This window comes from Pantoea sp. SORGH_AS_0659, assembly GCF_031453915.1.
Taxonomy (GTDB): domain Bacteria; phylum Pseudomonadota; class Gammaproteobacteria; order Enterobacterales; family Enterobacteriaceae; genus Pantoea; species Pantoea leporis.
This window is the reverse complement of record NZ_JAVJAK010000001.1, coordinates 1719480-1834822: the sequence shown is the minus strand read 5'-3', so window position 1 is coordinate 1834822 and position 115343 is coordinate 1719480. Positions and strand designations below refer to the sequence as shown.

The window sequence follows — 115343 nt, the reverse complement described above, 5'->3', positions numbered from 1 at the left end:
GCGCGTGATATCGCGCAGGATATGGTGATGTATCTGCGCCGTCCCGGCGGACAGATGCAGTTCAGCCGTTTTCATCTGCAAACGCCGAGCGGCATTGGCCCGATCGGTGAATTGCAGCGCTGGATCCGCGCCAACCTCGCCGAAGATCTCTCAGTCGAGAAACTGGCGGAGCGCGTCGCCATGAGCCCGCGCAACTTTACCCGCGTGTTCACCCGTGAAACCGGCGCGCCGCCCGCGCGCTATGTGGCCGAAGCGCGTCTCGCCGCCGCGCGTGAACAACTGGAACAAAGCAACGACACGCTGGATCGCATCGCGCAACAGACCGGTTTTGGCAGCAGCATCAATTTACGCCGCAGCTTTGAGCGTCAACTGCATCTCACGCCGGGCGAATATCGCCAGCGCTTCCACTGCCGGAAATTGGCGTAAAGTGATCCTTTTTTGGCGTTTACGCCATCTCGCCATCGGCTTAGAGTGACTCCAGTATCTTCGGAAAAGGAGTCAATCATGACTAAGATCGGCATTAACGGCTTTGGCCGTATCGGACGTAACGTTTTTCGTGCAGCGCTGGGCAGCGATGATATTGAAATCGTCGCCATCAACGATCTCACCGACAGTAAAACCCTCGCGCATCTGTTGAAACACGACTCCCTGCTCGGCAGGCTACCGGCGGAAGTGGAAGCCGGTGAAGGCGAATTGCGCATTGATGGCAAAGCGGTGCGCGTGTTCAGCGAGCGCGATCCGGCGAATATTCGCTGGCGCGATGTCGGCGTGGATATCGTGATTGAAGCCACCGGCTTCTTCACCGAACGCGACAAAGCCGCAGTGCACATCACCAGCGGTGGCGCTAAGCGCGTGATTATCTCCGCGCCGGGCAAGAACGATGACCTGACAATTGTGCTGGGCGTGAACGATCAACGTTACGATCCGCAGCAGCACTTTGTGGTGAGTAACGGCAGCTGCACCACCAACGGCCTAGCGCCAGCGGCGGCGGTGCTGCACCAGGCGTTTGGTATTGAGCACGGTTTAATGAACACCACGCATGCTTATACCAACAGCCAGGTGCTGCACGATCAGCCGGAGAAAGATCTGCGCGGTGCGCGGGCGGCGGCGTTGTCGATTGTGCCTTACTCAAGCGGGGCGGCGAAGGCGCTCGGTCGGGTGATTCCGGAGCTGGAGGGTCGATTGACCGGCTATTCCCTGCGCGTGCCGGTGCCGGTGGTGTCGATTGTGGATTTGACCGTAACGCTGAAACGCGACGTGACCGCAGAAGAGGTGAATGACGCGTTTAAAGCCGCGGCGGCAGAAGGTCCGCTGCAGGGTATTCTCGGATACAGCGACGAGCCGCTGGTATCAAGCGATTATCAGGGCGATGCCCGTTCATCGATTATTGATGGGCTTTCGACGCTGGTGATTGGCGGCAATCTGGTGAAGATCCTTGCCTGGTACGATAACGAATGGGGCTTCTCCAATCGTCTGGTGGATTTAGCGCGGTTGATGGCAAAACGCGGGTTGTAAGGTATAACGGTCGCCGTTAATGGCGACCGTTATCCTGGCTACTTCAACCCCATCGCATCCTTCAGGGTAAAGAACAGATCGGTCTGATCGGTCAAGCCCACCACGTTAGCCGCATGCGGGCCGTACGCCGCAATGCGCACCTGCGTGCCGGTGTGTTCCTGCGAATCCTCTTCTGAATTGCCGTAGCTGATGGTCATCACCGCGCCATCTTTGGTATTCACCGCCTGCGTCAGACCCGGCGCTTTGGTGCCGTTTTCTACGATCTGGCTGCTGTGCGCGTGGTCGGCGGTCACCACCACCAGCGTGTCGCCATGTTCGCGCGCAAAGATCAACGCCTGCTGCACTGCCTCATCCAGATCAACGGTTTCACCAATTTGACCGCATGGATTGGCCGCATGATCCTGCTTATCAATTGACGCGCCTTCCACCTGCAGGAAGAAGCCTTTCTCATTAGTGCTTAGCAGATCGATGGCTTTTTTGGTCATCTGCGCCAGCGTCGGTACCGAAGCGGGACGCTCTTTATTCACTTCACAGGTCACCACCGGCTTATCAATGTTGCCATGATAGCTGGCTTTCGGTCCCTGCCAGCGCACCGGCATATTGCCGTCGGCAAACAGGCCAAGCACCGGTTTACTCTGGTCGGCCTGCTGAATGGCGTTCATGCCATCGAGATTATCAACCCACTGATAACCCAGCGCCTGTGCCTGTTCGCGCAGGGTTTTACCCTGATACTCGCCAGCTTTGGCGGTTTCACTAAAGGATTTCGCGCCGCCGCCCAGCGTGACGTCCGCGCGGGTTTTCAGCATCTGCTCGGTAATCGATCCTTTACCGCCCTGCTCCAGCGCGTTAGTGGGGCACAATTCGCTGGTTTTCTCCGGGCCGTAGCATTTGCGCGAAGTGACGTGCGCGATCAACGCTGCTGGCGTGGCATCCTGCAGTTCAGCAGTGGAAACGTTGCCGGTGGCTTTACCGGCGGCTTTCGCCAGCTCAAGAATCGTTACCTGATCTTTGCCGTTCACGTCGACGCCAATCGCACCGTTATAGGATTTGGTGCCGGTGGCCCACGCGGTGGCCGACGCGGCGGAATCCGTCACGTAATTCGGCTTGTGGGTTTTCTTATCCAGGGAATAGTGCGTGTATTGACCGGTGAGCGGCAACGCATCAAGGCCGGGGAAGAAACCGCCGGCGCCCCGCGCCTGATTACGCGCGGCGGTGATTTCCGAATCTCCCATGCCGTCACCAATCAGCAGAATCACGTTTTTCGCGGTGCTATTACTTAATGACGCTTTCAGCGATTCGGTCTGGTCGCCAGTGAGACGACGCGCGCCGCCGTGCTCGGTGACATCGCCGGTGGCGGCGCGGGAATAGTGTGCATCGTCTGCCACTGCTGATGTCGCGATCAGAGAAGCCAGCAGCGTAACCGTAAAGAGAGGTATCTGTTTCATTTATAATCATCCTTTTCCATAGATATAACCAAATGTTTCCGCGGACAAGTCTGCGACAGTGCGGTGACATTTTTGTGACAGAGAGGGAATGATTTGATGACAGAATCGCCATGATGAGCAGGCTAACGGCAATACGCTCAGAGCTTAAGCGAATAGAACAAAAGGAGAAAATAGCGCTTGACCCTTTTCAGCGATCTCCCTATAGTAGCGCCCCGTTGACCCAGCGCGGTTGACAAAAAAATGTGGTGAGGTGTCCGAGTGGCTGAAGGAGCACGCCTGGAAAGTGTGTATACGGCAACGTATCGGGGGTTCGAATCCCCCTCTCACCGCCATATTCTAAAGAAGAGCCTGAACGAAAGTTCAGGCTTTTTTTTTGCCTGTTTTCTGCAAGGGGGATTCAAACCCCCGCAGAGTTTGATAGCTGCGAATACCGGTTGGCTGCGGATTTTGCTAGTCCTGCTCTTTTGACGATGTAGCTATCGTTTGGTAACTGGCGATAAGCTGCTTCAGGTGCATTTCCGCTTGTGTTAACTGATTCTGTGTAGCGCCATCGTCCGATTGCTGCAACACGCGCAGTTCCTCTTCCAGTGGCACCGTTACGTTGAACGCCTGCGTCATATTGTAGACCGCTGTTTTCAGTTCGCTCACCGTCAGATATTTGCCGCGCTTCTCGTCAAGTCCATTCAGGCGCTGCGACAACGCGTTGAGCTGCTCCATGCCCTGTTGCCATCCCTGCATTTTATCTGCTGGCATTGCTGCCGCGTTAAGCTGCTTGTTCCAGCGTGCGCTCATCGTTTTAACCGCATCCGAATCAGGCCACACCAGGCTGGCCTGCATTACCAGCGCATTACCGAGCTGCAGATTCCAGTCCGGCGATACGTTTTGTAGCCGGTTCAATTGCTGCTGCGTTTGCTCCAGCCATGCCGCTTCGTTTAGCCATTCGGCGGGATTCGCTTGCAGCTCAGCCATCATTTCCGATGTGAGAGGCGCAGGAAGTGGTGATATTGAAGCCAGTAATGCTTGCTGTAACGGAGATTCCTGCTCAGTTTTTTGCACAACCAAATAGCCTATAGCGGCGATAAGTGACACGCTCAGCAGCGTCGCGCCCACGCCACTGATAAATGCCCGACGCCGCAGCCGCCGCAAATCGGGTGCCGGCGCACCCGGAGATGGAGCGTACACCCAGCCGCTGACTTCTGCACCTGCTAACGTCAGTGCGGGCTTCTCAATCGGAACGACTTCAGGCAGCTTGGCCACAGCATCAGATGTTGAAACATCGTAGTGTTCCAGCATCACCACCGCACTGCGAATGCGGTCCAGCAGCGGATCAATCTGACTAAGCTGACGCAGTTCAAGGCGTTGCAGATGATCGCCAACCTCGCTGAGCAAGCGCGCCGCCTGGCTCAGTGCCGTTAAGTCTGCTTCGGTTATTGTTTGAGTACGCAGGAATTGCTGTAACCGACGACTCAGTCCCGCCAGCAGTTCGATACGTGAATGTGCCGGCTGCGGCCATAACGTCGGCCATTCGCGGGTAATCAATGCCACCAGCACCGCCAGGCCTTCCGTCATACCGGCCGATCCTGCTGTGTTCGCGCGCGATAGCGTGTACCAGACCGCGCTTTGCAGCTCGACACCGTTTTTTTCGAACAGCGTTAAACAGAGCGTGGAGACGTGCGGCCAATCGACATCCGGACGCGCCGGATGTGTGAGTTTCTGCATTTCCTGGCGCAGCGCGGCATATTCCGCCAACGCACGCGGATCGCCGCCGGTTTTGACATAGCGAGATTGAGATGAAGTCATTGCTGTGTTCCGAAAAGCCCTAATCAGGCAAAAAAATTAAACAGATGCCCTGGCATCCAGATATTGCTGCTGTTTCATGTGACGGATCATCACGCGCCCTTCCGGCATAAATTCGGTGCCGAAGCGCACCAGTCCTACTTCCTTTAACTCGGCATCAATCGCGTAGCGCAATTCGCCGGGCTGCGTTTGCTCCAACATCACAATGTCAACCCGCTTCAGACGCGGCTCATATTTCAGTAGCACGCCGGAAAGTGTGTGCATCAACTGGTGCGCGGTGCCGGGCATGCCCTGCAGGATGCGCGTCATATCCGGCAGGCCGTAATCCGGCAGGTGCGCCAGCGAACCGGCGCGGCTGTTGAGAATGCGCTGCATGTTATCCAGCACCGACAAAATCACTTGGTTCTCTTCGCCAACACGTTCCAGCTCCAGATCACCTTCAAAATTGCCGTACAGAATGTCGTAAAGTGAAGGTGTCATGATTACTCCTTCTTCACGGCCAGCAACGTCAACGTACCGTCGCCCAGTTCAATAATGCGCGCCTTGTCGGGATCGAGGTCGTCACGCGTTAGCACCAGCCGCCATTTCTCATTCTGCTGGTCCGGTGACAAAAACATGCCCGCTACTGCGACAAACTTTGCATTCTCTTCCATCGGCACATCAATACTCACTGACTCGCCGGGACGCACGCTCACCGATTTCTCCGCCACTAAATCGGTCTTCAGCGCCTGGCTGTCGGCGGCCAGCAGCGATGGATAGTCCGAGCTGTCGAACGCTTTACGATCCTTCAACTGCCAGACGCGCACCACGGTTGTCAGCGCTGCGCCCTGAGCATTGCGGTTAACACCTTCGCGCGCGACAAAGTCGAGGTGCAGCGTTTTAATCTGTTTGTAGAAAATGGCTCTGGTCATCGAAACAGTGCCGTCCGACACTTTCTGCGTCAGTCCGCATCCGCTGACGGCCAGCGCGAATATTATAGGGAGCAGGGTTTTACCAGCGGTAATCGCCTTCTTCATCGGTCTCAATCCTTGATGTGTTGACCCGGACGCGCTCATAGCGGCCGAGCTGAATAGTAATAACGTCATCTCTTTTAGAATGTGATGCGCTCAACTGGGGCAGCACGGCAGTGCGTCCCAGCAGCACTGCATCAGCTTCACGGCAGCTTAGCTGTGCATCGGGTAGCAGGCTGCGCTCCACGCATAGCTCCAGTCGCGCATCGAGCTTTGCTCCGAGGTAAACGTGCAGCATCGCCATAAAATCACCGTGCAGTTGTCCACCCGGCAGCCAGCCGCTGACTTCGTCGCGATTGCGCGTGAACAGCCGAATCAGCACCTGGCCGTTGACGTCGGTGGCGTGCGTGCCCATCACCGGGCGATTCTTCATGCTCACCGGCTTACGTACACTCATCGCCAGGACGTTTCGCTGCTCAATGCGGCGCGGCTCCCAAGGCTTTATCTCCGCTCGCGTATCCGGCGCCAGCAGGGTGACCAGCGAACTCACACCCTCACCGGTGCGCCCCGGCAGCAACATCACTGGCAGAAGCGCCAGGAAACGCGATACCGGCGTGGCGACGTTTTCTGCACAGCCTTTAATGCCGAGTCCGGCCAGTCCCAGCAAATACTGCGAGGTATTATCGCGACCGCCTTCTGCGAAGGTTGCCGGATAGGAATACTTGCGCCAGATACGATAGAACTGGGTGGTCAGGCGATGATTAAAGATATCGAGAAAATCCTGCATCGCCTCATGGCCATCGCGGCGCAGAGCGATGTCATCGATATAGCGCGTTGGCAACGGCGATTCGGTGCCGTACAGCCCCATAAAGTTGACGCGCACAGTCGGCGGCAAACCGGGACGGGCAGGATTTTCATAGCCGCGGATTTCGCCCGCCGGAAAGCCCATGCCCGGATGCGGACGGAAGCGTACCGGTTCATGGCGCACCTGCCAGCCGCTGCCGGGCACTGGCGCGTCGGGATCGCTTTGCTCAAGCAGCTGGCAGAAGCGGTAAAAGTTCATGTACGGCAGCCGGTCACCCAGCTGCGCAATTAGCCGGGCAGGCGCTGGCTGTGATTCTCTTTCCACCGGATGCATTTTCCTTCTGGCCGGATGATGAGGGAGAGCTGAATGAACTGATTCATGTCGGCGTAAAGTGACAGGAAGCGGTTGAGCATCTCGCCGAACAGGTTGATGTCACCGTCACCGGTGAAGCCATTGCTGTCCAACGTGATTTCCACTTCGAGACCACGCAGCAGATAACCGTTTTCAAAGCGCTGCAGACGGTGATGCTGCACGTCAAGAATGGCGTCGAGCTTGCGGTTACACAGCTCGTCATCCTGCCAGTTGTAGAGCGCAAGCGTGCCGCGTAGCACTTCTGCACTGCTCATCATATTGATGAAGCCAGAGCCGAGATGGCTCAGCACGCGCCAGTGAAAGCGATCTTCTGCCGGTGGATAAGCGGGCAGCGTTGGACGACACAGGTTGCGCACCGTTACCGGCGTCTGTAATACCTGTTCGCAGCGATCCAGCAGCGTGCTCTGCAGCGCCCGGCGCGGTAGCTGACCGTTAGTGCCGGTGATGCGCAGCGACAGCGTATCTTTGGCCAGCTCCTGCCCCGCTTCCCATTGCTGGCCGCCGAGAATGAGCCAGGTATCGTGTAGCCCGCTCACGCCTTTACGCACGCGGGTATGGAAGTAGCGCTCAGGTGCCTGTCGACGCATCATGCCGCCCTTGTGGCGGAAACTCGAGAACGGCACGTAATCTGCGCTGCCGCCAATGCCCGAACCGTTAACCGCATCCACCGCGTAGATTTCGGTATGGCCGTCCTGCAGTCGCTTCGGACGAAGCAGGTATTCGCTCTCCAGTCCGCTCACCGTCAGCGGATCGGCCTCCAGCGTGAACAGGTTGATCACCGGCACACAGTGCAGCCGCAGAGACTCATCCGTCACCGGCAGATCGCTCTGCCACTGCGCGCTAAACACCACCTCAATATCGAAATATGCAAGGCCCGGCGGCAGCGTGATTTTCTCCAGCCCGTTGAGATGAACAAAGCGGAATTTCTCCGGGAAGGTGAAGTATTCGAGCAGCAGCTGATAGCCACTGAAGGCGCTGTCGCCCTTAGGCCACAGCCGGTCATCGTCGCCAAATCCGCCGGGGCTGAACCAGCCGTCGAGCCGCGCACGCTCTTCCTGACCCGCAAGGCGGATATACAACGCCGCCTGGCGACGCGTCAGCATCTGGTGCAGCGCGTTACTGAACGGTACGTCTTCACCCAGCCAGAAGCGTAGGCGGCTCAGGTCGGTCTGATTCCAGTCAGCCTGACCGCTGCTGTTGATGCGGATGCGCAGCAGCGAACGCCCATCCGGCTCGGTTGCCATTGTCACGCCAGCGACTTCCAGCGGATTCAGCGTTAGCGCCTGCGTGGTGCGGTAGCGGCATACGGTATTTTTCGGGCCAACCGGACGCGAATAGACCTCCAGTCCGGCTGGCGCCACCTCCGCCATTTTCATTTTTGGCAGGTCTGGTGTCAGCGCCACCACCGACAGCGACGGAATGGTGCGCAAGTAGTGCGGCCACAGCATGCTGACCAGCCCTTCAGTCAGTTCCGGCAGATCGTCATCAATTTTCTGACGCAGGCGACCGACGGAAAAGGCAAAGCCCTCCAGCAGACGTTCAACAAACGGGTCCGGCGCGCCAGCGCGATCAAGGTTAAGCATCGCAGCGCGATCGGGATGCGTGGCGGCAAATTCTTTCGCGGCATCACGCAGGTAGCGCATTTCGGTATCGTAATAGCGCAGGGTGAGATCTTTCATTATTGAGCCATGAGTTGTTGCGTTAAGTATTAGAGTTTTGGTCTTTAGCTGGCACGATCAGCGTGGCCCACAATTGCTCGGTTTCTAATCCCGTTCCACTCAGCATAATCTGTGGGCCTTCATTTAAGGAGGAACTGGCACAAGCGATAGTAAGCCAGCATGCAGCAGGCCCCGGATAACCCAACGTGCTGTTAATGTCGTGCAGATCCTGTCCAATATTGAGCGGTAACGATAGCGCTTTAAGAGCCATTGCCACCCTCTGCTGCCATGAAGAATGTATGCCAACCAACCATCCGCTTTTGATTTGTTCAGTCGTGGCATCTCCCCACAGCGCAGCATGTTGCACCGCATAGTTCAGATCCTCCTCAGTCACACTGTAAGCCTGTTCAGGTCGATGCAATTGCGCTAGCGGTTTGGGCGAATCTGGCAAACCCGGATTTGCCAGCAGTAAATAAACTAGCGATTCAGCCGATCCTTCCAGCTGTATAGGGGAAAAATTGACGGCTAATACTAAAAGCAATGAGGATTTATTGCTGCGATGATCAAGCCACTCATCGATAGCTTGAAGTCCAGAACCATGCAGCCATTCAATCGCTTGCTGGATGTGAGCATCGTTAAAATGTTGCTGCCACATTTTTTGAAAATTGATATCCGGCATGCCGATGTGATTTTCCAGTAGTAGATGCAGCGGTAAATCAGATGGAAACGATGCTAACGTCTTACTCAATTGATTAATTGTTGCGCTCATTGTTTGGTTAAGTATTTGCTCCGGCGATTGATCAGCCGTGGCATTTAACCGGCTATGTCTAATACCACGTTCGCTTTGCCATGAAGGCTGGGTTTTCAGTGCCTGCTGTTTTTGTTGGATCGCCTGCCATTGTTTTTTACCATCCTGATCATCAGGAAAACGCAATGCAGTATGAAGGCTGACGTCTAAGATGTTGAGGTAGCGCTGACCCAATTGCACTTGTTGCTGAATAGCCTTTTCTCTTTTAGCATTCAGTTTATCCACTGTTGCAATATCACAGGAATAATAAACCATTCGCAAGACTAACAGAGTCAACCAAATAGCGGCTGGAATCACTAATGCTTTTTCCCAAAAGGCTTCAGCATCGATGGCTTTATTTTCCAGGTTTACTGACATTTGATATGCGGTGCCTGATACCAAAAACAGAGCGAGTAATAATAGCCAGATCCACCATCTTGGTAATTCAGGTTGTTTGAGCGCAGTAGGTACCTGCCTGAGGTTGATTGCCATAATTACTCTGCCACAGCTTGTGTCAGGCTGGAGATTAATTCACAACCACACGCACACCGATGCCCCTGAAATGCCACTGGCACACCATTATCTTTAAACGTAGCATGGCCCTCAGCAATAAAATTCTTACCGTGACCAATAATAGGACAAATAACCGCATCCCCCTTACGTGCTGCGCCGATACCAGAAAATTTCATTGTGGTTGAACCTTCCAACACCGTGCCGCCACCATTATGGCTATCGCCTAAACGGATAATTCCTTTCATTAAATCACTCCTTTAAACTGAGAAAACGCCAACATTTTTTTGCGGCAATACATTTAAATAAAACAAACCATAATATTTAAATCTCAGCAATTAAACGCCATGCCATCATTTTTTCTTCAATCACAATTTTGTCCTCAAATGGCCAGGGACGAGTGACAACGCGCCGTACTCTGTCAGCTGGCAGAATATCTCCCTGATTAAAGCGCACTATCCTCTGAGTATTTAGGCTGTTGTAATCCCACCATTCCATTTCCCAATATCCACTCACGGGACACACCTCACCATTACGGCATGATAGCTTGATGGAATCATCACGAACAAAATGTGGTGACTCTGGTAATGGTTTGCCGGTAGCAGGATCGAGCTGTTTATCCCGCGCCATTTGGTTAATGAGTGCTTCACTGGGCTTTTCAGGTGGAATATTGGCTTCTCTTTCTTCCAGCCATTTCAACTTTCCATCCCAGGCGGGTAACGGTGCGGGTGGAAGTGGCACAATTTCATCTATTTCTGGGACTGTAGGATTGGTATAGGAGTATCTCTCAAGAACATCCCATATTATTTCGTAGCGCCTTACTCGCTCCTTATCCATCTCCTGCCCCATATAGTAAAGTTCATTATTTAACTCTGGCCCATCAAAACCACTTGATAGAAAGCTAGCTGCACTCGAGTTTCCTGCTTTAACTCCAAGTTGAAAAAATTTCAGTGCAGAATTAAAATCTGCACGATTCTGGTAATAAATACCTAAATTACGAGCAGTCTTACCTTCACCTTGCTCAGCTGCGCAACGGCGAAATTGAATACTAATATCAGGTGCCACATTACTTGGTGCTAATTTCTCTCCGACATATGCTTGAGCCTGAGGGCTACCTTCATCTGCAGCTTTACGCATGTAACGTAATGCCATCTCTTGATCCCGCTGCAACCCAGCTATGCCATGTTGAAGATAGATTGCAATAAAGTAATACCCAGCTCCTACACCTGCGTCTATCAACTGCTGGCTCAAACGCAGTCGTTCTTCGTCATTAATAATAAATCGGCCTTGTAATGCACCATTTTGAAGATTTATATTTGCTTTTAAATTTCCGTTTTCAGATGCTATACGATAAAGGCGAGATACTTCAGCCTCAATTGAAACATTCTGATTAAGTTGATTATTTTTCTGTAACCAACGAGCATATGCAAACAATTTTTCTGATTCATTTTTTGAATCAGAAATCATCTGATGCTTACATGTGAATTCTAATTTCATCTTAACTGAACTTAATGCATTCATTTTCTTAGTCTCATTGAAAGCTGAGTTAATATTTATTTCATCACATGCCGTAAGAAAAAAAACAACACAAAGAATTAGTCTCATCATCAATCTAGATCGCTTAATGTATTTTCATTGTATTGAAATTCAATAATTGAGCATAATGGATTCATCAAGCCTTCGCCATGCTGACTTGATTTAATTCGATCAGAATTTTGCGCCATTAAATCCTCCCATTGCTTAAAGGCTACCTTAACATCATCCTGCCCACCCAAATTATTCGTATGCAGATTCCATAATCGCTTCCTCATCTTCTTGGTTACTGGCGCATTACAATGCGCAATATTCATTTCACTATCGACCTGCATACTTCGTGTGTTGATATTGGCTGAACCATGGGTGGTAAAAACATCATTGATAATCATCAGTTTTGAATGAATATATACTGGCATCCAGTTATTTCCCTCTGAATCAGGTGCCACCAGCGAACAGACGTGGATTTTTAATCCCGGATGCTCTACGGGGACAACGGCACTATTGTCTATTTCCTGCATTTTCGCTTTGACTTCCGCCTCTTTACCCTTCCTTTCCTTAATATATTTTATTTTTTCATCAAGTGAGGCATCAATCGATGGCGGACTTGGCATTTCATTCCACAGCGCCTCTTTACGTCTTAATTTGGTAATACCTGGAATGGTATCTGCCCGGCCTAAACTCTCCAGCATACGTTGCGTGTTTACTGTACCTGCTCCAATACCGCCATCAGTCACATTTGTCGTAACAAAGAGGTAAAGTGATCCGTGTTTTCCTGGATCGCGTCCCTCACGGGTCTGATCCGCAGCGACTTTCTTGATCAATTCTGCCAGTGGTGGCCAGCGGAAATACTGGTTTTCAATATAGATAAACTGTGTGGCGTTATTTGTTGCCTGTAAATAGAGTTTCTCAATATCGCGCTTACCTGCCTGCGCCTGGGTGCGCAGCAATTGCGCCATAATCGGCGTGCCAAGTGATTTTTGCGGCCGCATGTTTTTAGCCGCCTCACTGGCATTACGCTGCCACAAGAGATTCTGCCCGGTTTCTTTCTGCCAGGCGGTCGCGAAATTATGATGTAAATGCTCAAGAATTGGTCCGGTTACCCGACTGGAAATATCCTGGCGTGGCAGAGCACCGGTCGCGCCTTTATTCGGTTCGGGTGCATGAGCACCCCGATTTCTGGCTGAGTGTGCATTAGTATCCCAGTACTCATCCAGCATGTTATGGCCCATCACAAAACCCACGGCTCTCTCCGGCAGTTCATAATCCACTATTACGGTTTTTTGATGATGTGTGACAGTTCCTGCCATAGTAGCAATCGTTGAGTTACTCAGATTTTTATCAAGAGCCTTAAATTTTGCCTGGTATGCAATTTCAGCACGATCCCTCGCATTAAAACCACGGCTAACAAAATGAGGAAAAGGATAAAGTTTCTCAAGCGTGCTTTCTTTTCCCCGGACCATCTCCCTCATGGTATTAAAGCGCGCGGAGGTTTTAAACCACCAGCAGTCATAATCAAATTGTGTATCGGTAGAAGTCTGACCTGCACGGTTTCTTACAATCGGCAAAAACTTTCCAGGTAAATTTGCTTCATCACCAAATCCGGCAGTATTAAATGGCATTTCCCAGGCCAGTATTCTTACTTCAACGCCACGCTTTTCAGCAATATCAATCAATAATTGCCCAATACAGGGTGCTTTGCCATCACGCACAAAATACATCGAAGGCTGGAAACCCCAGCAAATAATATCCACTGATTTGCGCGCATTTTCGATGGCATGATGCACCGCACCAAATGCTTCCTCACCATTAATCAGCGGAAAATAGGTCGCCGGTAAAGGTTGATATTCGCTGCCCTGTACAAACCACGGCGGTGTAATCACACATTGCTGGGTTATATCAGTTGCAATAGGTGAAACGATATCTGACTGACTCATGCGTCTTTTTCCCTGTCATTAATACCATCAAGTAATGCGGCATAGAGCGAACGGTGCCCGGTGTGCGAATCCGGAGCATTAATTTCTTCTGCAGGTTGCGAGTGATGATGATGAATGCCGCGATTCGCTAGAACACCTTGCTCTGGATTGCGATAAGTGGCGGCGACGGGAATCTGGTAGCTAACACCGTTTGCCATTACCAAGCGATAAGATTTCGTCACGGTTTGATGTTCAACCGGTAAATTGCCGGTGTTATCCAGCACGCCCTGTTTTATCGCTGCTCCATCGGCGTACAACGTATACGGCATGCCAGCCCAGCTTCCGGCTTCTGCATCAGGTGACATTGGTACTTTGAGATTCAATAATTGCTTAGCGGTGGATTGGATTTCGGGATATTCAGGATGTTCCGCCGTCATACTTGCCGGTCCGCTATAGGCGAAATCTGCTGATTTCACCGCAAAGTCACCATCGGTGCCCAACTCAATTTTGCACGGATCCAGCGTAATGTAGCTTCCCCCGGCATTCAGCACGATTTTCTTTTTAGCAATGATATGAATTTCTTCTTCGGTGCTGGTAATTTCCAGTCCTTGCCTTGCAAGCAATTGCAATTGATCGTTCTGCGCCTGAATCGAAACCGGCCCCTGATTTGCTAATAGCTTGATACCCATCCTGCGCACAAATACATTCAGTCCCTCGCCCACACCGATAAACATGCGTTTGACGATGCCAACATCAGCGTCTGCCTCTGCGGTGGCGATTAAGTTCTTTGCCGCTGCAAGCTGTAAATGTTTACCGCTGGTTAACGCGATTCCCTGCGGCGCACTAAGCAGTGCGACTGCTTGCTTGAGCTGTTCTAACTCTTCGCGCATGAAATTAAGTTGAGTTTCCACTTGCGCAGGTTCTGCGCCTGCGGCTTTTCCATCATCAGCTAACTGCTGCATTTGATTGCCTGCATTGTGCAAGCGGTTAAGTGCATCCTGCATCTCAAGCACTTCTGCACCAGCGCCAGGTTGCTTATCTGCACTTATAAAAATACCGCTTCCAGCACGAATCCCGCCCCACTTGTCCGTGCGCAGTTCAAAACCTTCACCGCGTTTGGCTCTCGAGGAATCCACCAGGTGCCCCAGGCTTAGCTGTGATTTACCACCATACTCGGTGCTGAGTTTGACGTGCTCTTCACCGCGCTTATCTTCCATGCGCAGTTTGTTTAAACCTGCGGTGCGGATAACGTTGCGTGTGCTGTTCTTTTCGGTGACGTGGTCGACATGGCGCGAATCATGAAGCGCGTGAGCAATATAAGGCTGGTCAGGATCACCTTCGCGGAAGGCTATCGCTACTTCCGTTCCCTGAATCAGTGGGAAGTGGAAGCCATACATATCGCCGCCATAAGGTTTGGCGAGTCGCACTGGCATGCTCTCCTGCCCGCGATCTTTGCTCTCTTCATCCGCATCAAACACCACACGATAAAGACCTGAAGCGTCCTGCCAGGCGTAGATATCATTATCTTTTGCGCTAGTGACTCGCGCTGTCATGGTGCCGCTGACTTTAGGGCGTACAAGCATTGCTGGACGCCAGCAAATAGTTTCACTGTATGGCACGGCGCCAATCGTCACTCGCATGGCTGATTCCCGACTGGCAACGAACTTCAACTTTATAATTACCAGTGGGTTATGCAGCAACTCTGGCAAGGTTGAAGGAACACTATTGTCGGTCATTATCAGCGTTTGCCCAGCAGCCAGAGAGGGATCGGTGCTTATTCCTGTAATGGATGTTCGGCTAGCGAGGAAGCGTTCATGATCCAAACGTGCATAGAAGTTTGCGGTTTCTGCAGCTGGTGTGTACTTGTCACCAGATTGGGGATGGCGAGGTCGATAATGATAAACCTTGCCATAATTAGTTGCATCGCCATCGCCCCGTGTCATATCCGCTTCCGCAGACCGTAAAATATATTGCGCCTCACGATGGTTATAATCTTTAGCGGATACGCTAGCTTCCACAACCTGATGATTAAGATTTAGTTCCCAGATCGAATCTTTTCCGCCATCATCCATACCTGAAGGGCTGTTAAGCGGCAGCGATTTGACAGTATTAAACGACACCTGACTGTCACCAAAATGGATTACTTCAGTGCGCGCATCCTCCTGTAAGCGAAAGTAGAAAAAAATTCCTACTTCAGCCAGTAAACGTTGAATAAATTTTAGATCACTTTCCTGGTACTGATTAATTTGTTCGCGCTTTGGATAGCTTTGCTTCAGGCTAAATTGGTATTGCCAGGCTTCCAGACCATGTTCAGTAAGTATTTTCGTTACCACTTCAGGCACTGATTTATTGACGAAAAATCGATGACTGTGGAATTGTTTACCTAGCAGTGAAACAAATGGCTCAATAATAATTTCATAGCTTACTTGATCGCGTGAACCTTGCAATCGCCGAAAGTGAGTTATCACTCCGTGTATGACTTTAACGATTTTTTCAGGAAATACCGATTTCAGCTCATCTGAGGAAGCTTGCATATTTAACCAGACTTTTTTCCGCAGCATCTGCTGAGGCTGTATGTCGCCAGCATCGCTGGTGAAACGAACTGTGTAACAATACAGTTCGCTCATCTCCTCCTTTCCCTCAATCTCTTCAACATCAGTACTAAAGGTGCTGCCCGGTAAATCGAGATAATAGCGATTTAATGAGACCGACAAAACTTTCTGTAGAATACCGGATGTATTCATCATATCCTCCATGACGTAAAGATACTGATAATTAAGTTACATAGTGAATCTTAAACATCCTACACAGAGCTCTAATTATTTATTCAGAGATAAACCGGATGCTGATGGAGCGAAGGCTTACTGCATAGGTATAATAAAAACAGACTTACAGGAAAGAAAAAAACACTTCCTATATACAGGAAGCCAAACCACCAACCTGAGCGGCCAATATCGTGCATGCGTCGAATTCCCAGCGACATAAAAGAAAAATAATGATTACGCTGAAAAATGACATAACAGTCGCAAGACCAATCCCACAAAATTTAATCACCCATAAATCAACCCAAATAAGAGCAATAAGAAGCACGGCGCCTGAGCATAAAGATGGGAGCGTGCTGACCAGAATAAATGACCAGAATTCCTTGCGCGTGGCGCAGTTTTTATAATCGAATGTTTTACGCCAGGCTCCGGCGTAACATTCCGCTAAGCGGTCGTTCATCATTTAATCCCTAACAGTTAACCCACCTATCGGATCCGGCGCGCCAGCCCGGTCTATTTTGTCCTTCTTAGTGCTATCAGGTTGCGTGGCGGAAAATTCCTTAGCGGCATTATGCAGCTAGCGCATTTCGGTGTCGTAATAGCGCAGGGTGAGATCTTTCATTACGGCACTCTGATTGTTTTTTTATTGCGTTAATGTGGAAGCGGTGATGGCTCTACTGAAGGTTTGCAGCACAGATATGTCAGGGAAAAAATAACGCTCAAATTCAATACCAGGTTTGCCCAAATCGATATAGAGAGTTCGATATCCCATGGAAAGCGATTTGCAATACTGTTGACCAGAACACCAAGTAATACAGGAATAATAAAAATATTGCTAAGTAGCAGGCTACTAAACCACCAGCCACTCCGACCAATATCATGCATTCTTCTTACGCCCTAAGACATAACAGGGATGATCAGGATGCATATAAATAACAGTTGAAGAGAAAAACACATTGAAAGAAACAACAAGACATCAACTATGCCACTGCCGGTCAGAGTCAGCATTCCAGTTATTGCTGAATATAAATTCAAAGCTAATAAATTTATCAGAATGAAAACCCAAAACTCTTTCCGACTTGCGCATCCATTATAATTAAATATGTTTCGCCCCCCACCGATGTAACATCTGATGATGCATCTAATCATCTCACCCTCTTATTAGATTGATGAATATCCCTATCCTATTACTACTTTGCAGTGAGTAGATATAGCGGAATAAAAACAACATCCCCAATTAACGTGACAGGTGTCAATGCAAGTTTTAAGGCTAACGAGCCACTGTCGAACTTATCGTAACGATATGATGAATAAAATCGCACCTGATAGCTTTCATCGAGTGATGTTGTCTGAGGGAAAGATGAACCTAACCTCATTCTATTGATAATGATGCCCTCAACGGTCACTGAACGCTGTAAATAACCGTCCACTGATGAAAACCGCTTATCCTCAAGCGCTTTCTTTTGTGATTGAGTTAATGCAGTTACAGGTTTTCGAGTTCTAACGCTCATTGTTTGTTGGAATTCTGCATTAGTGTTCTTACTGTAGTGGCCTTTGAGATTCATATCGATAAATTTATCATCATTGTTCATTCTTAATGGCACTTTCTTCATCAAATCGTTCAATGCCAATAATTCATTACCGTTAACCGTCACAAAATAGATATTATCGTCCCCAACGAATCCTACGCCTTCATCTGGAAGTCTGATAATGTCTTTTCCAGTGCCATTATCTTCTTCAGTCAGATTTACATTTTTATACTCAAACATCCCGCTAATTCGATCAGAGAAATTCATTTCTCGCACAGTTGTTAATCGGGTGTCACTTAAGCTCCATAAGTAATAAGTACAGCCTGTTAATGAAAAAACCATCATTACAATAATCGCGCGTAAAATCAGCATAATAAATCCCTTTTGTTTTAACCCAGTAACACCACAGCGCGTGCCGCATCGATATGAACCAGCCCAGCTAACAGTTGTTCCATTTCCGGCTGCACTCGCGCTTTATCCGCTTCACTGCGCCCAGCGCGGGCGCGCATTAATTTCAGCCTTCTTGATTTCACTTCAAACAGCAGTGACGGTTCCCACTGACCGAGCGTCATGTCATCTGCGCTGTTATCCAGCCCGCTAAGCAGGTGTAGCGCCATTTCCTGACGGCCAAACTGCTCGGCGACGCGCGCCATCAGCAGACGCAGCAGCCACTGCTGTCGCGGTAAAGCAGTTCCCGGCCGATGCTGCAGCCATGTCAGCGCCGTTTCGATACCTTCGCGATCGGCTAGCTCTACGGCTTCGCTTTCCAGTTGCAGAATGTCATCCTCATTGCTGGCACCGGGAGAAGCTGACGCCCCTTCGCCCCAACCGGGTTCGGTGTTCATGACCTGCTGCTGTATCCAGCCGAGCGTCACCTCATCGGCAAACGGCGTACCGTCGCTGAACGCCAGCGTTTCCAGCCCGGTCAGGCGCGACAACAGTCCTTTAAGATCGTCCTGCACGATGGCGGCAAGCGTGGTGTTGCCGGCGCGCGTCAGCGCCTGATGGATGTACCACTGCAGGTCAAGCCAGAAGTGGTTGCCGCCGCGCGAGAACAGGCTGTCAGCCTGCTCGGTCAGTTCCTGCCAGCTCTGCTGCAGCCAAAGACGTTTAAGCTGAGCGCGCTGGTCTGCCTTAGGCGGTTCGATACGACTTTTGCCGTCGCCGGAAAGCGGCGGCAGTTGCAGCAGCGTATCGTGGCGCAGGGATTTCATCAGACGGTGCGCAGCAAGCCAGCCGCCGGGTTGATCACGCAGGTATTTCGACAGCGTGCGCGCCTGATCCAGCAGCTCGCGTCCGGAGGCTATCGCCCCCATCTGTGGCGCAGCCGGACCGCTGGTTTGATGCTTATCACCCTCACCCGCCGCCTGTGGCACCACCGCATCCGGGCCACCCGCTTTAAGCAGGCGATTTTCCAGCGCCGCATACAGACTGCCCAGCCCGGCACCGCCGTGCTCCAGGCTCGCGTCCTCAATCAACAACAGTGCGCCAGCGATACGCAACGCATCCTGTTTGGTGACTTCTGGATAAAGTGAAAGTGTGTCGAGCATGCGCGAACCGGCGGGCCAGCGCAGCGCGGCTTCACGGCTGCGCGCGCGTTGTGGATGCAGGCTGCTGCCAAACTGCGTCAGTAGTCCGGCCATTAATGACAAGCCATCAGCCAGCCCGGCTTCGCCATCAAGTTGCAGGCGTGCCCAGCTGTACCAGGCCGCCACGCGGATGTCTTTCGTAACAGAGGTGAGTAGGTTTTCCGCCAGCTCGCAGATAAGCGCGGTGTCCGCCCCGGAAAGGCGGTTCACCTCCTCCTGCATCTGCTGAAAACCGTCGTGATAGGTCGGGTCCTCACCAGCGGGATTGTCCGCCGATACCGGCTGCAGCCAGTTATTCCACAGTGCGATTTGCTGTTTTGCCTGAGCGCGCAGCGTCTCAGCGTCTTCACCACAGGCGCTGATAAGAGATTTAAGCGGCATTATTCGTCCTCCGTGACGTTAAGGTCTTCCGGCGCGATAGTTGTGGCGCTCTGGAGAAAAATATCGGATGGCAGCGTGAAGTTGCGCAGCCGCAATAGCGCCAGCGGGCCATCACCGGCTTCGGTGCGCAGAATGTAATTCAGCGTGCGGCCATCGGGCGCGGCCCAGCTCAGTTGCCAGCTGCTGCTGATGCCTGGATTAGCGGTGACCTGCGCCTTATCCAGCAGGCGGATTAAGCCCCAGCCACCCGGCATGTCGCCATATAATCGTGTACCCGCCTCGGTGCTGACCCAGCTCAGCGTTGCGCCCGGCGCTTCGGTATCCGCCGGCCAGGTGAAACGTTTCCAGGCCGGCATCTGGTTCACGTACTCCAGCTTCTGGCTGTCGATGGTCAGCGTCGTCTGCGATACGCCTGCCGCCGTGCCGGGACGCAGCTCAAAGTGCAGTCCCGCTTCACCGGTGGTGAAAACCACGTCGGAAATCTGACTCAGTTGGTTAATCGCTTTCAGGAATGCCGGGTTGAAGGTCAGCCCCTGCGCGTTGATGCTGTCCGGCACCCAGCGTGTGCCTTCGCGGTGCAGCACGCCGTTAAGTCGCGTTTGCAGGAAGCGGGTGATGCGGCCGGTATCGCTGTTGAGATACTTCGCCAGCAGCGGCAGAGAAACTTCGCTGCTAACGTTTTTGAACGGATAGCGACCGCCAAAGGCGCTGTTCCACTCGCTCACTACCGCCTGTTGCCACTGGACGTTGAGGCTTTCCGCCGCCGGACTTAATACCTGCTGCCAGGCCTGCTCCATCGGGCGCACAAACACTGTCTGCCCGAAGCCGCTCCACTCCTGTCCCAGACCAGCAGCAATCAGGCTGCCGTAGTCGCGGGTTTCAGTCAGATCGACGGTTTTGCCCTGGAACACCGTCTGCGCCAGCGTCTGCGTCATCGCCTGCGGGTCGGCGGCGTTGGTGACCTGCTGCAGACGCAGGCGCACCTGCGTGACGCGGGTGAGGAAAGTGCGCAGATTCATTGACGACGAGCTGCCCTGCGCGTCGGTCAGCGACAGCAGCGGACCGAAGGTCGCATCCAGCGGACCACTCGGCCCGGCATCCTGGTCAATCGCCGGACGCTTCTCTTTGCTGAACAGATTCTGCGCCGACTTCACCAGCGAGTCGGCCAGCGCCCCGCCGGTCTGGCCGGTGCGTCCCTGCACGTTCAGCGTGTTCATCAACGCCACCAGCGGCGACTGACGCACGTCGGCCATCAGCGTCAGCTGGTCAATGGCATCCGACAGCGTCGGCGCGGGCTGCAGGCGCAGACTATTAAGAAAGTTCAGCCAGGCTGCGCTGTAGTCGGCAAAGTAGCGACTGGTAAGCTGTGCTTCCAGTGCATCAGGCGAGGAGGATTTCCCGGTCGTCGGCGGATTGTCGCCCAGCACCCAGTCCATCTCCTCGCGGCGGGCATTGGCCACTTTATCAATCGCGGGTTTCACGCCGTCGTCCCATGCCTGACGGGTGAACATACCCGGTACCACTTCATCAGTGCTGAACAGCAGCGCCGCATCGGTATCGCCAGTCATGTCAGTAAGGCGCATATCGGCATAGTTGCGCGACACCTGCGCCAGCACCTGCTGATACAGACGTGATTCGCTGTTGCTGACGCCAAGCTGACGCACCAGTAGCGCGCGCACCTGGCCGGTCAGTTCCGGGTCCGCCTTTAGTTTCCATTCAGGATGCGTAACCAGACCTGCGCCGTAAAACGCCAGTAAGCCGGGCGCTCTGCCCTGCCAGTAACCTGTAGCCACATCTGCGCGCTGCGCCCAGTCCTGCATCAGCGCCTGGCTGAACCATGCTGAATCCATACGCTCCGGGCGCACCAGCATCAGCCACAGCTTGAGCTGGGCGTAAGCCGGTTTGGCGAGCGTGTCGCGCAGCGGGCTGTCGGGTGGCAGGTCGGCGACCAACTGCAGCTCCTTACGCAGATGCGTGGCTGCCGCATCGCGCAGTAACGGCAGCGCCGCCTGCGCGTAACGCGGCCACAGTGCCGCCAGCAGCGCGCCGTTTTGATTCAGCCCAAGACAGCTGTACCAGGGCGCACCGTGCTCCGCACGATGTTGCAGGCGCTGCATGGTTTTCTGCAGATCAGAAAGCGCCATCAGACGCTGCTGCAGCGGTTGTCCAGTATCGGCCGCCTGCATCGCCTGCGTATGAGCGTTGCTGATAACGCTGCTGTTGGTGGTGAACGACACCAGCAGGCCCGCGCCCCAGGCAATCACCGCCAGGCACGCCACGGATGCCAGCAGGCGCGACCAGGAAAAGCCGCGACGCTGCGGACGCAGGTGCGCGGGCAACGAAGTGAATGTAGACGGCAGCGCATCCCAGCGATTATCGCGGCCCCAGTGATTGGGTACTGCGCGCTCTGCACCTTCAGACGGTGGACTAAATACCAGCCCCGCCAGCGGAAGCGGTCGATACGGATTCTGCAGTGGTGCAATCAGCGCGTTGAGTGTTTCAGGTTCACGCGTCAGTTGGTCTGCCAGGCTAAGCAGGAAACGATGCTGCGGCGAACCTGCCGCCTGCTGAATGCCCTGGGTGGTGAGCTGCGCTGCCAACTCCACCAGTAACTTGTCTATTTTGCCTGTGGTAAGAGTCTGAACGCCCACCGCCTGAGTCATGCGGCCCGGCTGCTTGTCGGCGCGCGGATGCAGCGACCAGACATAAAGCGGCAACCGCCAGCCCAGCTTCTCGTAGCGTGCCGATAACGCGTGGGAGGTGGCATCCATCGCGGCGGCAGAAGGTAATGCTGTGGCAGGTACGACTGAAGTATCGGCAAGATGATCAACGGCGGAGGTAACCCAGATCATCGCATCAGCCGGACGACGACGCAGACGTTTGAGGGCCGTCAGCCAACTTTCATCTGGTGAGGATGCAGGATCGCCGCCCCACAGTAATAATGTGCCGCGATCTTCCTGCCAGAGCTGGTTAGTCAGGCCTGGCGTCAGGCGTTCAACATCAGCCATGCTTCCGGTGACAATGAGGATGCGGGCTTTGCGTTTCCAGAAGTGGCCATAATGCTGGCGCAGTGCGTGGCGGATTTCATCGATAGTGATGTTGCGTGGAGACGTTTTTTCCAGCCTGGATTCTTCGTCAGGAAGAGCATGAGTTTCTTTAGAAAAACGACGATGATAAGACTGTTTAACTCCCTTCGCCATTGCAGGGAGATAGCAGAGGAAAGCGATGCCCAAGCAGATTGCTAAAAGAGCCAGTAATTTGTCTTTTGTAGTATCAATGCCTGCATAAGTGCCATATTGGTTAATCAGTAGCCATATCAAGACAATTCCAGCAATGATTAATCCAACTATCCCGAGGCGGCCAAAAATAAGATTATCCGGTTTGTTCATATTCACGTCCTGTGGTGTGGGTACTGATGTACTGCTCGGTTCCGCTAGAGAAAAGTGTCAGTAATGATTCTTTACGTAGGCTGACCAGATCCGCAGTCAATGCGATAAGAAGCCAGGGAGAACCCTTTCCTGGTATGCCAGTGATTTTTTCAAGATTCAGTCTTTCTGCTGGTTGCCACTTAGCATCGAACTGCCCCCCTGTGGACATTAACGATGCAGATACTTTCTCCCAATCCAAAACATCTGCAACTACGCGTGATGTGAGACAAGCCGTAGTTTGTGTTTCAAGAAAAAGAATAAAATCCTGTTCAAACATCGCCATCACTAGCGGCATGGGACGCAGCAAGCGAGTGGCATGAGATAATTGATATTTCTCCGCAACGTCGTCGCTGGTAAGCAGCAAAGTCGCCAGGCCATCGGAATAGAATTTTTCACCATGAAGCTGCATCACAATAATCAGATCGACAGTCATGGTGGGCTGTTTGAGGCGTTCTTCAAGGTGCGCCATCGAAAGTGTTTCCGAGATGACAACATCGACTGGTGCTATAAGTTCGGGAAAAACAGACGCCCATACATCGGGGAATTCTTCGTTAAGCTGGACGGGATCGCTATCAGTTAAAACACTAATTCGCAGCGGTAGCGTGGGTGGCAATGATTTCAGTTCGGATTGCACCCCTAACAAACAGGATTTTAACGGAGATTGAACGCCTTCAATCCGCCTTGCCAATGATCCTCTTGATGGGAACGCATCAGGCGAAGATTCAAGAACCGCAGCCGCTGTGATGCCATCAGGCAGTTGGATACTGCTGCCTAACACAGCAATATAGCGCTGTGCCCATTGCTCCCATTGCTGTTGTCCGCGCTCTGCCTCGTGCTGCAGGAACAGATGCTTGTCTATTTCTCGCTGTCTCAACCAGTAACGCGCGCAGAAGGCGATAAACCAGCACAACGGCAAGGTTAGAGAGACCAGCCAGATATTTAATACAGTGAGAGGTTTAAACGAACCTGATGCATGAAGAATAAATATTAAAACTGCGACGACAATTATTAATGCCCCGACTATTAGCCATCCAATTAAATTTGGCGCAGGGGATAACTCTGTTATTATTGCTTTTGTTCTTACCCAAGCCATTGTTTATCAACTCACTGTGCTGTTGGTTACGCTAGATATCACCTGGCAGCCGCATTGGCTTTTACAGCCATCAACAACCACGGCAAGACCACCGCACGTCCTGCTTGGCGATCCTTCTACGATTTGATTGGTTCCATGGCCCGGAATTGGACAACTGACCTTATCGCCGACCAAGGCCGCGGGTTTACCATTGATTGTGTATTTTGAGGATGCAGAAATAACTTCTCCGCCATGAGTGGTTTTATCTCCAATAACAACAACACCTTTTTTCACGGACTTACCTCACAGTAAAATGCATCAAATAACATCACGAAAAATAGAACATAGATATTAAACTCTATAACTCCGGCACATAAATCCAGAGAATAAAGACAAAACCAACGCCTAGCATAAACATTGATATCACAATAGGAAAAACAATGATTTTATGCTGACGCAACTTGAGATGCTTATACAGAAAATACAACATAACTGAAATCAATGACAAAGAGCATAGCAAAATGCACGTCAGTGTAAATAAAAACAAAAATACTTTCATACTGACTCACTATTAAGAATCACATTGCGAATGTTACTTCGTGATTAACATTTCCATTCAAATTCCCCAATCATTATCCTGGTCAAATTCATCCAGATAATTACAACTTCATCTTGTCAACCTTATTGAAGTCTGGAAAAAGAGTTTTTTCAGGAGCAACAATTCCATCAGGATAAATTATTTTTGAGTAAACCCCATCAACCTTTTTTTCAGGCTCAATCCAACGCACAACTTTAGTTTCATCTAAACCTGGAGAGTAGTGTATTGTATTAAGATTAAACACTCGATAGGACATGAAATCCTCTTTACCTAAAAGCGTTAATTTTTTTCTTTCGCATTATATTCCACTCCAAAATATATGGATAATATTTTGGTGATAGTGTTAAATCCCCCTGAATCGATGTATATTGCCCATTACGAGAAGCATCATTATCAAATGCAATTGATGCGCCTACCGCAGTTCCAGGCACTAAATCCTTACCAAGATGGTTTGCATCGATATATTCAATGCCAAGATTAATTGCACTCAACGACCACTTACATGAATCACCACCGTTTACTGCAACCTTACTTATCCAAGTGTCGTTATTTATTTTCTGCAATGGAAGTTGAATAACATTATAACCAGGTTCAGTAATAACTGAACCATTAAAGCCACTAACCCTCTTCTTTTGGCACTGATATGAAATATATCTAATCTCTAGTAAGAATGGCATTGTATATTCAGAGGGTTTTTTTATCTCTACAATTATCAATTTTTAATGATGCGGGGGCAAAAAATCCACATTTACATCACGATTACGACCTGAAAAAAAATAACAATATAATTACAAACCCATTCTATACATATCAGAAGCCCTTAATTTAAATATAAAACAGACAAGACTATAACTTCATTTTGTCAACTTTATCAAAGTCTGGGAAGAGAGTTTTCGGTGGTGCAATTGTTCCATCTGGATAAATTATCTTTGGATATACGCCTTTCTCTTTCTTCTCTATACCTTCAAATATAACGATTTTATTCTCATCCAACTTTGGTGAAAAAACAATATTCCATGATTCGATAGCTCGTAGTGTGATAAAGCTTTCCTTGCCTAGCAAGGATAGAGTATTTTCAATTTTATCTATTTTTTTCTCCCTAATGTAAGGGTAATATTTAGGAGATACATTTATGTCACCTTTGATTGTCGAATATTGTCCATTTCTAGAAGCATCATTATCAAAAGCTATAATCATCCCTACCGCACTTCCAAGAGTAAGATCTTTTCTTAAGTGAATTGCATCACTATATTCTATGCCAAGAGTAATAGCACTTAACATCCAACGACATTTCCCTCCACCAATAGTAGCGATCTGAGCAATCCATATATCATTATCTTTCTGCTTTAAAGTAGCCTGGATAACATTATAACTTGGCTCAATAATAACCGAACCGTCAAAACCACTAATTCTTCTTTTTTTACACTCTTGAGAAATATATCTAACTGCAAGTGGAAATGGTTTTGTATAAATAGATGGATTTTTTATTTTTACGCTTACCAACTTGGAGTTTTCTGGAGGTGAGATAGTTTTATCGATAGTATTGCTGCATCCTACTACAGAACATAAAAAAATAAAATTTAAAATATTAATTTTTTTAAACATATTCAATAACCTCTCCACCATAGTTAGCATAACGAACTAATGAATTAATTCCGCTTGATAGAGATAACATAGGAGAGAGCGATACATCTAGCAACCCTTCAATATTCAGTAGGATTTCATTTCTGACATATTCTTTCACTGGAATCTCTTTAACATTTTCTTTCATTTGTTTTTTAAAAAGATCAACATTATATGAATGCTCAACAAACGTTCTCCTTTCAGTAATTCCACTTTTATCAATTAACTCTAGTAGCTTATTGTTGATGAAAGGCATGTAAGAAGTCATAAAATGTTCGTAAACCTTTATATTTGCCCCACGCTCAGGATTGCCTCCTTTGGGAAAATACTCTCTTAAATCAACTTTCGTCAGGGACTCAATAAATTCCTTTTGGTTCTTACCTGCATCCTGCATTTCTTGCTCTGCCAATGAAGGAACTAGATAAATTTTAGTTTTTAAAGGTAGTAAACGTCTAATAGATATACATCCAGCCGGATTAGGTAGGTTTATTTTACACTCCCCCCATTCCCTGCTTTGTTCAGTAGTAAGAAAAACAACTGGATTTCCATGATGCCAGAAGCAGTCCCCCCAGGAAATCATCTGATAAGTAATTAGTTCACCTAACGACCAAAAAAAACCAAGAGTTCCGCCTAATGGTCCCCATATTCTATACAGTTCGTTATCTAAATTAGCTTCAGGTGGAACTGCAGGCACAGGATCACTATCATTTACATGCCTGAAATGAGTAATATCAGACAATTGTGAAATGGCTTCCTTTGTAAACGTTCTTGGCATCCCATAAGTATATAAAAGAGGTGACCTACTTTTTAAAACTACAGAATGTATAAGTGCTAAAGCACCTCCTAAACTATGCCCACAGATAAACAAATCCAAAGTTTCAGTCAAATCACTCAAAATTTCTATTTCTTTTTTGAATTTACTCTCGACCCTGTTATAACCACTCCAAAATCCTGTATGAACTTTTCCTGAAGTAAGTAGAGAGCTACATTGGGTTTTATTTTCATCACAGAACTCCGTTTTCACTGGTCTAAACGCTAGATCTGTTCCCGCATCGAAACGACTTGCTGTTCCACGCCACGAAACTATAATTTCATCTGTGTTGTAGACATAAAAAAGTTGAGTATCCCCATCTGGTTTTATAACTTTTGTCTGATTTTTATCCGAAAGAGGCTCGTCTTTATTTTTTTTCACTTCTACTAATGTTTCACGAGACGTATCCATAAATACCGGCGGATAATAACGTTCGTTAAAGGGAACATCTTGCGCCAGGACATTCCAGGAAGAACCATCTTTATGAAGTTGCGGTAACCGTGAGAGATCTTGGCACTGATTTATAAAAAATTGTGTAATTGATACCGTGTCTAAAGCATTATCATCGGCATATGCAAGGGTTGCTGCCACACCTAAGTTTAAGGCATTGGCTATCGAATAGTCCTTTTGATGATGTAATACTAGTTCCCAAGCTCTGAATGGACATATTTCAAGGACATGGCGCACTTCAAGCTCATTTGTCCTGATAGTAAAACCTTTAAATCTGGTATTCAGCGGGAAATGGAATATCGGCCACACCTCGCCTTTTCTTAAATCATACGCAGAGGGAACAGCCCTACATAACTCACCAATAGTTGCATAATGCCATTTATAACCCTTTCCTAATGCAACGAGTCGAACAGTTGAGTCAGCTTCTGCATCTCTACCTACACGAAGTGAGCGTTTTTCCATCTCCTTTGCCAAAGGATCAGCTTCTAAAAACAACCGCATTTCCAATCCATGCGGCATATCAATTCTTATTAGCCCCTCGGCATCACTCACTCCTGAGTAAGTGAGTTGCTTTATTCGTCCTTCATTTGGATGGTGACTTTCCGCTTTCCAGGGAATATTTGCGACAGCATTCCCCAGCTCATCAACCAGTTGTACTTCAACCCAATAAGGCTTTTGCTTCCCGACCAATACGTCCGCATTACTATGAGTAACGGAAGTCACTAATGAGTTATTTGCCATAAAAACCTCTTCAGTCCTTTAAATTGGTTAATGCTTATCCATAGCCGTCTTTTTGAACAGATAAATTGAACCGACTTTCAATATTTCTGAAATCATTGTCGCGAGTAAAAATACCACTCCATTAGTTATCGATGCATTTTTCAAAATCCATGGCAAAACGGAAAGTGAGGGCACTATAAACATGATTCGTAATAACGTCTGTGTATAGACAACTTTTTGCACATGCCGCCATCCTGCTAAAAGCAGTACAGCAGATAAAACAATCGATATATTCAATAACAAGGAAAGTGAGAAAAGGATTAATGTATAAAACCCCTGCGTAACAAACAACTCACTAAAAGAGATAATGTCATCAATAAGTGGCATTCGACCTTGTGAAAGGTTCAGCCATATGAAACGAATAATGTATATAAAATCGAATGCTGCCCAAAAAAATAAAACATGCCTGAATTTAAATGTCAGTTTCATTTTTTCTCCTCGTATACATCATCGGCAGTTACCGGCTGCCAGTGCCACGATTTTCCGCCTACGGCCCAGACATCATCACCTTCAAGGAAGGTTTGCGTAATTTTGCGTTTTTCGCCGTAACGATGAATAGCTGACTTATTGATTACTTCTTCCGTTGCATCTGAAGGTAAAGGGCTCCATTCCTGAATTTTATCCTTTTTGGTATTCATATAATCCTTGCCATCGGAGCCAAATAAACGACCTTCATCCCCCATGGAAGTTAATCGATTGATTGCAAATATTGCCGAATTCTTTAATCCATGAAAATCATGGTCAACAGTGATCCAATGTCCCGGCCCCTCTTCCTTTCGATTATCCGGAAACTCAATCTTCATTTCGCCGGGCATTGACGAGTACAGATGGCTGGTTTTTCCTGATGAATCCGAAATACCGGTTAATACTTCACCTTCTGCGGTGGTAACTCGATAGTTGGTGAAAGGTTTTATTTCTCCAGACTCTGGATCTTTGAGAGTGAAAGAACCGGAATAGCCTTTCGGAAAAACAATCGGTTCACTATCCAGCGAACCCGGCCCGGTCTGATCCACATTGGCTGCTTTAAGCGATATATTACCTGGGCAGCCAATCTCGATATTTCCATCACTCAGTTTGATATAGGCTCCACCGCAGAGCAGTACAAGTTCACTGTTTGCACTAACAGTAATACTGCCTTCACCACTACTGATGCTGATGTTTTCCTTAGCAGTAGTGTTCAGCTCACCGCCCAACGCCTGGATATCCAGTTTCCCTGCGCCTGCGAAGAGTTGCATGCCTGCATCTGCTGCAAAAAGGCTTACCGATTCTGAAGCTGTAACCGTAAATGACTCTCCGGCACTAATGTCGGTATTTTTGCCCGACATCAATCCAATACTTTTCTCACCAGAAGCGAGTCGAATGGCTTCAGGGCTCAATATCCCTACACCAGCGGGTGCATGTGCCACCAGCCCGGGCATTTTTAAATATCTCAATGATTCGTTTAGTGCTCGATGCCCATTGATATCAGCAGGAATGATTTTAGAGCCTTTAGCGGCTGTTTGCAGGCTTCTGGCCAAGGTAAGTGCTTGCTCAAGCTGTTCAATTGCTCCATCCATCTCCAGCATGGTGCTGCTGGCATCGGGCTGAAAATCAGCTGATAAAAGAATCCCTTTGCCACCGCGGACGCTGACCCATTCATCAGTTCTTAGCTCCGCACCTTTCCCTCGTAACACTCTTTTTGAATCAACGTTATGCCCCAGATTCAGCTGAGTTTTGCCGCCATATTCGGTACTGAGTTTGATGTGCTCTTCACCGCGCTTATCTTCCATGCGAAGCTTATTCAGCCCAGCGGTGCGGATGACGTTGCGGGTGCTGTTTTTCTCTGTTACATGATCCACATGTCTCGAGTCATGCAGCGCATGAGCAATGTAGGGCTGGTCAGGATCCCCTTCACGGAAGGCAATCGCTACCTCCGTGCCCTGTATCAGCGGGAAGTGGAAACCATACATATCACCGCCATAAGGTTTGGCGAGGCGCACCGGCATGCTTTCTTGGCCGCGATCTTTGCTCTCTTCATCTGCATCAAATACCACGCGGTACAGACCGGAGGCATCCTGCCAGGCATAGATATCATTGTCTTTTGCGCTAGTAACACGCGCTGTCATGGTGCCGCTGACTTTTGGGCGTGGTAACAACCTTGGGCGCCAGCACAGCGTTTCGCTGTAAGGCACACCATTAAGGTTGATTTGTAACCCCGACTTGCGGCTGGCACTGAGGTTGATGCGGGTGACGACGACCGGACTCTGAAGCTGTTCCGGCAGCGTTGGCAAAACACCATCAATAATGGTCAGCACCTTGCCTGGAGCCAGTGATGCGTCATTGCTAATGCCAGTGATCAATGTCTGGCCACACAGAAAACGTTCGTGATCGAGGCGCGCGTAATAGTTCGCAGTCTCCGGCGCGGGCACATATTTATCACCGCCGTCAGGATGACGCGGACGATAGTGATAAACCTGCCCGTAGTTGATCTCATCACCATCGCCGCGCGACATATCCGCCTGAACCGAACGTAAAATACGTTGCGCTTCGCGATGGTTGTAATCTTTCGCGACTACCCCCGCTTCAACCACTTTGTGGGTGATATTCAGTCCCCAGATAGATTCCTGTCCGTTATCTTCCAGGCCGGAAGGACTGTTAAGTGGCAACGGCTTACCCTGAATAAGCGCAGACTGAGCATCACCAAACCGGACGACTTCAGTTTGGGTATCTGGCTGGAGCGTGAACATGTAAAAGATGCCAACTTCCGACAGCAAGCGGCGAATAAACTGAAGATCACTTTCCTGGTACTGGTTTATCTGCTCACGCTTGGGATATTCATGCTTCAGGCTGAATTCATATTCCCAGCCCTGAAAACCGTGTTCATCCAGTATCTGGCTCACCACCTCTGGAACTGATTTATTCACAAAGAAACGGTGCGAGCGATATTGCTTATCCAGCAATGCAAGGCGTGGCTCAATAACCACCAGATAAGTCACCTGATCGGCAGAACCCGTCAGACGGTGAAAATCAGTGATGTAACCATGCACCATCTTCTGTCCCGACAGCACCATCAACTCACCCGTGCCCATGGTCAGCGTTGCTGGTTTACGCAACATCTGTGCGGCCGTGATGTCTTTATCCGGGCTGGTGAACAGCACATCGTAGTGATAGTTCTCACTCAATGCTTCTGTGCCGTTAAAGTTCTCGACGTCAATACTGGACGAGCATGAGGGGATAGAAAGCTTGTAACGGTTCAACGTCCCGTTTATTAACGAGGGTGCACCTTGCAGTAAATCAGTTATGTTCATGTCATTCACTCCTTGATGACAGCCGGCCACAACGTCTCTATCACTGGTGGGGACGTTGACGACTTTCTCTGGGCTTTATTAATGTTCTCTGACAGCGGCTGGATAAATTGTTTTGATGCTATTACGAGACCGCATTACCACGAATAGTTACCATTAATTTAGAAATTGTTACCGAGGTAATGCGTAATTTCATTCTCCTGCAGTGGGATGTTTTTAACCTGAAGCCCATCAATTTGTATGACATTTGAAAACACCCTTGTATTTTGACGCTTTTTAATTGGCTTCAAACTAAATCTAACCACATACTCTCCATCGCCAAACTCGTCAATTACTGATTCGGAAAGACAGATAAATCGCCCATCCTTTAAATTGGTATTGTTGGGCATTAAAGATTGTCTATCATCTTCATGCCCCCTTCTGAATATACTCATGGATTTTAGCGTGTAGTCGCTGGCTCCTTGCACTTCAAAGCATGCTGCATTTTCTCTTTGAGTAATATTCGCCGTTTCTGAAAACGTCACCTTATCGCCAAGGCAGCCAGTGAGAAAGACGGAACTCATTATTAGAGTGGAGTAAACACCTGCTTTATAAAACTGATAGCATCTCATTATGGTTTCTTTCAAATGAATACTTAAGAATAAAATAGATTTCAATCTGTAATTATAACACTAAAAATCATTTGGAATAAGGCTGGGAAGATAGTCTGCGTTATTCAATGGCAAAAATATTATCTGGCCTTTACTTATCTTAATGGATGCGACCTTTCTAAAAGATGGACGTATCTTTAAAGTAGACAGCAGAGTGTAATGAATAGTATAGGCATGATTTTCTGCAAGAAACCACTGTGATGGTGAAAGGCAACGTTTGCCGTTAACGTCTAACAATTCACTTCCCGCATATGTTTCTCTAAATCCTGAATCATCCTTATTTTTTATCGAGATGACGCTCAGATAATACGTTTTCTCTGGGGGCATGCTGATACAAAGCATGTCGTCAACCAGACTTACATTAGTATCACGCTCAAATCCAACCTGCTCTTTCCCTAACATACACCCGGTCAAAAGCAAGCATATTAATATGCTGATCATCATGCTTCGCATTTGCTTCACCATTAAAACCATTTATCTCTGTGGCCATTGTAGGCGCTGGCTACAAACACAAAATTATTGATAGCCTCGCGATATTTCAGAATCTTGTAACTGAAAGCTACCCACGTTTCCATTAACCACTTTGACAGCAATGACAAAGCTTCTTATTGATTCAAAGCGACCGCCGTTTTTAAGAATAAATTTAACTACATACTCTTTGCCTTCAACAGGCGTGAACTCATCCGGGGGAAGACATAGCATGCCATTTGAGATTACAACGTCACCAACAATCCTGTTTTTTTGCTCTGTTCGCGGGGTATCTCTTTGATTAATTGCCAGGTAAGTCGGGATATACCCTTGTGATTGTTTTATGGGAAAGCAAATCTCTTGCCCTTCTCGCACTGCTTCCGTTGTTTCATCATGCCACCCTCTGTCACCAACGCCCGGACAACCAGTGAGAAATGTCGAGCTTGCGAGTAAAGTGGAAATAGCTACAGTTTTTTTGAGGATAAAAAACTTCACCATGGAAATCCTCTGAGTGCATTTTTATAGCGTTGTTCTATGACAGGAAGACTTAATTCGCCATCAAGCGTCACGGATTCTCTACCATGCAACCATAAAAATGATTCATAACCCCATTCATGCAAAATAAAATTATCAGCGACGATTTGAGCTTGCTGCTCCATCGAATATTCACTCAGCAATCGCCCGTCCAGTATATAGCGATAAGATGCTATCCAGCTGACAAGACCTCGGCAGATAACACACATTCCCCTGTCTCGTTGCCAGACATGACAGAGTTCGTGAATGAATGTATGTTGTTCACCTGAAGAGGTTTTAGAATAATCATCTCTATAGAGATATGTGCGGTAATAGATTTCGCCCTGTGGTGTCATAACCACACGCTCATGCTGGAGGCCAAATGGCAAATAACTGTCGTGATGAATCCAGACCTTACCGTAATTGATCTTTTCACCATAGACAGATTTTGCCAGCGCAATCTCACCTGAGGTTAATAAGCGCAGGCTCCCCTCTTTAATAGCCGCTTTTTTAGCTTTATCTGTCATGCTTACTCACCAAAAACCATTACAACGCCGTCATGGCGTCAACGTTCTCTCGCCACCGCGACGGCAGCGGGAGAGTTCGGGAATATCAGGCCTGAGGTTCGTGCGGGGTTTCATCAGCGCTGTCAGACACACTGTGCATGCTGTCGCGGGTGTTTTTCTGCACTGCCACCGCACCAAACAGCGCCATAAAGAACGACACGCCGTAAAAGCCTTTCTCGCTCGGCATTAATGTTGCGTTCCACAAACCGGCAAGCAACAGCACTACGGCAATGGTTAAGGCCAGCAGGCAAACCATGTGATACAGATGCGTGGTTGGGATGCCTTCAAGCCGGTCGCGTACGGTTTTCTGCAGCGAAACCGCCGCGAACAGTCCTAGGATCAGCACCGCGAAGTAGTAGCCTTTTTCATTCAGCTCCATATCTGCGCGCCACAGGCCCGCCAGATAAACCAATGTGCCACCGAGCATAGCAATCCATGAAATCGCGATAAACGCGGGTGAAACGGGGGTATTTTGGGTTTTCATACACACTCCTTGTCATTAAAAAGAACGTCACGTGTTCAGAATATAAAACTCACTTCGCCTTCTTCATTGGTGTCCAGCGTCAGGATGTTGCTTAAGGTGCCGCTGGCGCGGTGCTGCAAAATCACCTGGCTCAGCACCGGCAGGATCTGCTGATTGAGCAGGCTGTCGACGTTGCGCGCGCCGGTGTCGGGAAGCAGACAGGCGTCGGTGAGCATTTCATACAAACCATCGCCGATAGTGGTGCGGATGCCGTAATGCCGTTGCAGCCGCTGGCTGACCTGGCTGAGCTTCATCTCCACGATGATCCGCATCGCCTCGCGCGCCAGCGGGCGGTAAATCACCGTCTGGAAGCGCGCCAGCAGCGCCGGCTGGAAGTGGTCGCGCAGGATCGGGCGCAGGCACTCCTGCAGGTCTGACTCGGTGGCCTCGGGCGTTTCTTCCAGCAGCTGCATCAGCGCGTCGCTGCCGAGGTTGGAGGTCATCAAAATCACCGTATTGCGAAAGTCGATTTCGCGCCCTTCGCCGTCGCGCATGAAGCCGCGATCAAACACCTGATAGAACAGGTTAATCACGTCGCGGTGCGCTTTTTCTACCTCGTCGAGCAGCACCACGCTGTACGGGCGCTTGCGCACCGCTTCGGTGAGGATGCCGCCCTGGCCGTAGCCGACGTAGCCCGGCGGCGAGCCTTTGAGCTGGGAAACGGTGTGTGCTTCCTGATATTCGCTGAGGTTGATGGTGATTAACGATTTCTCGCCGCCGTACAGCAAGTCGGCCAGCGCCAGCGCGGTTTCGGTTTTGCCGGTGCCGCTGGTGCCGACCAGCAGAAACACGCCCTGCGGGCCGTTTTCCGAGGTGAGTCCGGTTTTCGAGGCGCGCAGGCGCTGCGCGATGGCGTTCAGCGCCGCGTCCTGACCGACCACGCGGGTGGCGAGCTGGCTTTCCAGCGCCAGCAGTTCGGCCTGCTCGTTCTTCATTAATGAGGAGAGCGGCACGCCGGTCCAGTCGGCAATCACGCCCGCCACGATGCGCGCGTCAACGTCGGCGGTAAGCAGCGGCTCGCCAGGCTGTAGCGCGTCGAGGTCGGTCTGGAGCTGTGCGATGGCGCTGTGCTGGCTGGCGTCTTTGCGGCCTTCCAGCAGCTCTTGCATCAGCGACTGCACGATGCCGTAGCGCTGCTCCAGCGCCTCCAGCTCTTCATCGGTTACCGCAATCAGGCCGGCGATTTCTGCCAGCCGCTCCTGCGGGATGGCGCCGCCGAGCGCTTCATCGTCAAGGATGGCGCGCTGCTCAATGTTCAGCGCATCAAGCTTCGCTCTTAAGCGGGTTATCGCCTCCGGCGTGGTGTCCTGGCTCATACGCACGCGCGCGGCGGCGGTGTCGAGCAGGTCAACCGCCTTGTCAGGCAGCTGGCGGCCTGTAAGGTAGCGGCGCGACAGCGTGACGGCGGCGCGCACCGCCGCGTCGGTGATGTGTACGCCGTGATGGTCGGCGTAGCGCGACTTGAGGCCGCGCAGCATCAGGCAGGCGGTGTCGTCGTCCGGCTCGTCCACCTTCACCATCTGGAAGCGGCGCTCCAGCGCGGCGTCCTTCTCAAAGTACTGTTTGTATTCGCTCCACGTTGTCGCCGCGATGGTGCGCAGCTCGCCGCGCGCAAGCGCCGGTTTCAGCAGGTTAGCCGCGTCCGCGCCGCCCGCTGCGTTGCCCGCGCCGATGATGGTGTGCGCCTCGTCGATAAACAGCAACACCGGATTCGGCGCGGCCTGCACCTCGGTGATGATGTTCTTCAGGCGCTGCTCGAATTCACCCTTCACGCCCGCCCCCGCCTGCAGCATGCCGAGGTCCAGCGTATGCACGCTCACCGGCTTCAGGCTGTCCGGCACGTTGCCTTCGGCAATGCGCAGCGCCAGCCCTTCAACCAGCGCGGTTTTGCCCACGCCCGGCTCGCCTACCAGAATCGGGTTGTTCTTACGGCGGCGCGACAGGATATCCAGCATCTGGCGGATTTCGTTATCGCGGCCAAATACCGGGTCAATTTTGCCACTACGCGCGTCAGCGGTGACGTCGCGGGTGAAGCGGGCAAGCGCTTCGGTGGAGGGGGTTTTGGCTTCGCCTGCGGGAGATTGCTCGATAGTGCTGACCGGCATCTCCGGCTGTTCCGCTTCCGCACGCTCGTCGGACTGTGCTTCCAGCATCTGCTGCAGGCGCTCAAGCTGGCTCATGCGCAGGCTCAGCAACGGCCACAGACCTTCGCAGCGTACCAGCGACGGCTGCTCAGACAGTGCCATCAGCAGGTGAATACTGCGGATTTGCGGGTTGTTATCAGATGCTGACGCCATCAGCCACGCCTGTTTTAACAGCGCTTCTAATGAAGAGGAAAGCTGCGGACGTCCTCGCACCGCGCGCGGCTGGCGGTCGAGAAATGCCAGCAAATCCTGCCAGATGGCGTCCATATCCCACTCGTAGCGGCGCGCGATGACGGTGATGTCGCCCTCGCCCTGCTCCAGCAGCTTGAGCAGCCAGTGCTCCGGCTGGATTTCAGCGTGCGCGCGGGTCTGGCACAGCGACGCGGCGGATTCCAGCGCCTGCACGCAGAACGGGTTGAGGCGACGCAGTAAAGCGGCTGACTGACTGTCCATAGCAAAATTCTCCTGATTGGGGGCACGCTACCGCCCTTCGCCGTAAACCAAAGCGCATAAGGCAGCAGGAAAGATGGAAAATGACTTGTGATTTCACCCGCTTCGGATGGAATCACCAGGCATCTGGCCTGGTCGCATAGCGTCAGTTATTTTTGAAGGTCAACACCGCGCAATGAATTGCGCCGCTACAGAATGTGCGCCCTGTAATCCCTGTTGCCAGCATCCACCGGGCTGCAAAAAAACAGCCCGGTGGAGGGATTACGCTAAATAGTTCGTGTCGCAGGAAGGCGGCAAGCGAGTGCAGCCCCGGGAGCTTACATAAGTAAGTGACCGGGGTGCGCGAGCGCAGCCAACGCACCTGCGGCGCGAAATATGACGCGTAATCAGGCTGTGGCGCGTTCGTTCCACGAATCCGAGTGGATGATGTTGCCGTCTTTGTAAGTCCAGGTGATTTTTTCGTAGCGCAGCTCAATCTGCTCCAGATGGTTGTGCTTCTCTTTCGACGGGTCCTTAACGTCGTGCATCACCGGATTGACCTTCACCACCTTCACGTTCTCCAGTTTGGTGTTGAAGTACTCCACTTCCTGGCCGGCGTCGCTAATGCGGTACCATTTGAACTCGGCAGACTTCAGCGTCTGGCCGGTAGTGACCGCTTTGTAGAGGTACGGGCTGGACGAGTCGATTTCCTTGGTGAACAGGAACGGCGTGTGAATGCGCGTGCCGGTCAGCTTGCCGGTGTTGTTGTCGGTCGGGATGTACAGGTTGTGTTGCTGTGCCACCACTTCGATGCTGCCTTCACGGTCCTGCACGTCCACCGAGCCCTTGATGTCCGCACCGCCGTCGTCCTTCAGCCACAGATAAACCGGAATTGCCATATTGTTACTCCTTTTCTTCATGATTGCCGTCACCATCCTGTGATGACGGAGGGATTGCGTCCGCTGCCTGGCAGGCGTCGGCCTGCGGCACCAGACTGATTTCAACGCGCCGGTTGGCCGCGCGGCCTTCGGCGGTGTCGTTGCTCGCCATCGGACGGCTCTGGCCGAAGCCCTGCACCGCAAAGCAGCTCTCATCCACGTCGCCGGTGTCGCGCATCCAGTCGCGCACGGCTTCGGCGCGCTTCAGCGACAGGCGCTGGTTCAGCGCCGGATTGCCGGTATCGTCTGTATAACCCGCCACCACAATCAGCCAGCCCGGCTTCGCCTTGATGCCGACCAGCGCGTTGACCAGCACTTTGGTTGAGCCGGTTTTCAGCTCGGATTTACCAGAGTCGAACAGCGACAGGCTGTCGAGGCGCACGGTCTTCGGCCCTTCAACAATCTGCTGGATAACCGGCGGCGGTGGCGGAGGAGGCGCCCAGCTGTTGATGGCGGCGTCGACCGGCGCGAACAGACGCATGCCCTGATACAGTCCGAGGCCGAGGCGCAGCGGTTCACCGCCGTGCTGCCAGTCATCAAGCAGTGTGCGATCGGCGATTAACTGCGCGCGCGCGTGAACCTTCGGCTCGGCCGGTTCCCCAGACAGCTGTGCCCACAGCGTCAGGTGGTCACCAATAGTGCGGATCAGCCGCTGGTTGTTGAGGAACGACGCCAGCAGCGCCAGCGCCAGAAATACCACCACAATCATGCCCGCCGCGCGCGCCAGCCTCAGGCATCGGCTGACGCCCTGCCTGCGCGGCAAGCCAGCCAGCAGCGCATCCGGCAATGGCAGCGCGACATCGGTGCCTGCGGGTGCATAAGGCAGCGTGGTCAGCCCAGTAAGATGCTGCGCCCACAGGTTGTCCGCAAGCGCCGTTACCGGCGTCAGGCAAATCCCGGCGCGGCATGGCTTCATCTGCGTCAGTGGCGTGATGTGCTTTTCCTGCCACATCAGCAGGCTGTCTAGCCACTGCATTTGCACCAGGCGTGGCGGCTGCTCCCGGAACCATTCAGCCAGCGGCATCATGTCGTTGCCGGCGATGCACGCCTGCAGCGCACTCTGGTCCGGTATGATGCTGAACCATTCAGCTTCGTGGTTCGGGTGTGATACCCAGCATGCAGTCCACAGCGGTGGCGCGCACTTCAGCACGCGGCGGCACTGCAGCAGCGCACGCTGCCAGCTGTGAAATTGGGAAGTGAAGTCTTCAGCAGACGTGTGCTGCTCCGGCACCACTGCCAGCAGCAGCGAGACCTGTGGCAGCAGTGCCGGACGCTGAGTGGTGATGTAGTCAGCCATCGCAGCGAGTTGCCCGGGTGCATCAACCGGCAGATACCAGCCCTGCGCGGTTTCACGCGGCTGGTTGCCTGAGAACAGCGATGCACTGTCGCCACACACCAGCACTACCGCGCCGCGAAAATCTTCCGGCGGCAGACGATCATCGGCCACCGCGATTTCCACATCACGCTGGCGTGACTGCCGCCACAGCATCAGTCCGGCGACCAGCAGCGCCAGCAGGCACAGTGCTGCTGCCGTGATGCCAGACAGCGGCCAGAAGCCGAGGATCAGCCACAATGTAAGCACCAGGGCCAGCACGATCAGCGCATAATTACCGATGCCGCGTCTCACTTGCCCATCCCCGATATGCCGGACACCATCTGCGCCAGCCAGCCGTCGAGGACGAACCACAGGCCGCCAAGCAGCACGGCGGCGGCCACCCAGCTCATCCAGTAAAAACGGCGTCCGGTGCGCATGCCTGCCGGACGCACTACCAGCGGCGCATCCTGCGCCAGGGCAAACGGTGGCACGCGTGCGGCCAGTTCGCGCACCACGTCCTCGCGACGCTCGTCATCCTGCGCGCGGTAATGGCCAACAAAACCCAGTTGCAACGTGCGGTACAGGCAGGTCAGCACGGTCTCGTCCGCTGCGGGTTCGCGCAGCAGTTCGCGAATGCGCTCCCACAGTGCTTCGCCGCCGTTAAGCGAGTTAAAGAAACGCACCTGCAGCGGGTCTCGGCTCCAGCGCAGCCAGCCGTCGTCCTGCTGGCCACGGTTCAGTACCGCTTCGTCCAGCAGCACGCAAAAGGCGTAAAGCATGTGGTCGCGATTGGCTTCGCTAAAACCCGCCTCCGTCAGCGCCTGCCGGGCGTCGTTTACCCAGTCGGTAGCGCGGCGGTAGAGCGCATCGCCGTTGTCAATCTGCTGACCGCAGCGTAGCTGGCTGACCATCAGCCAGCCAGCGAAGAAAAGGCGTTCGGTCAGCGCATTATTGCTGTTCATGAGCGCAGTACCGCATAGAGTTCAAGTTTCAGTTCGCCCAGTGATTCCGGGGTGTAGAAGGTGCAGCCGCCGGAGTCGAGCATCGCGCGCGCAGCCCCCGTTGACAGGTCGAGCGCGAAATACTGGTTCTCCAGGCGCAGCGGGATGGCGGCAGGCACGTGCGGCAGCGGGCGGATGGTCATGCCACTAAGCGCGATGTTGACCACCTCCGACACGTCGTCGTGGCTGCCTGCCTTACACAGCAGCGGGAAGCGGCTCTGCAGCTCGTGATTCGGCAGCGAGGAGCGCACCGACAGATAGAAGTCTGCCCCTTCGCGCAGCCGCGCATCGTGGAATCGGCCCTTCCACAGCACGCCTTCACGACTGAGGTCGATGGCAACCACGCGTGACGGCAGGCTGGCTTCCAGCAGTGAATCCAGCAGCGCAAACAGCGGCGGGAACACCTGCTCCGGTGCGTCGTGGCGATAGGCCGGAATATCTCCGGCATCGTGTTCGAGTGAGAAGGTCAACAGACCGCCAGCAAGACGTGCCAGCTCGCGGTACAGCAGTTCAGGATGGCGGGTTGGCGACTGGAACAACTCCAGCAACACCGGCTCGGCGCTGTTCAGCGCGTTGAGCAGCCAGAACAGCGAGACGTCGGCGACAGCAAAATCGGCCATGCGCTCGTTGCTTTCGCGTCGCAGCGCCATTAGCCGCTGACGGCGCGCGCTAAGGCGATGCAGCAGATCGCCGAGTGCAGTCAGCACCGCCGGACTGGCCGACAGCGACAGCATCGGCGGAATGAATGACGCGTCGCGTGTCCACTGTCCCTGCGCGTTACGCACCAGGCGCGCCACCGGACAGGTGAGATACGCACCGTTTTCCTGATTAGAGAGACGCAGACGCAGAGCAAAACGCTGCACGGCAATGCCGGTGCGCTCCTGCCCCGCCAGCTCCTGCACCTCTTCACGACCGGCCACCCAGCGGCGCGGACGTTCGCTGTCGCTGCCGTCGTCGAGATTACCGCCATTGGCGCTCAGCAACGGCAAAGCCAGCACCACTTCAACCAGTTCCTGACCGGCTGCAACAGACAGGTCGCAGGCCGGTGGCAGGTTGTCGGAGAGCGCGGTGTCCGTCAGCGTCCCGTCGGGAAAGCGCACCGTCAAGCGGGTGGCGTTAAGACGAGACAGCGCCAGCGCGCCGTCGTCGAACTCCGCGTGTAATACGCCCCACGGATACGCCAGGCCCATGCGCGCCACGGTGTCGGCGACGTGGGCGTCCCACAGTGACTGCTGCTGAAACTGCTGCGGAGTCAGAAACGCCCCGTCTTCCCATAACGGTCGGTAGATTTTCATCGCGCCTCCTGCGCCTTACGCTTTAGCTTTCGGCATCTGAGAAACCAGCGACAGGTTCACGTCCATGCCTTCCACCTGGAAGTGCGGGATGGCGAACAGCTTAACGCGGAAGAAGCCCGGGTTGTCCTCGATATCTTCCACCAGCACTTTCGCATCGCGCAGCGGATGTGAAGACTGCAGCTCGTCGCCCGGATCGGTCATCTCGGTCACCAGCGTGCGCACCCAGGTGTTGAGCTCCAGCTCCAGCAGGCGGCGGTCTTTGGTGGTGCCGATGTTTTCGCGCTGAATAAGCTTCAGGTAGTGAGCGATGCGCGACAGCAGGAAGATGTAAGGCAGACGCGCGTTGATGCGGCTGTTGGCGGTGGCATCGGCGGTGTCATACAGCGCCGGTTTTTGCGTTGAGTTTGCCGAGAAGAAGCAGGCGTAATCGCGGTTCTTATAATAAGAGAGCGGGATAAAGCCGAGGTTAGCAAACTCGAATTCGCGGGTTTCCGGGATCATCACTTCGGACGGGATTTTCACCTGGTTGCCGGTGCCCAAATCGTACAGATGGATCGGCAGATCCTGCACCGCACCACCGGCCTGCGGGCCGCGAATTTGCACACACCAGCCGTTGCTTATAAAGCTCTGCACCATGTTGGCGGCGAAGGCGAACGAGGCATTGGTCCACAGGTATTTGTCGTGATCCGGACCTTTCACTTCTTCGATGTAGTTGAAGCTGCGCACCGGCACGGTGTCCGGGCCGTACGGCAGACGACCGAGTACGCGCGGCATGGTCAGGCCGATGTAGCGTGAGTCATCGGTGTCGCGGAATGACTTCCACTTGATGTACTCAGCGCGGTCAAAGTAGTTGCCGATGTCTTTGATCGCCGCCACTTCTTCCATCGACTCTTTGAGGAAAAACTGCGGGCCGACCGAACCGATAAACGGCATGTGTGCTGACGCCGCGACTTTCGACAGGTTGCGCAGCAGCGCCACATCCTGCGCCGAGGCATCAAACTCATAAGCAGAAATCACCGCGCCAATCGGCTCGCCGCCCGGCGTGTCGTATTCGGCGACGTAGGTTTGCAGATAGAGGCCGCTCTGGATGATTTCCGGCGCGTCTTCAAAGTCCTGACGCAGGTCGTCTTTCGACACGTCCAGCACTTCAATTTTCACGTTCTGGCGGAAGTCAGTTTTATCCACCAGCGACTTCAGGCCGCGCCACGCCGACTCCACTTTCTGGAATTCATCATGGTGCATCACCGCATCGAGCTGGCGGCTGATCTGGCGGTCCAGCTCGGCGATGTGGTGATCCAGCAGATTTTTATCCAGCTTCTCTACTTTCGCACCGCTGATTTTCAGACGCGTCAGGAACACCTGCATCGCGGCGGTGACGCGCTCGTCGGCGGTGGCATCAGACATCGCCTGATTGTCCTGCCAGACGTTGAGATCACTCAGCTCTGACACCGGGTTGAGGTTGATTTTTTCAAACAGCGACGCGTAGACGCCGCCCGCAGCGGGGCGATCCAGCACGGTGGTTGCACCATTGGCATGGGTTTCATTCTGAACTGACATCAGCATTCTCTCTCTATAGTCCGTTACGGGGATGATCAGGCTTGATCGGTGGCTAACGCAGACAGTTCGCTACGCAATTCGTCGCTGAGTGCCGGGTCTTTCAGGATAGCTTCCAGCTCTTTGCGGAAAGTGACGTTATCCAGCAGGTTGGATTTAAGGTCGCGCAGCAGGTTGCGCATCGCCAGCATGGCGCGCAGCTGAGGGATTTGGCGGGCAACCTGCTCCGGCTCGAAGTCCTTCATGTCGCGGAAGTTAAGCTGAACGTTCTCTTCGCTGCCGTCACCGGCCAGGGTGTTCGGCACGGCAAATGACACCGCTGGCGCGATATCGGCCAGCACGCTGTTGAAGTTGTTTTTGTTGACGTTGATTTTTTCGCGTTCAGACAGCGGGCGGTCTTCCGCGCCGTTACTGAAATCGCCGGTCACCAGCAATTTGAGAGGGAGCTCGGTTTTCTTCGCCGCTCCACCGGTGTGCAGGTCTAGCTTGAGGTTGATACGGGCTTTAGGGATTTCATTCTGGTAAGAGTTGCTCACGTTTACTCCTTGTAAAAATGGCGCGGAAAGCACGCGTAGGCACACTTTCCCTGTGTGTTACCGCGCGAATATATAGCTGGAATTTTAGGAAGGCAATAAAGCGAGATGATCTTTTCGGTCTGATTTATATAGGAAATTTCTTATGATTTGAGTTAAATCCCTGATGAACCCTGATAAAGTGACTAGGATTGTTCTTAAAATTATTTTTGACCTGGAGTGCCATTTATCACCAGAAATACTTTTACAGGTATCAATAATACAATGGCGCTAATTGTTACCGCAGGGGGATGGTGTCGAGCCGAGGGGGGACACAATAAAAAAACCCGGCGCGCGCCGGGTTTTACTTAAGCTACATTCTCAATCAAACGGTTAACTGTAAGCGTGCAGCGTGCGTTGGCACAGCGCTGAACGGACGCAATCCTCTTTGCCGAAACGCACCACGCCGATCATCTCATCCTCTTCGAAGCGCGCTAACGCATCGGCAAGGCCAGACCTGGCGTGGGATGGCAGGTCGCACTGGGTAATATCGCCGTTGACGATAACCGTCACGTTTTCCCCCAGGCGAGTCAGGAACATCTTCATCTGTGCGGCGGTGACGTTTTGTGCCTCATCAAGGATCACCACCGCATTTTCAAAGGTACGTCCACGCATGTAGGCGAAGGGCGCGATCTCTACCTTGGCAATTTCGGGCCGCAGGCAGTATTGCATAAAGGAAGCGCCGAGACGTTTAACCAGAACGTCATAGACCGGTCGGAAATAAGGCGCGAATTTCTCGGAAATATCTCCGGGGAGGAAACCGAGATCTTCATCCGCCTGCAGAACCGGGCGCGTTACGATAATCCTTTCGATATCCTTATTGATCAGGGCCTCAGCCGCTTTGGCTGCGCTAATCCAGGTTTTTCCGCAGCCGGCTTCACCGGTAGCGAAAATAAGCTGTTTCGTTTCTATGGCATGGAGATAGTGTGCCTGAGCTTCATTTCTGGCTTCAATCGGCCCGCGGTCACGTGCATCACGTGCCATACCAATCGAATCCAACCCACCCATTTGCACCAGCGAAGTGACCGATTCTTCTTCACGCTGACGGTGACTGCGAGAGTCGCTACGAATAACGCGTCTTGCTTCACGACGTGCTTTGATCACTGCTTTCTGTCTTCCCATAGTGGCACCTTACAGTTGGTTTCATTTATCGCGGCGGATCACCCGCGGCGATGACTTGAACGCTTTAGAGGTTTAGTTGGCTTCCTTGTAAGCCGTGTCGAGCCAGTGAGAATGGTGTGCATCAGCGCCGAGACGCAGGCGCGCACCGGTAAAGAAAATGAGATTGAACAAGAACGATGTTTGAAAAATAGCGAGGTTACGTTGGAGGGAAGAAATCCCCCGCAGTGGACTGCGTGTGGTGAAACTATTTAACTGTCCCAAAGAGAGACGAATCATGCGCGAACTCCAGTGGCTTAGCCACACAACTGACAACGCTTATGAATAAAGTGCATCATATTTGCGGTGGTTTGCAACATTATTTTTACGTAGCAGTAAAGAAAAAAAGATAAGCGAAGCCTAAGGTGTTTTACCTTAAATTAAATTTCTCATATTTATCATATAGATGATTTATTAACGGGTAACATAACTTTTTAAGAACATTCGGAAGTGATTACTTCCAGCGAAAAGTTTAAGGAATACTTAACAAATGCGCCTGCGAAGAGGTGACCATCGCAGGCGCTGCACATTTATTAATCAGGCCTGCAATAAAGGTTGCCCGAGATAATGGTTTTTATCCGCCACGCCCGGCAGCGCGAAAAAGTATCCGCCGCCAATCGGGCGAATATATTCTTCCAGCGCTTCGCCATTGAGACGCTGCTGTACGGTAATAAAGCCCTTGGTTAAATCATGCTGGTAGCAAACAAACAATAAACCCATATCCAGCTGACCCGAGCCGGTAATACCGCTGGAATAGCTGTAACCGCGCCGCAGCATCAAGCTGCTGTCGGTTTCTGGCGTACGCGGATTAGCAAGACGAATATGCGCATCCAGCGCAATCAAATCGCCATCGGGATCTTTGCTGTAATCCGGTACGTCATGCTCGTTTTTCATACCCAGCGGCGCGCCTGATAACTTCTCACGACCAAAGATGGTTTGCTGCTCGCCGAGCGGCGTACGGTCCCACATTTCTACGTGAAAACGTATGATACGCACCGCCTGATAACTGCCGCCGTGCGTCCACGCCGGTTCCTGCTGTTCGTGCGTGACCCACAAGAGTTGATCCATCAATGCCGGATTATGCGTATCGGGATTGGCGGTACCATCTTTGAAGCCCAGCAGGTTGATCGGCGTTTCTTTGCCGTTGCTGCGCGCCGCGTGGTCGGCAATAAAACCGTCGCGACGCCAGCGCACCGCCAGCAGATCGGGTGTGCGTTTAATGATGTCGCGCAGCGCGTGAATCACCGTATCCTGGGTGTTAGCGCAAATCTGGAGCAGCAGGTCGCCATGGCACTGTTCCGCATCCAGCGAATCGTTGGGAAAACGCGTCATGGTTTGCAGCTGCGCAGGCTTGTGTTTGCTTAAGCCGAAGCGCTCATCAAACAGCGAGGTGCCAACCGATAACGTCATGGTGAGATTGTCGGGCGCGATATCGGCACCGAGAATTCCCGAATCCATCGGCGGCAGCTGCGGATTGGTGACCGCCGGCGCCGGTCCACCTTGCGTGAGAAAAGCGAAGCGATCGGTTAGCAAGCGGAACAGACGTTCAAGCTCGGCTTTGTCGCTCGCCAGCACATCAAACGCCACCAGCATCATGGATGCCTGCTGCGGCGTGACGATACCGGCCTGATGGGCGCCGTAAAAAGGTTGCGCCTGTTGGCGCAAGTTGGGTGCAACCGTGCCGGGAGAGAAGCTATCGGCGGCTGCGGTATGAAACGGACAACCGCCGCCGAGGGCGGCTGCGCCACCCAACATGCCTAATCCCTGCAATAATCGACGACGCGACGGCTGCGCCGCGTCATTTTTATCACTCATGATCAGTCGAGACCCAAGGTTCCACGCAGCAGTGAGAGATCTTCCGCCAGCGTGGTAATCGGGCCTTTCAGCGCGTTACGGTCAGCGGTAGTCAGTTTTTCGTACGATTCAAAGCCATCTTTGGTGCGATATTTGCTGAGAATGCCGTCGACTTTCCTGAAGTTAGCATCCACTTTCGCCAGCAGCTGCGGGTTGTTTCTCTGCAGCAGCGGACGCAGCAGATCAACGATTTTCTGCGCGCCATCAATGTTGGCCTGGAAGTCGGAGAGATCGGTACGGCTGTAACGATCCTCTTCACCAGAGATCTTGCTGGAGGCCACTTCTTCAATCAGACCGGCTGCGCCGCCAACCACCTTCGCCGGTGGGAACGCCAGTTCGCTGATGCGGGTTTGCAGATCGAGCACATCCTGATTTAGCTTGCTGGCGAACTCTTCGGCACCTTTGGTGGTGTTATCGGCGAACAGGATTTTTTCCAGGCGGTGGAAACCGGTGAATTTCGGATCTTCATTTTTCTTCTCGAAGTCATCTTCACGCGCATCAATGCTGCCATCCAGATCGGAGAACAGCTCAGCAATAGGTTCAATACGCTCGTAATGCACGCGCGTAGGTGCGAATAGCGCTTTGGCTTTCTCAATGTCGCCGGCTTTCACCGCATCGGTAAACGCTTTGGTGCCCGCTACCAGCTCTTTCACTTCATTCATCACGTAGACTTTGTAGTCGGCGATCGGGCCAACCAGCTCCAGCACATCCGGTTTACCGTTTGCCGCTTTCTTCGCATCGCCGCTCACCACCAGCTTGCCTTTCGGGTTGCTGAGCAGGCCGCAGGTCATGTCATATTCGCCCGCTTCCAGATTGGCGGTGAGTTTCTGGCTGAAGCCAGGCGCGATGTTTTCACGCTCTTCCACCACCATCACCCCTTTCAGGATTTCCCACTCCAGCGCTTTCTGGCTGTTGTTTTTGATGATGAACTGGGTTTTACCGGCCTGCACGTTGAGCGACATCGGCTCACATTGTTTGTCCGTCACGGTGACCGTGACTTGCGGGACGGCAGCAGTAGCCGCACCGGAAAGCGCCAGCATAGCAACCAACAGCGCCTTGCGGCGGAAGCGAATCGTCATAGTGATATCCCTGTTACATGGAAGAACAGGCGCGCAATTGCGCCTGATTAAATTTCAGCGTGTGGTACGTGCCGCGTTGACTGCAGGCCGGGCCGGGAAGAAAAACAGCAGCAGCGCCGGGATGAGATAGGCAAGCCACACCGCCACTTCGCTGACGCTTGGCGTTTCCTGGTAACCTAAAATCCCTTCCAAAAGCGTGCCGAACACCGAGTGCGTTGAAAGCGTGTTGCTCATATCAAACGCTTCATCCTGGAAGTGATTCCACAAACCGGCCTCATGGAAGGCGCGAATGGCGCCGGCGGACAACCCCGCTGCGACAAACAGAATGAACAAACTGGTCCAGCGGAAAAAGTGCGCCAGGTTCAGGCGAATGCCGCCGTAATAGAGCAAAAAGCCCAGCGCCACGGCGGTTGCAAGGCCGAGCACCGCGCCGAGCGGCGGCGCATAACCCACATCTTGCGTGAACGCGGCCAGCAGGAAGAACACCGATTCCAGCCCTTCACGCGCCACCGCCAGAAACACCATCAGCACCAGCGGGAAGCCGCTGCTGCCCTGCTTCTGCAACGCCTGATCGACCGATTTTTCCAGCGTGGCTTTGATATTGCGCGAAACTTTGCGCATCCAGAACACCATCGACGTCAGGATCACCACGGCAATCACCGCGACAATGCCTTCGAACAGCTCCTGCTGTTTCTGAGGAAACTCACCGGTAGTTTCATTAATAAAGATGCCCAACGCTAAGCAGAGCGCGGCAGCGATAAATACGCCGGCCCACATGGCGGGAAACCATTGGGTGCGCTGGGTGCGTTTGAGATAGCTGGCAATCAGGCTGACGATGAGCGCTGCTTCCAGACCTTCGCGCAGCATAATGAGAAAGGGAACGAACATCACCAACCTCTTGAATTTTAAGAAGGGTAAACCTTAGGTAAAAAAACGTAAAGTGCGAACGATAGTGATTATCATTACTGAAGAGAGAAATACAAGTCACTGCAGGAAATTAATTTTGTTTTGCGGAAGGGGGAGCGGGTTTGAGAGGGTGCGCACTCCTGCGCACCTGGGGGTTCATCAAACACGTCGCCATCAATGGCGATAGAGGTTACTTGCTCTGGTATTGGGCTTCGGCGGCAGCAAAGCGCTGCTGTGCCGCTTCTGATGGGCCACGACCCAGCAAGCTAAATACCACAATCGCGATACTGGCGAACGCGAAGCCTGGGATGATTTCATACAGCTCGGCGTAGCCATAATCTTTCCACAGCAATACGGTCAGCGCGCCAATCACCATACCGGCCAACGCGCCGTTGCGCGTCATGCGTTTCCAGCACACGCCGAACAGCACCACCGGACCAAAGGCGGCACCGAAACCTGCCCACGCATAGCTCACCAGACCCAACACGCGGTTTTCCGGGTTGGCTGCCAACGCGATAGCAATCAAGGCAATCACCAGCACCATTAAGCGCCCTACCCACACCAGCTCTTTCTGGCTGGCGTTTTTACGCAGGAAGCCTTTATAAAGATCCTCGGTCAGGGCGCTGGAGCACACTAGCAGCTGGCAGCTTAAGGTCGACATCACCGCGGCGAGAATCGCTGAGAGCAAGATACCGGCAATCCACGGATTGAACAGAATACGCGCCAGTTCGATAAAGATACGCTCGCCGTTCTGGCTTACGCCCGCCGCCTGATCAGGATGGTTCTCGAAGTAGGCGATACCAAAGAAGCCCACCGCCACCGCGCCACCCAGGCACAGGATCATCCAAATCATACCGATACGACGCGCGCTGCGGATGGTGTGATGCGAATCGGCCGCCATAAAGCGCGCCAGAATATGCGGCTGCCCAAAGTAGCCAAGTCCCCAACCGAGCAGCGAAATCACCGCGACAAAGTTCAGCCCTTTCAGCATATCGAGGTTTTCGAGGCTCTTCGCCCTGATCACCGCCAGTGAATCATCCAAGCCGCCGACGGCGACAATCACGATAACTGGCGTGAGAATCAGCGCAAAAATCATCAGGCTGGCCTGCACGGTATCGGTCCAGCTCACCGCGAGGAAACCGCCAACCAGCGTATACAGAATGGTGGCAGCAGCACCGGCCCACAGCGCGGTTTGGTAATCCATGCCAAAGGTACTTTCAAACAGACGCGCACCGGCAACCACGCCAGACGCACAATAGATAGTGAAGAAGATCAGAATCACCACCGCCGAAATAACGCGCAGCAGTTTGCTGTTATCTTCGAAACGGCTGGAGAAGAAGTCTGGCAGGGTTAAGGCATTATCGTGATGCTCGGTCTGCACACGCAGACGGCCCGCCACAATGCGCCAGTTCAGCCAGGCGCCGATAATCAGGCCGATGGCGATCCAACTTTCGGAGATCCCGGACAGGAAAATGGCGCCCGGCAGGCCCATCAATAACCAGCCGCTCATATCGGAAGCACCCGCAGAGAGCGCGGTCACGACGCTCCCTAAACTGCGCCCGCCGAGAATATAGTCATCGAAGCTTTTGGTTGATCGCCAGGCGATGAAACCTATCAGCACCATCCCAAGGATATACACTACAAAGGTCACCAACATCGGTGTACTTACACTCATGAGTCTCTCCACTTATTATTTGATCCATCAAGAGAAATCTTTTTGATCAGCTGTCGGAACGGGACAGCAGCCTGGTTTCACCGCATCCAGAGAAAGCGATTTCTCTTAAGGCGCGGTATCCTGCCGCAAAGGGTCGGCGCGCACAATGCATTTAACACAGCTGTTACACCGGTTTCACCTTCCTTCGCTTTTTTAATGCCAGCAGGTTGCGCCTGCTCACAGTTTGAGTTGCACCTTATCGGGTTCAGGAACCGTCTTGTTGCTGGCGGTTGCAACATTGGCGAGTTTCTTGCAGCAATTTTCATGCCGCATTTATCGATTTAACACTTTCGGCGGTTCAAAGCGTGCAACCGAGGTCACATTTAACCTGGTTGCACAAAGTTGCAACATAGGTGATATTGCTGCCACGCAAGCGTTGAATCACTACTTTTCGAGGACGAGGACATCATGGGAACGACTACCATGGGGGTGAAGCTGGATGAAGCCACCCGCGATCGCATTAAACTGGCGGCGCAGAAGCTTGACCGCACATCACACTGGCTGATCAAGCAAGCCATTTTTAACTATCTGGAGCAGCTGGAAGCCGGTGAATCCGTGCCTGAAATCCCGCAGTTGCTGATTGATGCCGCCGGTGATGAAAGCGTGCCCGACGAGGCGCTGCAGCCTTTCCTCGACTTCGCCGAACATATTTTACCGCAGTCAGTCAGCCGCTCAGCGATCACCGCTGCATGGCGTCGTCCGGAAACGGATGCGGTGCCAATGCTGCTGGAACAAGCGCGTCTCCCTGCCCCGCTGGCCGAGAAAACCCATCAGCTGGCTTACAGCCTTGCCGATAAGTTGCGGCACCAGAAAGGTGCAACCGGCCGCGCCGGCATGGTGCAAAGCTTGCTGCAGGAGTTCTCGCTCTCCTCGCAGGAAGGCGTGGCGCTGATGTGTCTGGCGGAAGCACTGCTGCGTATTCCGGATAAGCCGACGCGTGATGCGTTAATCCGCGACAAAATCAGCAATGGCAACTGGCAATCGCATCTTGGCCGCAGCCCGTCGATGTTTGTTAACGCCGCCACCTGGGGCTTGCTGTTTACCGGCCGTCTGGTCTCTACCCATAACGAGGCTAATCTGTCGCGCTCGCTCAATCGCATCATCGGTAAAAGCGGCGAACCGCTGATCCGTAAAGGCGTGGACATGGCGATGCGCCTGATGGGCGAGCAGTTTGTTACGGGTGAAACCATCGCCGAAGCGCTGGCCAATGCGCGCAAACTGGAAGAGAAAGGGTTCCGTTACTCATACGACATGCTGGGCGAAGCGGCGCTGACCGCCAGCGATGCCAAAGCCTATTTGGTTTCCTATCAGCAGGCGATTCACGCCATCGGCAAGGCGTCGAACGGTCGCGGTATTTATGAAGGTCCGGGCATCTCCATCAAACTGTCAGCGCTGCATCCGCGCTACAGCCGCGCGCAGTATGAGCGTGTGATGGACGAACTCTACCCGATCCTCAAATCCCTGACGCTGCTGGCGCGCTCGTATGACATTGGTATTAACATCGATGCGGAAGAAGCCGATCGCCTTGAGCTGTCGCTCGATCTGCTGGAAAAACTTTGCTTTGAACCGGAGCTGGAAGGCTGGAACGGCATCGGCTTTGTGATTCAGGCGTATCAGAAGCGCTGTCCGTTCGTGATTGATTCGCTGATTGATTTGGCGCAGCGCAGCCGTCGCCGTCTGATGATTCGCCTGGTGAAAGGCGCGTATTGGGACAGCGAAATCAAACGCGCGCAGATTGAAGGTCTGGAAGGCTATCCGGTCTATACCCGTAAGGTGTACACCGACATCTCTTATCTGGCGTGCGCGCGCAAACTGCTGGCGGTGCCGAACCTGATCTATCCGCAGTTTGCTACCCACAACGCGCACACGCTGGCGGCGATCTACCAGCTGGCGGGCAATAACTATTATCCAGGCCAGTACGAATTCCAGTGTCTGCACGGCATGGGTGAACCGCTGTATGAGCAGGTTGTCGGTAAAGTGGCCGATGGCAAACTGAACCGACCGTGTCGTATTTATGCGCCGGTCGGTACCCACGAAACGCTGCTGGCGTATCTGGTGCGTCGTCTGCTGGAGAACGGTGCCAATACCTCCTTCGTTAACCGCATCGCTGATAACACCTTGCCGCTGGATGAGCTGGTCGCCGATCCGGTGGCCGCCGTGGAAAAAATGGGCGTCGCGGAAGGCGCGATTGGTTTACCGCATCCTAAAATCCCGCTGCCGCGCGATCTGTATGGCGCCAAGCGCGCTAACTCTGCCGGTCTGGATATGGCCAACGAACATCGTCTGGCGTCGCTCTCCAGTGCCCTGCTCAACAGCGCCAGCCAGCCGTGGATTGCCCAGCCGCTGGTAGAAGGTGAATTAGGCGAAGGCGTCAGCCGCCCGGTGCTTAACCCTTCTGCACCAACAGATGTGGTGGGCAGCGTGCGTGAAGCCACTGAAGCCGAAGTCTCGGCTGCCCTGGATGCGGCAGTCAATGCCGGTCCAATATGGTTCGCGACGCCACCGCAGGAGCGTGCCGCGATTCTGGAGCGTGCCGCCGAAGCAATGGAAGGCCAGATGCAGCAGCTGATTGGCCTGCTGGTGCGTGAAGCCGGTAAAACCTACAACAACGCCATCGCCGAAGTGCGTGAAGCGGTTGATTTCCTCTACTACTACGCGGGCATGGTGCGCGACGATTTCGATAACGAAACCCATCGTCCGCTTGGTCCGGTGGTGTGCATTAGCCCGTGGAACTTCCCGCTGGCGATCTTTACCGGACAAGTTGCCGCAGCGCTGGCGGCGGGTAACAGCGTGCTGGCCAAACCGGCGGAGCAAACGCCGCTGATTGCCGCGCAGGCGGTGCACATCCTGCTGGATGCCGGCGTACCGGCTGGCGTGTTGCAACTGCTGCCGGGCCAGGGCGAAACCGTGGGTGCGCAACTGACCGGCGACGAGCGCGTGCGCGGTGTGATGTTCACCGGTTCAACCGCGGTGGCGACATTGCTGCAGCGTAATCTGGCCGGTCGTCTCGATCCTCAGGGTCGTCCGACGCCGCTGATTGCCGAAACCGGCGGCATGAACGCCATGATCGTGGATTCCTCAGCGCTGACCGAACAGGTGGTGGTGGATATCGTGGCTTCGGCCTTTGATAGCGCAGGTCAACGCTGCTCGGCGCTGCGTCTGCTGTGCGTACAGGACGATGTGGCCGATCACACGCTGAAAATGCTGCGCGGTGCGATGGCCGAGTGCCGCATGGGCAACCCGGAACGTCTCTCGACCGACATTGGTCCAGTGATCGATGCCGAAGCGAAAGCCAATATCGAACGTCACATTCAGGCGCTGCGCAATAAGGGCTTCACCGTCTATCAGGCGGCGCAGGAGAATCCGCAGGACAGCAAAGAGTGGAACAGCGGCACCTTTATCAAGCCGACGCTGATCGAGCTGGATCAGGTGAGCGATCTGGATAAAGAGGTGTTTGGACCAGTGCTGCACGTGGTGCGTTTCTCGCGCAATAACTTGCCGCAGCTGGTGGAGCAGATTAACGCGTCGGGTTACGGCCTGACGCTCGGCGTGCATACGCGCATCGATGAAACCATCGCGCAGGTTACGGCGAGCGCTAAAGTCGGCAACCTGTATGTAAACCGCAATATGGTGGGTGCGGTCGTTGGCGTGCAGCCGTTCGGCGGCGAAGGCTTGTCGGGCACCGGTCCAAAAGCCGGCGGTCCGCTCTATCTCTATCGCCTGCTGGCCAACCGTCCAGATGGCGCGCTGCGTATCACCTTTGATCGTCAGGATGCCGAGCGCCCGGTGGATAGCACGGTACGTGCCGAGCTGATGCGTGCGCATCAGGCATTGCAGCAGTGGGCGCAGGATAAGCCTGAGCTGCTGGCGCTGTGTCAGCGTTACGACGAGCTGGCGCAGGCCGGTACGGTGCGTCTGCTTCCGGGCCCAACCGGCGAGCGCAATACCTTCACCCTGCTGCCGCGCGAACATGTGCTGTGCATCGCCGATAACGCGGAAGACGCGCTGACGCAACTGGCGGCGGTGACCAGCGTCGGCAGTCAGGCCATCTGGCAGGATGATGAGCTGCATCGTGCGCTGCGTACGTCTTTGCCTGCTGCAGTGCAAGCGCACGTCAAGCTGGTGAAGGATGCGCTGGCGGCGGAGTTTGATGCGGTGATTTATCACGGTGATGCCGATCAGCTGCGCAGCCTGTGTGAGCAGGTCGCGGCACGCGATGGCGCGATTGTCTCGGTGCAGGGCTTCGCGCGCGGCGAAACCAATCTGCTGCTGGAGCGTTTGCTCATTGAGCGTTCACTCAGCGTCAATACCGCCGCTGCGGGCGGTAATGCGAGTTTGATGACCATCGGTTAAGACGCGCAATAAAGTGCGCCGCTACAGTCAGTGCATGACTTCGTAGCGGCGCGATTCATCGCGTGAATTTTCAGGCCGCAGACTTATTCCGCTTCAACCCGATCAGCGTTGGAAACACAAACAGCGACTGCCCCAATCCACGATTAGTCACCTGCCACACCGCCACCGAACACAGCGAACAGATGCCAACAATCGCCAGCGGATAGAAACAGGCCCACAGAATGGAGAACCATGCTTGCTCAAACAGGTGATGGCGCTGGGCGAACAGAATCGCCGACATACCGAAGAACTCAATGAAGATGCGGTGAATCACGTAAATTTGCAGCGTGTTGCGCCCAACCCAATTCAAATAACTCATCTTGAAACGCGCGTTCAGCCAGCGACACGCCGCCACGCTACCCAGCACCGCAAGGATGCACAGGAACAGGCTCTTATCCAGACCAAAGATGATATGCAGGCCCGAGACCGCCGCCAATATCGCCCACGGCACAATGTTGTCACGACGCCATTCACTGAGACGCAGCATCATCGGGCTCCAGAACGCCCCCAGCAGGAAGAACAGGAAATACTGCGCTACGCTTTGTGGTCCCCAGTAGGGAATAATCTTCTCCACCGCCAGATAGTTGAGCGCAATCGCCACCACCAGCAACGCCACTTTCTGCTGTTTAAAGATCTTGGCGCACAGGAAATAGAGCGCCAGGCCGTAGAGATACCACGAAGTGCTCATGGCGAGGAATGTCAGCTTTAAGAACTCCAGCAGCGAACCGGCATACGCCGCGTTGAGGTTCTGTGAAATACGCTGCCCGGTGATCTCGGTTGAGATGCCAACAATCGACCACCACTGAATAAAGCCCCACAAAATATAGAGATAAAACAGGTTGGTGATGCGACTGGTAAACACCTGTTTCCACGGCCGATTTAAAATACCGTTAGTGGCTAATAAGCCCGAAACAAAGAAAAACGCCGGCATACGCAGCGGCGATAATACGGTATTAAACTGCACCCATATTTCTGCCGGGATCCAACCTGCCGTCAATAATTTCACCGTGCCTTCGAATCCAGGTAATACGGTGTGATACAACACCACCAGTAATATGCAGGCTCCCTTAAGGGTATTTATCCATGCGATATCTTCTTTCCTGGCGTTATTCATATGATGACTCCCGCTGCTGTTGCTGTGTAGGTCTTAAAGAAGAAGGATGAGGAAATAAGCGTTGTAGCATTTATGATTATTAAACGATTATTCAACAGGCAGGGCGGGCATGATGTAGCGAAAGTCCTAAATGTTTTTTTGTGGTCCTGATATAACAATACTTTACACATCCAGACAAAAATAGAACCCTGAGCAGGCTAAGGAAATTTGTCTTAATTTGAGTCACTAAAAGAGGATTAAGTAAAATAAGTGTGATCGGTGTCGCGCAGGTAAATTAAGAACAATCCCCCCTTTCTTATGCCAGATTAAATTCAAATTCTAAATGTAGATTTATTTAATGTGGCAAATGGATAAGCAGCGATATTAGCGTTGTGCTAAGCGATTTATTACCGCGCATTCCGTAGCGGCGTGATTTATCGCGCAATGAATTGCGCCGCTACGGAATGTGCGGCGCGTGATCAACAAAGTTATTGCAGCGGTGCGCTTTTGCTTTCGAGCGCAGGTTTGCTCAGCAGGCGCGGATAGAGAAACAGCATGCGGCCCGGACCACGGTTGAGCAGCGTCCACACCAACAACGAAATACTGGTACACAACGCAACGCCGATAATTGGCATCAGTAGCGCCCATGCCCAGCTAAAGACGGTATGGTCAAACCAACCATAATGCACCGCCAGCACAATCGCACTCAGCCCCAGCAGCTCAATAAAGATACGGTGCAGCACGTAGATTTGCAGCGTGTTACGGCCAATCCAGTTAAGCCACGCCATATTGAAATGTTCATTGAGCAAGCGGCACAGCACAATGCCAAACACGATGGTCAGCAAGCTGTAGAACGGATTCTTATAGATGCCGCCGACATGGTGCAGCAGGCCAATCAGCGCAATGCCGCCCAGCATCAACCAGTGCTGACGCTTCAGTTCGCTCAACTCGATCAACGCCTGGCTGAAGAACACGCCGAGCAGGAAATAGAGATAGTTCTGCGCCACGCTGGCGGGTCCCCCAGCCGGGAATCAGGCTAAACTGCGCGGCGTAAGTCGCGACGATCGCCAGCGCCATCAAGGCCATCTTCTGTTTGTGGAACAGCTTGGTGAACAGGAAGAATCCGGCCAGCGCGTAGAGATACCAGAGGCTCGTCATTGAGGTCATCAGCAGCTTAACGAACTCAAACGGCGTGTCCGCATAGGCGGCGTTTTTAGTGCTGGAGAGCCGTTCCCCGAGATGGGTGGAGATGTAGTGAATGCTCAGCCACTGAATGACGCCCCACAGCAGGTAGAGATAGACGATGTTGCTGAACTTCTTGGTGAACACCTCTTTCCAGCTCTTTTTGGTGATTGAACTGGCAGCCAGCAAACCGGAGACAAAAAAGAAGGCCGGCATGCGCAGCGGCGACAGATAGGTGTTAAACGCCACCCACCAGTGCGCTGGCAGCAGCCCAACAGTGAGATGATGCAGCGAAGGCGCGAACGTGGTGATGATGGAATGGTGTAATACCACCATCAAAATGCAGCCCCCTTTGAGCGTGTTGATCCACAGGACCTCTTTCCTGGCAGTTGTCATTGCTATGTCCTAATTGCGCCATGAATTTGTAAAGAATTATTTATATTTACAAAGATGTCTCAATCGGGACTTTCCTAATAAGAAACCACCCTAATTCGCGTAGGATACTGGTGAAATTTAATCGTTAAAATTCAGTAATTTATTAAAGTCAGGCGAATTGACTTTAGGAAAATACTGAGAAGAAAAATACCGGGAGAGAGAAGAAAAGCGTCGCCCTTATCAGGCGACGCTGGGGATTATTGGTTAAGAAACTTGTCGAGAAATTGCCGGGTACGCGCCTGCTGCGGATTACTGAACAGCGCTTTTGCAGCGCCCTGCTCCACGATGCGTCCCTGATCCATAAAGATGGCGCGATCCGCGACGTCGCGCGCAAAGCTCATCTCATGGGTGACGATCACCATGGTGCGTTTCTCCTGCGCCAGCGCGCGAATGGTGTTGAGCACCTCGCCCACCAGCTCAGGATCAAGCGCCGAGGTCGGCTCATCAAACAGAATCACTTCCGGACGCATCGCCAGCGCGCGAGCAATCGCCACACGCTGTTGCTGTCCGCCGGAGAGACGACGTGGAAAACTCTCTTCCTTGCCGTGCAATCCCACTTTCTCCAGCAAACTGCGCGCACGTGCGATGGCTTCCGCCTTCGGCTCGCCCTTCACGATCACCGGCCCTTCAATGATGTTCTCCAGCACCGAGCGGTGCGGGAACAGATTGAAGTTCTGGAACACAAAGCCAACCTGCTGACGCAACTGGCGCACCAGCTGCTTCTGCTTATTGAGGCCGAGCGCCGCATCAATGGCAATATCGCCAACTTTAATACGTCCGCTTTCCGGCACTTCCAGCAAATTGATACTGCGCAGCAGCGTAGTTTTACCGGAGCCGCTTGGCCCGATAATGGCCACCACTTCGCCTGGTGCCACGTCGAGATCGATGCCGTGCAGCACCGTCTGGCCGTGAAACTGCTTCACCAGCTGACGGACTTCAATTGCACTCATTTGCCCTCCCGATCCTGTCGATTCACATGCGCTTCCAGGCGATTTTGCAACGCCGACAGCACGGTCGCCATCACCCAGTAAATCAGCGAGGCCGCCAGATACATGGTGAACACTTCCAGCGTACGTGAGGTGATCAGCTGCGCCTGACGGAACAGCTCCGGCACCTGAATGGTGGCGGCCAGCGAGGTATCTTTCACCAGGCTGATAAAGCTGTTGCCCAGCGGCGGCAGCGCGGTGCGCGCGGCCTGCGGCAGGATCACGCGACGCAGCGTCTGCCACGGCGTCATGCCGATGCTGGCAGCGGCTTCCCACTGCCCGCGCTCAATCGCGGCAATCGCACCACGCAGCGATTCAGAGGCGTAAGCGGCGGTATTCAGCGACAGACCTATCATCGCCGAGGGAATCGGATCCAGCTCGATACCAAACTGCGGCAGACCGTAATAGATCATAAAGTGGGAACAGTTGGGCGATGAGCGGCGTGCCACGGAAAATCGACACGTAGATGCGTGCCAGCCAGTTGATCGGCCAGAAGTGTGACAGGCGCATCAGCGCCAGCACGAAGCCGAGTATCAGGCCGAAGAACATCCCGCCGATACTCAGCTGCAGCGTGAACAGCGCGCCTTTTAGTAAAAATGGTGCTGAATCCAGCACCAGTTGTAAGCTTTCCTGCATTATTTAGTGACGTCCGCGCCGAACCATTTTTCAGACAGTTTGCTCAGCGAGCCATCTTTCTGCATGTCCGCAATGGCGGAGTCGATCGCTTTCAGCAGATCGTCGTTGCCTTTACGCAGCGCCACGCCCGATTCCAGACGGGAGAAGGCCGGGCCTGCTACCGCCATGGTGTCGCCGGTTTTCTTCACCAGATCCAGCGCCGCTAAACGGTCAACCAGAATGGCGTCTAAACGGCCTGAACGCAGATCCTGATACTTGGTTGGGTCATCATCATAGGTACGCACATCGGCTTTCGGCACATTATCCTTCAGCCACTGCTCGTAGTTGGAACCGAGACCGACGCCGACTTTCTTGCCGGCCAGATCGTCTGGCTTGGTGACGGTCGCTGCGTTTTTCTTCAGCGTCAGCGCCTGCACGCCAGAAATGGTGTACGGCGTAGAGAAGTCATACTTTTTCTTGCGCTCAGGGGAAATGGTGACCTGATTGATCACCACGTCGATGCGTTTGGAATCCAGCGACGCCAGCATGCCGTCCCATTTGGTCGGACGCAGATCGGCTTTCACGCCAAGGTGTTGAGCCAGCGCCTGAGCGAACTCTACTTCGAAGCCGGTCAGCTTACCTTTTTCGTCCTGGAAGCTGAACGGCGGATAAGTGCCTTCCAGACCGACGCGCAACTCGCCTTTACTCTTTACTTTTGCCAGCAAATCTTCTGCGGCGAAGGATTTAACGTTAACGCCCGCGACCAGCGCGACCGCCATCATGCCCATCACCATTTGGCGACGAATTGGAGAGAAAGTCATGTTTACCCCATTTATTGTGATGTGTTGTTGTGTGCTTTGTCAGGCCGCCATCGACGGCGACCGTTTGAATAACCGCTGGATTATAAACCGTTTTTACGTTCTGTCTCAGACCGAAGGGTGATAAGCAAATAACGCCGGCGATCCCCCGGTATGCACGAACAGCAACGGACCTTCACGACGGAAGCGATTTTGCGCAATGCCATCAATTAATCCCGCCATCGCTTTGCCGGTGTAGACCGGATCGAGCATGATGCCTTCCAGGCGCGCCAGCAGTTTCACCGCCGCCATGCCCTCATCGTTTGGCTCGCCGTAACGCGGCGCGAAGTAATCATCCCACAAGGTGATCGGCGCTTTGGCCTGCACTTCGAGCTGCTCAGCCAGCGCGCTGCGAATGCGCTCCACCACCGGCAACTGCGCCTCAACTTTGCGCGACACGGTAACGCCGACCAATTCGGTTTCGGGCAGCAGCTGTTCCAGACCCACCGCCAGGCCCGCGTGCGTGCCGGCGCTGCCGGAAGCGACCACCACCCCGGCAAAATCCACCACGCCTTCGCTTTGATGCGCAATCTCCTGCGCGCACTCAACGTAGCCGAGCGCACCGAGCGCATTGGAACCGCCGACCGGCACAATATACGGGCGGAATCCCTGCGCTTCGAGGTGTTCGGCCTGAGCGGCCAGCTGTTCAGTGGGATTGTGCAGCGCATCAACCATGACGATTTCCACATCCATCAAATCAAGCATCAGGCGATTGCCGTTGCTGAGGTAGTTTTCTGACGTGGTGCCAATCGGGTTTTCCAGCAGCGCCACGCACTTCAGGCCGAGCTTCGCCGCCACGGCGGCGGTTTGACGCACATGGTTAGATTGAATAGCGCCCGCCGTCAGCAGCACATCCGCGCCCTCGCGCAGCGCATCCGCAGCCAGGAATTCGAGTTTACGCAGTTTGTTACCGCCGAGGGCCACCGGCGTGAAGTCATCGCGCTTAATAAAGATATCGCGACCAAGATAGTCAGAAAGCCGGGGCAAATGCTCAAGCGGCGTTGGTGCACCGAGTAATTCAAGACGGGGAAACTGGTGCAGAAGATGTAAGGACAATGCAGCCTCCATTCGGGCAATGTGCAGTTATCCATACAGTGTTGCAGAAGATGAGAAAAGTCGCACCCGGAATTCACCGCGTGCTGCCCTTGTTGCTGTCATGCTCGACAACAACAAGGGTGGGATCACCCTCAGCCCTGCTGCCAGCCTAAAAACTGGTCATATTTGCGCAGTGCGATGCGGTAATTGTTATTGCCCGCATCAGGCAGATCGTTCTCCAGACATTCATGCCAGCTATTGCCCCGTAAACGATCGGCCGGGAAATTTTTCGCCTTCAGCATGTCATCAAGCCGACGCAAACGTACCACATACTCACGTATGGTACTGTGGCTCATCTCGGTCTGCTCAAACAGGTATTGCTTAAACGCCATAATGTCGAAGTAATTCGGATGGGTATTACAAAATATATCGCTGCAGAAACGACACAAGGCGGTCAATTCTGGCTGGAGTTTCATCCACACCTGATCGTCAATCATTTGGTCCATGCGTGCGATGGCCTCTTTATTGATGATCTGGCCGCGAAAGACTAACGCCATACGATCTAAAACTTTGCCACAGTGTGAACAATTGCTTTGGCTGTGCTTATAGTCTTTAAGATAGCGACTTAACGGTCTGGCTTTAACTTTGGCTCCCATTGCTGAGTCCCCGGTTTTATTGTTTTTTTCGATCGCCAGGAACTGAGTCTGTTAGCGCGCCCCCGATAATCGGGCACGCAGGCGTTTGATTGCCTGACTGTGCAGTTGACTGACGCGGGATTCCCCCACTTCCAGCACCGCGCCAATCTCCTTCAGGTTCAGTTCTTCCTGGTAGTACAGTGTGAGCACGAGTTTTTCACGTTCAGGCAAGGCCTCAATCGCTTCAATCACGCGGTCACGTAGGTTTCCTTCCAACAACTGATGAAGCGGGTTGGCTTCCTCATGCCCCTCCGTCACCAGCTCCGCACTGTCGCCGTGTTCTTCCCGATACTCGTCGTAGGAGAAGAGTTGGCTGTTGTTGGTATCGAGCAGAATCTGCCGATACTCCTCCAGCGAAACATTCAGTCGCTCAGCCACTTCCTGTTCAGTAGCCGAGCGCCCCAACGCTTGTTCTACCTGATGCATGGCACCTGCTACTTCGCGCGCATTTCTGCGTACGCTGCGTGGTGCCCAGTCGCGACTGCGCAGCTCATCCAGCATTGCTCCCCGGATACGCTGCACGGCGTAGGTAGTAAAGGCGGTGCCCTGTAGCGCATCGTAGCGCTCCACGGCATTTAATAAGCCAATGCCACCGGCCTGCAGCAGATCGTCAAGCTCAACGCTGGCTGGCAAACGAACCTGCAGGCGCAGCGCTTCATGCCGCACCAGAGGAACGTAGCGCTGCCAGAGCGAATGTTTATCCATCACGCCATCGGCGGTATAGAGATCGTTCACGTTGACTACCCTGCGTTAGTAAAGTTATCGGCATGATTATCCAATTCTGTAGGGGTTTTGATTGGCAGAATAGGCGGGCAAAAGCGAGGTTATTTCAAATTTGTTATGGATGGCGGTGGATCGCACCGCCATCCGCGCGGGCGTTAGCGTAAATTACGCAGTCTTTCCCGCGTGCCAGGCGGCACCGCGTCCCATAATGCGCAAACTTTGCCCTCAAGTGCCTGATAAAAAGGGGTAATCAACGCTTCAGTTTCCAGCGCAGGATTAAACAGCACCTGACCGGTTTCCGCGTTGATGCTTATCATTTTGTTGATAAACAACCGCTGCAGGTCGCTACGCAGGAATAAGCCGTTATCGGCGCTGTTATCCGCCAGAAAGCCCTCTTCGTTCTCTTGCGTGTCGATGTAGCAGGCTTCCACCCACGGCCAGCTGTGACGTTCGGTCAGCTGCGTGCCGGTGATAATGCAGGCGCCGTAGCGCGCTTTTACCGCCGAGGTGAACTCCGCCTGGCTGGAGCGCTGCAGCACTTTAGCTTTTACGCGGCGTCCGACTTCGGTGCCGGGCATCACGCCACTCGGCACTTTGTATTGCGGCGTGCTCAACACCACCAGAAACTGGATTTTGCGCGACAGCGGGAAGCACGGATGCGCCTGCGCATCGAACAGCTGCCAATACTCATCCTCTTCGGTCTGCCGCATCAGCACCAGCTTAAAGCCGCGGCTGTTGAGCAGATTTTGTGCCGCTGCCGAATTGGGATCGAGCATGGCAAACACCTGGGTTTCGCCGACCACTTTCCAGCGCCCTTCTTTGCGCGCTTCGTCGTTGCGCCGGAAGTAGAGAAACGCCTGCTGGTTTTTCAGGTAGTGCTCAAAGCGACGCAGATAGTTTTTGCGCTCGTTGTCGTCCGAGACAAACAGCAGATCCTCGATCGGGCTGTTGATCTCCTCCTGCGCGAACAGCGCGCGGATCACCAAATTGCGAAAGCTGGTCGACGGGCTCAGCAACCCGCGTGCGGTAAGCTCTTTCTCGTCGGGATGCTGCTGCGTGTAGCGCAGGGCAATCTCTTCGAAGGTCAGTAGCTCACCCGGTAACAAGTCATAATTGAAGCGCATAGACACCCCAGAAACGGAAAAATGTGGTTCAAAAATTGGAATGATTCTGAGGGGAGTTATCGGCAATCTGGGCGAGGACTGTAACAAGGTGGTTACTTTTCTGAGGAAGTAGTGCAGCAGCTAAAATCGTCCATTCCCCTGCGTATGAATTTGTTTTAGGTCAGCAGGATTTATCGTCCGAAAAAGCCCCGGTGAAAACCGGGGCTAAACATCATGCTGCTTTCAACCGTTGCAGACGCTTTTCACGGCGAATCTTACGCTCTTCAAACACCGCCACCATCGCCATTAGGGCGATACAGCCAATCGCGGCGGCATCCAGCGCCGCAAAGGTCCCGGCCCAACCGGTTAGGCCAAAGATGGGCGTGCCATCGGCGATCATTCCCAAGCCTAACTTGGCGAAGCTGTCACCAATCAGGTAAGCAAAGGTGCCTTTGATGCCATCGGCGGCGCCAATGGCTTTTTTCGGCACAAAGCCGACAGCGGCAACGCCAATTAACAGTTGCGGACCAAACACCAGGAAGCCCAAGGCAAACAGCGACGCCAGATAAACATACTGATTGCTGGCATGTTGATAGATACCAAGCGTGGCGATAATCAACGCCAGCGCCACGCATGCCACCAGCGCACGACGACCATTCGCCAGATCCGACAACCAGCCCCACAGCAGCGTGCCGACTAACGCACCGACTTCAAACAGCGTGAAGCCCTGAATCGCCACCTCTTTTGACAGTTTTAACTCCTGGAAGGCATACACCGTCGACCACTGATCGATACCAATGCGCACCACGTACAGGAAGATGTTGGCGAAGCACAGCAGCCAAATCACTTTGTTTTTCAGCACGTACTCGACAAAGATCTGCCATTTGGTCATCGCCTGATCTTCGGTCTCTTTGTCCTCTTCACTGATCTCTTCGCCAAACAGTTCCTCGGCTTTACCCAGACCGTAAGATTCGGGTGAATCGCTGCCGTAGCGCAGACCGATAAAACCGACCACCAGCGCGATCAGTGACGGGAACACAAACATGCCGACCACGTGCCCATCGAACAGGTAATTGGCACCAAACAGCGCCACACCTGCCGCACCTGCGCCGCCCAGGTTGTGCGAAATATTCCACATCCCCAGATAGCTGCCGCGTTTACGCCGCGGCGTCCATTTGGTGATGGTGGAGTAGCTACAGGATCCGCCGGTACTTTGGAAGAAGCCGCTCAGCGCATAAAACGCGATCATCAGGAACAAACTCACCGAGCCCGCGCCCATGCTGGCGCTGAAGCCCAGCATGCAGATGGCCGAGAGGATCAGCATAAACGGCAGGAACTGCTTGGTATTTTTCCCATCGGCGTAATAGGAGACCAGCGTTTTACCGACGCCGTACGTAATGGAGAAGCCGAGCCCAATCATCCCCAGCTGCGTCATGCTGAGTCCGTAGGTGGTGATCATGTCGTTCTGCGCAATGTTGAAATTTTTGCGGATCAGATACATGGTCAGGTAGCCGATAAAGACCACCAGATAGGACTGCATAAAGGGTTTGAACCACATCTTGCGCCGCTCTTCGAGCGACAGATTCAGGGTCGGCTTGCGCACCTGATTTAAGAAAGCCAGCATGGAGTGCTCCTGATTAATAACCTGCGTGATGGCAGGCATTGTAAAAATCAGCAGCGGTTTCGGCCTGAGACAACCGCCCGGCGCAACCGGGAAAATTTCTTAGTTTTGTCGATGTAAGGGTAAAAAGCGGGGATGCATCACACTTCCTCGCGCTGGCGCGGCGTTTGAGCATGCAGGAACGGCAGCAGCAGCAAGGCCGATATGCCCGCCGCGCAGGCGATGACCGCGAAGAAACCGTTCCAGTGCCAGACATCGATCACCCGTGCCAGCGGCCAGCCGGAGAGCGATGCGCCCAGATAGGCAAACAGGCCAACAAAGCCGGTCGCCGCGCCCGCCGCGTCTTTATGCGAACACTCCGCCGCCGCCATGCCAATCAACATCTGCGGCCCGAAGACAAAAAAGCCGATGGTAAAGAAACACGCAGCCTGCATCACGTAGCTGGCAAACGGCATCAGCCACAGCGATCCCACTGACAGCAAAATGCCGGCGGCAAAGATCAGGTTCATCGGGCCACGATTGCCGTTGAACAATTTATCCGATCCCCATCCCGCCACTAACGCACCGCCGAAGCCACCGAGTTCAAACATGGTCACCGCCGAGTTGGCCGTCACCAGATTGACGCCCAGCGTCTCAGACATATAGAGATTGCCCCAGTCGTTAATCGCGGCACGCACCACGTAAACCAGCACGTAACACAGCGACAGCAGCCAGATGTAAGGGTTGAGCAGCACATATTTGGCAAGGATCTGTTTGTGAGTCAGCCCTGCGCCCTCTTGCTGCTGGGCGATCTCCAGCGCATCGTGGCGCCAGTCACCGACCGGCGGTAAACCCACGGTTTGCGGGCGATCGCGCAGGCGCCAGCAGAGAAAAATACCGGCGACGATCGCCAGTCCGCCCGCGATCATCATGCCAGCGCGCCAGCCATAGTGCAGCGCGGCGGCACCGACGATCATCGGGATCAGCGCACCGCCAACGTTTTGTGCAGTATTCCACAGCGCCCACCAGCCGCCGCGTTCGGTGCGGGAAAACCAGCTGGTGAGAAGACGCGCACAGACCGGCGATCCCCATCCCTGGAAAAAGGCATTTAACACCCACAACAATGCAAAAGCCCACAGCGACGTGGAGAAGCCAAACAGAATATTCACCACGCCTGTCGCTATCAGCCCGATGCCCATGAAGTAGCGCGCGTTAGAGCGGTCGCTGACGATGCCAGAGAAAAACTTCGACAGGCCGTAAGTGATGTAAAACAGCGTCGCCAGCAGGCCGATATCCGTGCGCGTCATCACGCCCGCCGCCAGAATTTCCGGCGATGCGGCGTTGAAGCTTTTACGGGTGAAATAGAACAGCGCATAGCCGAGCCAGATGGTGATCATCATATGGCGACGCCAGTAGCGATAGCGCGCATCAATGGCTGCTTTATCGCTGATCGGCTGCGCGCTGGCGGGCGCTTTGAGAAATCTGAATATCATCTCTTGCTTATTCCTTGCGCAGCGGTAACGTGACGCTAACGCACGTGCCGTGGGTGCAGGAGATCCTCAGCGAGCCGCCGAGTGCCGTCACGCGTTCGCGCATGCCGGCAAGGCCAAAACCGTGCTGCGGAGAAGCCAGCGGTAAGCCGCAGCCGTCGTCTTCGATTACCAGCTGCAACCGCTCGTCCTGCAATGTGCCTTGCAGCGTCACCGCACGGGCGCTGGCGTGTTTCACCACGTTATTGAGTCCTTCCTGACAAACGCGAAACAGCGTGACGCGCTGCGCTTCACTCAGTCGCGCTTCGTCGATGTGCCAGTCGAGATGACTGATGATGCCGTGCCCTTCCAGCTCCATTTCCCGCATCAGCGAACGGATTGCTTGCTCGAGCGAAAGATCGTCCAACTGGCGCGGACGCAAGCGCCCCAGCAAACGGCGCACCGAATCGTAAATGCCCAGCGACAGCTGCTCAATCAACATGCCGCTCTGCTTGACGCCACTTTCCGGGCTAATGCGCTGCATGATCCCGGCCTGGGTGCGAATCGCGGTGATGGTCTGGCCGATATCATCGTGCAGCTCGCGCGCCACTTCACGTCTAACGCTCTCTTCGGTCTCCAGCAGGCGCTCCGTCAGGCGACGATTGCGTACCAACTCGGTTTGCAGCGACTGATTGAGTTCACGTAAACGCTGAATACCCGCGCCGAGCAGCAGCCCGGTCAGACTTTGCGCCAGCAGTGAGAGCAGCAGATCAACCGCGTGATCGTGCCAGGTTTGGCTGGCGATTAGCGCGATAGCGTTCATCAGTGTGGCGATCAGCGCGCCCTGCCAGCCGTAATGCCATGCCAGCGCAATGATCGGCAACGCCAGACAAAACGGTGTGAAGCGCGACAGCTCTGCGGGCAGACCCAGCTGCAACCACAAACTGACCATAAACAGCAGCACATAACCAAACAGATGGCGCACGCGCCAGTTAACCGGCTGACCGACCAGCGACGGGCCAAGCGGCTGCCAGCGCGTGCTGGTGAGGTAATGCCAGATCACCAAACAGGTTGGTGCCACGGTCAGTGCGCCGGTGAGCGTGAGCAGCACCGCATTCAGCGCGGCGGGTTCTGCGATCCACGGCAACGCCTGCAGCAGCGCCGCGCACACCATCGCACCGCCCTGCCACAGCAAGGTGTGCCAGTCGCGTTGATGACGATAACGGGAGATCAGCGCCACCGGCAGCAGCGTCAGCACGCTGCCCAGCATCAGCAGCGGTAGATGCGCCAGCGCCACTTCGCGCGACAGCCAATAAAGTAGCAACCCCTCGGCACCGAGCAGCACCGGCCAGTAGGCGCGCGGGCATTGCAACATCAGGCCAAGGCGCAGGCCAAAGGGAAACAGCAACACCGCCAGCTCAGGACGATCCGCCAGATGCAGGCTAATGCTCCACAGGCAAAACCACGCGGCAGAAAAGATACAAAAACTGGCGATGACGGCAATCAGCCGCGAAAAGAGTGGCTGCATTACCAGCCATCAAACATGCGGCGCGCCAGTTCAACGTCGTTACTGACGTTGAGCTTTTCCAGCAAATTGGCGCGATGAACGTGAACGGTTTTTGGCGACAGGCCCAGTTCGGCCGCGATCTCTTTTACCGCTAAACCTTGCGCCAGTTTTTCCGCCACCTGCCGTTCGCGTTTGGTGAGCGGGTCCTGACGTCCGGAGGCGAGCTTCATAGCAATATCGGGCGTCAGATAGCAGCCGCCTTTGGCCACGGTATGCACCGCGGCGATCAGTTCATCGGGGCTGCAACGTTTAGAGAGGAATCCGCGCGCGCCCGCATTCAGCGCCTGCTCCACCAGCGCCGGACTGTCGTGCACCGATAGCATGATGGTCGCCATGCCTTTCGGCAATTGGCTCAATAACTCGAGCCCGGAAATATCCGGCATCGAGATATCGCAGATGCACACCTGCACGCCGCGACCTGGTAACTGGTTGAGCGCTTCCCGCCCGGAACCACATTCGGCAACAACCTGGAAATCCGGTTCCAGCCCCAGCAATTGGGCAAAACCCGAACGGACGATCATATGGTCGTCGATGAGCGCAATGGTGGTCATGAGGTTTCCTGGCGGCGAAAAAACGCGCTTACCTTAGCGATAAGCGGGGGAAGCTTCAAGCGGATTGGGTGGCGGGGTTAGTTTGTGCAATGACGTATCGGTCGCCATAAATGGAGTGACCCCGTTCCCGTAGACATTCACTGTCCTCACGACGAGGCCTTTTCGAAGGCCTCTGGACTGACGCCTCCCAGGTGGCTGTGGCGTCGTGTCCGGTTGTAGAACACTTCGATATAATCAAAGATATCAGCCCGGGCCATGTCCCGGGTTTTATAGATCCGCTTTCTGATACGCTCTTTTTTTAGCGAACTGAAGAAGGATTCTGCCACTGCATTATCCCAGCAGTTGCCGCGTCGGCTCATGCTGGGTGACAGGTTATTAGCTTGGCAGAAACGTCGCCAGTCATCGCTGCCATACTGGCTTCCCTGGTCGCTGTGTACGATAACGGTTTCCTCAGGCCTTCGTCGCCAGACGGCCATCAGGAGAGCATCTAGCGCCAGTTCGCGCGACAGTGAGGGTTTCATTGACCAACCCACCACATTGCGGGCAAACAGGTCTATCACCACGGCCAGATACAGCCAGCCCTGCCAGGTCCGTATGTAGGTAATATCCGTTACCCAGACCTGGTTCGGTTTAACGACTGTGAACTCCCGCTGTACCCGGTTAGGAGCAATGACTGACGGACGTCCCCGTGCTCCTCGCGGGATTTTATAGCCATGTACGGCCTTGATTCTGTTCTGCCGCATAATTTTCGCTACCCTGTTTTTACTGCATACCTCTCCGATTTCTCGCAGGTCACTGTGGACCCGTCGGTATCCATAAACGCCGCCACTCAGGGTATAAGAGTCGCGGATAAGCGTCAGCAGCCGCTGATTATCCTCCTCTCCGGCTGATACCGGGCAGTGGAGCCAGACGTAAAAACCGGAACGGGCAACCTTCAGAACCCAACACATTAGTGTGATCGACCAGACCTGACGGTGATCGTTAATGAAGCGGTACTTTAGTCGGGCTCCCTTGCAAAGTACCGCGCCGCCTTTTTCAGGATATCCCGCTCCTCCTCAGTTCGCTTGAGCTGCGCTTTCAACCGGAGGATCTCCGTCCGGGCATCCAGCAGATCCTGCGCCTGGTGCCCGCTAGCATCAGGTTTTATAGAGCGGATCCATTTATAAAGGCTGTGTTGCGAGACGCCCAAGCGTTCAGAAACGTCGGCGACGGAATAGCCCCGCTCCGTGATCTGGCGGACGGCTTCTTCTTTAAACTCAGGGGTAAATCGTGGTGTGCCCATAGACTCCTCCTATGCTCAAAATATAGGGCAGATTTGTCTATGGGCTCGGGGTCACTCCATCAATGTCAGATTATGGTCCAACATTTGGGGTGCAGTTCATAAATGGCGCCCCTACGCGGTTTTGTAGGGTCGCCATTTATGGTGACCGACTTGTATCACTTGCAGAATTTACCCGCGAATTATGAGCAATTACCTGCATATTATGAATATGCAGGTATAAAAAAACCCCGCCGAAGCGGGGTTTGATAAGCAAGGAGCTTAGAGCGATTAGCCCTGCAGCAGAGACAGAACCTGCTGTGGAACCTGGTTAGCTTTCGCCAACACTGAGTTACCCGCCTGCTGCACGATTTGTGCTTTAGACATGTTTGAAACTTCAGTGGCGTAGTCAGCATCCTGAATACGAGACTGTGCTTCAGACAGGTTAGTAGTGGTGTCGTTCAGGTTAGTTACCGCTGAATCCAGACGGTTCTGAATCGCACCCAGTGAAGAACGGAACTTGTCGATGTCGCTGATTGCGGCATCCAGTGCTTTCAGTGGGTCAGCAGTGGTTGCTGCTTTGGTTGTTGCATCAGTAGTCAGTTTACCAGCTGCATCTTTATAAACCAGGTCGCCGCTGCCTTTGGTTACATTACCATTAGCCTGCAGGTACACAGTGTCAGTAGTTGTAGCGGCATTCGTCAGTGAGCCATCTTCAGCAACGTAAGCTGCTGCTGGAGTACCGGTAGTCACGGTGTAAGACTGACCACCAGCAACTGCAGTGTAGGTACCTGACTGAACGATGTTGTTCAGTGAAGACTGGCTGATTGATGCGCCAGAAACACTAAATGTCGCTGCGGCGCCACCAGTAGTTGACAGAGTACCCTTGTCAGTTTTGATCGTAGTTGCGATTGCATTTGGAGTAGCTGCTGAGTCAGCGTTGGTCATCAAGCGACCAATTGTTGCTTGAGTCAATGAACCAGCATTATTTTTGGTCAGGTTACCAGTTGTGTCAAGGTAAAGGACCGCGCCATCATCTGCTGCAGTAATATTTCCCGCTTTATCAATTACTACATCTTGATCTTTGGTTCCAATAGTAACTGTAGCCGCTGTGGTAGAACCGTTAGTTGGGTTCAGGTAGTTCAACGCATCAGCAGAAGCTACGCCAGTTGCAGCGAAAGTGAAGGCTTTACTGGTTGAGTTGTAGTTATAAGTACCACCAGTAGCTGCAACACCCAAGCCAGTATCAGTACCGGTATAAGTGATTGAATCACCGGCTGAAGAACCTACCTTAGCAAGAATCTGAGCTGAAGTAGCAGCAGTGTTGTTTGAAGTCTTGGTGTAGGTAGTGATACCGCCAGTGGTTGTACCTTTGGTATAGCTTGCCAAGTCATCAGCAGTTGCTTGAGTGTTAGCTACTGAACCCGCGCCATTCACGTTGAAACCAGTCAGGCCCAGAGTTTTGCTGTCGATTTGCTTCAGGTCGATTGAGATAGTCTGGCCATCGTTCGCGCCAACCTGGATTTTCATAGTGCCGTCTTTTGCCAGCACGTTCACGCCGTTGAACTGAGTCTGACCGGATACGCGGTCAATTTCGTCCAGACGGGATTTGATTTCGTCCTGGATTGAGTCCAAGTCAGACTGGCTGTTAGTGCCGTTCTGAGACTGTACAGTCAGTTCACGAACACGCTGCAAGTTGTTGTTGATTTCTGACAGTGCGCCTTCAGTGGTCTGCGCTGCAGAGATACCGTCGTTGGCGTTACGTGCCGCCTGAGTCAAACCGTTGATGTTAGACTGGAAGCGGTTAGCAATTGCCTGACCTGCTGCGTCATCTTTAGCGCTGTTGATACGCAGACCTGAAGACAGGCGCTCAATAGCGGTAGACATTGCAGACTGGTTTTTGTTGATGTTGTTCTGTGTGATCAGCGAGAGGCTGTTGGTATTAATGACTTGGGCCATGATAATTATTCCTGTTAATCAAGTCTTTCGGTTAAGGTGTGGGCTTCAACCCGCCGGCTTCAGCGCCGTCAAAGTTGTTATCGTCTGCCCTTAAACAACCTTTAGATTTTTTTTAGGACCAGGTGAAAATTTTTCCCTTCAACCTGTCACGCTTATCTTTATCGCCCTCTCTGCAGACATCTTTAGTCAGACTTGATCTTTTTTTCTAGCGCCAGAAATACCCTTCTCTATATGTCTTATTCGCTTTATTAGCAGCGATTAAATAATTCTAAACTTTGAGCCTATAAAGCCGATAACCGCGGTATCACTTTCCGTGTCGACATGAAAAGGAAACAACATGGCTAGTATCTCTACCCTCGGTGTCGGTTCAGGCCTCGACTTAAGCACGATTCTGGATAATTTAACCACGGCAGAAAAAGCGTCACTCAAACCCATTACCACTCAGCAGAGTGCCTATACTGCCAAACTGAGCGCTTACGGTACGTTATCCAGCGCACTTACCGCCTTTCAAACCGCTAATACCGCGTTGAATAGTGCAGATCTGTTTAGCGCCACTACAGCAACAAGCACCAGCTCTACCGCTTTTAGCGCGACGACCTCAGCCGGCGCCATCCCGGGTAAGTACAACATTAGCGTTACGCAACTGGCGCAGGCACAAACCCTAACCTCCGGTATTCAAACCAGCAATACCACGGCGCTGGGTAGTTCTGATGCCAGCCGCACCTTGTCGATCAAATTGGCGGACGGTACTAGCAAAGACATCACGCTGACCAGCGATCAAACCTCTCTGACCGGAATGCGTGATGCAATTAACGGCGCCGGTGCGGGCGTAAGCGCCAGCATCATTAAAGTCGCTGATGGTGAATACCGTCTTTCACTCACCGCGTCGAAAACCGGTGAAGCGAATGCGGTCTCCTCGGTCACCGTGACTGGCGATGACACTTTGCAAGGCATTGTCGGTTTTGATGCCACGAAAAGTGATGCCGACAACCCACTCGACCTCAGCATCAAAGCTCAAGATGCTGAATTAACCGTGAATAACGTGGCCATCACCAGCAGCACCAACACCATCAGTGATGCGCTGGAAGGAATCACGTTGAATCTGAGTGATGTCACCAGTGGTAATCAATCGCTGACCATCACGCAGGATAGCTCTAAGGCCTCTACCGCGATTTCCAACTTTGTTGATGCCTATAACAACCTGCTTGATCAGTTCAACGCGCTGACCAAATACACTGCGGTGGATACCGGTTCAGATGCGCAAGATTCCAGCAATGGTGCTCTGCTCGGTGATAGTACTCTGCGCAGCATTCAGACTCAGATTAAAAGTCTGCTGACCAACAATACGAGTTCATCAACGTATAAAACGCTGGCACAGATTGGCGTGACGTCGGATCCCACCACCGGCGAATTAACGTTGGATGCCGATAAGTTAAAAACGGAGCTCACCAAAGATCCTACGGGCATTAAAGAGATGATTGTGGGTGACGGTAAAACCACCGGCATTACCACTAAGCTGGCGACAAACCTGACCAGCTGGCTGTCATCAACCGGCAGCATTCAGTCGGCGAAAGATGGTGTTAGTAAAACGCTGAATACCCTGACTGAGCAGTACAACAGCACCAATACGCGCATCAATAACCTGATTGCGCGTTACAAAGCACAGTTTACGCAACTCGACGTCACCATGAATTCGCTGAACAGCACCAGCGATTACCTGACACAGCAGTTCGAGAATATGACGTCAAGCAGTTCAAAATAATTAGGAGTGACCATGTACAGCGCTAATGGCACACAAGCCTACGCAAAAATCGGGGTGGAGAGCTCAGTGATGAGCGCCAATCAACATCAGCTGGTTACGCTGCTGTTTGACGGTGCGATCAGCGCACTGGTCCGCGCCCGCCTGTTTATGCAGGACAACAATATCCAGGGAAAAGGTAACTCGATTTCCAAGGCCATTAACATCATCGAGGGCGGACTCAAGCAGGGCCTCGATGAGCAATCAGGCGATGACCTTACAGACAACCTATTAGGGCTCTATTCCTATATGGTTCGCCGTCTGGTTCAGGCTAATCTGCGTAATGATGTCGAAGCCCTCGAAGAAGTTGAAGGTCTTCTGCGCAATATCGCTGATGCCTGGAAAGAAGTCGTACAACCTCAACACCTTCAGGACGCCGTTTAATGAATATTGCACCGCCACTGATTACCGTTTACCAACAGTTACTCGACCTCAGCCACGGAATGCTGCGTTTGGCAGCAGACGGCGAATGGGATGATTTGATTACCAAGGAAGTGGACTATGTCAGTGCGGTGCAAAGACTGGCGCAAACAACCGAAGCCGCCGCACCGTCGCGCCAGCTGCAAGAGCAGCTGCGTCCGGTGTTACGCCATATTCTCGATAATGAGAGCGAAGTGAAACGTCTGTTGCAGTTGCGTATGGACGAATTGACGCAGCTGGTGGGCCAGTCATCGATGCAGAAATCGGTGATGAGCGCGTATGGTAAGCAAGGTAGCGTGTATTTGCCGCAGGGTTAGATTTAGGACTCTGCGCGCTGATGCCCTCACCCCGGCCCTCTCCCACAGGGAGAGGGAGATGCTGCAATATGCCAGATGGGCTCGATCGGTTCCCTCTCCCACTGGGAGAGGGTTAGGGTGAGGGAAAGCTACTTCTGCGTCGCCGTTGAAACCGGGCGCATAATCTCTGGCTCGATATTCTGAATCACCGCCTCATTCGGACGCTTCGCCACTTCTTCCAGCGCCTGCTGGCACTCAACGGTTGGGCGATCCACTTTACGCAGTCTCAATCCATCGTAACGCAGCTCACCGTTCTCCAGCACCAGCGGCATCACGCGCACCTGACGCGTCACATTAACCCAGTCATCGCCCAGACGCGTTAATTTGCCCGGTTTGGCAATCACGCGCTGCCACTGACGGCAATCCAGCGTGTCGCCTTCGGCACCAATAATCAGGCTGCCCATCGCTTGCTTACTGATCAGCTTGCTTTGCGGCCCCACGGTTTGCCAGTTGCCCTGCAGCTCCAGCGGTGCCGGGGTTTTCACCGCCTGGTCATAATTGCTGATCTGCGCACAGCCACTCAGCGCCAGCGCGGCCACTATCATCCACTTTTTCATTCTCGGTCCCTACACTCGCATCAATGGCGGCTACGTTATAATTTTTCCCGCAGGTTGCGCAAGGTATCTGCTGCGCGCCACATGATTTTCCTCAAGCTGCTCACTTCTGCGCCGATAACTCTTCTGGAGTTAAAAGTGCCTGTAAAAACAATAATGACCGATTACACACTCACCTTCGTTACGGAGAATCCCGTTATGCGATTGACCCTTCGCGCGCGTCTGACATCGATTGTTGGCCTGCTGTGCATTTTACTGATTGTTGCCGCCATCTGGGGAATCATCGGCCTGCGCGCCGCCGACCAACGGGCGCAAAACGCCTATCAGAATGAGCTGTTACCGCTGCAATATTCATCCCCGCCTGTACCGCATGGTGCAGGAACAATCCGCGACCCTGTTCGATGCCCTGCGCTACTGGACCGACAGCAGCGAAGTGGAAAAACGTCTGGCGCGCATCGCGCAGTACGGCGAGCAGATAGCCAAAGACCGCCAAACCTGGCAGCAGCTGTCGTTTGATGCGCAAACCAAACCGCTTAGCCAGAAATTCATCAGCCATCTCGATGGCTGGCAAACCGCGCTGAAAGATGCCGGTGAACTGCTAAAGGGCGGCAACCCGTCCGGCGCGCTGGTGGTGATTGAAACCCGCCTACGCAGCGGCAGTCAGCTGCTGCAACAGGACATCGATCAGCTTGATGCGTTAATGCGCCAGCATGCGGAACTCACCTATCAGCAGAGCAATAGCGATTACCAGCTGGCGCGTAACAGCCTGATTATCATTTTGCTGGTCGGGCTGAGCGTGGCGCTGGTGTTCGGCTGGCTGCTGATCCGCTCGATCAACCGCTCGATTGCTCAGGCGCGCGAGCTGGCCGAATCGATTGCGGCCGGTGAACTGAACCACGATATTGGCAGCGTTTCACGCGATGAGATGGGCGAACTGATGCAGTCGCTGCTGCGCATGGATGTACGTCTGGCGGAGATCGTGCGCGACGTGGGCGAAAGCGCCACTGCGCTGAGTGATGCGGCGCGTCAGATGGCCGATGGCAATGACGATCTCTCTGAACGCACCCATTCGCAGGCCAGCTCGCTGGAACAGACCGCCGCCAGCATGGAGCAGATGACCGCCACGGTGAAACACAACGCCGATAACGCTGCACAGGCCAACGAACTGGCCACCGACGTGCGTCATCAGGCCGAACGTGGCAGCAGCGTGCTGCGTGATGCGGTCAGCGCGATGGAGGAGATCGAATCTTCCAGCAAGCGCATCGCGGATATCAACCGGGTGATCGATGAGATCGCCTTCCAGACCAACCTGCTGGCGCTCAACGCAGCGGTTGAAGCGGCACGCGCCGGTGAACAGGGACGCGGCTTTGCCGTGGTGGCGTCCGAAGTGCGTCAGCTGGCGCAGCGGTCCGCCGGGGCCGCCCACGAGATCAAAGCGTTAATCGATGCCAGCGTGGGTAAAGTGGAAGCCGGCAGTGCGCTGGTGCAGCGTTCCGGCGCAATGCTCAATGACATCAATCAGGGCGTGGCGCGCGTGGTGGACATTGTCGGTGAAATTGCCGTGGCCAGCCGCCAGCAATCCAGCGGCATTGAGCAGGTCAACACCGCAGTGATTCAGATGGATGGCGCGACGCAGCAGAACGCCTCGCTGGTGCAGGAAGCCAGCGCCGCCAGCCAGACCGTTAGCGAACATGCCGGATTGCTGGTGGAGAAGATGGCCTTCTTCCGCCTGCAACAGCGCTAAGGAGCGAGATGATGCGTAAACTTCTCGCTATGTTGCTAGCCACGCCGCTGCTGAGCCACGCCGCGACCACGCTGAATATTGCCACCATCGCTAACGGCGATATGACCATCATGCAGCAGCTCGCCACGCGCTACGAACAGGAGCATCCTGACGTCAAACTGCAATGGCATGTGATGGACGATGGCGCGCTGCGTCAGGCTGTGTTGTCGGCGATGAATAGCGGCCAGGCGCAGTTCGATGTCATCACCGTCGGCACCTATGAAGCGCCGCTGTGGGGTGAAAAAGGCTGGCTGGCGCCGCTCAATAAGCTGCCCGCCGATTACGACAGCCAGGATCTCATCGCGCCAGTGCGCAAAGCGCTGTCGTTTCAGCAAACGCTTTACGCCCTGCCGTTCTACGGTGAAAGTAGCATGACCTACTACCGCAAAGATCTGTTTGCGCAAAAAGGGTTAACCATGCCCGATAATCCCGACTGGACCGATATCAAAAACTTCGCCGCCAAACTCACCGACCCGCAGAAAGGCATTTACGGTCTGTGCCTGCGTGGCCAGCCAGGCTGGGGCGATAACGTGGCGTTCATGACCACCATGGCGAATGCCTATGGCGCGCAGTGGTTCGATGAAACCTGGCAGCCGACGCTCAACTCGCCGGAGTGGCGCGAAGCGCTGGGTGATTATTTGCAGGTAGTGAAGCAGGATGGACCGCCGGATACGGTGAAAAACAGTTTCGGCCAGATTCTGCGCCTGACCGCGCAAGGTAAATGCGCGATGTGGATCGACAGTACGGTGGCAGCCGGTTTGCTAGTGAATCCGCAGATCTCATTAGTCGCCGATAAGCTGGCCTTTGCGCCTGCACCGGGCGGCATAACGCGTAACGGCTCCAATTGGTTATGGTCGTGGGCGCTGGCGGTACCGGCGAATACGCCGAATCGCGAGGCGGCGATTGCCTTTATTAGCTGGGCGACGTCAAAACAGTATATCCAGCAAGTGGCCGATACCGTCGGCTGGGGGGCGGTACCGCCGGGCAGCCGCAATTCGACGTATCAGCAGGCGAGCTATCAGCGCCTGGCGCCGTATGCCGCGCAGGTGCGTGCGGCGATTGATTCGGCCACCGTCGAGCAGCCGACGCTCAATCCGGTGCCTTATCAGGGCGTGCAGTACGTGAGTATTCCCGGGTTTGATCAGATGGGTAACGCCGTCGGGCAGAATCTGGCGGATATGCTGAGCGGTAAACTGACGCTGGATGAAACGCTGGCAAAGAACCAACAAGATGTGACGCGGATTTATCAGCAGATGCATTGATAGGCTGTGATCACAAGTTGCACATACCGTAGCGGCGCGCTTTATCGCGCAGTAAATTGCGCCGCTACGATGCCCATGTTCTGTAAGATCGGAAACTGACAAGGCCACATGCGCGCGTTACACTAGCGCGCAAGTTGATACGCAGGAACACCGAATGAAAACCCCAGAAGAGTATTACGCTCAGGCGCGCACGATGTTTTTCGCCGCTCACCCCGATTTCCAGTCTGCACTGGATGAACTCACCGAAAGCGATGCCCGCCAGGCGAACCTGTCATTAGCGCAGTTACGCGACTGGCATGCAGAACGTATTTATGCCGCTTTTTTGCGTCAGAAGAAGCTGGATGGCATGCTGTTTTCCATTCAACTCGCGGAACCCGATAAAGCCGTTGCCGCGGATGCCATTGAAAAGTATCTGAAATCTCACGCGGAAGCCTTAGGCATGACGTGGGAAGAGTTCTGCATCAAAAACGAGTTGTAATCGGCCACGCACTGTAACGGCATCAAAGATACATCGCCAACCACACAAAATGTTCAGGAAAAAGTTGTACAAGTTGAGAAAACTTGTATAACTTACTCATCACGACGTCAGTCGTAGATTGTCCTTGAACGAATGGTGCTGTTGCACCGCCTCTGGAAGTGTTGCTGGATTTCCACTTCCAGAGGTAATATTTTTTCTTACCCTTCCCGCTCAATCCCTTTTACTTCGATATAACTTGCCACCGCCAGCAGACGATTGACGTGGGTCAGCAGCAGATCAACATCGGACTGTAAAAATTCCTGCGATGCGCGCGAAGCGGTAACAATCGCCTCCTGCACCGTATCGGAAATAGTCAACGAGTTATTTTCTTTCGCCTGAATCAGCAGCGCGGCAATCAATAACGACTGCGCCTCTACCTGCGCCACCAGCTCTTTTGCTTCCACATCCATTTTTGCCATTTTCAATAAGATATCGATAACCAGTTGGCGCATATTTACCCCTGTTTTTATTTACAGTACTATATCGCACCCGATCCAATGAATGGAACGACCCTGATGTTTGTGGAGTTGATTTACGATAAGCGTAACGTGGCCGGATTACCGGGTGCACGCGAGATGATTTTGCAGGAGTTGGAAAAGCGTGTACAGCGCGTCTTTCCCGATATTGAGGTGCGCGTCAAACCGATGGAGCGTAACGCGATAGATACTGATATGAGTAAGAACGATAAAGCGACAGTTGCGCGGATTGTTGAAGAGATGTTCGATGAGGCAGAAATGTGGCTGGTGGCCGATTAGGCCACCAGTACGATAAACGCTTAGCTTTCCTGCTCAGCATGGTTGATGGCGATTTCGAGATCCTGAATCGCCTCATCAATGTCATCCAGCAGCTTACCCTGTTTGTTCAGCAAGGTGTCGAAGCGTCCCGCGTATTCGGTGTCTTTGTACTCACCCGCATCAAACGCCAGCCAGTGGGCAGACAGCGTCTCAGTGTTGGTCTGCGCGTAGTGGCGCATCTCTTTAAGCTGGGAGGTGACATCACGCAAGTATTCAGTTTTGGTTTTTACAGTTTCTGTATCACTCATGCTATCTTCCTTTTCGCTTAATAAGACGATTTAAATAACGCTTGAATGATTAAAGGTAGTGCAAAATATCGAAGCTGCCTTAGGAATAATCGGAAGTGACTAAAACCTGTTAGTAAACAGGGGACATCCCGGTCCCCGATGCTGAGTCGTCAGGCATTACAGATACTTCCTCGCCAGATCAATCAACTCACCCTTCGCGGCATCGCCCAGTTTGATTACGCCCTGCTCGACAAAGCTAAACGCTCTGACGAAATCCTTCACGCCTTCTGAGAACGCCTGAGTTCCGTCGTGGCTCTGCGCCGTTGCGGCGGCTGGCGGCGCATCGGCTGCAGCGGGAGCAGCGACTTCCGGTTCGCTGGGCGGCGCAACCTCGGCTGGCGCAGGCGTTACCGCCTCAGGCGCGGCAGTGGCCGCCACCTGCGCGGGTGCAGCGATTATCGCCTCGGGTGCCGCAACCGGTGGAACTTCAGCCGGTGCCGCTGCCGCTGCCGCTGCCGCTACCACTGTGGGCGCAACTTCAGGTGCTGCTTCTGCTATTACAGCAGGCGTCGCTTCAGGTGCTACGGTCGCCGTCGGTGCAGCAACGGGCGTGGCGACTTCGTTGGCGAAATCTTCCGCTGGTGACGATGCGATGGTGCTGGCTGGATTGATGACAGTTTGATCGCTCATAATGCTCTCCTTCATACTGAATAAAGATCGCAGTCGGGCAAGACGGGCTGCAATCCACGGGGTAATTCGCATGATGCCCTCCTTAACGCTTGGGTTGAGGTGGCGACTTATCTCCTTCTGCCGGTTTCCCTTTGTCAGCCGGATTGCTGACCGGGTGCTTCACTGTTCCATCAAGCTTGTTCTGTAGCGCCACCAGCTGGCTGGTGAGTTCCGCCACGCGTGCTTCACGCCGTTCCGATATGGTTCGATATTGCTGTCGAATCTCTTCAACACGCTGATTGGCGCTGTTACTGACGAAAAGGAATAGCACCGTCATCGCCACGCACATCAACGACAACATCAGCAAAAAGCCGCCGAAGAACAGTTGGCGCCGATGGTTTTTCACTACGTACTCACTGTTTATCTGCATCATCACGACTCTCCTCCAGAGTGGTAATCAGTTGGTTAACCTGGCTGCGAAACTTATCGCTGTGCTCGGCTTCCGTGGTGGCCAGCAAAATGCTCAGGGCGTTTTTTATCAGCCGCAGATCGGTTTCCAGCGAAGAGATACGCCGCAGGTTTTTGTCATGTCGGATGCGCAATTCATCGTTTTCCTGGCGCATCAAGGCGTGACCTTCTTTGAGCAGCATCACCTGTTCTTTGTAACTGGTGATGATCTCCCCACCGGCACGATTGCTGGTGACGATAGCGGCGATACCCGCCATTAACGGTTTCCAGAACACAGCTGCTGCGCCGCCGCCGAGAAGCAACGCACCTACGCTGGTGACTAAACTACTTTCCATGCTTCACCTCTCACCCCTGGCAAGGGATGTGCCCCATAAGCACGCTGACCACCCTTGCCAGCTTCGCGGTCAACGCCTGAATTTAAGTTTACTTTAAATTATGAATTTAAGTATACTTAAGTCGTTCCTTCAGGAGATGTCAAGATGATGAAAAAAGAATCTTCCGGTGAGCGCATCCGGGCACGACGTAAAGCTCTACAGTTGACGCAGCAGGCGCTGGCCAAAAGTATTGGGGTGTCGCATGTGGCTGTATCGCAGTGGGAAAAAGAGGAAACCGTACCGCGTGGCGAGAATTTGCTGCGGCTCGCGCAGTGGCTGCAATGCACGGCGGCATGGATTATCGACGGGGATGGCGAAGTGTTTGCCACCCACGCCAAAGCCGCACCGGTTGCGGCGGTGCCATTGATTAGCCTGGCGCAAGCGTCAGCGTGGTTGAGCGAAGAACGGTTGTTGCTCAAACAGCAGGCTGCGCACTTTCTCTACAGCGAGAGTCAGTTGGGCGATGGCGCGCTGGCGGTCACGATAGACGATCAGGCGATGCAGCCCGATTACCAGCCCGGTGACAAAGTGATCTTTGATCCTGACGTTCAGCCGCAGCCGGGCGATGTGGTGCTGGCGCTGGTGGATGGCGTGGCACGAGTGCGGATTTATCGCCTGCAAACGCAACAGCAGGATGAGCAGATCTTCACATTGCGCGCGTTGAATGATGATTTTCCGCAGCTGCATTCGGCGGAATCGGCGCTAGAAATTATCGGCACGCTGATGGAGTTGCGACGTTACCGAAGCGGCTAGCCGCTTCGCTTAAGCTGTTATAATAAAAAAAGTTTAGCCTGATCGCGGTAAGCTATGGACAGACCCCGCGGTAAGGCTGCTAATCTAGCCGCAAAATAATAAATTATCCGGACAATCTCGATGCTCACCACAATTATTTACCGCAGCCATCTGCACGATCACGTGCCAATCAAAACGCTCGAAGATATGGTTGCTAAAGCCAATAGCAAAAACAAAAACTTCGACGTTACTGGCATCCTGCTGTTCGACGGCCTGCACTTCTTCCAGTTGCTGGAAGGACCGCGTGAGTCCGTTCAGGGCATATACAAGCGTATTTGTCAGGACGCACGCCACCATAATCTGGTGGAGTTAATGCACGACTTCGCGCCTGAACGCCGTTTTGGCAAAGTCGGCATGGAGCTGTTCGATCTGCGCGAGCATGACAAGGACAATGTGCTGCAAGCTGTGCTGGATAAAGGCACCTCGCGTTATCAGCTCACCTACAACGATCGCGCGCTGCAGTTTTTGCGTACCTTCGTGGTGGCGCGCGACAAAGAGAACTACTTCGAGATCCCGCCAGCCAATACCTGGGAATTTGTTCCGGATATTGAATGGCAGAACGATCTGGAGGGTATCGATCAGAGCCTGCAGGATTGCCGCTTTGCTTTTCAACCCATCATCGATCCCTTCGCGCGCCGCGTCACTTCGTTTGAAGCGCTGATCCGCACGCCAAACGGTGGCTCACCCGATGAGTATTTCTCCGCGTTTGGCGGCGAAGCGATTTATCACGCGGATATCAAATCGAAACGTCTGGCCTTTCGCGTGGCGAACAAACTGGGCATTGGCGAGCATCGTCTGTCGATCAACCTGCTGCCGATGTCACTGGTGACGGTGCCAAACGCGGTGGAATTCCTGCTTACTGAGATCAACGCCAGCGGGCTGGTGCCGCAACAGGTGATTGTCGAAGTGACCGAAAATGAGATCATTTCGCGCTCAGATGAATTTGCTGCCGAAGTGAGAAAGTTGAAAGCGGCGGGTATCAGCCTTGCGCTGGACGATTTTGGTGCCGGTTTTGCTGGCTTGTCGCTGTTATCAAAATTCCAGCCGGACAAAATCAAAATCGATCGCGAGCTGATCCGCGATGTGCATAAAAGCGGACCGAAGCAGGCGATCATGCACGCCATTATTAAGTGCTGCGCATCGCTGGAGATTGCGGTGATCGCCGAAGGTGTCGAGCAAGCTGAAGAGTGGATGTGGCTGGAAGCCGCAGGCATTAGCCAGTTCCAGGGTTTCCTGTTTGCTTATCCGCTGCTGAATGGATTCCCGGCTGTGGCGTGGCCGGAGATTAAATAGTGTTGGTCGCCATGCATGGCGACCCCACCAATCAGTAATACGTTACCTCAATATTGCCATACTGCTTATCAATCACGTTGCCTGCCGCGTCAACGCTAATAATGTCGCAATAATAGGGAACATCGTGTTTGTATTTGCAGACATTGCTGACGGTTTTAATTTGGTCATTTCGCTTCACCGTGGTGACCACGTCAGAGATCTTTTTCTTATCTTCTGCTCGCACCGCGGTAGCACGCGACACTTCCGTTCCGGCCTGGGTAATACTCAATACCGCCATTTCACCGGCGCTGTTATAAGCGAGATGAAACGCGGCATCGGAGGCGGGCGATGAGATCTGCTCTACCAAACCCTGTTTGTTATAGGCAATATCCACGGTCATGGTCGGCGTGACTTTCTTCACCATGGCGCAGTTCTTATCCAGCGTCACCACCACGTCCTGACCGTTTTCACTGCCTTTTAATTGGTCGCCATCGCGCGTGACATCAATCACTTCGGCCTGTTTGCGCACCGATTTCACGTGCGTCGGACAGCCGTTGCGGTCAAAATCTACATTCACTTCGAAGATCTGCTGGCCGTCGGCGGTAAACAGCGTTTGATGGGTCGTTTTGACGTTGCCGGGCAGCGCTTCGAATTGATACAGATAGGCAAAGTTTTTCATTTGCGGGTAGTAAGTCGCGTCATCCTTGTCACATCCCGTGAGCAGGACAATAGCGATTAAAAACAGCAGGGTTTTCTTCACGTGAGAATCCTCTTCTCAAAATAAGGCAGCGCGTTTGGCGGTGTACTCACTGTGATGCAGCAACCTTCCCGCCTGATATAACACCATTACCGCGCTGGACTATACCCGAAAGAAATACCCGAAAGAAACTAAACCTGCATACTCATAATATCGGTATACGCCGACACCAGTTTGTTACGCACCTGCACGCCCATCTGCATGGAAATAGAGGATTTTTGCAGATCGACCATCACATCATTTAACTGGATGCCCGGTTTACCCATTTCGAAATCCTGCGCCTGAGCGCGGGCCGTTGTCTGGGTTTCGCTGATCTTGTCGAGTGCTGCTTTCATGGTAGCACTGAAATCGACCTGATTAGTGGACTCCGCTTGCTTACCGCTGGCCTGCAGAGACGTCATCTGTAGCTGCTGCAGCACACCCTCAATCGCCTGAATTGACATTGCCTGACCCCTAATGAAGAAGTGATTAAATTTTCACGATGAGAAAGTTAACACACTGTCAATAGGACAAAGGCGCTAAATGACCGCAAAAAACCCGGCTTATCCACCCATCGATGTCGCGGCTTTCAACAAATAATGCCTGCCATTAAGTGGAATTTAATTTTTCTCCTCTCCCGATTTTAGGGGAGAAGTCTTCAGGGAGTACGTTTTGTCACCACAACACCACACCCGATCAATAATGTCAGGCAGGAATCGGTCATGAATGCGAGTGCAGCCGCTACACAGGATACAGCTAAGAAAGGCTTCAATGACCTTCTCGCCCGCCTGCGCGCCAACCCGCGTATTCCCTTAATTATCGCTGCTGCTGCGGTTATCGCGGTGGTGTTTGCGTTGGTGCTGTGGGCAAAAGCGCCAGACTATCGCGTGCTTTATAACAACCTCTCCGATGAGGATGGTGGCGCGATCGTCACGCAGCTGACGCAAATGAACATCCCTTACCAGTTCGCCGATAACGGTGGAGCACTGATGGTGCCCGCCGATAAAGTGCATGAGCTGCGTCTGCGTCTGGCACAACAAGGCTTGCCGAAAGGCGGCAACGTTGGCTTCGAACTGATGGACAAAGAGAAGTTCGGGATCAGCCAGTTCAGCGAGCAGATCAACTATCAGCGTGCGCTGGAAGGTGAACTGTCGCGCACCATCGAAACGCTCGGTCCGGTGAAGAGCGTACGCGTGCATCTGGCAATGCCGAAACCGACCTTGTTCGTGCGTGAGCAGAAAGCCCCTTCCGCCTCGGTGACGCTTAACCTGCAGCCAGGCCGCGCCTTAGATGAAGGCCAGATTCAGGCCATTCAGCATATGGTCTCCAGCAGCGTGGCCGGTTTACCGCCGGGCAACGTTACCGTTGTCGATCAGGCCGGTCGTCTGTTGACCCGCTCTGACAGCGAAGGTCGCGACCTGAATGACGCGCAACTGAAATATGCGTCTGAAGTGGAAGCGCGCTTCCAGCAGCGTATCGAAGCGATCCTCAATCCGATTGTCGGTCAGGGCAATGTGCATGCGCAGGTGACGGCGCAGATCAACTTCGACCGCAGCGAGCAGACCGACGAGAAATACCAGCCGAACGCCAATCCTAACAACAGCGCGGTGCGTTCACGCCAGACCAGCAACTCCGAACAGAATGGCAGCCCGTATCCAGGCGGCGTGCCGGGTGCATTGTCGAATCAGCCTGCGCCAGCCAATACCGCGCCGGTGACCAATCCGCCAACGAATAACAACAATAATGCCAACGGCCAAAACGCCAACGCGCAAACCGCCAATGCGCAGAATAACGGCAGCACCACCAGCACCGCACAGCCTTCTGGCCCGAGCAGCTCAACGCGCAACGACACGGTGAACTACGAGCTGGACCGCACCATTCGTCATACCAAGCTGAACGTCGGCGATGTGCAGCGCCTGTCGGTTGCCGTGGTGGTGAACTACCGCGACGACGGTAAAGGCAAAGCGGTGGCGCTCAACGAGCAGCAGATCAAGCAGATTGAAGATTTAACCCGTGAAGCGATGGGCTATTCACAAACCCGTGGCGACAGCGTCAACGTGGTGAACTCTCAGTTCAACATGACCGAGCCAAGCGGTGGCGACCTGCCATTCTGGCAGCAGCAATCGTTCTTCGATCAGCTGATGACTGCCGGTCGCTGGCTGCTGGTGGCGTTGGTTGGCTTCATCCTCTATCGCAAGCTGGTTCGTCCACAGCTGATGCGTAAGAAAGAGCAGGAGAAGGCAGCGGCTGAAGCGCTGGCGGCACGCTCTGCGGCCATGGAAGAAGAAGAAGCCTTTAACGTTCAGCTCAGCAAAGACGAGCTGGATCAGGAGCGTAAATCTACTAACCGCATGAGCGCCGAGGTGATGAGCCAGCGTATCCGCGACATGTCTGAAAACGATCCGCGCGTCGTCGCGCTGGTTATCCGCGAATGGATGAGTAAAGAACTATGAGTCTGACCGGTACAGAAAAAAGCGCCATTCTGATGATGACTATCGGCGAAGAGCGCGCGGCGGAGGTGTTCAAACACCTTAACCAGCGTGAAGTTCAGCACCTGAGTGGTGCCATGGCCAACATGCGCCAGGTTTCACATAAACAGCTGACCGAAGTGCTGCGCGAGTTCGAAGCCGATGCCGAACAGTTTGCGGCGCTGAGCCTCAACTCCAACGATTATCTGCGTTCGGTGCTGATCAAAGCGTTGGGCGAGGAGCGAGCTTCAAGCCTGCTGGAAGATATTCTCGAGAAAAACGAGACCACCAGCGGCATGGAAACGCTCAACTTCATGGAGCCACAGGCGGCCGCCGACCTTATTCGCGACGAGCATCCGCAGATTATCGCCACCATCCTTGTCCACCTCAAACGTGGTCAGGCGGCGGATATTCTGGCGCTGTTCGACGAGCGTCTGCGTCACGATGTGATGCTGCGTATCGCCACCTTCGGCGGTGTCCAGCCGGCGGCGCTGGCGGAGTTGACCGAAGTACTGAATGGCCTGCTCGACGGCACCAACCTCAAGCGCGCGAAGATGGGCGGCGTGAGAACCGCGGCAGAAATTATCAACCTGATGAAAACCCAGCAGGAAGAAGCGGTTATCGAAGCAGTACGCGACTTCGATGGCGAGCTGGCACAGAAGATCATCGACGAGATGTTCCTGTTCGAAAACCTGGTGGAAGTGGACGACCGCAGCATCCAGCGTCTGTTGCAGGAAGTGGAATCCGAGCAGTTGCTGGTGGCATTGAAGGGTGCCGAACAGCCGCTGCGCGAGAAGTTCCTCAAGAACATGTCCGCCCGTGCGGCCGATATCCTGCGCGACGATCTGGCCAACCGTGGTCCGGTACGTATGTCGGCGGTGGAGAACGAGCAGAAGGCCATTCTTCTGGTGGTGCGCCGCTTAGCAGAATCCGGCGAGATGGTGATTGGTGGTGGCGAGGAAACCTATGTCTGATGCCTTTTCCGCCCGCGCGTGGCAGCGCTGGCAGCCTGATGATTTAGGCAGCCCGTTCGGTGCCGAACCGGAACTTCAGTTAGAGGAGCCGGAGATCGATGTCGAACTGAGCGCCGAAGCGGAACAGCAGCAACAGCTGGAACGCATGCAGCAGCAGATGCGCAAAGATGCGCAGACGCAAGGCTACAGCGAAGGCTATCAGAAAGGTTTCGCCGAAGCGCAACAGAACGGGTATGACGCCGGTTTCCAGCAAGGCTTAGCCGATGCGCAGCAGCAGCAAGCGCCGCTACAGGCACGTATGCAGCAGCTGGTGACCGAGTTCCATCACACGCTCGAAGCACTCGACAGCGTAATCGCTTCACGTCTGATGCAGCTGGCGCTGGAAGCCGCGCGCACGGTGATTGGCCAGGCCACGCAGGTGGACGGCACCGCCCTGCTGCGTCAAATCCAGCAGCTGATTCAGCAGGAACCGATGTTCAGCGGCAAACCGCAGCTGCGCGTCCATCCGGACGATCTGCAGCGCATCGAGCAGACGCTGGGTCCAACGCTCGATCTGCACGGCTGGCGCTTGCTGGCCGACAGCACGCTGCATCCTGGCGGCTGTAAGCTTAGCGCCGAAGATGGCGACCTTGATGCGAGCGTGGCAACACGCTGGCAGGAGCTGTGCCGCCTGGCCGCTCCGGGGACACTGTAATGACCTCCTCACGCCTTTCACGCTGGCTCGGCGCGCTCGACGCCTTCGAAGAACGCATTTCGCAGGTACAAACCGTGCGTCGTTATGGTCGCCTGACGCGCGCCACCGGCTTAGTGCTGGAAGCCACCGGCCTGCAGCTGCCGCTCGGTGCTACCTGCATTATTGAACGTACCGATGGCAGCAAGATCACTGAAGTTGAAAGTGAAGTGGTCGGCTTCAACGGCCAGAAACTGCTGATGATGCCGCTGGAAGAAGTCGACGGTATTTTGCCGGGCGCACGCGTTTATGCGCGCGTCAGTGGCGACAGCGGCCACAGCGGTAAACAGATGCTGCTGGGCCCGGAGTTATTGGGTCGCGTACTGGACGGCAGCGGCAAACCCCTCGACGGTTTACCTGCGCCAGAAACCGGCTATCGCGCCCCGCTGATCACCGCGCCATTCAACCCGCTGCAACGTACGCCGATTGAAGATGTGCTGGATACCGGCGTGCGCGCCATCAATGCTCTGCTCACCGTGGGTCGCGGTCAACGTATGGGCCTGTTCGCCGGTTCCGGCGTCGGTAAAAGCGTGCTGCTCGGCATGATGGCGCGCTACACCAAAGCCGACGTGATCGTGGTGGGGTTGATTGGTGAACGTGGTCGTGAAGTTAAAGAGTTCATTGAAAATATTCTCGGAGCCGAAGGCCGTGCGCGTTCGGTGGTGATCGCCGCGCCGGCGGATGTCTCGCCGCTGCTGCGTATGCAGGGTGCCGCCTACGCCACGCGTATTGCTGAAGATTTCCGCGATCGCGGCCAGCATGTGCTGCTGATTATGGATTCCCTCACCCGCTACGCCATGGCGCAACGTGAAATCGCACTGGCCATCGGTGAGCCGCCGGCGACCAAAGGTTATCCGCCTTCGGTGTTCGCCAAACTGCCCGCGCTGGTGGAACGCGCCGGTAACGGTACGCACGGCGGCGGTTCAATCACCGCCTTTTATACCGTGCTGACCGAAGGCGACGATCAGCAAGACCCGATTGCCGACTCGGCGCGTGCCATTCTCGACGGCCACATCGTGCTGTCGCGCCGTCTGGCGGAAGCCGGTCACTATCCGGCGATTGATATCGAAGCGTCAATCAGCCGCGCCATGACCTCATTAATTGATGAGACGCACTACGCGCGCGTGCGTCAGTTTAAACAGTTGCTCTCCAGCTTCCAGCGTAACCGCGATCTGGTGAGTGTGGGGGCGTATGCCGCAGGCAGCGATCCGATGCTGGACCGCGCCATCAAGCTCTATCCCGAGATGGAAGCCTTCCTGCATCAGGGCATTTTCGAACGCAGCGATTACGACGATGCCTGTTTGCATCTGCAGGCGATGTTCGGTTAACGCCAAACGAGGTTAAGTGATGAAAACGGCCAGTGCGATCAACAAGCTGCGCGATATGGCGGAGCAGGAACTGGAGAGTGCGGTGATTCACCTTGGCGATATGCGCCGGGGTGTGCAGCAGGCCGACGAACAACTCAGCATGCTGCTGGATTATCAGGATGAGTATCGCAACAAGCTCAATCAGGATATGTCCGGCGGCATCGCCAGCACGCGCTGGACCAATTATCACCAGTTTATTCAGACGCTGGAAAAAGCCATCGAACAGCATCGCCAACAGCTTTCCCAGTGGAATCAGCGCCTCGACAGCGCGCTGAGCAACTGGCGTGAAAAGCATAAGCGGCTCAATGCTTATCAAACGCTGATTACGCGCGCTGAGGAAAACGCATTACGACAAGAAAACCGTCTCGATCAGAAACGGATGGATGAATTTGCCCAACGGGCCGCATTGAGGAAAGGCGAATGATTACGCTGCCAACAGTTGCTACGCAAACCTCGGTTTTGGGAGACGCTGACACTTCAGTTTCATCAGATGTTTTGCAGGGCGCGGAGTCGCTGCCGCAGGGATTTATTACTGAACTCGGCAACCGCTTGCTGACGCTGGTAAAGCAACAAGCTGTTAACACGCAATCGACTGATCTGACAGCAGAAGTTGATGAAAAAGACGTCAGTAAGGCTTCGCTAAGCGCGTTATTACAGGCGCTGGAGAAACCCGATGCGTTAAACGCACTTTTACAGCCGGAAAACACTAAAGCCACGCTGAAATCAGCCGATGATAAAGACAAGAGTGAGGCAAGTTCGTTAACTGCCAGCGACTTACAGAATGTGCAGGCGTTATTCGCCATGTTGCCGGTGGTGGTAGAGAACCGCACCAGCCCAACCAGCGTAAGTAGCAGCGGAGGCGAAGGGAAAACCGACACTCGCGCTTCGCTTAATACCGCACTGTTAAGGGGTTCGCTGGACGGTGCAGTAAAAGAAGAGCACGCGCAGCCGGATGGCGCACAGAAGAAATCCAGCGATGCTGTAACGCTCTTAACGCAAACGGCCAGCAGCACGCAGAGCAGCAGCGTCAGCACCACCGCCAGTAACAGCAGCGGGTTGACGCTGGATGAGAGTTTTAAGCAGGTGCTGAATGCGCTGAGTAAGCCGGAAGCGCGCGCCGCCGCGCAGAGCAGTGATGACCCGGTGACGCCATTCACCAGCGCACCGCTCAGCGCCACCAGCTCGCTGGTAAGCAGCACCGCTTCGACCAGCACCACGCCGTCGACGCCCATGCTGAATGCGCAGCTCGGCAGCAGCGAGTGGCAGCAGGCGCTGAGTCAGCAGATTGTGATGTTTAGCCGCAACGGGCAGCAGAACGCCGAGTTGCGTCTACATCCGCAGGATCTGGGCGCTATCCAGATCAGCCTGACCCTTGATAAGGATCAGGCACAGTTAAATATGGTTTCCAGCCACAGCCAAGTGAGGGCCGCGCTGGAAGCGGCTCTTCCTCAGCTGCGTAGCGCGCTGGCGGAGAGCGGAATAAACCTGGGACAGAGTAACGTCAGCAGCGACGCCTTCGCACAGGGCCAGAGTTATCAGGGCCAGCAGGAAGGACGTCGTGACGGACAGCACGGCAGCTTTACCCTCTCCCAGGACAGTGACAACGAGATAACGCCTATTGCCGTCCCGGCAGCCCTTCAAGCGCGCGCGGCCGGTAACGGCGCTGTCGATATCTTTGCCTGATAGCCGCTAAACGCTGAAGGTAAGCGTAAAACCCGCGTCTTTTCTTCCCATTGTTTGACTTAAGACGCGGGATAATCTGTCCAGGTAAGCCGAGAGGCTTGCCCATAATTCACAGGAAGTAACTGCAAGATGTCTGATAACGCGAAAGCTAAAGGCCGCAAACGTTCACTACTACTACCGGTGTTACTGATTGTAACGCTGGCCGCTTGCAGCGTGGCAGGCTATGCAGTCTGGCGAATGATGAATAAACACGAAGGCAGCCAACCGGACGCGGCGAAAGTCGAGCCACCGGCTGCTCCCGTATTTTTTGCAATGGATACGTTTACAGTAAACCTGGTCAATCCTGACAACGATCCCGACCGTGTGCTGTACGTGGGGTTCACCCTGCGTCTGCCCGATGAGGATACCCGTCGTCGGTTGAACGATTACCTGCCGGAAGTGCGCAGCCGTCTGCTGTTACTGCTTTCGCGTCAAAGCGCGACGGCTCTGGCTACAGAGCAAGGCAAACAGGCCCTGGTTGAGCAGATCAAACAGGTGCTGGCGCCGCCGCTGGTAAAAGGCCAACCGGCTCAGGTTGTCAATGACGTGCTGTTTACCGCCTTCATTTTGAGGTGATTTAATGGGCGATAGCATTCTCTCCCAGGCTGAGATTGACGCGCTGCTTAATGGCGACAGTGACAGTGCGGAAGTAGAGAACAGTTCCAAAGGGACCGATGGCGATATCCGTCCCTATGATCCCAATACTCAGCGCCGCGTCGTACGTGAGCGTCTGCAGGCGCTGGAGATCATCAACGAGCGCTTTGCCCGTCATTTCCGTATGGCGCTGTTTAACCTGCTGCGCCGTAGCCCCGATATTAGTGTGGGTGCGATCAAGATTCAGCCGTACCACGAGTTCGCCCGCAACCTGCCGGTGCCAACCAACCTGAACCTGATTCACCTGAAGCCGCTGCGCGGCACGGCGCTGGTGGTGTTTTCACCGAGCCTGGTTTTTATTGCTGTCGATAACCTGTTTGGCGGCGACGGTCGTTTCCCGACCAAAGTTGAAGGACGTGAATTTACCCATACCGAACAGCGCGTGATTCGCCGCATGTTGAAATTGGCGCTGGATGGCTACAGCGACGCGTGGAAAGCGATTTATCCGCTGGAAGTGGAGTATGTGCGTTCCGAGATGCAGGTGAAGTTCACCAACATCACCACTTCACCGAATGACATCGTGGTGAACACGCCGTTCCAGGTGGAGATTGGAAACCTGGTCGGTGAATTCAATATCTGTATTCCGTTTTCGATGATTGAGCCGCTGCGCGAGCTGCTGGTCAATCCCCCACTGGAAAACTCACGCCGGGAAGATAATCACTGGCGCGACAATCTGGTGAAGCAGGTGCAGCACTCGGAGCTGGAGCTGATTGCCCATTTCGCCGAAACATCGCTGCGCCTGTCACGTATTTTGCAGCTGAAACCCGGTGACGTCCTGCCCATTGAGAAGCCGGACCGCATCATCGCTCACGTCGATAGCGTGCCGGTGCTGACCAGCCAATACGGCACCATCAATGGCCAGTACGCGCTGCGTGTAGAACATTTGATTAACCCGATTTTGAATTCGCTGAACGAGGAACAGCCCGATGAGTGACAGCAAGAAACCGTCCGACGACGACATCTCCGCGGACGATCTGTGGGCTGCAGCTATGAACGAACAAACCACCACCAGCGCGCCAGATCCAACTGAAAATGTGTTCAAGTCGCTGGAAAATCCTGGCATCAGCGGCTCGCTGCAGGATATCGATCTGATCATGGATATCCCGGTCAAGCTGACCGTGGAACTGGGTCGCACCAAAATGACCATTAAAGAGCTGCTGCGCTTGACGCAGGGTTCGGTGGTGGCGCTGGATGGCCTGGCCGGGGAACCGCTGGATATTCTGATCAACGGTTATCTGATCGCGCAGGGTGAAGTGGTGGTGGTGAACGACAAATATGGCGTGCGCATCACCGACATCATTACCCCGTCTGAACGTATGCGTCGTCTGAGCCGTTAAGCATGTTAAAACACACGCAAGCCGAACAACCGGTACCCAGCCAGCCGGTGGTCTCAACCGGTTCGGTGATTGGCCAGGTCAGCAGCGTGCTGGCAGTAATTGTTCTGCTGATTCTCGGCTGCGGCTGGCTGGCCAAACGCCTTGGCTTTGCACCGAAAACGGTGACCGGCCAGGCGCTGAAAGTCAGCGCGACGGTGCAGGTTGGCCAGCGTGAGCGTGTGGTCATTGTCGATACCGCCGATGCGCGTCTGGTGTTGGGCGTGACCGCCCAGCAGATCACCCATCTGCATTCGTTACCGCCGCTGCCGCCGGAAGAACGGGCAAATCAAAGCGCTGCGCCACAGGATTTTCGTCAGCTGTTCCAGAACCTGGTTAAACGTCCCGGAAAACCACAATGATGCGTCGATTACTTCCTCTTCTGCCGCTGCTGTTGCTGGCACCGGTTGCCCATGCGCAGCTGCCAGGTTTAATCAGCCAGCCGCTGGCGAACGGTGGCCAGAGCTGGTCGCTGCCGGTACAGACGCTGGTGTTCATCACCTCGCTGACCTTTATTCCGGCGGTGCTGCTGATGATGACCAGCTTCACGCGCATCATTATTGTGTTTGGTTTGCTGCGTAACGCCCTCGGCACGCCGTCGGCGCCGCCAAACCAGGTGCTGCTCGGCCTGGCGCTGTTTCTGACCTTCTTTATCATGGCGCCGACCTTCGACAAGATTTACTCCGACGCCTATCTGCCGTTCAGCCAGGACAAAATCAGTATGGCGGACGCGATTGATAAAGGTGCTCAGCCGCTGCGTGAATTTATGCTGCGTCAAACGCGCGAAGCCGATTTAGCGCTGTTTGCCCGTCTGGCCAACACCGCACCGATTCAGGGTCCGGAAGCGGTTCCGATGCGTATTCTGCTGCCAGCGTATGTCACCAGTGAACTGAAAACCGCCTTCCAGATTGGTTTCACCGTGTTCATTCCGTTCCTGATCATCGATCTGGTGGTCGCCAGCGTACTGATGGCGCTGGGGATGATGATGGTGCCGCCGGCAACCATTTCCCTGCCGTTCAAGCTGATGCTGTTCGTGCTGGTGGATGGCTGGCAGCTGCTGGTGGGTTCACTGGCGCAAAGTTTCTACTCTTGAGTGGCGTTCGCCCTCACCTTTCTTTCTCGAGGAGTGCAGCATGACACCTGAATCAGTGATGGTTATGGGCCAGGAAGCAATGCGTGTAGCCCTGCTGATGGCCGCGCCGATGTTGCTGGTGGCGTTGATCAGCGGGTTGATCATCAGCGTGCTGCAAGCCGCGACCCAGATTAACGAACAAACGCTCTCCTTTATCCCCAAGATTCTGGCCGTCGCCGCTACGGCGGTAATCGCTGGTCCGTGGATGCTTAATCTGATGCTGGATTACATTCGCACGCTGTTTAGCAATCTGCCGTACATTATTGGCTAATGATTAACCTCGACAGCAGCCAGCTGATCCATTGGGTCGCACAATTCTTCTGGCCGATGGTGCGTTTGCTGGCGCTGTTTGCCAGCGCGCCGGTGCTGAGCGAAAAATCGATTCCCAAACGCGTCAAGATTGGCCTCGCGGTATTGACCACCTGGATCATCCTGCCGGTGCTACCGCCGGTGGAGGCGACCCTGTTTACACCCGCGGGATTTTGGTTGCTACTGCAACAGCTGCTGATTGGCGTGAGCATCGGCCTGACCATGCAGTTCGCATTTGCGGCGGTGCGCATGGCGGGGGAAGTGATTGGTTTGCAGATGGGATTGTCCTTCGCCACCTTCTTCGATCCGGGCAGCCGCCTGAACATGCCGGTGCTGGCTCGTTTTCTCGATATGCTGGCCATGCTGCTGTTTCTTACCTTCAACGGACATCTGTGGCTGATTTCACTGCTGGTGGACAGTTTTCATACGTTGCCAATCAGCGATCAGCCGCTCAACGCCAATGCTTTTATGGCGTTGGTGAAATCCGCGGGATTAATTTTCCTTAATGGCATGATGTTAGCGCTGCCCTTAATAGTTCTGCTCCTCACGCTAAACATGGCACTAGGTTTGTTAAACCGTGTTTCACCACAACTCTCTATTTTCGCGGTTGGCTTCCCGATTACCTTAACGGTGGGCATCCTCAGCGTAGGGTTGATGATGCCGCTGCTCGCTCCCTTCTGCGAACATCTGTTTAGCGAAGTCTTTGATTTACTCGCCCAGTTTGTGTCAGAACTTTCCCGCGCCCGTTGATTAACTATTCTGTAGACGCCCTTAAGTAATAGTTAAGCATTCAAAATCTGTTAGTGCATTTTCTGAACCATATTTCTCAGAAATCAACTGAGGAAATTCTGATAAGTGCGCATTTTTGGTGAAAATTATTCTTATTAAACCGCGCTTCGCGTATTTTAGTCAGACGATTCCTAAGGGGCTAAACCTGCTGAATCGGTTGATTAAATGCTCAAAGGGCTGTTTTTAAACAAAAAAAATTTCACAGCGATTTTTCTTGTCTAAATCCCTTTTTTCCGGCATTGTCAACGCTCGCTGAAGCGTCATACTTTCGCCACACAAATGTTTTTAAGATTTGTCCTATCAGATTTGTCTGTGATCTGCGCGATAGTGACAGGGCTCTCAAAACAGAGCGAATAAAACACTTAATGCAAATCCTTAGCCATTCCCACTATGGCTGAGATGAGAGTGACGTGGATGTACTATAAAAAAAACTTCGCAGCACGGTTCAGGGAAGAGTCATGATGGCGCATGGACAACTATCGCCAATCTGCTGAGCAGAATAAAAAAGTGTCTTTGGAAATTTCTCTCGTACCGCAAACGCGTATTCATCGTTGATTTAAACGGATAACAAATTGGTGAGGGTCGCTATAATGCCAACGATTATTATGGATTCATGTAATTACACACGCCTGGGTTTGTCTGACTATATGTCTGCGAAAGGAGTTAAAAAGAAAAATATTACTCCTGTCTCGGATATCGACCAATTGCAACAAAGATGTGAGCAAATTAAGCCGGGCGTTGTGTTTATCAACGAAGAGTGCTTTATTCACGAATCTGATTCCAGCGATCGTATTCGTGCTATTATCATGCAGCATCCTGATACCTTATTCTTTATTTTCATGGCGATCTCGAATATCCATTTTGAGGAATACCTCTACGTTCGTAAGAACCTGATTATTACATCAAAATCGATAAAAACTTCGACGTTGGATTCCTTATTAGGCACCTATTTGCAAAAGAAACTCAACGCTTCGCCGCGTATTTCTGCCGGGCTCGACGTGCATCCACTGACATTAAGTCAGACTGAATCAAATATGCTAAAAATGTGGATGTCAGGTCATGACACCATTCAGATATCTGAGAACATGCAAATTAAAGCCAAAACCGTATCGTCACATAAAGGTAATATTAAACGTAAAATTAAAACCCATAATAAGCAGGTTATTTATCATGTCGTCCGTTTGACTGATAATGTCACCTCAGGGATTTATGTTAACGTGCGATAATTACCTTCAGTGAATAAAAGGGCTGATCATCTGATTGGCCCCTTTTCACGTTTTGAGAGTTTGATCCCACTTTCCTGCCTAATCCTTTCCCCCTGCCTGCCGATGCTTATTCTCATAACACCTACCTATATGAGAGCAAGGATATGAAAACAGCATCGATTGATGAGCAATATAAGCTCAGCATCTGGCAGAACCTGCGCCTGATGCCTTTGTTCAGTATGATCTTTGGTGGCATTCTGCTGCTTTTTGCCCTGTGCATTGGACTCGCCAGCTACTTTTTGATTCAGAGTAATAATTCCCTAAACGATGCCACCGAAGAAATTCAAATTCGTATGGGCATCTCTAACAGTTCTAACCATCTGCGTACTGCGCGACTCAATGTGCTGCAATCCGGTGCCGCCGCGCGTATTGGTGAAATGGATGGTTATCGTGCCGATTTAGCGCGCACCGAGACGCGTATTAAACAAGCGCGCGAAGGTTTTAAACTCTATATGGATCGCAAGGCGAAAACGCCGGCGGATATTGCCCTCGATGAACCGCTGACCGCCAGCTTCAATGCTTATATTGATAAAGGTCTCAAGCCGATGATTGAATCGGCTAAACAGGGCAGCTTCGAAGGCATTGTGGCGCAGGAAACTGACGTCACGCGCAAACTGGATGATGCCTACAACGCCGTGCTGCTGAAGGCGATTAAAATCCGTACTGACCGCGCCGAAGCGATTAATGCCGAAGCCGCGCATCAATCACGCATTGGCTTTATTGCTATGGCGGTGGCGTTTGCTGCCGCCTTGCTGCTGGTGCTGCTGACCTTCGTGTTCCTGCGTCGCGTGGTGATCACCCCGCTACGTCAGTCCGTTGATCGCATCGAGCGTATCGCGCAAGGCGATCTCACCGCGCCGGAACAAGCCTATGGCCGCAGCGAGATTGGTAGCTTGCTGCATAACCTGCAGCTGATGCAGGCCTCGCTGGTGCGTACCGTTGGTACGGTGCGAGAAGGCGCGGTAGCGATTTATCAGGGTTCCAGCGAGATTTCCGCCGGTAACACCGATCTCTCATCGCGTACTGAAGAGCAGGCCTCCGCGCTGGAGCAAACCGCCGCCAGCATGGAGCAGCTCACCGCCACGGTGAAACAGAACGCCGAGAACGCCCATCACGCCAGCCAGCTGGCCGCCGATGCCTCAGGCAAAGCGCGCAGCGGTGGCGATCTGGTGAGCGGCGTGGTGCAAACCATGAACAATATTTCTGGCAGCTCGAAAAATATTGCCGAGATCACCAACGTCATCAACAGCATCGCCTTCCAGACCAATATTCTGGCGCTGAATGCTGCGGTGGAAGCGGCGCGTGCCGGTGAGCAAGGCCGTGGTTTTGCCGTGGTGGCCAGCGAAGTACGTAACCTGGCGCAACGCAGTGCGCAGGCGGCGAAAGAGATTGAAACGCTGATTGCTGAATCGGTGGGGTTGATCACCAACGGTTCACGCCAGGTCGGCGAAGCCGGTAATACCATGGGCGAGATTGTTGAAGCGGTGCGGCGCGTGACGGACATTATGGCGGAGATTGCCGCCGCGTCGGATGAGCAGAGCCGTGGCATTCAGCAGGTGAGCCTGGCGGTGACCGAGATGGATAACGTGACGCAGCAGAACGCCTCGCTGGTTGAGGAAGCCTCTTCGGCAGCGGCTTCGCTGGAAGATCAGGCCGGCAGATTGACGCAGGCGGTGGCGGTGTTCCGTTTGAATGACGCACCGGTGGCGCACGTGGCTAAAGCGGCGCAGTCTGCGTTGCGTACGCCAAATCTGGCGCCGCGTCCTGCATTGGCGACGTCAGGGAATGATAACTGGGAGACGTTTTGATTTGAGGTAGTGCGCGGTATTCCTCACCCCGGCCCTCTCCCACACATGGGCGAAGAAGTGGATGTTGCGCCGATCTTTCCCCTCTCCCGCTTGCGGGAGAGGGTTAAGGTGAGGGGAAAATTAATCAAGCCTCTTCATACGGCTCCACAAAAACCCCTTCAGCATGATCGCTTTCATTAAAGAACCAAATCCCCAGCGGGTAATCTTCTAACGCCACCAGATACATGATGCCTTCATTGAATGCTTCCACTGCCAGCACCGTACCCACACGGCGCGGGCCGCCGTCGGTTTTAACCGTAACGCGATCGTTCACCTTCATTGATTACTCTCCACAAATTGTCCTGCGACACAGTTTAACGGAAGATAATCAACACTGCCTGATCGCGATCAGCGTCGGGCGATAACCCACACCGCATGCACGATGCCTGGAATGTAGCCGCACAACGTCAGCAGAATGTTGAGCCAGAAAGCCCCACCAAAACCGACTTGCAAGAATACGCCCAGTGGTGGAACCAAAATGGCGATGACAATACGTAAAAAGTCCATATTCACTCCCTGATATCACTTAACAATCAATCGCTAAGCATAGTCGCTGTTACGCACTGTGCACTTAAAGGCAGGTAAAACTCTGTCAAGATGCGCTTTTTCGCTTTCTTAACGTTTCGCAGAGAGACTTTTGACGCAGGCTGCTCGTACACTTCTCAGTACTGCACCAACCCCAAAGGCGCAGTCAACCTAAAAGTAACAAGGATTTTTGCCCGCGCAGCGCGGGCTTTTTTTTGCCTGCCATTTGCCCTCCGCGCCCTCTTTTCACCAACGACTATACTGGTGTAGATCCGATTGCCTCCGGGAGGCCGCCATGACCACTGCAAAAGAGTACAGCGAGACAGTTCAGCGCGAAGTGAATGTCGATGTTGATGCGTTGCTGGAAGCCATTCAGAAGAGAACGTCGGGCGAGGTAAAAGAGTTTATGGAAGCCGAAGACGCGCATCGCGTTACGGTAAATGGCGCAGCCTATGGCTCTTACTCCGAGCTAGCGGAAGCTTTCGAACTCGACATTCGCGACTTCGCCAGCAGCGAAGTGAACCGCTGAAATCGATTTCAAAAAAATACCCGGCGGGATGGCCGGGTAAAGTAAATCAGTAAGTTCGTTACACCAGGGAATTCTTAACACCCTGTCAGATTACGCCTTAGTCTGATTAAGACAAGACTCATCCCTGCATGTAAATCGAACAATTTTGTATAAGCATTCATGTGAATCGTCCTACGCGCCGCGTCACTGCTGGTTTCAGCTGTGCACGAAATGTGCATCGCGCCTTCCGTCACGTTTGCCATTTAAGAATTATCCTGGATGTCGCTGGCCGGGTCGCGGGAAAAAGTGTGATCGCGATTCCGCTATTATACTGATTACTCTTCGCTTTACGGATGCCACTGGCGTAAGGAGTGTGATGATGCTGAGTCTTAACTCTTCCCTGATGATCATTACCGATCTTGATGGCTCATTGCTGGATCATCATGACTATAACTGGGATGCGGCCAGTGAATGGCTGGCGCGTCTGCAACAACATCAGATTCCGCTGGTGATTTGTTCCAGCAAAACGGCGGCCGAGATTATTCCGCTACAAAAGAAGTTAGGCATTGTCGGTGCGCCCTTTATTGCTGAAAACGGTGCGCGCGTGGTGTTGGGTGGTGAACACACGCCGCCGATCGAAACCAGCGCCAGCTATCATGCGCTGTGCCAGACGCTGCAGGCGTTGCAGGCACGATTTCGCTTCAACGGCTTTCATGAATTTAGTGATGCCGAAGTCGCACGTTTTACCGGTTTAACCCTTACCGAAGCCAGCCAAAGCCGCCTGCGCGAAGCGTCGGAAGTGGTGTTGTGGCGCGATGACGAACAGCGTTTACCGGAATTCCGCGCGGCGCTGGCAGAACACAATCTGGCGTTAACCCAGGGCGGGCGTTTCTGGCATGTGATGCCCGCCGGCACCGGCAAAGGTATCGCGCTGGCGGACATTCAGCAGCATCTCGCCGCGCAGGAAGGAGAAGCGCGCACCACAATCGGCTTGGGCGATGGTCCTAACGATGTGCCGATGCTGGAGCGCGTTGATTATGCCGTGGTGATAAAAGGCTTCAGTAAAACGCCGGTGGAGTTGCAACGCACCGATACTGAGAACGTTTACCACACCGCGCACGTCGGTCCGCAGGGCTGGCGTGAAGGTCTGGACTATTTTCTTGCGCCGAATGAGTAACGGCCTTTAACCAAAAGGATGAGACGATGAGTGATTTTTACCAGAATGGTGTCATTACTAATTTCCATAATCTCACCCACCGCAGCGTCGAATCGCTGGAAAAAGAGATGGTGCGCTTCTCACGCAAACGCAAAATGGGGCTGATATTGCCGTCGCTGTTCTCGGAACTGGAAGGCCCGGCGCTGGATAATATCGTTAACGAACTGGCGAAGGTACCTTACCTGGAGGAGATTGTGATTGGCCTCGACCGCGCCGATCGCGACCAGTTTCTGTTTGCGCGTGAGTTCTTCTCCCGCCTGCCGCAGCGCCATCGCATTTTATGGAATGACGGGCCGCGCCTGAAAGCGCTGGATGCCGAACTGGATAAAGAGGGTTTATCGCCGAGCCAACCCGGCAAAGGGCGCAATGTGTGGTTCTGTACTGGCTACACGCTGGCTTCCGACCGCACTCAGTGCGTGGCGCTGCACGACTGCGATATCGTCACCTATGAACGCGGCATGCTGGCGCGTTTGCTCTATCCGCTGGCCAATCCGTCGTTTCAGTATGAGTTCTGCAAAGGTTTCTACGCGCGCGTCGCCGACGGCAAGCTGAATGGCCGCGTCGGGCGTTTGCTGGTCGGTCCGCTGCTGCGCTCCTTGCAGAAGGTCTACGGTCACTCGGAATATCTCGATTACCTCACCAGCTTCCGCTATCCGCTCTCTGGCGAGTTTGCCATGCGCACGCATGTGCTCAACGGCATCAAGATTCCTGGCGATTGGGGATTAGAGATTGGCGTGCTGTCGGAGATTTATCGTAACTACACCACGCGTCAGACCTGCCAGGTTGAGATCGCCGATAACTACGACCACAAGCATCAGCCGCTGGCCGAAGATGATGGTACCGGCGGATTGAAACGCATGAGCAATGACATCGTGCAGTCGCTGCTGCGTAAGCTGGCCACCATGGGCGTGCCGCTCACCAGCGATTCGTTCCGGGTGTTGAAAGCCACTTACTACCGTAATGCGCTGGACATGATGGAGATCTACAACCACGAAGCCACCATGAACGGCCTCAAGTTTGATCAGCACATTGAGGAAGCGGCGGTAGAGATGTTCACTCAGGCGATTCTCGATGCCGGACAAGCCTTTATTGAGCGTCCGAATGAGAAACCCTTTATTCCCAGCTGGAGTCGCGTGCAATCGGCTTTCCCGGATATTCTGCAGCGGATTTATCAGGCGGTGGAAGAGGATAACGACGGTAAGGTGTAATGCAGGGTTGAACCACATTCGGGACGACAGGCATCGTCCCGAATGTGTTTAACTGGCCAGCTGTTGCGCGCTCGATACGTGACTGAGTTCATCACTGCGAAACGCCTCACGTCGCACGCTGTAACCATCATACCAACGACACTCTACCATTCCGCTGGCATAGCCGGTGACCACCATGGTGGGTCCGCCCTGTTTGTGCTGAACTTCGTCACTGATTGCAAAGATCATACCGCACCTCCCTCTTTCATCGTTAAATGACCGAATTTAGGTATAGCAGCTGTGACCGATTTTTTCCTATACGATTAATCTATTACTGCTACTAAATCAGAATAAGCAGTTAAAAACTCTGTAAATAAAAAAAGCCGACAAAATTTATTGTCGGCTTTGATAGCACGTCCTGGACAGGAAAATTAGATTTTGCAGCCTTCGCAATCCGCTTCGTCGCTGATATCCGCAGGCACTTCGTTGGCTTTTTCTGCCGCTTTGGCTTCAGCCTGTTCCAGCTGTGCATCGATATCAAATTCAAACATATCGTCGTTCATCATCGTTCTCCTGACCGTGATTAAAAATTTACAGCGCTTTATAACTGCTAGCCGCGCAGCTTAGCAATCAGATTTACGCCCAACAGCACGATCGACCCAATGATAAAGCCGATCACCAAATTGGCGCCGTTGCTCAGCAGTGCCGAGACCAAACCGTTGAATCCGGCGCTGTATTCCGTAATAGCGTGATGTAGCGGCGTGATGCCGTGCACCACAATGCCGCCACCAACCAAAAACATCGCCAGCGTGCCGACTAACGTTAAGGCTTTCATCAACCAGGGGGCAAAGGCCAGCAATACGCCGCCAATGGCCTGCGCGACCGTGGAAGATTTCTCTTTTAACCAAAAGCCCAAATCGTCAATTTTAACAATCATCGCCACGATGCCGTACACGCCAATGGTCACCAGAATGGCGACACCGGCGAGAATCAGCACCTGATTCAGCAGCGGCGCCTCTGAGACGATGCCCAGCGTGATGGCGACAATCTCCGCCGAGAGGATAAAGTCAGTGCGCACTGCGCCTTTTACTTTGTCCTTTTCAAACGCCCGCGGATCCTGCTGCGCCAGTTTGTCGAGACGCTGCTGACGCGCCTCCGGACTCTGCTCGGCCTTATCGTGATTGAGGCTATGCAGCACTTTCTCCACGCCTTCGTAGCAGAGATAGGCACCGCCAATCATCAGCAGCGGCGTAATCAACCAGGGCGCAAACGCCGAGATCAATAACGCCAGCGGCACCAGAATGAATTTATTAAGAAAGGAGCCTTTTGCAACGCTCCATACAACGGGCAATTCACGGTTGGCTTTGACACCGCTAACCTGCTGCGCATTCAGCGACAGATCGTCACCCAATACGCCTGCGGTCTTCTTTGCCGCAACTTTGCCCATGACCGAGATATCGTCGAGCAGTGTTGCAATATCATCCAGAAGGGTGAGTAAACTGGTTCCTGCCAAAGTGGTATTCCTTATTATTCCGGTTCGTGATCCTGACAACAGGGGCAACGCTCAATCGCCGTCACTGACATATCGGCAATGCCCGCACAGTCCCATTCGACGCGTAACGGCCCCGTCAGATCCCCGGCGTGCAAATACTTGCTCACCGGACTTTCCGTCATGCCGCTGATCTCTTCGGTGGCTACCAGCCGGTCGCCAAGATAAATGCGCGCCGTGGCTTGGGTTGTCACCATCCGCTCATCGCGGAGTTGATACAGGCGCTTAACGGTAAGTTTGATGCTGCTCATGGCTCAATTCCGCGTCCCAGAGAAAAGGGAGATCTAAACTGTTATAGCGGCTAAAAGCAACAATCTCGCACTATTCAACGCGATAGTGATGCAAGCCCTGATGGTCGATTTCGCTGCTGTCGGTTGCGGCCAGCAGCCACTCTTCTAAACGTTCAATCAGCGCGCTGTCCTGCAGCTGCAGTTTGCCGCGCAGCGCGCACTCCCAAACAATCAGTACTTTCCAACCTCCTTCGCGCAGTTGTTCGACGTAACGCCGGTCGCGCTCAACGTTACTGTTAATTTTGCCACTCCAGAATTCGGTACGCGTGGCCGGCATTTTGAATAAGTAGCAGTGATGACGATGCCAGAAGCAGCCATGAACAAAGATGATCGCTTTCTCGGCGGGCAGGACAAAATCCGGGCGGCCCGGTAGCGCTTTATCCTGTACGCGATAGGTGAAGCCGCGATCTTTGAGAATCAACGCAATACGCTGTTCAATCGCGGTATCCTGATTGCGAATCGCGCGCATGTTTTTGCTGCGAATGGCTTGCGAGTGAACGTCTGCCATGGCGTCTCCTTGTATTAGCGCTTCTACAACTTTAGCGGTTTAAGCCAAAAGCGAAAGCACACCGCACGCCAATTTCCTCGTTGCGTGATGAGTGTTAGCATAGCCGCTTCACTGTTAAGGAAAAACGCATGCTCGCTATCGACCCCGTCTCGCCCTCCCCGTTAACCGCCGATCAGGATGACGCGACGTCGCTGTTACTGCAGGTGCTCGATATCTATGCCGCACGCGATGTGGTTATCACCTTAACTGAAGCCGGTGGCCGCGACTGGAGCGTGCCGCGTTTGAATCGCATCCGCGCCGGTAAAAGTGCCGCGCCGGCGCTCTCCAGCCGCGAAGTGGCCAGCCTGCAGGCTTTGCTGCCGCAGCGTCCGGCGCATTATGACGACGCCAAATTCCAGTTTGTCGATCTGTTTGCCGGTATCGGCGGCATTCGCCGTGGCTTCGAGCAGATTGGCGGTCAGTGCGTGTTCACCAGCGAATGGAATAAAGAAGCGGTGCGCACCTATAAAGCCAATCTGTATAGCGATCCACAGTTGCACCACTTCAACAGTGATATTCGTCTGGTAACGCAGCCCGCGGGCATCAGCGATGAGCAGGCAATTTATCAGCATATCGATCGCACCATTCCCGATCATCAGGTGCTGCTGGCCGGTTTTCCTTGTCAGCCCTTCTCGCTGGCGGGCGTGAGCAAGAAGAATGCGTTGGGTCGCGCGCACGGTTTTGAGTGCGAAGCGCAAGGCACGCTGTTCTTCGATGTGGCGCGCATTCTCGCCGCCAAGAAACCGCCGTTCTTCGTGCTGGAGAACGTGAAAAACCTCAAGAGCCACGATAAAGGCCGCACCTTCGCCATCATCATGGCCACGCTGGATGAACTCGGTTATGACGTGGCCGATGCCAATGACGACGGTTTGCCGGATGCGAAAATTATCGATGCGCGCCATTTCCTGCCGCAGCATCGTGAGCGCATCGTGCTGGTGGGCATTCGCCGTGATAGCGGGCTCAGCAACGGCTTTTCGTTGCGCGCCCTGCCCGCGCTCTATCCGCAAAAGGTGCCGTCGTTACACAGCCTGCTGGAACCCGAGCCGGAAGCAAAATACACGCTATCGCCAACGCTGTGGAACTATCTGTATCAATACGCGAAAAAGCATAAAGCCAAAGGTAACGGCTTCGGCTTTGGCCTTAACGATCCGCGTAATCTGAACATTTGCGTGCGTACTTTATCGGCGCGCTACTACAAAGATGGTTCGGAAATCCTCATCGATCGCGGCTGGGATCACGCGCAAGGCGAAGCAGATTTCCAGCAGGCGGAGAATATGGCGCGCCGTCCGCGTCGTTTAACCCCGCGAGAATGTGCCCGCCTGATGGGGTTTGAAGCGCCGGGCGAGGCCAAACTGCGCATTCCGGTTTCCGATACGCAGGCCTACAAGCAGTTCGGCAACTCGGTGGTGGTGCCGGTATTTGCTGCGGTGGCGCAACTGTTATTGCCGCTGATTGAACAGTACGCCGTGCAAAAGGCGTAGCGATTCAGGACCACAATTTTATTTAGGGCCGCGCTTTATGCTGTTTTCCGCCTAATCGCGCCCGCTGTCACCAAACTGTCACGCGTGCTGCCAATACTCCTGTTTTATTTTTTGGAGGCGTGTGATGTCACTTCTATCTGTTATCACTCTGCCGTTGCGGTTACGCGCGCGGTTTTCCCCGCGTATTCCGCTGTGGCTCACCAGTTTACGTAGCCAGTTTTTGCTGTTCATTGCGCTGTTCTGCTTGCTGCAGTTTGCCGGCGTGCTGCTACTGAATACCCACGTTAACCAGACGCAAACCTCGTTGCAGCAGGCGAATCAACTGCGCGAACGTCTGGCCCTGCTGGATAAAGCGCGCATCGAACTGCTTACCGCCAGTGATAACAGCCATCGCGCCGGTATTTATCTGATGCAGGATCAACAAAGTGGCTCGGTGGATAGCTGGAAAAGTCTGGCGGCGGCAGCCGATGACTCGTTAAAGCATGCGCAACAACAGTTCGCCGCCTACCACGCCCATGCGGATAGCCCGCTGGCGCAAGGCTTCGCCATGCTGGCGGCAGGATTGCAGGAGCAGCTGAAAGGATTAGCGGCCAACGACATCAACGCCTTTTTTATGGTGCCGATGCAGGCGTTTCAGCAGCAGTTTAATGATGCCTGGTTCAGTGAAATCGAGCAGGCCAATCAGCAGCTCAGCAGCGTGAATCAAAACACCCTCAGCACCTTGAAGCAGAGCCGCAATCTGTCGCTGATGGTCAGCGCGGTACTGATGACGCTGTTAGTGCTGGCGTCCAGCCTGCTGATGCGCGGCGTATTGTTGCCGCTACGTCGCGCGAATGCGCAGCTGGAACAGATCGCCACCGGTGATCTGGTCGATGCACAAAACCTTCCGCGTCGTCAGTCGCTGGAAACGCGCCAGCTGTTCCAGTCAATTGAGACCATGCGACGCGGCTTGCAGCAGATTGTGCGCGACATCAACACGGTGGCGGTCAGCGTGGCCGCCGGCGCAGAAGATATGCAGCAGCACAATGAGAAAGTGATGCAGCAACACCAGCAGCAAAATGCCAGCTTCCATCATCTGTCGCAGCGCTTAGATCGCGTTTCTGAAGAGGTGGAGATTGGTGCCCAGTTCTCGCAGCAGGCGACGCAGGAAGCGCAATCTGCCGATGCGTTGATGCGTAACTGCGCACTGGAAGTCGATAAGATGGAAACCCAGATGCAGCAAATTGTCACCGCGTCGGATGATATCGCCGGGATTGTTGGCATGCTGGATGACTTGTCGATGCAGACGCGTTTGTTATCGCTGAATGCCGCAATTGAGTCGGCACATGCCGGCGCTTACGGCCGCAGCTTCTCGGTGGTCGCCAAAGAGATGGGTTTGCTCTCGCAGCAAAGCGGTGCCTCGACGCGCCAGATTGACGGATTGATTCAGCATACGCAGCAACATGTGCATGCTGGCTTCGATAAGGTGAAAGCGCTGGAGGTGCTGTTCGCGCAGATCAGCAGCGCGGTGTCTGGCGTGGTGACGCAGCTGAACGAGCTGCAGCACAACAGTGCTGCGCAGAGTCATCGGGTGAAAAAGATTGCGCTGGAAGTGGTGGAGATGAGCGGACAGCTGCAGCAGAACGAAGCGCTTAACGCCCATCAGGTGCAATCGGCAGTGCAATTGCGCGCCTTATCGGACCGCCTGGCGCAGCGCGCGCAGCAGTTCCGTACTTAATCTGCAGGCATAAAAAAACCCGTCAGTGACGGGTTTTCTGCTTATTTCTTCTTCTTACTTTTCTTCAGCAGTGCACGAATCTGCTTCAGTTCCGCAGCGGAGAGCTGATCTTCCACCGCTTCCTGAGTATCCAGACTATCAATGGCCGGTTGCGCACCCGCATCTAAACTGGCCTGCAGGCGATTAACGATCTCCTGACTCATGGAGATTTGGTTATCGGCGGCTAACTGTTTGATGTGCTCTTTCAGTGCCGGGTCAATTTTGATGGTTAAGTTAACGGTCTCGGTCATTTTCATACTCCCTTTTGATTTACAACAACGTAGCGGAAGCAGATGAAACTTAACAGACTGTCATAAAAATTTAATATTACGAGTGTATAGGGCTGAAATCTCTTAACACCGATTCATCGATGGAGGTCAAATTGCCCTGCAGCTCGGCGCAAAGTTTGCCCATGTAGTGGACGAGAAAATCGGCGTTATGTTCCGCCAGCAGGCGTCCAGCTTCGGTTTGCATGGTTTGCGGTAAACCCAATAGCTTTTTCTGGAAGTGATCCAAGGTCCACTTCACATCATCCAGTTCCCGATCTTTTCCTAACGGATCTTCGCTATCAAACAGCGGACGACCTAACGCGCCCGCCGTATAGAAAACGCGTGCCAGGCCGATAGCACCTAATGATTCGAGACGATCGGCATCCTGCACGATTTTCGCTTCCAGCGTTTGCGGCGTGATACGCGCACTAAAGCTATGAGCCTGCACCGCGTGCGCAACGGCATCCAGCCGTTCGAACGGGAAGTCAGGGAAATCTTGCTGCAGTATGCGGCGCGTCTCTTCCGCGGCATAAGTTGACGCTAAATGACGTTCGGGATGGTTTTTCGGCAGGTTGACCACATCGTGAAAATAGCAGGCGGTCATCACGACCATAGGATCGGCGTCGCTGTGCTGCATGATGCGCTTAGCACTCATCCAGACGCGGCGCAGGTGCGCGATATCGTGGGCTTTGTCGTCATGCAGCCAGTTGAGCTGCAGCCAATTCTCGTAGCGTTGTTGCCAGTGAGTAAGTGACATCGTGCTTCTCCTGTTATTGCTGTTATCTACGTTCCTGCGGACATCATAGCGGCCTGGTCATGACACTTTTTTTACATCCGTCCAGGCGGTGCCAGGCGTAAAAAATGAGATCCCGATCTTGTTATAACGCTGTTAACGCCGCTTGCACAGCAGCCATTGCGATTTCGGTATTTCCTTAGTGCGTTTTAGTTAAATAACTCTGTTCAATAGGTTTAATATATTCGCGTCATCAACAAATTTCGCTTTAGGGATAAATTCCAGTTATCTGTGCTGATAAATGGGGCTTCTTAGAGGCAGATCAACACGGCATAATCTGAAAAGGTTCCCATAATGGCCTTTATAACGTACTGTATCTGGAAAATTTATGGCTTCTGATCCCTTGCAAAGTCCTTTTCAGCACACATTTTGCTTATGAACCATTTTTTACATCTAAAATTGCCAGAATAGCCTGATACTAAGTCGACAAATTATTAAGCAAACTGATTCAAACCCATTATGCTAGCTCTCACATCTACGGATGTTAGGGGATTCTTCGCAGTTTCCGGGTTTGTGACACATTAAGAGGTATGCAATGAAAGAACGGCCGATTCTTTTTTCCGAACAGCGGGTACGCGCCCTGCTGGTTGGCCAGCAAACGCAGACCCGGCGCATTATGAAAACTCAAGCCTTTGGTCCGGGTCAGGATCATCATGAAGGCGTACACGCATTTGATGTCAGTGCCAATCATCTGCACGGCTATAAATTGATGTCGATGACCGATGTCAGTTCGCACTGCCCATTTGGTCAGGCGGGCGATGGTTTGTGGGTACGTGAAACCTGGCGCGGCCCGATCGTGCCGGAGGCGATGCTGGCGGATTACGAACGCGATCCTCTGCCGTTCCGCAATGCGGCTTACTGCCAATATCGCGCTGACAGTAATGAATTAGGACAGCTGGATGAGAATATGCAGAATGCCGAGCAGTTTGGCTGGCAAACCGCGATTCATATGCCGCGCTGGGCCAGCCGCATCGACCTGCAAATCACCTCGGTGCGAGCCGAGAAGATTCAGGACATTAGTGAAGATGACATCATGGCGGAAGGCGTGCAGACCGATTCGCACTTCCTGAATAACTTCTTCACCATGAATATGAATTCAGAATCGCCAAAAGAAGCGTACCGCAAAGCGTGGCAGAAACAGTACGGCGCCACCAGCTGGGAAGTGAACCCGTGGGTTTGGGTGATCGCGTTCCAGCGGGTTGAACGATAAGACGTCCCCTCCCCCTAACCCTCTTCCGCAGGCGGGCGAGGGTTGGGGTGAGGGCAAACTTACTTTCCCGCTTTGCCACGCCAATCACAGACAAATCCCCCATTAACTGGTTGAATCTTCGGCTTTGATTACGCGCTGGTAATTTCCCCTTTGCCGCGCCAGGATACTGTTTTCGTCTGAAGAGTGAGTGACGCAATGTTCAAATGGCCGTGGCATGCGCAAATAGAGACTTCAGTACTGGCGCTGCCCTGGCAACAGGCGCTGGCGCAGCCGATCTTTTCACTGCTCGATCCTGATGAAAAAACCGCGCTGGTTACGCTGGCGCAACGCTTCCTGCAGCAGAAAAAAATCTCGCCGCTGCAAGGCCTGCAACTCGATGAACTGTTACTGACGCGTCTGGCGCTGCTGTTCTGTTTGCCAGTGTTGAAGCTCGGTCTCGAATGGCTTGATGGCTTTCATGAAGTGCTGATCTATCCTGAACCTTTCAATGTCGACGATCGCTGGGAAGATGATAACGGCCTGGTACATCACGCGCCGGCGGTGCACGCTGGACAAAGCTGGACGCAAGGTCCGGTGGTGTTAAATGCGCTGGATATTCAGGATTCGCTCGATCTCTCCGGTTTTAACCTGGTGATCCACGAAGTGGCGCATAAACTCGATGCGCGCGGCAGCGGCTATACCAGCGGCATTCCGGTGATGGCGCTGCGCGATGTCGCCAGCTGGGAGAAAGATCTGCTGCAGGCAATGGCGGAGATTGAAGCGGAAGTTGAATTAGTCGGTGAACAAGCGGCGACCATCGATCCTTACGCCGCCAGCGATGCGGCTGAATGTTTTGCGGTGCTATCGGAGTATTTCTTCAGCGCACCGGATTTACTGGCTAACCGTTTCCCGGCGATGTATCGCCATCTGCAGCAGTTCTATCGTCAGGATCCCCTGGCGCGACTGGCGATGCTGACAGCAGAACCTGCTTAAATCGCGATCGCTTTGTACTAATGCTAGCCAGTTGAATACAAATGTGTTTTAAGCTGTTGACACCTGCAAGGGGCGCCATTAATATTCGCCTCGTTCACACGATTCCTCTGTAGTTCAGTCGGTAGAACGGCGGACTGTTAATCCGTATGTCACTGGTTCGAGTCCAGTCAGAGGAGCCAAACTCTTGTTTTCATGCCGCTCTGCGAATCCTTATGTAATTTAGATTCAATAAGTTAGCGTGAAAAGTCTTCCCGATGTATTTTTAGTTTTCCCTCCGCATCGGGAGAATTTGGTGGTCAGATTTGGGGTCAAGTTGGTTCGATGACGGAGTGACCCCCAAATGTCTCTTAACGACTCAAAAATCCGCAACTTAAAACCATCCGCAAAACCCTTTAAAGTCTCCGATTCCCATGGTCTGTATCTGCTGGTTAATCCAGGCGGTTCACGTCTCTGGTATCTCAAATATCGTATCAATAGAAAAGAATCTCGCCTTGGCTTAGGCGCATACCCTGATGTGTCTTTGGCTGATGCTCGTCAACAGCGTGATGGTATCCGTAAATTGCTGGCGCATAATATCAATCCTGCACAACAGCGCTCTGCGGAAAGATCCACTTCCTCGCCAGACAAAACTTTCAAGTATGTGGCACTGGACTGGCATAAAAGCAACCGAACATGGTCAGAGAACCACGCCTCCCGTCTGCTTGCCAGCATGAACAATCATATATTCCCTGTGATTGGACACTTGCCCGTAGCAGAACTAAAACCTCGTCACTTTATTGACCTGCTAAAAGGCATTGAGCAAAAAGGTCTGCTGGAAGTCGCAGCACGCACCCGGCAGCATATGTGCAACATCATGCGTCATGCCATACATCAGGAGTTGATAGAGAACAATCCGGCAGCAAATCTGGAGGGTATCATCTCCCCGCCCGTTAAACGTCACTACCCCGCCCTTCAGTTGGAGCGGCTACCGGAACTGTTGGCTCGCATTGAGGACTACAAGCAAGGACGAGAGTTAACCCGCCTGGCCGTATTACTCACCCTTCACCTATTCATCCGTTCCAGCGAGCTTCGTTTCGCCCGTTGGTCTGAGATCGATTTCAAAAATAGAATCTGGACCATTCCTGCCACTCGCGAGGCCATCTCCGGTGTCCGCTACTCTGGGCGTGGTGCAAAAATGCGCACTCCACATATCGTTCCACTCTCCCGTCAGTCCATCGCTATTCTGAAACAGATACGGGAAATATCCGGGCATCGCGTGCTGATATTCCCCGGTGACCATAATCCGTATAAGCCAATGTGTGAAAACACCGTCAACAAGGCGTTGCGCCTGATGAGATATGACACAAAAAATGAAATCTGCGGCCACGGATTACGGGCAATGGCCTGTAGTGCCCTGATGGAGTCTGGCCTGTGGGCACAGGATGCGGTTGAACGGCAGATGAGTCATCAGGAGCGTAACAGCGTTCGAGCGGCTTACATCCATAAAGCAGAATATCTCGATTCCCGTAAAGCGATGATGCAATGGTGGTCGGATTATCTGGATATGTGCAGGAAAGCGTATGCCCCACCTTATATTTGTGGGAAGGAAATCAGTTACACAATGGGATAACCCCTCTGACAGAATAAGCCACAAAAAAAAGCCGTATCAGTCTGTACTGGTAGGGCATTTTTCTGGCTTCAACTCGGAGAAATTGTTAAGCCGTTTATGAGCATCTTTAACCGAATTGACCTGCGTGAATCGAAAGTGTGAGGTCCGCTTATCATTTAGATCTATCCACGGAAACGGATTGGGTCAGTTATGAGCGAACTATAGTCATTCTAACCCTGAGAATTACACTTTTGAGTGATTCAGGGTATGCGCTTACTGGTTACGAATATTGAGCGAGAATCATGTGATGATCGCCGCTTCTCTTTCGAACCAGTAGGTGCTCCGCGTTCGCTAACGAATACTCAGGGCATGCAGATACACTGCTGACTATATTTCTTTCGAAGAGCGTGGAATGCATACCAATCCCCGATGAAAGGAGTTGGTGATGACTGCGACTAATCAATTTGCTGCACATGTTGGTCTGGACTGGGCAGATAAAAAACACGATGTCTGTGTTCAGTTCAAAAACGGTGAACGCGTATTCCATGTGATTGAACATACGGCAGAAGCGCTTGATATCTGGCTTACTGAGTTACACCAGAAGGTAAAAGGCAGAATCGCAATAGCTCTCGAGCTGAAGAAGGGCCCCGTGGTATATGCTCTTCAAAAATATCCCTTTATCACCGTTTTCTCCGTCCACGCTTTGTCCCTGGCTCGTTACCGGCAAGCCTTCTCACCCAGCGGCGCTAAAAATGACCCGCAGGATGCCGAGCTAGCATTAGAGTTAATGCTACGCTATCCCCAAAAGATAAAAGCCATTGAACCCGACAACGCAGATATCCGGTTACTCCAGCAATTAGTTGAGCAGCGCCGACTGCTGGTCGAAGACAAGCGTCGCTTTGTAAATCGGCTCATCAACACGCTTAAGCAGTATTACCCCCTGCCCCTGGAATGGTTCTCCCATCGGGACAATTCACTGTTCTGCGAGCTAATCATTCGCTGGCCCAGCCTGCAACAACTCAAACGGGCTCGCAGCGATACTGTTCGTCATTTTATGAACGCTAAAGGTGGTCCTGCTGTTGCATATACCGAACAGCGGGTTGCAAGTATTGCCAATGCTATTCCACTGACCACAGATAAAAGTGTAATAGAGGCAAATGCATTGATGGCAACAGCACTCGCATCTCAAATCAAACTGGCAGGCGACCTAATCAGAACCTACGACGAACGTATTGAATCCTTATTCGGTACGCTTCCGGATGCAGAACTGTTCAAATCACTTCCTGGAATGGGACCGTGCATGGGTCCAAGGATGCTTGCCGCACTGGGTGATAACCGCGACCGCTTCAACAGCGCTGAAGAAATTCAAAACTACGCAGGTATTGCACCGGTGACAGAACGAAGTGGCCAGAAATCCTGGGTTCACTGGCGATGGCAGTGTGCTAAGTTCGTCAGGCAGACTTTTGTTGAATGGGCTGCCAAGACGGTTAACTCATCATACTGGGCCAGACTTTATTATCAGGGACTGCGAGAAAAAGAGAAATCGCACCAATCTGCAATCCGGGCTCTTGCTTTCAAATGGATAACGATCATTTACCGCTGCTGGAAGACCAAACTCGGTACGATGAAGCGAAGTATTTGCTGGCTCTCGAAGCGCGACACTCGCCCTTACTGAAGCCATAAAAAGCTTGTTGAATGTCTCAGGGCGTGAAGCGGACGCTGGTGTTCTTTGAATAAATCCGGCTTCTGTGCTTGTGCACTAATCCAGGGAAGAAAAATATTGCGTCGGTGATTTACCCAGCGCTTTTCTGAACATCGTAATAAACGCACTGACCGAATCATATCCCAGCGTTCCGGCTACGCGCTGCACGGGCTGACCTTCAGACAGATGGCTCAGGGCAATCATCAAATGCAGCTGCTGACGCCAGCGACCAAAGCTCATTCCTGTCGCCTCTTTTATCAGCCTGGCCAGAGATCGTTCGCTGATGGCCAGATGAGCAGCCCAATGCTTTAACGTTCGCCGGTCATCTGGCTCATTAAAAAGTGCCTCAGCCATAATCCGGATTTTAGGATGATCTGATACAGGAAGATGGAGTGCTTCAACCGGCACATCCGGAATATGCTCCAGCAGCACCGCTGCAAGCCTGGCGGTTTTACTGTCAGGAGAATAAGCATGTTCCTGCTCTGCAAGATACAGAACAAGCTCGCGAACCAGAGGTGTAATCGCTATGGTACAGCAGATTTTCGGCATCGCTGCCGTGCCGGGCTCGATGAATAAAAGGCACGTGTCTGCATTCTTCGTGATCCGGCAACGGTGGGGGATTTCTCCCGGAACCCAGACGGCATGTCCTGGTGGAACAAGCCACAGCGCATCCTCAACCTCACAGCGCACTGCACCGCGCAAAGAGAGAATAAGTTGCCCCTTGCGATGAGCGTGCGGACTTTGCCCGGCATACTCACCTGACGATGATACATGCAGGGCGATAGCGGCCTGACTGAAATCATCGGCATTAAACTCTTCCGGCGAGGTCACAGATTTTTTATTAACTGGCATGATTTAGCTATATGTTGTCAGGTTATCTATATTCTGTAACTCATGCGTCCTTTAAAGTCTTTCTTTTTTCAGAGAAAGCAAAACTTATGTCCCACACTACGAACAAGTGGTCTTCAATCATACTTGTGACCGGCATCCTTTTTATCGCCATTAACCTGCGTGTTCCTTTTACCGCTATAGCACCCGTTTTAGAGTCCATTCGCCATGATTTTGGGCTAAGTATCACAGCCGTTGGGTTGCTTAACTCGCTTCCTTTACTGGCCTTTGCCGCCTTTTCTCCACTGAGCGCATCGATTTCCCGCAAGTACGGCCTGGAACGCACCCTTTTTGGTGCCCTGGTCGTGATTTCAGCGGGGATTCTGCTTCGCTCAACAGACAGCGTCTGGGCGCTTTATGGCGGAACAGTGTTAATTGGTATCGGGATTGCCCTGGGCAATGTCCTGCTGCCTGGC

109 protein-coding genes, 2 tRNA genes and 4 pseudogenes (2 of these 115 cut by a window edge) are annotated in these 115343 nt (G+C 53.4%); 40 read left to right on the top strand and 75 right to left on the bottom strand.

All coding sequences use genetic code 11. The annotated features are described in order from the left end of the window. On the top strand, positions 1–426 hold the end of the coding sequence (locus Q3H59_RS08525; protein ID WP_277973712.1) for a GlxA family transcriptional regulator. 555 nt of this gene lie to the left of the window's left edge; only the last 426 of its 981 coding nucleotides appear in the window; its start codon lies off the left edge, out of view; it ends in the stop codon at positions 424–426. Between the two features lie 78 nt (positions 427–504). Further along, positions 505–1515, top strand: coding sequence for a type I glyceraldehyde-3-phosphate dehydrogenase (gene gap / locus Q3H59_RS08520; RefSeq protein ID WP_101764088.1), 1011 nt, complete (start codon positions 505–507; stop codon positions 1513–1515). Between the two features lie 38 nt (positions 1516–1553). Here the strand turns inward: gap and phoA are convergent, their stop codons facing one another. After that, a complete protein-coding gene (gene phoA, locus Q3H59_RS08515) occupies positions 1554–2960 on the bottom strand; it encodes an alkaline phosphatase (protein WP_309834280.1) in 1407 nt (468 codons plus the stop codon). Positions 2961–3204: 244 nt separating this feature from the next. Here phoA and Q3H59_RS08510 point away from each other — a divergent pair. Then, positions 3205–3292: transfer RNA gene (locus Q3H59_RS08510), tRNA-Ser, on the top strand. 118 nt (positions 3293–3410) lie between these two features. Here the strand turns inward: Q3H59_RS08510 and Q3H59_RS08505 are convergent. From Q3H59_RS08505 to putP, 41 genes are all read right to left on the bottom strand, one after another. Further along, positions 3411–4760 carry a VasL domain-containing protein gene (locus Q3H59_RS08505; RefSeq protein ID WP_309834279.1) on the bottom strand — a complete coding sequence of 450 codons (1350 nt, stop codon included), beginning with the start codon at positions 4758–4760 and terminating at the stop codon, positions 3411–3413. Positions 4761–4796: 36 nt separating this feature from the next. Beyond that, complete coding sequence (gene tssE, locus Q3H59_RS08500) at positions 4797–5237, bottom strand: type VI secretion system baseplate subunit TssE (RefSeq protein WP_192411649.1); 441 nt, start codon at positions 5235–5237, stop codon at positions 4797–4799. A gap of 2 nt (positions 5238–5239) precedes the next feature. Next, on the bottom strand, positions 5240–5773 hold the full coding sequence (gene tssJ / locus Q3H59_RS08495; RefSeq protein WP_192411648.1) for a type VI secretion system lipoprotein TssJ: 534 nt from the start codon (positions 5771–5773) through the stop codon (positions 5240–5242). Beyond that, a complete protein-coding gene (tssG, locus tag Q3H59_RS08490; RefSeq protein WP_277973715.1) occupies positions 5748–6845 on the bottom strand; it encodes a type VI secretion system baseplate subunit TssG in 1098 nt (365 codons plus the stop codon). The genes tssJ and tssG overlap by 26 nt, the downstream gene beginning before the upstream one ends. Further along, positions 6800–8563, bottom strand: coding sequence for a type VI secretion system baseplate subunit TssF (gene tssF, locus Q3H59_RS08485; RefSeq protein ID WP_277973716.1), 1764 nt, complete (start codon positions 8561–8563; stop codon positions 6800–6802). The genes tssG and tssF overlap by 46 nt, the downstream gene beginning before the upstream one ends. A 22-nt stretch (positions 8564–8585) precedes the next feature. Next, positions 8586–9821, bottom strand: a complete 1236-nt coding sequence (locus Q3H59_RS08480; protein ID WP_309834274.1) for a hypothetical protein — start codon at positions 9819–9821, stop codon at positions 8586–8588. Between the two features lie 2 nt (positions 9822–9823). Continuing rightward, the gene (locus Q3H59_RS08475; protein ID WP_277973718.1) at positions 9824–10087 is read right to left on the bottom strand and encodes a PAAR domain-containing protein; all 264 of its coding nucleotides are present in this window, start codon (positions 10085–10087) and stop codon (positions 9824–9826) included. A 76-nt stretch (positions 10088–10163) separates the two neighbouring features. After that, positions 10164–11447 (bottom strand): sel1 repeat family protein, encoded by a 1284-nt coding sequence (locus tag Q3H59_RS08470; protein WP_280171786.1) that lies wholly within the window; start codon positions 11445–11447, stop codon positions 10164–10166. Further along, positions 11447–13309, bottom strand: coding sequence for a phospholipase D-like domain-containing protein (locus Q3H59_RS08465; RefSeq protein WP_309834269.1), 1863 nt, complete (start codon positions 13307–13309; stop codon positions 11447–11449). The genes Q3H59_RS08470 and Q3H59_RS08465 overlap by 1 nt, the downstream gene beginning before the upstream one ends. Then, positions 13306–16035 (bottom strand): type VI secretion system tip protein VgrG, encoded by a 2730-nt coding sequence (locus Q3H59_RS08460; protein WP_309834267.1) that lies wholly within the window; start codon positions 16033–16035, stop codon positions 13306–13308. Before Q3H59_RS08460 ends, Q3H59_RS08465 begins: the two co-directional genes overlap by 4 nt. A gap of 80 nt (positions 16036–16115) precedes the next feature. Beyond that, positions 16116–16250: a hypothetical protein gene (locus tag Q3H59_RS24695; RefSeq protein WP_405041647.1), complete on the bottom strand. Its 135-nt coding sequence runs from the start codon at positions 16248–16250 to the stop codon at positions 16116–16118. Further along, entirely contained in the window at positions 16202–16513 is a 312-nt protein-coding gene (locus tag Q3H59_RS08455; protein ID WP_309834265.1) for a hypothetical protein, read from the bottom strand. The genes Q3H59_RS24695 and Q3H59_RS08455 overlap by 49 nt, the downstream gene beginning before the upstream one ends. 727 nt (positions 16514–17240) lie before the next feature. Continuing rightward, positions 17241–17951 (bottom strand): hypothetical protein, encoded by a 711-nt coding sequence (locus Q3H59_RS08450; protein WP_309834263.1) that lies wholly within the window; start codon positions 17949–17951, stop codon positions 17241–17243. Between the two features lie 17 nt (positions 17952–17968). Beyond that, positions 17969–19549, bottom strand: coding sequence for a type VI secretion system protein TssA (gene tssA / locus Q3H59_RS08445; protein WP_225614349.1), 1581 nt, complete (start codon positions 19547–19549; stop codon positions 17969–17971). Continuing rightward, complete coding sequence (locus tag Q3H59_RS08440) at positions 19549–22938, bottom strand: ImcF-related family protein (RefSeq protein WP_309834261.1); 3390 nt, start codon at positions 22936–22938, stop codon at positions 19549–19551. The genes tssA and Q3H59_RS08440 overlap by 1 nt, the downstream gene beginning before the upstream one ends. Further along, positions 22922–24070 (bottom strand): type VI secretion protein, encoded by a 1149-nt coding sequence (locus Q3H59_RS08435; protein ID WP_309834259.1) that lies wholly within the window; start codon positions 24068–24070, stop codon positions 22922–22924. The genes Q3H59_RS08440 and Q3H59_RS08435 overlap by 17 nt, the downstream gene beginning before the upstream one ends. A 6-nt stretch (positions 24071–24076) precedes the next feature. Beyond that, positions 24077–24343, bottom strand: coding sequence for a PAAR domain-containing protein (locus Q3H59_RS08430; protein WP_192411631.1), 267 nt, complete (start codon positions 24341–24343; stop codon positions 24077–24079). Positions 24344–24708: 365 nt separating this feature from the next. Continuing rightward, entirely contained in the window at positions 24709–24903 is a 195-nt protein-coding gene (locus Q3H59_RS08425; RefSeq protein WP_192411630.1) for a hypothetical protein, read from the bottom strand. A gap of 10 nt (positions 24904–24913) precedes the next feature. Then, the gene (locus Q3H59_RS08420) at positions 24914–25324 is read right to left on the bottom strand and encodes a hypothetical protein (RefSeq protein ID WP_309834255.1); all 411 of its coding nucleotides are present in this window, start codon (positions 25322–25324) and stop codon (positions 24914–24916) included. Positions 25325–25493: 169 nt separating this feature from the next. Then, positions 25494–26252 (bottom strand): hypothetical protein, encoded by a 759-nt coding sequence (locus Q3H59_RS08415; RefSeq protein ID WP_309834254.1) that lies wholly within the window; start codon positions 26250–26252, stop codon positions 25494–25496. Further along, on the bottom strand, positions 26245–28272 hold the full coding sequence (locus Q3H59_RS08410; RefSeq protein WP_309834252.1) for a lipase family protein: 2028 nt from the start codon (positions 28270–28272) through the stop codon (positions 26245–26247). Before Q3H59_RS08410 ends, Q3H59_RS08415 begins: the two co-directional genes overlap by 8 nt. A 27-nt stretch (positions 28273–28299) precedes the next feature. After that, on the bottom strand, positions 28300–28740 hold the full coding sequence (locus Q3H59_RS08405) for a hypothetical protein (RefSeq protein ID WP_309834250.1): 441 nt from the start codon (positions 28738–28740) through the stop codon (positions 28300–28302). Further along, positions 28737–31598 carry a type VI secretion system tip protein VgrG gene (locus Q3H59_RS08400; protein ID WP_309834248.1) on the bottom strand — a complete coding sequence of 954 codons (2862 nt, stop codon included), beginning with the start codon at positions 31596–31598 and terminating at the stop codon, positions 28737–28739. The genes Q3H59_RS08405 and Q3H59_RS08400 overlap by 4 nt, the downstream gene beginning before the upstream one ends. Before the next feature lie 158 nt (positions 31599–31756). Continuing rightward, entirely contained in the window at positions 31757–32206 is a 450-nt protein-coding gene (locus Q3H59_RS08395) for a putative T6SS immunity periplasmic lipoprotein (protein WP_309834246.1), read from the bottom strand. A gap of 60 nt (positions 32207–32266) precedes the next feature. Further along, positions 32267–32689, bottom strand: a complete 423-nt coding sequence (locus Q3H59_RS08390) for a putative T6SS immunity periplasmic lipoprotein (protein WP_192411623.1) — start codon at positions 32687–32689, stop codon at positions 32267–32269. A 72-nt stretch (positions 32690–32761) separates the two neighbouring features. Then, positions 32762–33211, bottom strand: a complete 450-nt coding sequence (locus Q3H59_RS08385; RefSeq protein ID WP_192411622.1) for a putative T6SS immunity periplasmic lipoprotein — start codon at positions 33209–33211, stop codon at positions 32762–32764. After that, on the bottom strand, positions 33205–33753 hold the full coding sequence (locus tag Q3H59_RS08380; RefSeq protein ID WP_309834243.1) for a type IV secretion protein Rhs: 549 nt from the start codon (positions 33751–33753) through the stop codon (positions 33205–33207). Before Q3H59_RS08380 ends, Q3H59_RS08385 begins: the two co-directional genes overlap by 7 nt. 85 nt (positions 33754–33838) lie before the next feature. Next, the gene (gene yiaA / locus Q3H59_RS08375) at positions 33839–34276 is read right to left on the bottom strand and encodes an inner membrane protein YiaA (RefSeq protein ID WP_309834241.1); all 438 of its coding nucleotides are present in this window, start codon (positions 34274–34276) and stop codon (positions 33839–33841) included. A gap of 35 nt (positions 34277–34311) precedes the next feature. Further along, positions 34312–36912, bottom strand: coding sequence for a type VI secretion system ATPase TssH (gene tssH, locus Q3H59_RS08370; RefSeq protein WP_309834238.1), 2601 nt, complete (start codon positions 36910–36912; stop codon positions 34312–34314). A 383-nt stretch (positions 36913–37295) separates the two neighbouring features. Beyond that, a complete protein-coding gene (hcp, locus tag Q3H59_RS08365; protein ID WP_064741351.1) occupies positions 37296–37787 on the bottom strand; it encodes a type VI secretion system effector Hcp in 492 nt (163 codons plus the stop codon). Between the two features lie 4 nt (positions 37788–37791). Further along, a complete protein-coding gene (locus tag Q3H59_RS08360) occupies positions 37792–39315 on the bottom strand; it encodes an OmpA family protein (RefSeq protein WP_405042207.1) in 1524 nt (507 codons plus the stop codon). 134 nt (positions 39316–39449) lie between these two features. Continuing rightward, on the bottom strand, positions 39450–40103 hold the full coding sequence (tssL, locus tag Q3H59_RS08355; RefSeq protein WP_280171804.1) for a type VI secretion system protein TssL, short form: 654 nt from the start codon (positions 40101–40103) through the stop codon (positions 39450–39452). Beyond that, positions 40100–41437, bottom strand: coding sequence for a type VI secretion system baseplate subunit TssK (tssK, locus tag Q3H59_RS08350; RefSeq protein ID WP_280171805.1), 1338 nt, complete (start codon positions 41435–41437; stop codon positions 40100–40102). Before tssK ends, tssL begins: the two co-directional genes overlap by 4 nt. A gap of 15 nt (positions 41438–41452) precedes the next feature. Beyond that, positions 41453–43000, bottom strand: coding sequence for a type VI secretion system contractile sheath large subunit (gene tssC, locus Q3H59_RS08345; RefSeq protein WP_154157405.1), 1548 nt, complete (start codon positions 42998–43000; stop codon positions 41453–41455). Positions 43001–43029: 29 nt separating this feature from the next. Further along, on the bottom strand, positions 43030–43527 hold the full coding sequence (gene tssB / locus Q3H59_RS08340) for a type VI secretion system contractile sheath small subunit (protein ID WP_101764057.1): 498 nt from the start codon (positions 43525–43527) through the stop codon (positions 43030–43032). Between the two features lie 369 nt (positions 43528–43896). Beyond that, complete coding sequence (phoH, locus tag Q3H59_RS08335; RefSeq protein WP_101764056.1) at positions 43897–44685, bottom strand: phosphate starvation-inducible protein PhoH; 789 nt, start codon at positions 44683–44685, stop codon at positions 43897–43899. A 72-nt stretch (positions 44686–44757) separates the two neighbouring features. Then, the gene (locus tag Q3H59_RS08330; protein WP_192233561.1) at positions 44758–44961 is read right to left on the bottom strand and encodes a hypothetical protein; all 204 of its coding nucleotides are present in this window, start codon (positions 44959–44961) and stop codon (positions 44758–44760) included. A gap of 297 nt (positions 44962–45258) precedes the next feature. Beyond that, positions 45259–46536: an iron uptake transporter deferrochelatase/peroxidase subunit gene (efeB, locus tag Q3H59_RS08325; protein WP_309834227.1), complete on the bottom strand. Its 1278-nt coding sequence runs from the start codon at positions 46534–46536 to the stop codon at positions 45259–45261. A gap of 2 nt (positions 46537–46538) precedes the next feature. After that, positions 46539–47654: an iron uptake system protein EfeO gene (efeO, locus tag Q3H59_RS08320; protein WP_309834225.1), complete on the bottom strand. Its 1116-nt coding sequence runs from the start codon at positions 47652–47654 to the stop codon at positions 46539–46541. Positions 47655–47708: 54 nt separating this feature from the next. Beyond that, on the bottom strand, positions 47709–48542 hold the full coding sequence (gene efeU / locus Q3H59_RS08315; protein WP_277973738.1) for an iron uptake transporter permease EfeU: 834 nt from the start codon (positions 48540–48542) through the stop codon (positions 47709–47711). A 208-nt stretch (positions 48543–48750) separates the two neighbouring features. After that, a complete protein-coding gene (gene putP, locus Q3H59_RS08310) occupies positions 48751–50235 on the bottom strand; it encodes a sodium/proline symporter PutP (protein WP_277973739.1) in 1485 nt (494 codons plus the stop codon). 447 nt (positions 50236–50682) lie between these two features. Between putP and putA the strand changes: the two genes are divergently transcribed. Continuing rightward, on the top strand, positions 50683–54627 hold the full coding sequence (gene putA / locus Q3H59_RS08305) for a trifunctional transcriptional regulator/proline dehydrogenase/L-glutamate gamma-semialdehyde dehydrogenase (RefSeq protein WP_309834222.1): 3945 nt from the start codon (positions 50683–50685) through the stop codon (positions 54625–54627). 70 nt (positions 54628–54697) lie between these two features. Here putA and Q3H59_RS08300 read toward each other — a convergent pair whose 3' ends face one another. The 15 genes and pseudogenes from Q3H59_RS08300 to Q3H59_RS08230 all read right to left on the bottom strand — a co-directional run bounded on the left by Q3H59_RS08300 (position 54698) and on the right by Q3H59_RS08230 (position 71794). After that, positions 54698–55780 (bottom strand): acyltransferase family protein, encoded by a 1083-nt coding sequence (locus Q3H59_RS08300; RefSeq protein ID WP_101764049.1) that lies wholly within the window; start codon positions 55778–55780, stop codon positions 54698–54700. Between the two features lie 467 nt (positions 55781–56247). After that, positions 56248–57337 (bottom strand): annotated as a pseudogene (locus Q3H59_RS08295) (acyltransferase family protein). A 236-nt stretch (positions 57338–57573) separates the two neighbouring features. Beyond that, on the bottom strand, positions 57574–58326 hold the full coding sequence (tcyN, locus tag Q3H59_RS08290; protein ID WP_064739083.1) for an L-cystine ABC transporter ATP-binding protein TcyN: 753 nt from the start codon (positions 58324–58326) through the stop codon (positions 57574–57576). Continuing rightward, positions 58323–58998 (bottom strand): annotated as a pseudogene (gene tcyL, locus Q3H59_RS08285) (cystine ABC transporter permease). The gene tcyN and the pseudogene tcyL overlap by 4 nt, the downstream one beginning before the upstream one ends. Further along, the gene (tcyJ, locus tag Q3H59_RS08280; RefSeq protein ID WP_309834218.1) at positions 58998–59798 is read right to left on the bottom strand and encodes a cystine ABC transporter substrate-binding protein; all 801 of its coding nucleotides are present in this window, start codon (positions 59796–59798) and stop codon (positions 58998–59000) included. Before tcyJ ends, tcyL begins: the two are co-directional and overlap by 1 nt. 105 nt (positions 59799–59903) lie before the next feature. Then, positions 59904–60890: a D-cysteine desulfhydrase gene (locus tag Q3H59_RS08275; RefSeq protein WP_309834216.1), complete on the bottom strand. Its 987-nt coding sequence runs from the start codon at positions 60888–60890 to the stop codon at positions 59904–59906. Between the two features lie 131 nt (positions 60891–61021). Then, positions 61022–61525, bottom strand: coding sequence for a flagella biosynthesis regulatory protein FliZ (gene fliZ / locus Q3H59_RS08270; RefSeq protein WP_007891377.1), 504 nt, complete (start codon positions 61523–61525; stop codon positions 61022–61024). A gap of 51 nt (positions 61526–61576) precedes the next feature. Beyond that, positions 61577–62299 (bottom strand): RNA polymerase sigma factor FliA, encoded by a 723-nt coding sequence (locus tag Q3H59_RS08265; RefSeq protein ID WP_007891379.1) that lies wholly within the window; start codon positions 62297–62299, stop codon positions 61577–61579. 143 nt (positions 62300–62442) lie between these two features. Continuing rightward, positions 62443–63411, bottom strand: a complete 969-nt coding sequence (locus tag Q3H59_RS08260; protein ID WP_101764045.1) for an HNH endonuclease signature motif containing protein — start codon at positions 63409–63411, stop codon at positions 62443–62445. A gap of 211 nt (positions 63412–63622) precedes the next feature. Then, positions 63623–65014: a hexose-6-phosphate:phosphate antiporter gene (uhpT, locus tag Q3H59_RS08255; RefSeq protein WP_110866402.1), complete on the bottom strand. Its 1392-nt coding sequence runs from the start codon at positions 65012–65014 to the stop codon at positions 63623–63625. Between the two features lie 137 nt (positions 65015–65151). Continuing rightward, a complete protein-coding gene (locus tag Q3H59_RS08250; RefSeq protein WP_309836658.1) occupies positions 65152–66480 on the bottom strand; it encodes an MFS transporter in 1329 nt (442 codons plus the stop codon). A 10-nt stretch (positions 66481–66490) separates the two neighbouring features. Beyond that, positions 66491–67987 (bottom strand): signal transduction histidine-protein kinase/phosphatase UhpB, encoded by a 1497-nt coding sequence (uhpB, locus tag Q3H59_RS08245; protein WP_309834209.1) that lies wholly within the window; start codon positions 67985–67987, stop codon positions 66491–66493. Then, positions 67987–68577, bottom strand: coding sequence for a transcriptional regulator UhpA (gene uhpA / locus Q3H59_RS08240; RefSeq protein WP_277973743.1), 591 nt, complete (start codon positions 68575–68577; stop codon positions 67987–67989). The genes uhpB and uhpA overlap by 1 nt, the downstream gene beginning before the upstream one ends. Before the next feature lie 146 nt (positions 68578–68723). Continuing rightward, a protein-coding gene (locus Q3H59_RS08235) for an IS3 family transposase (RefSeq protein ID WP_309834207.1) occupies positions 68724–69859 on the bottom strand; the annotation gives its coding sequence in 2 pieces (ribosomal slippage) (positions 68724–69604 and positions 69604–69859; 1137 coding nt in all). Between the two features lie 267 nt (positions 69860–70126). Continuing rightward, positions 70127–71794, bottom strand: coding sequence for a FliC/FljB family flagellin (locus Q3H59_RS08230; RefSeq protein ID WP_309834205.1), 1668 nt, complete (start codon positions 71792–71794; stop codon positions 70127–70129). A gap of 337 nt (positions 71795–72131) precedes the next feature. Between Q3H59_RS08230 and fliD the strand changes: the two genes are divergently transcribed. Genes fliD through fliT form a run of 3 tightly spaced genes read left to right on the top strand, consistent with a single transcriptional unit; the run spans position 72132 to position 74329 of the window. Further along, positions 72132–73556 carry a flagellar filament capping protein FliD gene (fliD, locus tag Q3H59_RS08225; protein WP_309834203.1) on the top strand — a complete coding sequence of 475 codons (1425 nt, stop codon included), beginning with the start codon at positions 72132–72134 and terminating at the stop codon, positions 73554–73556. A 12-nt stretch (positions 73557–73568) separates the two neighbouring features. Beyond that, the gene (gene fliS, locus Q3H59_RS08220; protein WP_309834201.1) at positions 73569–73976 is read left to right on the top strand and encodes a flagellar export chaperone FliS; all 408 of its coding nucleotides are present in this window, start codon (positions 73569–73571) and stop codon (positions 73974–73976) included. Beyond that, on the top strand, positions 73976–74329 hold the full coding sequence (gene fliT, locus Q3H59_RS08215; RefSeq protein WP_049852573.1) for a flagella biosynthesis regulatory protein FliT: 354 nt from the start codon (positions 73976–73978) through the stop codon (positions 74327–74329). The genes fliS and fliT overlap by 1 nt, the downstream gene beginning before the upstream one ends. A 128-nt stretch (positions 74330–74457) precedes the next feature. Here fliT and yedD read toward each other — a convergent pair whose 3' ends face one another. Next, a complete protein-coding gene (yedD, locus tag Q3H59_RS08210) occupies positions 74458–74925 on the bottom strand; it encodes a lipoprotein YedD (RefSeq protein ID WP_137386035.1) in 468 nt (155 codons plus the stop codon). Positions 74926–75006: 81 nt separating this feature from the next. Here yedD and Q3H59_RS08205 point away from each other — a divergent pair. The 4 genes and pseudogenes from Q3H59_RS08205 to Q3H59_RS08190 all read left to right on the top strand — a co-directional run. Beyond that, positions 75007–75198 (top strand): annotated as a pseudogene (locus tag Q3H59_RS08205) (hypothetical protein); the annotation flags it as partial. A 52-nt stretch (positions 75199–75250) separates the two neighbouring features. Further along, entirely contained in the window at positions 75251–76666 is a 1416-nt protein-coding gene (locus Q3H59_RS08200) for a methyl-accepting chemotaxis protein (RefSeq protein ID WP_309834198.1), read from the top strand. 8 nt (positions 76667–76674) lie between these two features. After that, complete coding sequence (locus Q3H59_RS08195; RefSeq protein ID WP_277973749.1) at positions 76675–77967, top strand: sugar ABC transporter substrate-binding protein; 1293 nt, start codon at positions 76675–76677, stop codon at positions 77965–77967. A gap of 154 nt (positions 77968–78121) precedes the next feature. Further along, entirely contained in the window at positions 78122–78445 is a 324-nt protein-coding gene (locus tag Q3H59_RS08190; protein ID WP_101764036.1) for a DUF6388 family protein, read from the top strand. A gap of 197 nt (positions 78446–78642) precedes the next feature. On the opposite strand, the gene iraP is transcribed toward Q3H59_RS08190, so the two are convergent. Beyond that, positions 78643–78936 carry an anti-adapter protein IraP gene (iraP, locus tag Q3H59_RS08185; RefSeq protein ID WP_061717593.1) on the bottom strand — a complete coding sequence of 98 codons (294 nt, stop codon included), beginning with the start codon at positions 78934–78936 and terminating at the stop codon, positions 78643–78645. Positions 78937–78999: 63 nt separating this feature from the next. On the opposite strand from iraP, the gene Q3H59_RS08180 reads away from it, so the two are divergent. Further along, positions 79000–79239 (top strand): DinI-like family protein, encoded by a 240-nt coding sequence (locus Q3H59_RS08180; RefSeq protein ID WP_101764035.1) that lies wholly within the window; start codon positions 79000–79002, stop codon positions 79237–79239. Positions 79240–79259: 20 nt separating this feature from the next. On the opposite strand, the gene Q3H59_RS08175 is transcribed toward Q3H59_RS08180, so the two are convergent. From Q3H59_RS08175 to Q3H59_RS08160, 4 genes are all read right to left on the bottom strand, one after another. Continuing rightward, complete coding sequence (locus Q3H59_RS08175; RefSeq protein ID WP_101764034.1) at positions 79260–79526, bottom strand: hypothetical protein; 267 nt, start codon at positions 79524–79526, stop codon at positions 79260–79262. A 156-nt stretch (positions 79527–79682) separates the two neighbouring features. Beyond that, positions 79683–80195, bottom strand: coding sequence for a hypothetical protein (locus tag Q3H59_RS08170; protein ID WP_309834188.1), 513 nt, complete (start codon positions 80193–80195; stop codon positions 79683–79685). A gap of 82 nt (positions 80196–80277) precedes the next feature. After that, positions 80278–80607, bottom strand: a complete 330-nt coding sequence (locus Q3H59_RS08165; protein WP_192233531.1) for a hypothetical protein — start codon at positions 80605–80607, stop codon at positions 80278–80280. Further along, positions 80588–80977 carry a hypothetical protein gene (locus tag Q3H59_RS08160; protein WP_007891426.1) on the bottom strand — a complete coding sequence of 130 codons (390 nt, stop codon included), beginning with the start codon at positions 80975–80977 and terminating at the stop codon, positions 80588–80590. The genes Q3H59_RS08165 and Q3H59_RS08160 overlap by 20 nt, the downstream gene beginning before the upstream one ends. 144 nt (positions 80978–81121) lie before the next feature. Here Q3H59_RS08160 and Q3H59_RS08155 point away from each other — a divergent pair, with 144 nt between their 5' ends. Both Q3H59_RS08155 and Q3H59_RS08150 read left to right on the top strand, forming a co-directional pair. After that, a complete protein-coding gene (locus tag Q3H59_RS08155) occupies positions 81122–81769 on the top strand; it encodes a S24 family peptidase (RefSeq protein WP_309834183.1) in 648 nt (215 codons plus the stop codon). A 120-nt stretch (positions 81770–81889) separates the two neighbouring features. Next, positions 81890–83101, top strand: a complete 1212-nt coding sequence (locus Q3H59_RS08150) for a diguanylate phosphodiesterase (protein ID WP_137386039.1) — start codon at positions 81890–81892, stop codon at positions 83099–83101. Between the two features lie 31 nt (positions 83102–83132). On the opposite strand, the gene Q3H59_RS08145 is transcribed toward Q3H59_RS08150, so the two are convergent. Together Q3H59_RS08145 and fliE are read right to left on the bottom strand one after the other, a co-directional pair. Further along, complete coding sequence (locus tag Q3H59_RS08145; protein ID WP_309834181.1) at positions 83133–83840, bottom strand: YnfC family lipoprotein; 708 nt, start codon at positions 83838–83840, stop codon at positions 83133–83135. 128 nt (positions 83841–83968) lie between these two features. Then, positions 83969–84280, bottom strand: coding sequence for a flagellar hook-basal body complex protein FliE (fliE, locus tag Q3H59_RS08140; protein ID WP_008105389.1), 312 nt, complete (start codon positions 84278–84280; stop codon positions 83969–83971). Positions 84281–84538: 258 nt separating this feature from the next. Here fliE and fliF point away from each other — a divergent pair, with 258 nt between their 5' ends. The 15 genes from fliF (at position 84539) to Q3H59_RS08065 (ending at position 98407) form a co-directional block, all read left to right on the top strand. Further along, a complete protein-coding gene (gene fliF, locus Q3H59_RS08135) occupies positions 84539–86269 on the top strand; it encodes a flagellar basal-body MS-ring/collar protein FliF (RefSeq protein WP_192411595.1) in 1731 nt (576 codons plus the stop codon). After that, positions 86266–87258: a flagellar motor switch protein FliG gene (gene fliG / locus Q3H59_RS08130; RefSeq protein WP_101763955.1), complete on the top strand. Its 993-nt coding sequence runs from the start codon at positions 86266–86268 to the stop codon at positions 87256–87258. Before fliF ends, fliG begins: the two co-directional genes overlap by 4 nt. Then, positions 87251–87952, top strand: a complete 702-nt coding sequence (fliH, locus tag Q3H59_RS08125; RefSeq protein ID WP_309834175.1) for a flagellar assembly protein FliH — start codon at positions 87251–87253, stop codon at positions 87950–87952. The genes fliG and fliH overlap by 8 nt, the downstream gene beginning before the upstream one ends. Further along, positions 87952–89316 (top strand): flagellar protein export ATPase FliI, encoded by a 1365-nt coding sequence (fliI, locus tag Q3H59_RS08120; RefSeq protein ID WP_008105395.1) that lies wholly within the window; start codon positions 87952–87954, stop codon positions 89314–89316. Before fliH ends, fliI begins: the two co-directional genes overlap by 1 nt. A 19-nt stretch (positions 89317–89335) precedes the next feature. Next, positions 89336–89779 carry a flagellar export protein FliJ gene (fliJ, locus tag Q3H59_RS08115; protein WP_064739112.1) on the top strand — a complete coding sequence of 148 codons (444 nt, stop codon included), beginning with the start codon at positions 89336–89338 and terminating at the stop codon, positions 89777–89779. Further along, positions 89776–91038: a flagellar hook-length control protein FliK gene (locus Q3H59_RS08110; protein ID WP_309834172.1), complete on the top strand. Its 1263-nt coding sequence runs from the start codon at positions 89776–89778 to the stop codon at positions 91036–91038. Before fliJ ends, Q3H59_RS08110 begins: the two co-directional genes overlap by 4 nt. Positions 91039–91167: 129 nt before the next feature. Then, positions 91168–91653 (top strand): flagellar basal body-associated protein FliL, encoded by a 486-nt coding sequence (fliL, locus tag Q3H59_RS08105; protein WP_101763951.1) that lies wholly within the window; start codon positions 91168–91170, stop codon positions 91651–91653. Between the two features lie 4 nt (positions 91654–91657). Next, positions 91658–92665 (top strand): flagellar motor switch protein FliM, encoded by a 1008-nt coding sequence (fliM, locus tag Q3H59_RS08100; protein WP_064739115.1) that lies wholly within the window; start codon positions 91658–91660, stop codon positions 92663–92665. Beyond that, the gene (fliN, locus tag Q3H59_RS08095; RefSeq protein ID WP_008105402.1) at positions 92658–93068 is read left to right on the top strand and encodes a flagellar motor switch protein FliN; all 411 of its coding nucleotides are present in this window, start codon (positions 92658–92660) and stop codon (positions 93066–93068) included. The genes fliM and fliN overlap by 8 nt, the downstream gene beginning before the upstream one ends. Before the next feature lie 2 nt (positions 93069–93070). Then, complete coding sequence (gene fliO, locus Q3H59_RS08090) at positions 93071–93466, top strand: flagellar biosynthetic protein FliO (protein ID WP_192411593.1); 396 nt, start codon at positions 93071–93073, stop codon at positions 93464–93466. After that, the gene (fliP, locus tag Q3H59_RS08085) at positions 93466–94197 is read left to right on the top strand and encodes a flagellar type III secretion system pore protein FliP (protein ID WP_061723562.1); all 732 of its coding nucleotides are present in this window, start codon (positions 93466–93468) and stop codon (positions 94195–94197) included. The genes fliO and fliP overlap by 1 nt, the downstream gene beginning before the upstream one ends. Before the next feature lie 40 nt (positions 94198–94237). Continuing rightward, positions 94238–94507, top strand: a complete 270-nt coding sequence (gene fliQ / locus Q3H59_RS08080) for a flagellar biosynthesis protein FliQ (protein ID WP_008105408.1) — start codon at positions 94238–94240, stop codon at positions 94505–94507. Beyond that, on the top strand, positions 94507–95295 hold the full coding sequence (gene fliR, locus Q3H59_RS08075) for a flagellar biosynthetic protein FliR (RefSeq protein ID WP_101763949.1): 789 nt from the start codon (positions 94507–94509) through the stop codon (positions 95293–95295). Before fliQ ends, fliR begins: the two co-directional genes overlap by 1 nt. Before the next feature lie 629 nt (positions 95296–95924). Then, a complete protein-coding gene (rcsA, locus tag Q3H59_RS08070; protein ID WP_008105413.1) occupies positions 95925–96560 on the top strand; it encodes a transcriptional regulator RcsA in 636 nt (211 codons plus the stop codon). A gap of 143 nt (positions 96561–96703) precedes the next feature. Beyond that, positions 96704–98407: a methyl-accepting chemotaxis protein gene (locus tag Q3H59_RS08065; protein ID WP_309834164.1), complete on the top strand. Its 1704-nt coding sequence runs from the start codon at positions 96704–96706 to the stop codon at positions 98405–98407. Between the two features lie 124 nt (positions 98408–98531). Here the strand turns inward: Q3H59_RS08065 and dsrB are convergent, their stop codons facing one another. Together dsrB and Q3H59_RS08055 are read right to left on the bottom strand one after the other, a co-directional pair. Continuing rightward, complete coding sequence (dsrB, locus tag Q3H59_RS08060) at positions 98532–98726, bottom strand: protein DsrB (protein ID WP_101763947.1); 195 nt, start codon at positions 98724–98726, stop codon at positions 98532–98534. Between the two features lie 68 nt (positions 98727–98794). Next, on the bottom strand, positions 98795–98953 hold the full coding sequence (locus Q3H59_RS08055; RefSeq protein WP_007891469.1) for a YqaE/Pmp3 family membrane protein: 159 nt from the start codon (positions 98951–98953) through the stop codon (positions 98795–98797). A gap of 313 nt (positions 98954–99266) precedes the next feature. On the opposite strand from Q3H59_RS08055, the gene yodD reads away from it, so the two are divergent. The 3 genes from yodD to Q3H59_RS08040 all read left to right on the top strand — a co-directional run bounded on the left by yodD (position 99267) and on the right by Q3H59_RS08040 (position 101903). Beyond that, positions 99267–99500 carry a YodD family peroxide/acid resistance protein gene (yodD, locus tag Q3H59_RS08050; RefSeq protein ID WP_192411591.1) on the top strand — a complete coding sequence of 78 codons (234 nt, stop codon included), beginning with the start codon at positions 99267–99269 and terminating at the stop codon, positions 99498–99500. 358 nt (positions 99501–99858) lie between these two features. Continuing rightward, on the top strand, positions 99859–100656 hold the full coding sequence (locus tag Q3H59_RS08045; protein WP_309836655.1) for a mannosyl-3-phosphoglycerate phosphatase-related protein: 798 nt from the start codon (positions 99859–99861) through the stop codon (positions 100654–100656). A 26-nt stretch (positions 100657–100682) separates the two neighbouring features. Continuing rightward, positions 100683–101903: a glycosyl transferase gene (locus Q3H59_RS08040; RefSeq protein ID WP_101763945.1), complete on the top strand. Its 1221-nt coding sequence runs from the start codon at positions 100683–100685 to the stop codon at positions 101901–101903. 48 nt (positions 101904–101951) lie between these two features. Here Q3H59_RS08040 and Q3H59_RS08035 read toward each other — a convergent pair whose 3' ends face one another. The 5 genes from Q3H59_RS08035 to Q3H59_RS08015 form a co-directional block, all read right to left on the bottom strand. After that, the gene (locus tag Q3H59_RS08035; RefSeq protein ID WP_101763944.1) at positions 101952–102131 is read right to left on the bottom strand and encodes a YodC family protein; all 180 of its coding nucleotides are present in this window, start codon (positions 102129–102131) and stop codon (positions 101952–101954) included. Between the two features lie 182 nt (positions 102132–102313). Further along, positions 102314–102448 carry a hypothetical protein gene (locus tag Q3H59_RS08030; RefSeq protein ID WP_255253243.1) on the bottom strand — a complete coding sequence of 45 codons (135 nt, stop codon included), beginning with the start codon at positions 102446–102448 and terminating at the stop codon, positions 102314–102316. Positions 102449–102492: 44 nt separating this feature from the next. Continuing rightward, on the bottom strand, positions 102493–103395 hold the full coding sequence (locus tag Q3H59_RS08025; RefSeq protein WP_101763943.1) for a DUF808 domain-containing protein: 903 nt from the start codon (positions 103393–103395) through the stop codon (positions 102493–102495). 14 nt (positions 103396–103409) lie between these two features. Beyond that, the gene (locus tag Q3H59_RS08020) at positions 103410–103682 is read right to left on the bottom strand and encodes a hypothetical protein (RefSeq protein WP_008105433.1); all 273 of its coding nucleotides are present in this window, start codon (positions 103680–103682) and stop codon (positions 103410–103412) included. Between the two features lie 70 nt (positions 103683–103752). Further along, complete coding sequence (locus Q3H59_RS08015; protein ID WP_101763942.1) at positions 103753–104229, bottom strand: very short patch repair endonuclease; 477 nt, start codon at positions 104227–104229, stop codon at positions 103753–103755. A gap of 128 nt (positions 104230–104357) precedes the next feature. Between Q3H59_RS08015 and dcm the strand changes: the two genes are divergently transcribed. Together dcm and Q3H59_RS08005 are read left to right on the top strand one after the other, a co-directional pair. Next, positions 104358–105749, top strand: a complete 1392-nt coding sequence (gene dcm, locus Q3H59_RS08010) for a DNA (cytosine-5-)-methyltransferase (protein WP_309834157.1) — start codon at positions 104358–104360, stop codon at positions 105747–105749. A gap of 124 nt (positions 105750–105873) precedes the next feature. Continuing rightward, a complete protein-coding gene (locus tag Q3H59_RS08005) occupies positions 105874–107466 on the top strand; it encodes a methyl-accepting chemotaxis protein (RefSeq protein WP_309834155.1) in 1593 nt (530 codons plus the stop codon). A 41-nt stretch (positions 107467–107507) separates the two neighbouring features. Here Q3H59_RS08005 and Q3H59_RS08000 read toward each other — a convergent pair whose 3' ends face one another. Further along, the gene (locus Q3H59_RS08000) at positions 107508–107756 is read right to left on the bottom strand and encodes a hypothetical protein (RefSeq protein ID WP_008105442.1); all 249 of its coding nucleotides are present in this window, start codon (positions 107754–107756) and stop codon (positions 107508–107510) included. 76 nt (positions 107757–107832) lie between these two features. Then, positions 107833–108531, bottom strand: a complete 699-nt coding sequence (locus Q3H59_RS07995; RefSeq protein ID WP_309834152.1) for a phosphohydrolase — start codon at positions 108529–108531, stop codon at positions 107833–107835. 571 nt (positions 108532–109102) lie between these two features. Between Q3H59_RS07995 and Q3H59_RS07990 the strand changes: the two genes are divergently transcribed. From Q3H59_RS07990 to Q3H59_RS07970, 5 genes and pseudogenes are all read left to right on the top strand, one after another. Then, positions 109103–109777, top strand: coding sequence for a hypothetical protein (locus tag Q3H59_RS07990; RefSeq protein ID WP_101763938.1), 675 nt, complete (start codon positions 109103–109105; stop codon positions 109775–109777). Positions 109778–109972: 195 nt separating this feature from the next. Then, on the top strand, positions 109973–110749 hold the full coding sequence (gene mtfA, locus Q3H59_RS07985; protein WP_101762794.1) for a DgsA anti-repressor MtfA: 777 nt from the start codon (positions 109973–109975) through the stop codon (positions 110747–110749). 103 nt (positions 110750–110852) lie between these two features. Further along, positions 110853–110928, top strand: a tRNA-Asn gene (locus Q3H59_RS07980). 161 nt (positions 110929–111089) lie between these two features. Further along, positions 111090–112358: a phage integrase central domain-containing protein gene (locus Q3H59_RS07975; protein WP_014229917.1), complete on the top strand. Its 1269-nt coding sequence runs from the start codon at positions 111090–111092 to the stop codon at positions 112356–112358. 424 nt (positions 112359–112782) lie between these two features. Next, positions 112783–114020, top strand: a pseudogene (locus tag Q3H59_RS07970) (IS110 family transposase). Positions 114021–114096: 76 nt separating this feature from the next. Here Q3H59_RS07970 and Q3H59_RS07965 read toward each other — a convergent pair. Next, positions 114097–114891 (bottom strand): helix-turn-helix transcriptional regulator, encoded by a 795-nt coding sequence (locus tag Q3H59_RS07965; RefSeq protein WP_041165282.1) that lies wholly within the window; start codon positions 114889–114891, stop codon positions 114097–114099. Between the two features lie 86 nt (positions 114892–114977). Between Q3H59_RS07965 and Q3H59_RS07960 the strand changes: the two genes are divergently transcribed. Further along, on the top strand, positions 114978–115343 hold the beginning of the coding sequence (locus tag Q3H59_RS07960; protein ID WP_014229922.1) for a CynX/NimT family MFS transporter. It continues 825 nt past the right edge of the window; 366 of the gene's 1191 nt are visible here — the first part of the coding sequence; it begins with the start codon at positions 114978–114980; its stop codon lies off the right edge, out of view.

Excerpts from the sequence above, each read along its gene's own strand:
- gap (WP_101764088.1), top strand. The coding sequence starts at position 505 with ATGACTAAGATCGGCATTAACGGCTTTGGCCGTATCGGACGTAACGTT.
- phoA (WP_309834280.1), bottom strand. The coding sequence starts at position 2,960 with ATGAAACAGATACCTCTCTTTACGGTTACGCTGCTGGCTTCTCTGATC.
- Q3H59_RS08505 (WP_309834279.1), bottom strand. The coding sequence starts at position 4,760 with ATGACTTCATCTCAATCTCGCTATGTCAAAACCGGCGGCGATCCGCGT.
- tssE (WP_192411649.1), bottom strand. The coding sequence starts at position 5,237 with ATGACACCTTCACTTTACGACATTCTGTACGGCAATTTTGAAGGTGAT.
- tssJ (WP_192411648.1), bottom strand. The coding sequence starts at position 5,773 with ATGAAGAAGGCGATTACCGCTGGTAAAACCCTGCTCCCTATAATATTC.
- tssG (WP_277973715.1), bottom strand. The coding sequence starts at position 6,845 with ATGCATCCGGTGGAAAGAGAATCACAGCCAGCGCCTGCCCGGCTAATT.
- tssF (WP_277973716.1), bottom strand. The coding sequence starts at position 8,563 with ATGAAAGATCTCACCCTGCGCTATTACGATACCGAAATGCGCTACCTG.
- Q3H59_RS08480 (WP_309834274.1), bottom strand. The coding sequence starts at position 9,821 with ATGGCAATCAACCTCAGGCAGGTACCTACTGCGCTCAAACAACCTGAA.
- Q3H59_RS08475 (WP_277973718.1), bottom strand. The coding sequence starts at position 10,087 with ATGAAAGGAATTATCCGTTTAGGCGATAGCCATAATGGTGGCGGCACG.
- Q3H59_RS08470 (WP_280171786.1), bottom strand. The coding sequence starts at position 11,447 with ATGATGAGACTAATTCTTTGTGTTGTTTTTTTTCTTACGGCATGTGAT.
- Q3H59_RS08465 (WP_309834269.1), bottom strand. The coding sequence starts at position 13,309 with ATGAGTCAGTCAGATATCGTTTCACCTATTGCAACTGATATAACCCAG.
- Q3H59_RS08460 (WP_309834267.1), bottom strand. The coding sequence starts at position 16,035 with ATGATGAATACATCCGGTATTCTACAGAAAGTTTTGTCGGTCTCATTA.
- Q3H59_RS24695 (WP_405041647.1), bottom strand. The coding sequence starts at position 16,250 with ATGCACGATATTGGCCGCTCAGGTTGGTGGTTTGGCTTCCTGTATATA.
- Q3H59_RS08455 (WP_309834265.1), bottom strand. The coding sequence starts at position 16,513 with ATGATGAACGACCGCTTAGCGGAATGTTACGCCGGAGCCTGGCGTAAA.
- Q3H59_RS08450 (WP_309834263.1), bottom strand. The coding sequence starts at position 17,951 with ATGCTGATTTTACGCGCGATTATTGTAATGATGGTTTTTTCATTAACA.
- tssA (WP_225614349.1), bottom strand. The coding sequence starts at position 19,549 with ATGCCGCTTAAATCTCTTATCAGCGCCTGTGGTGAAGACGCTGAGACG.
- Q3H59_RS08440 (WP_309834261.1), bottom strand. The coding sequence starts at position 22,938 with ATGAACAAACCGGATAATCTTATTTTTGGCCGCCTCGGGATAGTTGGA.
- Q3H59_RS08435 (WP_309834259.1), bottom strand. The coding sequence starts at position 24,070 with ATGGCTTGGGTAAGAACAAAAGCAATAATAACAGAGTTATCCCCTGCG.
- Q3H59_RS08425 (WP_192411630.1), bottom strand. The coding sequence starts at position 24,903 with ATGTCCTATCGAGTGTTTAATCTTAATACAATACACTACTCTCCAGGT.
- Q3H59_RS08420 (WP_309834255.1), bottom strand. The coding sequence starts at position 25,324 with ATGCCATTCTTACTAGAGATTAGATATATTTCATATCAGTGCCAAAAG.
- Q3H59_RS08415 (WP_309834254.1), bottom strand. The coding sequence starts at position 26,252 with ATGTTTAAAAAAATTAATATTTTAAATTTTATTTTTTTATGTTCTGTA.
- Q3H59_RS08410 (WP_309834252.1), bottom strand. The coding sequence starts at position 28,272 with ATGGCAAATAACTCATTAGTGACTTCCGTTACTCATAGTAATGCGGAC.
- Q3H59_RS08405 (WP_309834250.1), bottom strand. The coding sequence starts at position 28,740 with ATGAAACTGACATTTAAATTCAGGCATGTTTTATTTTTTTGGGCAGCA.
- Q3H59_RS08400 (WP_309834248.1), bottom strand. The coding sequence starts at position 31,598 with ATGAACATAACTGATTTACTGCAAGGTGCACCCTCGTTAATAAACGGG.
- Q3H59_RS08395 (WP_309834246.1), bottom strand. The coding sequence starts at position 32,206 with ATGAGATGCTATCAGTTTTATAAAGCAGGTGTTTACTCCACTCTAATA.
- Q3H59_RS08390 (WP_192411623.1), bottom strand. The coding sequence starts at position 32,689 with ATGATGATCAGCATATTAATATGCTTGCTTTTGACCGGGTGTATGTTA.
- Q3H59_RS08385 (WP_192411622.1), bottom strand. The coding sequence starts at position 33,211 with ATGGTGAAGTTTTTTATCCTCAAAAAAACTGTAGCTATTTCCACTTTA.
- Q3H59_RS08380 (WP_309834243.1), bottom strand. The coding sequence starts at position 33,753 with ATGACAGATAAAGCTAAAAAAGCGGCTATTAAAGAGGGGAGCCTGCGC.
- yiaA (WP_309834241.1), bottom strand. The coding sequence starts at position 34,276 with ATGAAAACCCAAAATACCCCCGTTTCACCCGCGTTTATCGCGATTTCA.
- tssH (WP_309834238.1), bottom strand. The coding sequence starts at position 36,912 with ATGGACAGTCAGTCAGCCGCTTTACTGCGTCGCCTCAACCCGTTCTGC.
- hcp (WP_064741351.1), bottom strand. The coding sequence starts at position 37,787 with ATGGCAATTCCGGTTTATCTGTGGCTGAAGGACGACGGCGGTGCGGAC.
- Q3H59_RS08360 (WP_405042207.1), bottom strand. The coding sequence starts at position 39,315 with ATGCTGTGGCGGCAGTCACGCCAGCGTGATGTGGAAATCGCGGTGGCC.
- tssL (WP_280171804.1), bottom strand. The coding sequence starts at position 40,103 with ATGAACAGCAATAATGCGCTGACCGAACGCCTTTTCTTCGCTGGCTGG.
- tssK (WP_280171805.1), bottom strand. The coding sequence starts at position 41,437 with ATGAAAATCTACCGACCGTTATGGGAAGACGGGGCGTTTCTGACTCCG.
- tssC (WP_154157405.1), bottom strand. The coding sequence starts at position 43,000 with ATGCTGATGTCAGTTCAGAATGAAACCCATGCCAATGGTGCAACCACC.
- phoH (WP_101764056.1), bottom strand. The coding sequence starts at position 44,685 with ATGGGAAGACAGAAAGCAGTGATCAAAGCACGTCGTGAAGCAAGACGC.
- Q3H59_RS08330 (WP_192233561.1), bottom strand. The coding sequence starts at position 44,961 with ATGATTCGTCTCTCTTTGGGACAGTTAAATAGTTTCACCACACGCAGT.
- efeB (WP_309834227.1), bottom strand. The coding sequence starts at position 46,536 with ATGAGTGATAAAAATGACGCGGCGCAGCCGTCGCGTCGTCGATTATTG.
- efeO (WP_309834225.1), bottom strand. The coding sequence starts at position 47,654 with ATGACGATTCGCTTCCGCCGCAAGGCGCTGTTGGTTGCTATGCTGGCG.
- efeU (WP_277973738.1), bottom strand. The coding sequence starts at position 48,542 with ATGTTCGTTCCCTTTCTCATTATGCTGCGCGAAGGTCTGGAAGCAGCG.
- putP (WP_277973739.1), bottom strand. The coding sequence starts at position 50,235 with ATGAGTGTAAGTACACCGATGTTGGTGACCTTTGTAGTGTATATCCTT.
- putA (WP_309834222.1), top strand. The coding sequence starts at position 50,683 with ATGGGAACGACTACCATGGGGGTGAAGCTGGATGAAGCCACCCGCGAT.
- Q3H59_RS08300 (WP_101764049.1), bottom strand. The coding sequence starts at position 55,780 with ATGAATAACGCCAGGAAAGAAGATATCGCATGGATAAATACCCTTAAG.
- tcyN (WP_064739083.1), bottom strand. The coding sequence starts at position 58,326 with ATGAGTGCAATTGAAGTCCGTCAGCTGGTGAAGCAGTTTCACGGCCAG.
- tcyJ (WP_309834218.1), bottom strand. The coding sequence starts at position 59,798 with ATGACTTTCTCTCCAATTCGTCGCCAAATGGTGATGGGCATGATGGCG.
- fliZ (WP_007891377.1), bottom strand. The coding sequence starts at position 61,525 with ATGGGAGCCAAAGTTAAAGCCAGACCGTTAAGTCGCTATCTTAAAGAC.
- Q3H59_RS08260 (WP_101764045.1), bottom strand. The coding sequence starts at position 63,411 with ATGCGCTTCAATTATGACTTGTTACCGGGTGAGCTACTGACCTTCGAA.
- uhpT (WP_110866402.1), bottom strand. The coding sequence starts at position 65,014 with ATGCTGGCTTTCTTAAATCAGGTGCGCAAGCCGACCCTGAATCTGTCG.
- uhpB (WP_309834209.1), bottom strand. The coding sequence starts at position 67,987 with ATGCAGCCACTCTTTTCGCGGCTGATTGCCGTCATCGCCAGTTTTTGT.
- uhpA (WP_277973743.1), bottom strand. The coding sequence starts at position 68,577 with ATGACCACCATTGCGCTCATCGACGACCATATGATCGTCCGTTCGGGT.
- Q3H59_RS08230 (WP_309834205.1), bottom strand. The coding sequence starts at position 71,794 with ATGGCCCAAGTCATTAATACCAACAGCCTCTCGCTGATCACACAGAAC.
- fliD (WP_309834203.1), top strand. The coding sequence starts at position 72,132 with ATGGCTAGTATCTCTACCCTCGGTGTCGGTTCAGGCCTCGACTTAAGC.
- fliS (WP_309834201.1), top strand. The coding sequence starts at position 73,569 with ATGTACAGCGCTAATGGCACACAAGCCTACGCAAAAATCGGGGTGGAG.
- fliT (WP_049852573.1), top strand. The coding sequence starts at position 73,976 with ATGAATATTGCACCGCCACTGATTACCGTTTACCAACAGTTACTCGAC.
- yedD (WP_137386035.1), bottom strand. The coding sequence starts at position 74,925 with ATGAAAAAGTGGATGATAGTGGCCGCGCTGGCGCTGAGTGGCTGTGCG.
- Q3H59_RS08200 (WP_309834198.1), top strand. The coding sequence starts at position 75,251 with ATGAGCTGTTACCGCTGCAATATTCATCCCCGCCTGTACCGCATGGTG.
- Q3H59_RS08195 (WP_277973749.1), top strand. The coding sequence starts at position 76,675 with ATGATGCGTAAACTTCTCGCTATGTTGCTAGCCACGCCGCTGCTGAGC.
- Q3H59_RS08190 (WP_101764036.1), top strand. The coding sequence starts at position 78,122 with ATGAAAACCCCAGAAGAGTATTACGCTCAGGCGCGCACGATGTTTTTC.
- iraP (WP_061717593.1), bottom strand. The coding sequence starts at position 78,936 with ATGCGCCAACTGGTTATCGATATCTTATTGAAAATGGCAAAAATGGAT.
- Q3H59_RS08180 (WP_101764035.1), top strand. The coding sequence starts at position 79,000 with ATGTTTGTGGAGTTGATTTACGATAAGCGTAACGTGGCCGGATTACCG.
- Q3H59_RS08175 (WP_101764034.1), bottom strand. The coding sequence starts at position 79,526 with ATGAGTGATACAGAAACTGTAAAAACCAAAACTGAATACTTGCGTGAT.
- Q3H59_RS08170 (WP_309834188.1), bottom strand. The coding sequence starts at position 80,195 with ATGAGCGATCAAACTGTCATCAATCCAGCCAGCACCATCGCATCGTCA.
- Q3H59_RS08165 (WP_192233531.1), bottom strand. The coding sequence starts at position 80,607 with ATGATGCAGATAAACAGTGAGTACGTAGTGAAAAACCATCGGCGCCAA.
- Q3H59_RS08160 (WP_007891426.1), bottom strand. The coding sequence starts at position 80,977 with ATGGAAAGTAGTTTAGTCACCAGCGTAGGTGCGTTGCTTCTCGGCGGC.
- Q3H59_RS08155 (WP_309834183.1), top strand. The coding sequence starts at position 81,122 with ATGATGAAAAAAGAATCTTCCGGTGAGCGCATCCGGGCACGACGTAAA.
- Q3H59_RS08150 (WP_137386039.1), top strand. The coding sequence starts at position 81,890 with ATGCTCACCACAATTATTTACCGCAGCCATCTGCACGATCACGTGCCA.
- fliE (WP_008105389.1), bottom strand. The coding sequence starts at position 84,280 with ATGTCAATTCAGGCGATTGAGGGTGTGCTGCAGCAGCTACAGATGACG.
- fliF (WP_192411595.1), top strand. The coding sequence starts at position 84,539 with ATGAATGCGAGTGCAGCCGCTACACAGGATACAGCTAAGAAAGGCTTC.
- fliG (WP_101763955.1), top strand. The coding sequence starts at position 86,266 with ATGAGTCTGACCGGTACAGAAAAAAGCGCCATTCTGATGATGACTATC.
- fliH (WP_309834175.1), top strand. The coding sequence starts at position 87,251 with ATGTCTGATGCCTTTTCCGCCCGCGCGTGGCAGCGCTGGCAGCCTGAT.
- fliI (WP_008105395.1), top strand. The coding sequence starts at position 87,952 with ATGACCTCCTCACGCCTTTCACGCTGGCTCGGCGCGCTCGACGCCTTC.
- fliJ (WP_064739112.1), top strand. The coding sequence starts at position 89,336 with ATGAAAACGGCCAGTGCGATCAACAAGCTGCGCGATATGGCGGAGCAG.
- Q3H59_RS08110 (WP_309834172.1), top strand. The coding sequence starts at position 89,776 with ATGATTACGCTGCCAACAGTTGCTACGCAAACCTCGGTTTTGGGAGAC.
- fliL (WP_101763951.1), top strand. The coding sequence starts at position 91,168 with ATGTCTGATAACGCGAAAGCTAAAGGCCGCAAACGTTCACTACTACTA.
- fliM (WP_064739115.1), top strand. The coding sequence starts at position 91,658 with ATGGGCGATAGCATTCTCTCCCAGGCTGAGATTGACGCGCTGCTTAAT.
- fliN (WP_008105402.1), top strand. The coding sequence starts at position 92,658 with ATGAGTGACAGCAAGAAACCGTCCGACGACGACATCTCCGCGGACGAT.
- fliO (WP_192411593.1), top strand. The coding sequence starts at position 93,071 with ATGTTAAAACACACGCAAGCCGAACAACCGGTACCCAGCCAGCCGGTG.
- fliP (WP_061723562.1), top strand. The coding sequence starts at position 93,466 with ATGCGTCGATTACTTCCTCTTCTGCCGCTGCTGTTGCTGGCACCGGTT.
- fliQ (WP_008105408.1), top strand. The coding sequence starts at position 94,238 with ATGACACCTGAATCAGTGATGGTTATGGGCCAGGAAGCAATGCGTGTA.
- fliR (WP_101763949.1), top strand. The coding sequence starts at position 94,507 with ATGATTAACCTCGACAGCAGCCAGCTGATCCATTGGGTCGCACAATTC.
- rcsA (WP_008105413.1), top strand. The coding sequence starts at position 95,925 with ATGCCAACGATTATTATGGATTCATGTAATTACACACGCCTGGGTTTG.
- Q3H59_RS08065 (WP_309834164.1), top strand. The coding sequence starts at position 96,704 with ATGAAAACAGCATCGATTGATGAGCAATATAAGCTCAGCATCTGGCAG.
- dsrB (WP_101763947.1), bottom strand. The coding sequence starts at position 98,726 with ATGAAGGTGAACGATCGCGTTACGGTTAAAACCGACGGCGGCCCGCGC.
- Q3H59_RS08055 (WP_007891469.1), bottom strand. The coding sequence starts at position 98,953 with ATGGACTTTTTACGTATTGTCATCGCCATTTTGGTTCCACCACTGGGC.
- yodD (WP_192411591.1), top strand. The coding sequence starts at position 99,267 with ATGACCACTGCAAAAGAGTACAGCGAGACAGTTCAGCGCGAAGTGAAT.
- Q3H59_RS08045 (WP_309836655.1), top strand. The coding sequence starts at position 99,859 with ATGCTGAGTCTTAACTCTTCCCTGATGATCATTACCGATCTTGATGGC.
- Q3H59_RS08040 (WP_101763945.1), top strand. The coding sequence starts at position 100,683 with ATGAGTGATTTTTACCAGAATGGTGTCATTACTAATTTCCATAATCTC.
- Q3H59_RS08035 (WP_101763944.1), bottom strand. The coding sequence starts at position 102,131 with ATGATCTTTGCAATCAGTGACGAAGTTCAGCACAAACAGGGCGGACCC.
- Q3H59_RS08030 (WP_255253243.1), bottom strand. The coding sequence starts at position 102,448 with ATGATGAACGACGATATGTTTGAATTTGATATCGATGCACAGCTGGAA.
- Q3H59_RS08020 (WP_008105433.1), bottom strand. The coding sequence starts at position 103,682 with ATGAGCAGCATCAAACTTACCGTTAAGCGCCTGTATCAACTCCGCGAT.
- Q3H59_RS08015 (WP_101763942.1), bottom strand. The coding sequence starts at position 104,229 with ATGGCAGACGTTCACTCGCAAGCCATTCGCAGCAAAAACATGCGCGCG.
- dcm (WP_309834157.1), top strand. The coding sequence starts at position 104,358 with ATGCTCGCTATCGACCCCGTCTCGCCCTCCCCGTTAACCGCCGATCAG.
- Q3H59_RS08005 (WP_309834155.1), top strand. The coding sequence starts at position 105,874 with ATGTCACTTCTATCTGTTATCACTCTGCCGTTGCGGTTACGCGCGCGG.
- Q3H59_RS08000 (WP_008105442.1), bottom strand. The coding sequence starts at position 107,756 with ATGACCGAGACCGTTAACTTAACCATCAAAATTGACCCGGCACTGAAA.
- Q3H59_RS07995 (WP_309834152.1), bottom strand. The coding sequence starts at position 108,531 with ATGTCACTTACTCACTGGCAACAACGCTACGAGAATTGGCTGCAGCTC.
- Q3H59_RS07990 (WP_101763938.1), top strand. The coding sequence starts at position 109,103 with ATGAAAGAACGGCCGATTCTTTTTTCCGAACAGCGGGTACGCGCCCTG.
- mtfA (WP_101762794.1), top strand. The coding sequence starts at position 109,973 with ATGTTCAAATGGCCGTGGCATGCGCAAATAGAGACTTCAGTACTGGCG.
- Q3H59_RS07975 (WP_014229917.1), top strand. The coding sequence starts at position 111,090 with ATGTCTCTTAACGACTCAAAAATCCGCAACTTAAAACCATCCGCAAAA.
- Q3H59_RS07965 (WP_041165282.1), bottom strand. The coding sequence starts at position 114,891 with ATGCCAGTTAATAAAAAATCTGTGACCTCGCCGGAAGAGTTTAATGCC.